A 115,343-nucleotide genomic window follows, 5' to 3' on the forward strand; every position below is an offset into this window, starting at 1 on the left:
GCTCGGCTGGGAAACCCCAGCCGAGCGCCTGCATAAACTGCTCACGGCTTGATCAACACAACCGTGTGTTGCAACGACCGCTAGAAACCGCCCACATCCGGCAGGCCCCTTCGCGTACGCGCTACGGCGTCAGGATCGGGTGACCTTCACCTCGTAGAGCGAGTAGCCCCACTGGGTCCCCCGCTTCACCCCGTGGATCCGCACGTAACGGGCCGACTGCGAGGGGAACTCCGCCGTGTCGTAGCCGCCGTCGCCGGCCTGGGTGGACCAGGCGGTCCGCCAGCCGGCGCCGTCGTCCGACAGCTCGATCCGGTACTCCCGCGCGTAGGCGGTCTCCCAGTCGAGCGTGACCTGGCCGACCCGGCGCGCCTCGCCCAGGTCCACCTGCACCCACTGGTCGTCGGACCACTCGCTGGCCCAGCGGGTGCCGGTGTCACCGTCGACGGTCAGACCGGAGGAGTAGTTCACGAAGGGGTTCCACCACTGGGTGGTGCTCGCCGAAGTCGGCCTTCCCGAGGCGAGGTTGACGCCCATCTCGTGCTTCTCGGTCGCCTTCCAGGTCGTCAGGTACGACTCCGCGCCGCCGGCCAGCTCGTCCACCACGCCCTGCCCGCCGGACAGCCGGATCTGCTCGATCCAGTCGGGCACGAGACCGTTGTGCGCGGCCCCGTCGGTGTTGAGGTCCCAGGTGCGCTGACCGGTCACCTGGCGGTCGAGGACCGCGCCGCCGTCGAAGCTGCGGAAGGGGTACTTCACCGCGTTCGGTGCGTTCACGCCGACCGGCCCCGGCCAGCCGCCGACCCCGTTCATGTCGGTGCCGTAACCGAGACCCACCCCGTACTTCTTGCGCAGCGCCGCCTTCTGCCCGGCCTCGCCGACGAAGCTCTCGGCGCCGTTCATGTACTGGGCGACGAAGCCGCCGAGGCGGTAGACCCGCTCGGTCCAGTCGCTGTCCATCCAGCTGTGGCTGGACAGCACGCCCGGGTACTCCTCGGCCTCCAGCATGTCCAGGGCGCGCCCGGCGGCCTTGACGCTCATGTGGTCGAGCTCCAGCATCATGCCGCGCTGCATCATGCCCTTCAGGGCGTACTCGCCCAGCCTGGTCAGCCCGCGGGTGTTGCAGCGGGCGTCGGAGGCGTACGAGGGGACGCTCACCCCGGCCGGGAGCTTGGCGGCCATGGCGGGCGGCGCGGCCAGGCCGATCGGGTTGTCGTGCTGCGGCCCCGTGCACTTCTCGGTGGCCCAGAAGGTGCCGGTGGACAGGAACTGGCCGATGTTGACGGCCACGCCGGTGGTCCCGGAGTCGAAACGGACGCCGCACAGCGCGTTGTCGAACTTGTGGCAGAGGAACATGCTGCGCACGCCCAGTGAGTACAGCTCGTCGAGGCCCTTGTCGATGTCCGCCTGGTTGCACTGGGCGAAGTCCAGGATCTGCTTGCAGCCGAAGGGCTCCGAGGTCTCGACGCCCAGGACGACGGCGAGCTTGCCCTGCTCGATGACGGAGCGGGCCTGCGCGGCGTCGGTGACGATGCGGAACCAGCCCTTGCCGGGGCCGCCGTACATCGTGTCGACGTAGTCCTGCATCTCGTACGTCTTGCGGGCCTCCAGGCGGATGGCGTCCATCTCGTCGCAGCCGCGGTCACGGGGCAGCAGCGAGCAGATGAGGCCGTTGGTCACCAGGTCGTTGACCAGCACGCGCTGTCCGCCGCGCCAGGCGCGCTCGACCCAGGCGTAGTAGTTCTGCTGGTGGCTCAGGGAGTTGTGGGCGGGCCAGTCCTTGAAGGTGGGCCAGCCGACCGGGTCGTGGTGGCCGTCGTCGCCACCGGTGAGGTGCTCGAAGAGGGCGCCGGAGCCGTCCGGGTAGTGCTCGGGACAGTCCTTCAGCGCGTCGGCGGCGCCGCCCTCCGAGAACGTCTTGCCGCAGATCATGCGGCCGCCGAAGCCCTCGTTCGACATGAGGTGGTTGTGCGCGTCGACGAAGCCGCGCACCTTGCCCTGGGCGTCCGTCCCCTTGAACGGCGCGCCGGTGACGTTGATCTGCGAGTCGGCGGCCGGCCGGGCGGTGGGCTCCCACCAGGAACCGCCGGCGTCGGCCGCGGGGACCGGCCCGGCACCGAAGACGACGGTGGCCAGGGCGATGAACAGGGCGACGAGGGCGAACCGGCCGCCCGGCTTGCGCGTTGTTGGTCGATTCATGGTCAGCGATGCCTTCGATCGTGGGGGATGCCGGGCTGTGGCCGTCGGTGTTTCTTGCGGTAACGGCGGCTCGGCCCCGAGGATCGCGAGGATCGCGCAGCGAGTCAAGGGTCCGGGTCAAATGACCTACTGACGAGTCATCAACCGTCCATCAGCCCCACGAGGTGATCGGCGGTCGCATCGAGGAGGGCCTCGGCGGCCCGTTCGTCACCGAGTACGAGGAACTGCAGCGTGAGCCCGTCGATCGTCGCCGCGAGCACCTGGGCGAGCAGCTCCAGCGGAACCTTCGGCGTGAGCCCGCGCAGCGCGCAGACCTGCCGGATCAGGGTGGCCGCCGAGGCGACGTACTGCTCGTACTGCGCACGCGCGAGATGCTCGAACCCCTCCTCGCGCAGTGCGTACTGGGTCAGCTCGTAGGTCAGCATGTGCTCGGCGGGGTGGGTGACGACGTGGTCCCAGTACGTCCCGAGAGCCCCCCGCACCGTCTCCCGCAGCGTCACCTTCGGCTCGACGGCGGACATGACGCGGGCCACGTAGCTCCCCGTGATCGACTCGATCGCAGCCTCCAGGAGCGCCTGCTTGGAGTCGAAGCAGTAGTGGAAGACGCTCAGCGACACCCCGGCCTCGGCACAGATCGCCCGCGTGGTGGCCCGCGCCACCCCGTCCCTGGCCATCACCCGGACCGCCGCCTCGACCAACTGCCGACGCCGCTCGCCCGACGGCATCCGCGCCATGGTTCCTCCTCGCATCCGCTCCACCAGGGGCGACAGGGTAACCGCCGGGACGGTGAGCGGGGCGCGAGGCCACCCCCAGTGCGTCGAAGAACGAACTGATGACTGCACAGGTCTTGTCAGTGCAATTTCACATTACTATGTTACAGCTCACGCGGCGGCGGACCTTTCTCCGTCAAGTCCCTTGTGAGCCCGGGACGTTGGCCGCATCCCCCACCCCCACTCCCCGACCAGGAGCCTTCAGGTGACCCAGCACAGAGCTGTGCGTTCCTCCCTCCTCGCCACCGCCGTCGCGGTGACCCTCGTCGCCTCCGCGGGCCAGTCCTTCGGCCAGGCGCCCGAGCGCCCGGCGCAGGCGCCCACCGCCTTCGCCCCGGCCGGCGCCAACCCGTTCGACGAGGTCGAGCACCTCGCCGACGCCCGGACCGTCACGCCCGCCCCGGCCCCCGCCCCGGGCGGTACGGGCGCCGGTCCCAAGGTCGCGGGCCCCGCGAAGAGCGCCGCCACGAAGGCCGCCAGGACCGCCGAGGCCCCTAGGCTCGCGGCCGGCGTCCCCTGCACGCTCGACGGCATCAAGGGCCTGTCGCCGGAGCAGTTCGCCGACTTCCTCGCGGACCCGAACGTCCTCGCCGACGGCTGCCTGCGCAACCTCATCTGGACCTGGGACGCCCGCCTCGCCCCGGTGATGTCCGACGCCCACGTGCAGGCCGTCTCCCGCCGGATCTCCTCCCTCGCCGCCGCCCACGACGGCCGCAACTCCTCCCACCTGGAGGAGATGTTCACGTACCTCCACGCGGTCGCCTACCACGACTACTCGCGCACCGAGATCGACGTCACCGACGCCCCGACCGTCGACGCCATGCGCCGCGCGATAGCCGACTTCGGCAACGCCGCCCGCACCTTCGACGCCACCGCCTCCAACGCCCGCACCCTGCGCGAGGCCCTCTACGCCGGCAGCGCCCCGGGCCTGCGCCAGCACCAGCTCGGCCTCATCGTCAAGGTGCTCGCCACGATGGACGGCGCGCACCCCGCCACCAACAAGGACGCCACCTGGGGCGGCGCGGCCCTCGCCGCCCTGTCCGTCAACTACCTGGGCGTCTACCCGGGCAACCAGGACGCCGCCTTCCACGCCGCCGCCAAGGCCGACCCGTCGTACCGGGCCGCGTTCAAGGCCTTCTCCGGCTACACCCACCTCAAGGGCACCGCCAACGCCTGGGTGGTGCGCGACGCGCTGGGCGAGTACGGCCGCTTCGGCCAGATCGACGGACTCAAGGACCGGATCGTCGCCGACCTCGGATCGCTCCTCGCCCCGGTCGAGTCCGGCTTCGGCAGCGAACCGTGGGCCAAGCTCGTCTCCTGGCTCAACTTCTACGAGGCCTGCGCCCCCTACAACGTCTGCAAGGCCGACATCGAGAAGCGCCTCTTCCCGTACACGTACACGTACGACAACGGCGGCATCAAGGTCCGCACGGCCCTCGACCGGGCCACCGTCGACCAGCTCTACTACGCCAGCAAGCAGGTCAAGTCGCACTACCACCGCGTGCTGGGCACCGACCAGCCGCTCGCCGGCGACCCCAACACCACCCTGAACATCGTCCTCTACGCCTCCCGCGCCGACTACGAGAACTACCACCCGATCCTCACCGGCTACAGCACCAACAACGGCGGCATCTACATCGAGAACGGCGCCACCTTCTACACCTACCAGCGCCGCGTCCCGCAGGACTCGTCCCTCACCCTCGAAGAGCTCTTCCGGCACGAGTACACCCACTACCTCAACGGCCGCTTCGCCGTCCCCGGCTTCTTCGGCGAGGGCCCCTGGTACCAGAACGACCGGACCACCGCCATGGACGAAGGCACCGCCGAGTTCTTCGACGGCGCCACCCGCGACAACGGCATCGCCGTCCGCAAGTCCCTGGTCCGCGGCATCATCAACGACACCGCCGGCGGCGGCCCGCGCATGAGCGTGGGCCGGCTCCTGCACGCCACCTACGACGGCGACGGCTTCCGCTTCTACAACTACGCGGGAACGTTCTTCGAGTTCCTGTGGACCGAGCGCCCCGGCCTGCTCCGCGAGATGTACACCCACCTCCGCGCGAACGACGTGGCCGGGTACGACGCCTGGCGCGACCGGCTGAGCGCCGACACCGGCCTCCAGGCAGCCTACGACCGCTTCCTGGACGCGCAGATAGCCCAGGTGGACCGCCTCTACGTGCCGAACACCACCTACACCCCGAACGACCGGCTGCGCGACGCGACGGCAGCAGCCGTCCGCACCTCGTTCTCCGCCGCGACCTACAGCAACCCGGACTGCGTGGAGAACGGCGACCCGGGCAAGAAGCGCTTCGTCTGCACCGGACGGATCACCGCGAACCTCACGGACGCCCGCAACGAGGACAAGGTCTTCAAGGACATGTCCGAGACGGTCGACTACTTCCTCCTCGACCGCGCGGCCCCGGCCTCGAACAACCTGGCCGACATGAACTGCTCCTTCGGCCCCGTCGAGATCTGGTCCAACAACGTCGCGGGCACCTCCACGTACCGCTGCGAGGGCCCGCTCCGCAGCTGACAGCCCATCAATCCGGTGCCCAGGCCCCCGAAGGCCTGGGCACCGCCTGAAGAATGTGACATATTACTGTCGTGCCCAAGAGACACTCCCTGGACGCCGTGATCATCGGTGCCGGCATCGTCGGAGCCGCCTGCGCCTACTACGCGGCCCGCTCCGGCCTCACCGTCGCCGTCGTCGACCGCGGTCCCGTCGCGGGCGGCACCACCGGCGCCGGGGAAGGAAACCTGCTCGTCTCCGACAAGGAGGCGGGCCCCGAGCTCGACCTGGCGCTGCTGTCCACGAGACTCTGGCGCGAACTGTCCGACGCACTCCCGCCGGACATCGAGTACGAGCCCAAGGGCGGTCTCGTCGTGGCGCCCGACGAGACCACCCTCAAGGCCCTCCGCACCTTCGCGGAGGGCCAACGGGCGGCCGGAGTGACACCCGAGGAGATCCCCGGCCACCGGCTCGCCGACCTCGAGCCCCACTTGGCCCCCGGCCAGGCAGGCGGCTTCCTCTACCCCCAGGACGCCCAGGTCCAGCCGGCCAAGGCCGCGGCCAGACTCCTGGCGGCCGCCCAAGCGCAGACCCACCTGGGGGAGGAGGTGACGCATGTCCTCCGCGACCCCACCACAGGCGCCGTCCGAGGCGTCCGCACCCCCCACCGCGACCTGCTCGCCCCCATCGTCGTGAACGCCGCCGGCACGTGGGGCGCCGAGATCGCCCACCGCGCAGGCGCCCACCTCCCCGTCCTGCCCCGCAGAGGCTTCGTCCTGGTCACCGAACCCCTCCCGCGGGTCGTCCGGCACAAGGTCTACGCCGCCGACTACATCGCGGACGTGGCGAGCGGCTCGGCATCCCTCCAGTCCTCGGCGGTCGTCGAGGGCACCCCTGCCGGCCCGGTCCTCATCGGCGCCACCCGCGAACGCGTGGGCTTCGACCGCGCCCTCTCCACGGAAGCCCTCCGCCGCCTGGCCACCCAGGCAGCAACGCTCTTCCCCTTCCTGGCGGACGTCGACATCGTCCGCGTCTACCACGGCTTCCGCCCCTACCTGCCTGACCACCTCCCGGCCATCGGCCCCGACCCGAGGGTTCCGGGCCTGTACCACGCCTGCGGCCACGAGGGCGCGGGCATCGGCCTGGCCCCGGCGACGGGCGCGTTGATCGCAGCCGCCCTCACGGGCACCCACCCTCCCCTGGACCCCACCCCGTTCAGCCCGGCCCGTGACTTCGATGACCACGCACCCGGCGGCGACCGATGACCGGCGTGCACCGACCTCCTCCGCGTCCGCCACGTACCCCGAAGGAGCCCCCGATGAGCACCCCGCGCGACCTGGTGGGCGGCGCCCCCCGGGCCACGTACAGCCTCACCTTCGACGGCACCGAACTCCCGGTCCAGGCAGGCCAGTCGGTAGCCGCCGCCCTGTGGTCCGCAGGCATCCTCGCCTGGCGCACCACCCGGGACGGCGACGCACCGAGAGGCGCGTTCTGCGGCATCGGCCAGTGCTACGACTGCCTGGTCACCGTCAACGGCCGCCCCAACCAGCGCGCCTGCCTGATCCCGGCCCGCCCGGGCGACACCGTCACCACCCAGGAGGGAACCGGCCGTGCCGAACTCGGCTGCTGATGTCGCGATCGTAGGCGCCGGCCCCGCCGGCCTGGCCGCCGCCGTCACCGCCGCGGACCTGGGCCTCGCCGTGGTCCTCCTGGACGCCGCGCAGCGCCCCGGCGGCCAGTACTACCGCCACCCCGCCCCCGAACTGGGCGCCGCCCGCCCCCAGGCGCTGCACCACGACTGGGCGGCCTTCGCGACCCGCGAGGCCCGCCTGCGCGCGCACGAAGGAACAGGCCGGATCACCTACCAGCCGGGCCACCACGTCTGGACGGTGGCGCCCGACGGCAAGGCATGGACCGTGCACGCCCGCAAGGACGATGGCAGCGCGAGCTCCCTCACCGCCCGGACCGTGATCCTCGCCACGGGAGCATACGAACGCCAACTGCCCTTCCCGGGATGGACCTTGCCGGGCGTCCTCGCCGCCGGCGGAGCGCAGGCCATGCTGAAGAGCGGCCTGGTACTCCCCGGCCGCCGGATCGTCGTGGCGGGCGGCGGCCCCCTGCTCCTGGCCGTGGCCGCCGGACTGGCAGCCGCGGGTGCCCGGGTACCCGCGGTGGTCGAGGCAAGCAGCTACACCGGATACGCCCGCCACGCGACCACCCTGCTCCGCAACCCGGCCAAGCTGGTGGAGGCAGCCCGATACGGCACCGAGCTGGCCCGCCACAACGTACGACTCCTCACCAGCCAGGCCGTGGTGGAGGCCCACGGCACCGACCGCGTCGAGGCGGTCACGGTCGCGAGGCTCGACGACGCGTGGCGCCCGATCGAGGGAACCGCCCGCCGGATCCCCTGCGACGCCCTGGCCGTGGGCCACGGTCTGGTCCCCGAACTCTCCCTGGCCACGTCCCTGGGCTGCGCGACCCGGACGGCCCGGGACGGCACGGTCGCCCTGGACCTGACCGCCGACCAGCGCACCTCGGTGCCCGGCATCTGGTCGGCCGGCGAGACGGGTGGCATCGGCGGCGCGCAACTGGCCTTGGTGGAGGGCGAACTGGCGGCACACTCCATCGCGGCGACGCTGGCTTCCACGCCACCCGCGCACGCCACCGACCGTCTCCGACGCCGCAAGACCCGCCTGCGAGCCTTCGCCGACACGATGGCCGCAGCACACCGCCCGGGCAAGGCCTGGACGACCTGGCTGACCGACGCGACCGACATCTGCCGCTGCGAGGAGGTGAAGGCGGACCGGATCCGCGAGGCGGTCGACGACCTGGGCGCGACGGACGCGCGCACCGTCAAACTCCTCACCAGGGCAGGCATGGGCTGGTGCCAGGGCCGTATGTGCGGCCCGGCCGTATCGGCCCTGTGCGGCTCGGCCCCGACCCCGGACCGCAGGCCACTGGCCTGCCCGGTCCCCCTCCGCCACCTGGCTGCTCTGCCCGCACCCGACCAGAACTGAGTTCGACCCGCACGCGGCCTTGTGGCCGTCGTCCACCTATCAATAAAATGTCACACACTACAAAGGAGTCATCGATGACCGTCACACCCTGGACCAGTTCCCGCCCCTGGCGCGGCATCATGGTCGCCACCGCTCTACCGATGCGAGAAGACCTCTCCGTCGACTACGACGCCTATGCCGAGCACGTGCGCTGGCTGATCGACAACGGCTGCGACGGCGTCGTGCCGAACGGTTCGCTGGGGGAGTACCAGACCCTCACGGACGAGGAGCGCGCCCGGGTCGTCCGCACCGCCGTGGAGGCCGCGGGCGACGGAGCCCGGGTGATGCCGGGAGTGGCGGCGTACGGCAGCGCGGAGTCCCGCCGCTGGGCCGAGCAGGCGGCCGAAGCGGGCGCGGGCTCGGTCCTGCTCCTGCCCCCCAACGCGTACCGGGCGGACGAGCACGCGGTCCTGGCCCACTACGCCGACGTGGCAGGGGTCGGCCTCCCGGTCGTCGCGTACAACAACCCCATCGACACGAAGGTCGACCTGACCCCCCGCCTCCTCGCCAGGCTCCACGCCGAGGGCCACATCGTCGCGGTCAAGGAGTTCAGCGGCGACGTCCGGCGCGCCTACGAGATCGCCGAACTTGCCCCGGAACTGGACCTGTTGATCGGCGCGGACGACGTCCTCCTCGAACTGGCCCTGGCCGGCGCCGTGGGCTGGATCGCGGGCTACCCCAACGCGCTGCCGGCCTCCTGCGCCGCCCTGTACCACGCGGCCGTCGCCGGCGATCTGGCCACCGCGCTTCCCCTCTACAAGTCCCTGCACTCGCTCCTGCGCTGGGACTCGAAGACCGAGTTCGTCCAGGCCATCAAGCTCTCCATGGACCTCGCGGGACGCCCCGGCGGCGCCACCCGCCCGCCTCGCCAGGCGCTCACCGGCGAGGTCGAGACCGCCGTACGCTCCGCTACCGAGAAGGCCCTGGCCGAAGGCCACCACTGACCGAGGGGGACGACCCATGCGCACCCGCAACATCTACCACGCGGTGGACTCGCACACCGAGGGCATGCCCACCCGCGTGATCACCGGCGGCGTCGGGGTGATCCCCGGCGCGACGATGGCCGAGAAGCGGCTCCACTTCATCGAGCACCTGGACCGGCTCCGCACCCTCCTCATGTACGAGCCGCGCGGCCACGCGGCCATGAGCGGCGCGATCCTGCAGCCGCCCACCCGCCCGGACGCCGACTACGGCGTGCTGTTCATCGAGGTGTCCGGCCTCCTGCCGATGTGCGGCCACGGCACGATCGGCGTGGCGACCGTCCTGGTGGAGACCGGCATGGTGCCGGTCTCCGAACCCGTCACGACGGTCCGCCTCGACACCCCGGCCGGCCTGGTCAGCGTGGACGTACGCGTCGAGGACGGCGCCGCCACGGCCGTCACCCTCACCAACGTCCCCGCGTTCTGCGTCGGCCTCGACCTCAAGGCCGAGGTCCCCGGCTTCGGCACCGTCACGTACGACCTGGCCTACGGCGGCAACTTCTACGCCTTCGTGGAACTGGACGCCCTGGGCCTGCCCTTCGACCGGGCCCGCAAGGAGGACCTGCTCGCCGCGGGCCTCGCCCTCATGGACGTCGTCAACTCCGGCCCGGACCGTCCGGTCCACCCGGAGGACCCCGCCGTGGCCGGCCTCAAGCACGTCTACCTGGCCGCCCCCGGGTCCGACGCCCGCCGCTCGCGGCACGCGATGGCCATCCACCCCGGCTGGTTCGACCGCTCCCCGTGCGGCACGGGCACGAGCGCGCGCATGGCCCAGCTGCACGCCCGAGGGGAGCTGCCGCTGGACACCGACTTCGTCAACGAGTCCTTCATCGGCACCGAGTTCACCGGCCGGCTGGTCTCGGAGACGACGGTCGGCGGCCGCCCGGCGGTCGTCCCCACCGTCACCGGCAGGGCCTGGATCACGGGCACCGCGCAGTACTTCCTCGATCCGACCGACCCCTTCCCCGGAGGGTTCCTTCTGTGAGCTCCACCCCGGCCTCGGCGGGACTTCCCGCCGAGGTCCGCACCACCGACTACCACACGGCGGGCGAGCCCTTCCGCATCGTCGACGTGGCCGCCGCCGGGCTCCCGGCGCTTCCCGGCGACACCGTCGCGGAGCGCCGGGCCACCCTCCTCGGCCCGGGAGGCGACGGCACCGCGCCGCGCCGCGGCCCCCTGGACGAGGTGCGGCGCCTGCTCGTCCAGGAGCCGCGCGGCCACGCGGGCATGTACGGCGGTTTCGTCGTGCCCCCGGACGACGACGGCGCACATCTGGGCGTGCTGTTCTGGCACAAGGACGGCTACTCGACGGCCTGCGGCCACGGCACCATGGCGCTGGGCGCCTGGGCGGTGGAAACAGGCCTGGTAGCGACCGCCCCACCCGCACCCGTCCCACCCGCACCCGCCCCACCCGTACCCGTCCCACCCGCACCCGCCCCGCCCACCCAGCCCACACCCGCCCCGCCCCCGGCCCCCGCCGACCGCGACGTGCAGGTCCGCATCGACGTCCCCTCCGGCCGGGTCACCGCGACCGTGCACCGCACCGCAGGCCGCACCACCGGCGTGACGTTCCGCAACGTCCCGGCCCGGGTCACCGCCCGCAAGGTGCCCGTCGCCACGAGCCTCGGCACGGTCCACGCCGACCTCGCGTACGCCGGCGCCTGCTACGCCTCGCTGCCCGCCGACGCCCTCGGCCTCTCCGTCGAACGGGCCGCCCTGCCCGAACTGGTCCGCGCGGGCCGGGAGATCCGGGCCGCGCTGGCCGGCCACCCCGCCACGCGGCACCCGGACAGCCGGCTGCTCTCCGGGGTGTACGGAGTGATCCTCTACGAGGAGCTGCCCGACACCCCGACCGGCCCGCACCAGCGCAACGTCACGGTCTTCGCCGACGGCCAGATCGACCGCTCGCCCTGCGGCTCGGGCACCTCGGCCCGGCTGGCCCTCCTGGCCGACGAGGGCGGCCTGTCGCAGGACGGGGAGCTGACCCACGAGTCCGTCACCGGCACGCTGTTCAGCGGTCGGATCGCCCGAGGCGCACCCACCACGGACGGTCTCGTGACCGACGTGACGGGAACGGCCCACCGCACGGGCGAGCACCGCTTCACGCTGGATCCGTACGACACCCTCGGCACAGGATTCCTCCTGTGACCGGCGACGCCACGGGCGGCCCCCTGCTCCGGATCGACGCCGCGGCCGTCGCCCGCCTGCTCTCCCCCGCGGCAGCGGTCGACGCGCTGGCCGCTGCCCTCCGCGAAGGCCTCGACCCGGAGGCCGGCCCCCAACGGACCGCGGTCCCCGTCCCCGGTGGCGAACTCCTCCTCATGCCCGCGGCGACCGCGTCCTGGGCCGGAGTGAAGATCGCCGGCGTGGCACCCGCCAATCCGGCCCGCGGCCTGCCCCGCATCACCGGCAGCTATCTGCTCCTGGACGGCGTGACCCTCCGCCCGGTCGCCGTCCTCGACGGTGCCGCGCTCACGGCGCTGCGCACCCCGGCGGTCTCCGCCCTGGCGGTCCGTCACCTCGCCCCGGCCGGAAGACCGTTGCGTCTGGTCCTGTTCGGCTCGGGGCCGCAGGCGTACGGACACCTCGAAGCGGTCCTCGCGGTACGGGAGTTGTCCGCGGCGGTGATCGTGGCGAGGAACCAGGAGGCCGGCCGGAAGCTGGCCGGGCACGCCGGGGCGCTCGGGGTGCCGGAGGCCCGTACCGGCACGGCCGACGACGTGGCGGCGGCGGACCTGGTGGTGTGCTGCACGACCGCCCGCACCCCGCTCTTCGACGGGCGCCAGGTGTCGCCCGGCGCGACGGTCGTCGCCGTCGGCTCGCACGAGCCGGACGCCCGGGAGACCGACACCGCGCTGGTGCGCGGCTCCCAGGTGTACGTCGAGTCGCGGGCGGCGGCGCTGCGCGAAGCAGGGGACCTGCTGATCCCCGAGGCCGAGGGCGCCGTCGGGCCGGGGCACATCGCGGGAACCCTGGCCGATCTGGTCGCAGGCCGCACGCCGGCCGAACGGGCGGCGCCGCGGCTCTTCAAGAGCGTCGGGATGGCCTGGGAGGATCTGGTCGTGGCGGTCGCCGTGTACGGCGCGGCGACAGGACACGACGCGGCGACGGGCGGGTCCGGCAGCGAAACGTGACATTGTACGCTGTCCCTCTGCCAGTTCTCGGAGGATCAGCGTGGGTGACCTGAAGCAGCACAGTCTCATCAAGGCCCAGGAGCGGCTCCGCGACCAGGTCGGTCACGCGCTCCGAGCCGCCCTGATAGCGGGTGAACTCCGGCCGGGCAGCGTCTACTCGGCGCCCGGCCTCGCCGCCGAGCTCGGCGTGTCCGCGACTCCGGTGCGCGAGGCCATGCTCGACCTCGCGCGCGAGGGCCTGGTCGAGCCGGTCCGCAACAAGGGCTTCCGGATCACCGAGGTCAGCGAGCGCGAGCTCGACCAGTGCACCGAGCTGCGCATGCTGATCGAGGTCCCGACGGTCGGCCGGGTCGCCGGCCTCGCCACCCGCGAGCAGCTGGAGGAGCTGCGACCGCTCGCCGAGGAGATCGTCACCAACGCCCGGGAGCACAACCTCATCGGCTATCTGGAGGCCGACCGCCGCTTCCATCTCAGCCTGCTCGGCCTGGCCGGGAACGAGCGTCTCGTGGAGACCGTCGGCGACCTGCGCAAGCGCTCGCGCCTCTACGGCCTGACCGGCCTCGACGAGGCGGGCAAGCTGGTCTCCTCGGCGGAGGAGCACCTGGAGCTGCTCGACCTGATGATCGCCGGGGACGTGAAGGCCGCGGAGCAGTGCATGCACCGCCACCTCGGCCATGTCCGCTCGCTGTGGGCAGAGGCCCGCGACGAACCGGTCGAGCGCCCGGCCGGCCGCCTCGGCTCGGTCCGCAAGGGCTGACCGGAAGGCGCGCCGGTACGGGCCTCAACCGATCCGCTGCCCGTACACGTGGTCCACGCTCATCCGCATGAGCACCCGGCGGTCGGCGACCATCACCGACCGGTACTCGTCCCAGTCGGGATGCTCTCCGGCGGCCAGCCGGTAGTACTCCACCAGGGCCTCGACCTCCGGACCGGCGGGGTCGGCGCCCGGCCCCGTCAGGGTCACCGTCCCCTCGGCGGTGGCCCAGGACCGGCCGTCCGCGCTGGTGACCTCGAGGGCCGCGCGGGGGTCGCGGCGCAGGTTCGCCGTCTTGGCGCGGCCCTCGGTCATCGACACGTAGAGGGTCTCGGTCGAGGAGTCGTAGAACGGCAGCACAGGGGAGAGCTGCGGGCGGCCGTCGGACTTGAGGGTGGCGAGCACGCCGAGCCGGCTCTTCGCCAGGAGCTCACGGGGGTCGAAGCGCGTGGTGGTCATGTACTGGTTCAACTCCCACGCGGGGACGGTTTGTTCCCGTAAGGCAGCCCCGCAGAACAGCCCGCCGTCAGGCCTTCTTGACCACGCTCGACTTCAGCTGCATCGGCCCGAATCCGTCGACCTTGCAGTCGATGTCATGCCCGTCGACCCCGTCCACGAGACGGATGTTGCGGACCTTGGTTCCGGCCTTGATGCCGGTCGGGCTGCCCTTGACCTTGAGCGTCCTGACCACGGTCACGGTGTCGCCGTCGGCGAGCACGTTGCCCACCGAGTCCTTCACGACCTTCCCGGTCGCCTGCTCGGTGTTCTCGCCCGAAGCACCGGCGCCGGAGGCCTCCCACTCGTGGCCGCACTCGGGGCAGACGAGGAGCGCGCCCATCTCGTAGGTGTAGACGCCGGCGCACTGGGGGCAAGGGGGAAGGGTCTCGTTCACCGGTCGATGGTAAGTCGTGGCTACGTCACCTGCGACAACGGGCCGTCCGGCGCTCCGGAGCGCAGGACCGGGCTCGCGACGGCGAGGGCCGTGGCGGCGCTCGCCAGGCCGAGGACGGCGCCGGCGGCCACGTCGCCGGGGTAGTGGACACCGGTGTGGACACGTGAGTAGCCGACGGCGCTCGCGAGCGCCCCGAGCGGGATCGCGGCCGCCGGGAGGACGACGCCCACCGCCGTGGCGAAGGCGACCGCGGAGGCGGTGTGCCCGGACGGGAAGGACGCCGAGGTGGGCATCCGCACATGGCGGTCGACGGAGACCCGCGCCGCCTCCCGGTCCGGGCGGCGGCGGCGTACGAGGCGCTTGCCGAGCAGGTTCGCGGAGGCCGATGCGAGCGCGATGGCCCCGACGCCCACGACCGCCGCGGTGCGGGCCCGGCCGCCGGCCAGGGCGAGGGCGGCGGCGACGGAGAGGGAGATCTTCGAGTGGTCGGCCGCATGGGAGAGCCGGCGCAGGCCCCGGTCCAGGGTCGGCGTGGGCGTGGCGGCCACCGCCGCGTACAGGGCCCCGTCCACCGCGCGCAGGTCGGAGAGCACGGCACGGACAGCGGAACGCCTCCGCCCGTCTGGGGGTACGGCGGCTTCGGTCGTCGGCTCGGTCATCGGGGCTCTCCTCGGGGGCCGAAGGCCAGGGCCACGATGCGGCCCCACTTCAGGTTCGGGGCGGGCGGCACCGTTCCGGGCCGCATGCGGGGGACGAGGACGCGCAGGGCGCGTGGCCGCAGGGTGCACACGACGGGAGTGGGCAGGGTCAGCGCCTCGCCGTCGACGGCGACCGGGAGGGTGCCGGTGTCGGCGGTGACCTCGACCCGGCGGGCCGCGAGCACGTTCAGGCCGGTGGACTGCGCGCCGCGGACCGCGAGCTCGGCCGCCTGCGCGGCCCCGTCCACCCGGATGGCGATGACGCCGAGGACCCCGCGGTCGAGGCGGGGCCTGCGGGTGGAACCGATCGGGTCGGCGGAGGCGTACGGGTTGTTGCTGACCAGCAGGGCCTGCTGACCGGGCAGCTCGGTGCCGTCGGCGGTGGCGTCGAGGCGGCGGCCCTCGCCGCCCGCCAGCAGGTCGGGCATGACGTTCAGGGCCGTCTCCGCCTTCGCGTCGCGGTACTCGGGCCGCTGCACGACGTCCGCGTACACCCCGAAGGAGACGGTGTTGACGAAGGCCCGCCCTGCCACGTCGCCCAGGTCGACCCGGAGCTCCTCGCCGTCGTTGAGGGCGTCGAGGCAGCGGGCCGGGTCCTCGCGGTCGAGCCCGAGGTCCAGGGCGAAGTGGTTGCGGGTGCCGGCACTGATGACGAGGAACGGCAGGTCGTGTTCGGCGGCGACCGCCGCCACGAGGGCCTGGGTCCCGTCGCCGCCCGCGACCCCCAGCAGGTCGGCGCCGTCCACGACGGCCTCGCGGGCGAGGGCGGCGACGTCGGTCTGCCCTCGGAGGAGCACCACCCGCGCCCCGAGCCGCTCGGCGCGCTCGACGAGGCCGAAGCGTTCGACCTTGCCGCCGCCCGACCTCGGGTTCATCAGGAGCACGGGCCGCCGGGGGCGCGCCGCGGGCGAGGCCCGCTGGGTACGGTGCGGGCGGCGCAGCGCCGTACGGGCGCAGAACAGGGCCACCAGCCACAGGCCGAGCGCGGTCAGGGCGGTCGGCCACAGGCCCTTCGCGATGTAGAGGAACAGCATGCCGGCCGGCGTACCGGCAGCGAGGAGCGCCCCGAGCAGCCGCACGGGCCCCCGGTGCGCCAGGAACCACCAGGTGCCCACGGCGCACAGGACGAGGCCGAGCAGTCCGCTGCCGATGATCAGCAGCCCGCCGCCTCCGAACGGCACGAACAGCGCGACGACGGCCGCCGTCGCCGCCAGCAGCGCGCACCGTGCCAACAGCCGGGCCCGCGCCCCGGCGCCACCACCATCGGTTCGCTTCACTCTCCGCCTCCCCACGTCTCCGTCCCAGCCTGGTACCCGCGCGGCTCCCGCACAGTCCCCACCGTCCTTTCGGGTGACGGCGTACCAGGACTGCTCCGCGTGTCCGGCCGGATACCGATTGTGGTGCGGCCGGAGAGGCGACAGGATCGCCTGGTGCGTGAAGATGCGAAGCTCTCCGACGGAGTCGTCACCCTGTCAGCGCTGGGCCCGGCCGACGACGGTCCCGAGGACCGCCTGGGCACCGGCCCGCTGCGGGCCTTCGGAATCCGGGCCGGCCGGCTCGTCGGCACCCTCGACCTGCGGTTCGCGGCGACCGGGCTTGCCCGCGGGGACGTCGACGTGACGTTCGCCCTGCGTCCCGAGGCCCGCGGCCGCGGCTTCGCCACCCGCGCCGTCCTCCTCGCCTGCGCTTACGCCCGTTGCGAGGGCGCCCGCCGCGCGGTGATCCAGGCCCGCGCGGACGACGTGCCGGCCGCGGCGGCGGTCGCCCGACGGGCCGGGTTCGCCCACCGCGGCCAGATCAGCCACGCGGACGGCGTGGTGCTCGACTGGTACCTCCGGGACCTGGACCGGCCCTGACCGATCTGACCGCCTCTGATCGATCGGACCGATCGGACCGATCGGACCGACCGAGCAGATCTGATCGGTCCGATCCGGTTCAGGCCAGGATCCCGCTGCCGTGCGGCGCGTACAGGTCGAGCAGCCGCACCCGCGTCACGTGCAGACGGTGGGCGAGGATCTGCCCGACCCAGAACATCACCGACGCGCCGAACTCGGGGTCCGTGCGGCACATGGACCGTACCGCCGTGGCGTCGAACTCGTACGCCCTGACCGGTGTCATCGCCTCCCCGCCCGACTGGCACAGATACGGCGGGAACAGCCACGACAGGCCGACCAGCTCGCCGTGCCGCAGCGTCTCGATCACCGGTGCGCCGCGGCCCGGGACCTTGGCGTCGAGGGTGACCGCTCCCGTCTTGACGATCCAGAACCGCTCGGCGCGGTCCTGCTCCTCGAAGAGCCGGTGACCCGACTCGAAGTACACGTCGTCGGCGAAGGCCATGAGCCGTTCCCGGTGCTCCGGCGGCAGGGTGCTGACCTTGGGTGCGGCGGTGGTCATGGCGGGCCTCCTCGGACCGGCGACAGCGATGCGTGCCTCCCCGCCTCCAGTGTCCGTCCACCACCCCGCGTACGCAGTCGGCGCACGCGTCCGGGTCACCCGGACGCCGTACGCACCAGTGTGATCAGTGCGATCAGTGGGATCGGATGACCGGTGGGACCCCGTGCGGGACCCACGGGAGACCCCGCCGGCCCCGTACCTACCCCTCCCGCACCAGCCGCCCGTACGCCTCCGCGAGTCGCCGGGTCGTCTTGCCGACCTCGTAGGCCCGGTCGTCGACCGCGCTGACCGGCTGCACCTCGTACGCCGTGCCCGTCAGGAACACCTCGTCGGCGAGGGCGAGTTCGGCGGGCTCGATCGGCCGGACCCGCACCGTGAGCCCCAGCTCCCCGGCGAGCGCGATGACCGTGCGCCGGGTGATGCCGTCGAGGAAGCCGTCCGGGACCGGGGTGTGCAGCTCGCCGTCGACGACCAGGAAGAGATTGGCCCCGGTCGCCTCTGCGAGCCGCCCGCGGTGGTCGAGGAGCAGCGCGTCGTCGTACCCGGCCGCCTCGGCCTCGTCCCTTGCCAGGGTGCCGATCGCGTAGAGCGAGGCCGCCTTCGCCCGTACCGGCGCGGTGTCGGGCGCGGGGCGGCGCCAGCGCGAGGTCTTCAGGCGGATGCCGTGCTCCTGCGCACCGTCGGCGAAGACGTGCGGCCACTCCCAGGCCGCCACGGCCACGTGGACGAAGGTGCCCGCGCCGGAGACGCCGAGCTGTTCGCTGCCGCGCCAGGCGACCGGCCGTACGTAACCGTCCTCGATGCCCTCCCTGCGCACGATCTCCCGTGTCACGGCGTCGAGTTCGGCCTCCGCGTACGGTAGCTCGTAGTTCATCTCGCGGGCCGAGTCGCGCAGCCGCTCCGCGTGCTCGACCGACTTGAACGGCCGCCCGCCGTAGACGCGGACGCCCTCGAACACCGCGCCGCCGTAGTGCAGTCCGTGCGACAGGACGTGCAGCCGGGCCTCGCGCCAGGGCACGAAGGAGCCGTCCAGCCAGATGGTGCCGTCCCGGTCGTCGAAGGGTACGGGGGTCACGAGGCGCCCTCCTCGAGGGTGTCGGCGTAGTCGATGCGGATGGCCCGCTCCAGATGCGCGTGGAACTCCTCGGCCTCCGCGGTGTCGGCGTGCCGGGAGATCACGAACGCCGGATAGCCGGTGAAGTCCGGGTACGGGCGTACCACGTCGCCCGGGAAGAGCATCTGCACCACGTGGTCGACGCGCGGGTCGGCGCGCACCTCGTCCAGGCCGTGCAGCGCGGTGATCCGGCCGTGGCCGCCGCACGGCACGATGTAGTTGGCGGCGGCCGCGACCGGCGCCGGCAGTCCGTCGACCGCGGTGAACGACGGGGCGCCGCCGACGGCGATCCGCAGCGCCTCGGCCGCCAGGTCGATCCCGGTGACGTGCGAGGCGACGTAGTGGGAGACGCCCGAGCCCCCGATCCTGGCCCCCATCTCCAGGAGGTACGGCTTCACGCCGCCGCGCAGCCGGAGTTCGGTGTGGGTCGGTCCGTGGGAGATGCCGAGCGCCGCGTGGGCCGCCGTGACCTCGCGGACCACGGCGTCGCGGACGGCGTCCGGGAGAGCGGCGGGGGCCCGGTAGACGCTCTCCTCGAAGTAGGGGCCCTCCGGCTCGCCCTTGTAGCCGATGGACAGGACCTGGACCCTCCCCCCGTACGCCAGGGACTCGACCGCGAACTCGGGGCCGTCCAGGTACTCCTCGACGACCAGCGCTGCCTCCGGGTCGGCCAGCTTGGCCGCGCACACCCGGCGTACCTCGGCGACGACCTCGCGCAGGGCGGCGGGGGTGTCGGCCCTGGTGACGCCGAGGCTGGAGTAGCCGTGGGCCGGCTTGACCACGACGGGGAAGTCGAGCTCCCCGGCCGCCGCGAGACCCGGCTCCGTGTCGGGGCCGTCGACGCGTACGAACCGGGGGACGTGCAGACCGGCCGAGGTCAGCCGCTCCCGCATCACCCGCTTGTCCTGGGCGCCGAGCGCGGTGTCGCGGCCGATGCCGGGCAGGCCGAGCAGCTCGGCGGCCTCGGCGACGAACGGCACCGCCGGGTCGTAGAGGGTGGCGATGCCCTGGAACGGCCGGGCCTCGTGCCGCTTGCGCAGCAGGTCGAGGGCCCCGCTCCGGTCACCCTCGGGGTCGAGCGGCAGCAGCTCGACGACGGCGGGCGGCAGCCGGTCGGCCGGGACGTCCTCGTCGGGGCGGGGGACCAGGACGAGGTCGATCCCGGCCCGCTCGGCCGCCTCGAAGACCCAGGGCAGGGTGGTCCGCTGGAAGACGAGGACGAGGGTGGGACGGGCGGCGTCGGTCATGAGGTGGTTCCTTGGCTGGGGGAGGAGGATTCCACGGCGTCGAGGGCGGGACCCGGCGCGCCGAGCGGGGTGGAGGCCGGGGCACCGGCCGGTGCGGAAGAGTGCGCAGGCCCGGACGCCTGCCCGGAGGCCTGCCCGGACGCCGTTCGGGCCGCCTGCTCTGACGCCGTCCGTGGCGCCTGCTCGGACGCCCCCTCCGGTGCCCGCCGGCCCCCGACCGTCAGCCACACCCCGGCCGCGCAGACCGCGATGAGCACGACGACCAGCGGCCCCGGCGCCTGCGCCGAGCCCAGCGCCCATTCGCCGAGCCGCACCAGGAACGGCACGGCCAGGGCCACCGCCGAGGTGAACAGCGGCCCCTTGCGCAGGATCAGCTCGTGCGAGATGACGAAGACCGGGGCCGTCAGCACCGCGCCCAGCACGGCGATCCCCGCCCAGTCGCCCGCGTCCATGCCGCCCAGCGGCACGAACAGGACGGTCGCGAGCCCCAGCATCACGGTGCCCGCGCCGGTGATCGCCGGCAGCGCGGCCAGCGGTGGCACGTCCGCCATCCGCCGGCGGTAGACGTAGCCGTACAGGGCGTACGTGACCGTGCCGCCGAGCGCCATCAGCCCCCCGGTCAGCAGCGCGCCCGTACCGACCTCGGCGCCACCGGCCCGGCCGTCGGCGACCGCGTAACCGCAGGCGGCCGCCACGGCGAGCAGGGTGCCGAGCAGCTTGCGACGGGTGGAGGGCTCGCGGAAGGCGACGATCCCGATGAGGAAGGTCAGACAGGGCAGCAGCGACACGATCAGACCGACCCGGGAGGCCCCGATCCGGCTCGTACCGAGCAGGGTGCCCGAGTAGTACGCGAAGAAGCCGAGGAACGCGAGGAGCGCGATGCCCCCGGGGCGGGCGGTCGCGGTGCGCACGCCCGCCCAGGTGCGGGGGAGCACCGCCGCCACGGCCGTGATGACCAGGAAGCTCGCGGCGGTGCGCCCGGCCGCGACGGCGAGCGCGGGCGCGCCGCTGACCAGGTGGCCCGAGAGCAGCCAGCCCGTGGCGAGCAGCACGACCATGAGCACCGCGAGGCCGGGGACGACCAGCCGCCCACCGCGCTCGCCGCCGTTCCCACGGTGCGCCCCGGCTTCCGCACCGCGCTCGCCGGCGTCCCCCGCCGTCACCACTCCGCCCGCGCGAACTCCAGCGGCGGCAGCCGGTCCAGGCCGTCCTTGGCGCGGCGCAGGACCAGCTGGTCATCCGTGAACGCGTACCGCTGCCGGCGTCCCCCGGTCTCGGGGGCCGGGAGGTGACGCCGGACCAGCTCCCTCGCGGCCGCGCGGTACTCGTCGTCGGTGGTGACCTCGGCCTCCAGCTTCTCTATGGTGGCGACGTACTCCCGCAGCGCTTCGAGCGCGCGCGCCCGGTCGAGCCGGAGCCGACCGCCGTCGGCGGGGGAGCCGGTCAGGGCGCCGTGCTCGCGGAACCAGGAGTAGAGGAAGACCCCGGTGCCGGAGTCGAAGTTGCCGGTGGCGTCGTCGGCCTGCGGATAGCGGAAGATCCGCTCGAGCAGGATCATGTCGATCTGCTCCTCGGCGTACGGGACGAGTCCGCTGTCGGCGCACGCGAGGACGGTCTTCGCGTCGACCTTGATCTCCTCCAGGAGGCCGACGAACCAGTTCGTCTTGAGGGAGATGTGCTCGTCGAACGGCCACAGGCCCTGGTAGTGCATCGAGTCGTGGAGGTAGCCCCAGACGGAGCGGGCCTCGAAGCACACGTCGGCGGCCAGTCCCGAGGAGGCCCGGGGGAGCGAGTCCTCGGTGAGGACGGCGGCCGCGGCCGGGACGGCGTACGTCTCGTGGATCTTCCGCATCTTGTTGAAGAAGAACATGGCGTACGGCTGTTCGGTGACCTTGTCGTGGGCGGCCACGTTCTCCGGGAAGAAGACCAGGCAGGCGCCGTGTGCGAAGCCCGCGCTGCCGGTGATGAGGACAAGCGCCTGGCAGTTGTTCTTGGGGTGCGGGAACGTCTCGGCGAGCCGGGGCAGGGCCCGCGGCTCCTTGCGCAGGGCGAAGAAGCAGTCGAGTCGCCTGCCCACGGGCGGGGCGCTGTTGGTGGTCTGCACGGGGGCGAGGAAGAAGACGGTCTCACCGTCGGCGGGCGCCGCGAGCGCGTCGCGGGAGCGGCCGAAGTGGGGGCGGGTGTCGAGCCCGGCGGCCAGCCAGCCGTCGACGTCGGCCTCCAGGGCCTCCGCCTGCCCGTCGAGCGCGTGGCGCCGGTACCAGGCGGCGCCCTCGTCCCGAATCCGCAGGAGCAGCGCGCGGTCGGCGTCGTCCGGCCCGGGCACCGTGCCGTCGTCGGCCTGCCGGGCACGGAAGCGGTTCACCAGCGGGATGAGCGAGTCCTCGAGCACCGCGGCCTCGGCGAGCAGGCAGTCCGGTACGGGCGCGGTCGCCGGGGCGCGGCGGGTCGCCGGCGCGGTCATCGGGCGGCCCCCGCGAGCGGCTGCCCCGCGAGGGCACCGGCCTCGACGGCCAGGACCTGGTGGACGGTGAACACCATGGGCACCGGGCCGAAGTCCCGCAGGACCCGCAGGCCGTGCCGCTCGGCGGCGACGATCGTGGTGATGCAGCCGTCGACCCGGCCCTCCGCGCAGTCGATGGCGGCCTGGGAGTTGCTGAGCACCTCGCGCACCTCGGCGCTGGCCGGGGCGAGCGCGGGCGTGACCAGGCCCATCGGGGCGGGGTGCGAGGCGACGGTGGCCGGGGTGTCCGTACCGCGGCTGGCGAGCACCATGTTGTGCGTCGGCATGACGAAGCTGTCGATCATGTGCAGCCGGTGCAGATTGGCGAAAACGAGGGTGTGCAGGGCGGGATAGACCGCACAGGCCGTCAGAGCGTGCCGTCCGTCGTCGGGTACGGCCTCGAGGGCCTCCTCTATGGAGGAGTGAAGGGTCACGGTGCCGCCCTCGACACCGCGCCTGCGCAGCCATTCATGCGAGGCGGCTTCCAGGTTGGTGCCGTTCGGGCCCAGGGTGTGCAGGTGGAGGACGTCGTCCGGTCTCGCGTGCATACGTGTGGGGAGCCTCTCTGTGGCTTGCGTGGACACCGGGCAGGTCGTGCGCTTTCCAAGAGCGCTCAAGATCCAAGCAACTCGGGGCGGGCCGGGGCAAGGCCTTTCCGTGCGCGTCCCGGATGGCGATATCCCGTCATCGGGCCCGCCTTCGGCCCGTCACCGGTCAGCGCGTCCCGGCGACCCTCCGTGCCCGGCGGGGGCCCCGCGCGCGGAGGCTCTCGTTCCGGCGTGCGTACGCAGGGCGGAGGGGCGAGCATGAACCTGAGGAGGAAGCGGCCAAGCGGGGGCGGTGACCCAGGAGGGTGCCATGCCCGTGTCGGACGGCGGTGACGCGCTTGTCGTGCTGAAAGACGTCGACAAGCATTTCGGCACGCTCCATGTGCTCCAGTCCATCGACCTCACCATCCACCGCGGCGAGGTCGTGGTCGTGATCGGGCCCTCCGGGTCCGGCAAGTCCACGCTGTGCCGCGCCATCAACCGCCTGGAGACCATCGACTCCGGCGAGATCGTCATCGACGGCAGGCCGCTGCCGGCCGAGGGGCGGGAGCTTGCCGCGCTGCGCGCCGACGTCGGCATGGTGTTCCAGTCCTTCAACCTCTTCGCGCACAAGACCGTGCTCGACAACGTGACCCTCGGCCAGATCAAGGTCCGCAAGCAGGACCGCAAGAAGGCCGAGAAGCGTGCCCGCACGCTGCTGGAGCGGGTCGGTGTCGCCTCCCAGGCGGACAAGTACCCGGCGCAGCTCTCCGGCGGCCAGCAACAGCGGGTCGCGATCGCCCGCGCGCTCGCGATGGAGCCGAAGGTGATGCTCTTCGACGAGCCGACGTCGGCCCTCGACCCGGAGATGATCAACGAGGTCCTGGAGGTCATGCAGCAGCTGGCCCGGGACGGCATGACCATGGTGGTGGTGACCCACGAGATGGGATTCGCCCGCTCCGCCGCCAACCGTGTGGTCTTCATGTCCGACGGGCGGATCGTGGAGGAGGCCACCCCGGACGAGTTCTTCAGTGCTCCGAGGAGCGAGCGCGCGAAGGACTTCCTGTCGAAGATCCTGCACCACTGACCCGTACCCCGTGGGGTGATGACCATGAACACGTTCAGGACCCGGAGGGTCGCCGTGGCGGCCGCCGCGACCGCGCTCGTCCTCTCCTTCACCGGCACCGCGTGCAGCGACAGCGGCGACGGCGGCAGTGGCGGTGCGGCGGCGGATCACAACGGCGAGAAGATCACCGTCGGCATCAAGTTCGACCAGCCGGGCATCGGGCTCAAGACGCCGGACGGCAAGTACACCGGCTTCGACGTCGACGTGGCGACGTACGTCGCGAAGGAGCTCGGCCACGATCCGTCCCAGATCGAGTGGAAGGAGGCCAAGAGCGCCGACCGCGAGACGCTGTTGCAGCGCGGTGACGTGGACTTCATCGCGGCCTCGTACTCGATCAACGACAAGCGCGCCGAGAAGGTCGACTTCGCCGGTCCCTACCTGCTCGCCCACCAGGACGTGCTGATCCGTGCGGACGACAACTCGATCACCAAGCCCTCCGACCTCAACAACAAGAAGCTCTGCTCGGTCACCGGCTCCACCTCCGCGCAGAACGTCAAGACGAAGCTCGCCCCGAACGCCCAGCTCCAGGAGTACGGCGGCTACTCCGAGTGCCTGACCGGCCTGGAGAACGGGGTCATCGACGCCCTGACCACCGACGACTCGATCCTTGCCGGCTATGCCTCGCAGCCCGAGTTCAAGGGCAAGTTCAAGCTCGGCGGCTTCAAGATGAGCAACGAGAACTACGGCATCGGTGTGCAGAAGGGCAGCGACCTCAAGGACAAGATCAACAAGGCCCTGGAGAAGATGGTCGCGGACGGATCCTGGGACGCGGCCGTGCAGAAGAACTTCGGCCCCGCGAACTACCAGAACGAGCCCGCCCCGAAGATCGGCGTAGTGGTCCAGTAGGCAGGCCGCCGTGTTCGACTTCCTCGAAGGTTACGACCTGCTGGGAGCCTTCTGGACGACGGTCCAACTGACCGTCTACTCCGCGATCGGCTCCCTGATCTGGGGGACGCTGCTGGCCGCCATGCGGGTCAGCCCCGTCCCCCTGATGCGGGGCTTCGGCACCGTCTACATCAACATCGTCCGCAACATCCCCCTCACCGTCATCATCGTCTTCACCTCGCTCGGCCTCTTCCAGACCCTCGGCGTCACCATGGGCGCCAAGGACTTCACCGACATCAACTTCCGGCTCGCCGTCCTCGGACTCACCGCCTACACCTCCGCGTTCGTCTGTGAGGCGCTGCGCTCGGGCATCAACACCGTCCCCCTCGGACAGGTCGAGGCCGCCCGAGCCATCGGCCTGAACTTCACCCAGACCCTGCGGCTGATCGTGCTGCCGCAGGCCTTCCGCTCGGTCGTCGGCCCCCTCGCCAACGTCCTGATCGCCCTCACCAAGAACACCACCGTCGCCGCGGCCATCGGCGTCGCCGAAGCCGCCCTGCTGATGCGGGAGATGATCGAGAACGAGGCACAGCTCATCCTCATCTCCGTGATCTTCGCCGTCGGCTTCCTCTGCCTCACCCTGCCCACCGGACTGTTCCTCGGCTGGGTCGCCAAGAAGGTGGCGGTGAAGCGATGAAGCGCGCGCAGAGCGTCCTCTACGACGTCCCCGGGCCGCGGGCCCGACGCCGCAACATCCTCTACTCCCTCGTGTTCGTCGTCGCCGTCGCCGCCCTCGTCTGGTGGGTGGTGGCCAGCCTCGCCGAGAAGAACCAGCTCGAAGGGGTCAAGTGGGAGCCGTTCTTCACCGACTCCCGGGTCTGGACGACGTACATCCTGCCGGGCCTGAAGAACACCGTGATCGCCGCGGCCCTGTCCATGCTCCTCGCTCTCCCGCTCGGCGCGCTGTTCGGCATCGCCCGGCTCTCCGACCACCGCTGGGTACGCATGGCGGCCGGCGCGGTCGTGGAGTTCTTCCGCGCCATCCCGGTGCTCATCCTGATGCTCTTCGCCAACGCCGCGTACTCCGAGTTCACCGACGTGAGCCCGGAGACCCGTCCGCTGTACGCGGTCGTCACCGGCCTCGTGCTCTACAACGGCTCCGTCCTCGCCGAGGTGGTCCGCGCGGGCATCCTCGCGCTGCCGGCCGGCCAGACCGACGCGGCCAAGGCGATCGGCATGCGCAAGGGCCAGACCATGCTGTACGTGCTGCTGCCGCAGTCGGTCACGGCCATGCTGCCGGCCCTGGTCAGCCAGCTCGTCGTCATCGTCAAGGACACGGCGCTCGGCGGAGCGATGCTGGGCTTCTCCGAACTGCTCGCCTCGGTCCGTCCGATGAGCGCCAACTACGGGGCGAACACCATCGCCTCCTTCACGATCGTGGCCGTCGTCTTCGTGATCCTCAACTTCCTCCTCACCACCTTCGCCTCCTGGCTGGAAGGCCGGCTGCGCCGCGGCAAGAAGTCCACCGGCGCGGTCGTCGGCGTCGACGCGGTCGAGGAGCTCGCGGCTCCGGGCGAGCACGGGGGGCCGGGCGCCGGGCCGAAGTAGAAGGACCCACAGGGGCTCAGCCGCCGCCACCGCCCTGCCGAATACTGAGGCATGGCCTCCTCCGCTCCCCCGCCTCGGCCCCGGCCCGAGCGCCCGCCCCAGCGCACGCCCCAGCCCGCTCGCGAGCTCACCCCGACCGACCGTCTGCTCGCCGCCCTCGGCGGGATCGTCGCCGGTTTCGGCGGGCTCGCGGTCGCCGCGCTCGTCGGAGTGCCGGTACGGCCCGAGGCGGGGCCCGTGCCCGCGGTCGGCGACGCGGTGGTCGACCAGACGCCGGCCGGAGTCAAGGAGTGGGCGATCAGGACCTTCGGGGAGAGCGACAAGGCGGTCCTCGAGTTCGGGATCCTGGTGCTCCTCGGGGCGCTCGCCGCCGCCCTCGGGGTGCTCGCGCTGCGCAGCCGGGCCGCCGCGCTCGCCGGGGTGATCGGGCTCGGAGCGGTCGGTGCGCTCGCCGCCGTGACGCGGCCCGACTCCGATTCGGCGGCCGACGTCCTGCCGTCCCTGCTGGGCGCGGCGGCCGCCGCGGCCCTGCTGTACGTCCTCACGGGGCGGCTGCTCGGCCCCAGCCCGAGCCTCGACGCGGGGGCGGCCCGGCGCGGCTTCCTGCTGACCGCCGCGGGCGTCGCCGCCGGGGCCGCCGGGGCGACGGTGCTGGCCCGCAGCGTCGGCTCCACCCGCTCCCAGCACGCCACGGCCTCCCGTAACGCGCTCCGGCTGCCCCGCCCCGCCTCGGCCGCGCCGGCCGTGCCGCCGGGGGCCCAGCTCCCGGTCGAGGGGATCAGCCCGTTCGTCACGCCCAACCGGGACTTCTACCGGGTCGACACGGCCCTCGTCGTGCCGCGCGTCGACGCCGACACCTGGCGGCTGCGGGTCCACGGCAGCGGAGTGACCGGCGAGTGGAGCTTCACCCTGGCCGACCTGCTGCGCCGCGAGGTGATCGAGCGTGACATCACCCTCGCCTGCGTCTCGAACGAGGTCGGCGGCTCCCTGGTCGGCAACGCCCGCTGGCTGGGCGTCCGGCTCGCCGACCTGCTGCGCGAGTGCGGCGTACGCCCGCCGTCCGCGGGCGGCCCCGCCGACCAGCTGGTGGCCCGCTCGGTGGACGGCATGACCATCGGCACCCCCGTCGAGACCGTCCTGGACGGCCGCGACGCGCTCCTCGCCTTCGGCATGAACGGCGAGCCGCTGCCCTTCGCCCACGGCTTCCCCGTCCGCATGGTCGTGCCCGGCCTGTACGGCTACGTCTCCGCCTGCAAGTGGATCTCCTCCATCGAGCTGACCACCTTCGCCGCGTACGACGCCTACTGGGTGCCCCGCGGCTGGGCCGCCCAGGCCCCCGTCAAGACCCAGTCACGGATCGACACCCCCCGCGCGTTCGGCCACGCGACCGCCGGGCAGGTCGCCGTCGCCGGAGTCGCCTGGGCCCAGCACCGGGGCATCTCCCGTGTCCAGGTACGGGTCGACGACGGCCCCTGGCAGGACGCCGAACTCGGGGCCGAGGACAGCACCGACACCTGGCGCCAGTGGCTGCTCCGCTGGCAGGCGACGCCCGGCCGGCACACCCTCACCGTCCGCGCCACCGACGGCACCGGAGCCGTCCAGACCGAGCAGCGCACCGGCACGATGCCCGACGGCGCGACCGGCCTGCACACCGTCACCGTCACCGTCGACGCCGCCAGCGGATGAGGCCGGCCGCCGCGCGGGGCACCATGAAGGCATGGACGCCACCCATCGGATCGGCGACATCAGCGCACCGGGCCGCGTGGCAGGACCGGACGAGGGGATCAGCGCGGCGGAGCTGGCCCTCGCGGCCCGCAACCACGGGCTGCCCCTCGAAGCGCTCCGCTACGACACCACGCCACCCGGCCTGCACTACGTCCTGGTCCACTACGACATCCCCGCCACCGACGCCGACACCTGGCGGCTCACCCTCGGCGGCCGGGTCCGCCGCCCGCTGTCCCTCGACCTGAAGGCCCTGCGCGAGCGCCCGGCCGTCACCCACCGGGTCACCATGGAGTGCGCGGGCAACGGCCGGGCCCGCCTCGCCCCCCGGCCGATCAGCCAGCCCTGGCTGGTCGAGGCCGTCGGCACCGCCGACTGGACCGGCGTCCCGCTGGCCACCCTGCTCGCTGAGGCGGGGATCGCCGACGACGCCGTCGAGGCGGTCTTCACCGGCGCCGACCACGGCGTCGAGCGCGGCACCGAGCAGGACTACCGGCGCAGCCTCCCGCTGGCCCTGGCCGCCGACCCGGCCCGCGGCGTGCTCGTGGCGTACGCGATGAACGGCGCCCCGCTGCCGCCCCAGCACGGCCATCCGCTGCGCCTGGTCGTGCCCGGCTGGTACGGCATGGCGCACGTGAAGTGGCTGCACGACATCACCGTCACCGACACCCCGTACACCGGCTTCCAGCAGGCCGTCGCCTACCGCTACCGGCAGGGCCCCGACGAGCCGGGGGACCCCGTGGACGTCATCGCGCCCCGCGCCCTGATGATCCCGCCCGGCTTCCCCGACTTCATGACCCGCACCCGCGTGGTCCGCCCCGGCCCCGTCCCGCTCGCCGGACGCGCCTGGTCAGGACACGCCCCGGTGGTCCGGGTGGAGCTCAGCAGCGACGACGAGCGGACCTGGACCGACGCCGAGGTCGCCGCAGACCCGGAGCGGCCGTGGGCCTGGGCAGCCTGGCGCGCGACCTGGACGGCGACCCCGGGCCCGTACCGGCTCACCGTCCGCGCCACCGACGCCGCCGGCCACACCCAGCCGCTCAGCGCCCCCTGGAACCGGGGCGGCTTCGGCAACAACCTGGTGCAGCGGGTCGAGGTCCTCTGCGTGGACTGAGGCATGCGAGGGGCGAGGACTGAGCCACCCGGGGCGAGGACCGGGGCACCGGGGGCGAGGACTGAACCACCCGGGGCAAGGACCGGGGCCGGGCGACAGACGACGCGCCCGCCGCATAGAGTCGACCCGGAGCCCACCGCCCACCACCGCATGAGCGCACGACCGAGGAGCATTCCGTGACCGACCCGGTGACCACCGACCGGCAGCAGCAGATCGCCCGGGAGCTCGAGGTCGCCGAGACCTTCGACCCGCGCGCGGAGATCGAGCGCCGGGTGGCCTTCCTCGCCGAGCGCCTCACCTCCACCGGCCTGCGCTGCCTCGTCCTCGGCATCAGCGGCGGCGTCGACTCCACCACCACGGGACGGCTCTGCCAGCTCGCCGTCGAGCGGGCCCGCGCCGCGGGCCACGAGGCCGTCTTCTACGCGATGCGCCTGCCGTACGGCGTCCAGGCCGACGAGCACGACGCCCAGCTCGCCCTCGACTTCATCAAGGCCGACGAGGTCCTCACCGTGGACATCCGGCCGGCGAGCGACGCCGCCCTGGACGCGACCCTGGCCGCCGGGACCGCCTTCCGCGACGCGCACCACCAGGACTTCGTCCACGGCAACATCAAGGCCCGGCAGCGGATGATCGCCCAGTACGCGGTCGCGGGCGCGCACAACGGCCTGGTCGTCGGCACCGACCACGCCGCCGAGGCCGTCTCCGGCTTCTTCACCAAGTACGGCGACGGCGCCGCCGACCTCGTCCCGCTCACCGGCCTCACCAAGCGCCGGGTGCGCGCCGTGGCGGCCGAGCTCGGCGCCCCCGCCGAGCTGGTCTGGAAGACCCCGACCGCCGACCTGGAGACCCTGGACCCGGGCAAGCCCGACGAGGACGCCCTCGGTGTGACGTACGACGAGATCGACGACTTCCTGGAGGGCAAGCCGGTCGGCGAGGCCGCCCTCGCCTCGATCGTGCGCCGCTACGAGCTGACCGAGCACAAGCGCCGGCTGCCGATCGCCCCCTGACGACCCGCCGCCCCGCCCCGCACCCGAGGGTGACAGGCGGGCGACCATCCGGCCGTTTCCGCGTGGCGGGGGCGGCAGGGTGCGCGGCGCGTGGTGTGCCCTGAGGGGACGTCAGCAGACGTTCCACCGAAGGGAGAAAGCCCGTGTTCGGCAGCACCACGGCGTACAGCAGTTTCTCGGTCGACGACCTCGACGCCGCCCGCCGGTTCTACGGCGAGACGCTGGGCCTCCAGGCCGAGGCGAGAGGTGAGGGGGACATGAGGATGCTCTTCCTCACCCTCTCCGGCGGCGCGCGGGTCTTCGTCTACCCGAAGGGCGACCAGCACTCCCCGGCGAGCTTCACGATCCTCAACTTCGAGGTCGAGGACATCGAGGCCGCGGTCGACGCGCTGAGCGCGAAGGGCGTGGAGTTCCAGCGCTATCCGGGCTTCGAGTTCGACGCGAAGGGGATCTGCCGGGACACCCGGGGCGGCCCGGCGATCGCCTGGCTGACCGACCCGGCGAAGAACGTGATCGCGGTCATGCAGACCTGACGACGGCCCCGGTCCGCCGGCCCCCGGGCGCGGCGGACCCTCTGTCCCCCGGCTCCCGATCCCTGGAGCGGTGTTCACCCCCGTCCTGTGATGCACTGTCCCGGCGGGGGTGCACATGAACAGGAGAACGCGACCTTGTCCACCTACCGCCAGCCCGGTCTCGTCCTCACCGACCGCCGCTACACCGTCCCCCTCGACCACGACGCCCCCGGCGGCGAGACCATCGAGCTCTACGCACGCGAGGCCGTCGCGAGCGACCAGGCCGACCGGACCGACCTGCCCTGGCTGGTCTACCTGGAGGGCGGACCCGGCTTCGGCGCCCGCCGCTTCATCGGCCGGCAGGCCTGGCTCGGCCGGGCCGTCAAGGAGTTCCGGGTCCTCCTGCTCGACCAGCGCGGCACCGGGAACTCCACCCCCGCCAACCGGCAGACCCTGCCGCTGCGCGGCACCCCGCGCGAACAGGCCGACTACCTCGCCCACTTCCGCGCCGACTCCATCGTCAAGGACTGCGAGCTCATCCGGCTCGAGCTGACCGGCGGCGCCCCCTGGACCGTACTCGGCCAGAGCTTCGGCGGCTTCTGCGCCACCCACTACCTCTCCACCGCCCCCGAGGGCCTGAAGACCGTCCTCATCACCGGCGGCCTGCCCTCCCTGCACGCAGGCGCCGACGAGGTCTACCGGGCCGCCTACCCCCGCATCCGGCGCAAGAACGAGGCCCACTACGCCCGCTACCCCGACGACGCCGCGCGCGTCCGCCGGATCGTCGCCCACCTGGACGAACGCGAGGTGACCCTGCCCGGCGGCGGACTCCTCACCCCCGAGGCCTTCCAGTCCCTCGGCATCCTCCTCGGCGGCGGAGAAGGCAGCCACCAGCTCCACCTCCTCCTGGAGGACGCCTTCGTCCCCACCCCGGCCGGCCCCGCCCTCTCCGACTCCTTCCTCGAAGGGGTCCGGGCCCAGCTCTCGTACGCGGGCCATCCGCTGTACGCCGTACTGCACGAGGCCATCTACGCCCAGGGCCGGGGCCCGACCGACTGGGCCGCCGAACGCGTACGGGCCGAGTTCCCCGAGTTCGACGCGGCGAAGGCGCTCGCCGGCGACGGGCCGGTCCTCTTCACCGGCGAGACCGTCCACCCCTGGCACTTCACCACCGACCCCGCCCTGCGCCCGCTGCGCGAGACCGCCGAGCACCTCGCCGCGCGCACCGACTGGGCACCGCTCTACGACCCCGCGCGGCTCGCCGCCAACGAGGTGCCCGTCGCCGCGGCCGTCTACCACGACGACATGTACGTGGACACCGCCCACTCGCTTCAGACCGCGCGGGCGATCCGGGGCCTGCGCACCTGGGTGACCGACGAGTTCGAGCACGACGGCGTGCGGGCCGGCGGGCCGCGCGTCCTCGACCGCCTCCTCGCGCTCGCCCGCGGCGAACTCTGACCGCCCTGACCCGGTCACGGCCCTGGCTTCCGAGAGCGGCGGCGGGGATAGGATTCGCCGCGCAATCGATCAGCAATCCGAGCAGCAGGGGGCCCGGTGGCACACGGCGAGATCCCGGCGTCCGGACGTGAGCTGAAGTTCCGGGCCCTCATGGCCCAGCTGCGCCGCGGCATGCTCGACGGCACCTGGCCGCCCGGCAGCAAGCTCCCCACCGAGCGCGCCCTGGCCGCCGAGACCGGGGTGTCGGTGACGACGGTCCGCCGGGCGTACGAGGACCTGGTCGGCCTCGGTCTCGTCGAACGCCGCCAGGGCGCCGGCACCTTCGCCGCCCAGCGGGTGGGGGAGGAGCGGCCCGACCGCAGGGTCGTCGGCGTGCTCGTCCCCGACACCGCCTTCTACTACCCCCGGGTGCTCCAGGGCATCGAGAAGGAACTCGCCGCCGCCGGCGCCCGGCTCGTCCTCGCCTGCTCCCACTACGACCCCGCCGAGGAGGACGCCGCCGTCGAACGGCTCCTGACCGCCGGCGTCCACGGGCTCCTGCTGGTCCCCACCCTGCACACCGCCACCGATCCGGGGCGGCGCGCCGAGGAGCTGCTCGCCCTGCCCGTGCCCGCCGTCCTCGTCGAGCGGCGGCTCGCCGCCCACGGCCCCGGCGACCCCACCGAGCACGTGTGCACCGACCACGAGGGCGGCGCCTACGACGCCGTACGCCATCTGCGCGCCCTCGGGCACCGGCGGTTCGGCCTGGTCGTCCGCTCCGACGCGCCCACCACCGCCCCCATCGAATCCGGCTTCGCCCGCGCGGTGGCCGACCTGGGCCTGCCCGAACCCTGCCTCCAGAGCGACGTGATGGAACGCTGGAAGGCCGAGCGCGCCGACCGGGCGGTCGCCGCCCTGCGCGCCGCGCGGGTCACCGCCGCGCTCTGCTTCGGCGACCGCGAGGCCGCGCTCGTGCTCGCCGCCGCCCGCCGCGCCGGGCTGCGGGTCCCCGACGACCTGGCCCTGGTCAGCTACGACAACGAGTTCGCGGACGTCGCCGAGACCCCGCTCACCGCGGTGTCCCCGCCCAAGTTCCAGGTCGGCCGGCTCGCCGCGCAGATACTGCTCCGCCGGCTCGCCGAGGGCGACGCCTCCCCGCTCCACCAGGTGCAGCTACGGCCCCGGCTCGTCGTCCGCGCCTCGTGCGGGGCGACCTGCTAGCCGTCGGACTTCATCCTCCACCGCCCTCACGGACACGTCGTACGGGGCCGGGCCGGCCCGCGAGGGGCCGATGCGCACGAAAGTCCAAGCCCTGCTCACCAATTGCTCATTGTTCGCTCCTGTCTCACGGGATAGAAATCCGTCCGAGCCCCGAGAGAGGACCGACATGACCACCCACGTCGACACCGAGATCGCCAGCCAGCCGGACTGCTGGCGGCGCGCCGCCGAGCTCGCCGCCGAGCGGGCCGAACTGCTGCCCCGTACCGGCGAGCGGATCGCCGTCGTCGGCTGCGGCACCTCGTACTTCATCGCCCGCGCCTACGCCGCCCTGCGCGAGTCGCTCGGCGCGGGCGAGACCGACGCCTTCCCCGCCTCCGACCCGACTCCGCTCGGGCGCGGCTACGACCGGATCGTCGCCCTCACCCGCTCCGGCACCACCACCGAGGTCGCCGACCTGCTCGCCCGGGCCGCCGGCCGCATCCCCACCCTGGTGCTCACCGGGGTGCCCGACAGCCCCGCCGGCCACCACGCCGACGCCGTCCTCGACCTCGGCTTCGCCGACGAACGCTCCGTGGTCCAGACCCGGTTCGCCACCACCGCCCTCCAGCTCCTGCGCGCCGGTCTGGGCGTCGACCTCGGCCCCTCGATCGTCGACGCCGAACTCGCCCTGTACGAGCCGCTGCCCGCCAGCTGGGAGAGGCAGGGCCAGTTCACCTTCCTCGGCACCGGCTGGACCGTCGGCCTCGCCGACGAGGCCGCGCTCAAGCTCCGCGAGGCCGCCCGAGCCTGGACCGAGTCGTACCCCGCGATGGAGTACCGGCACGGGCCGATCAGCATCAGCGACGCCGGCAGCCTCGTCTGGTGCCTCGGCCCGGTCCCGCCGGGCCTCGCCGACGAAGTCACCGTCACCGGCGCCCGGTTCGTCGCCGACGCCGTCGACCCGGTCGCCGCCCTCGTGCGCGCCCAGCGCCTCGCCGTCGCCCTCGCCGGCCGCCGTGGCCTGAACCCCGACCGCCCCCGCAACCTCACCCGTTCGGTCATCCTCGCCGGCGCACGCTGAGGCGCGGCCGCCGGACCCGGACCGTATCCTGCGATCATGGCCGACAGCACTGTGCAACTTCCGCCGCAACTCGAAGAGATGCCCTCCGACTGGCAGCGCGCCCTCGCGGTCGTCGCCCATCCCGACGACCTGGAGTACGGCTGTGCCGCTGCCGTCGCCGGCTGGACGGACGCCGGCAAGGAGGTCGTCTACGTCCTCGCCAGCCGCGGCGAGGCCGGCATCGACACCCTCGAACCGGCCCTGTGCGGCCCGCTGCGCGAACAGGAGCAGCGGGACAGCGCGGCGGTCGTGGGCGTCGAGACCGTGGAGTTCCTCGACCACCGGGACGGTGTGATCGAGTACGGGCTCGGGCTGCGCCGCGAGATCGCGGCCGCGATCCGCCGTCACCGCCCCGAACTCGTCCTCACCCTCAACCACCGCGACACCTGGGGCCCGGAGCCCGGCGGCTTCTGGAACACCCCCGACCACCGCGCCGTCGGCCGCGCCACCCTGGACGCGGCGGGCGACGCCGGCAACCGCTGGATCTTCCCCGAGCTCACCGAGCAGGGGCTCGACCCGTGGGACGGGGTCCGCTGGGTCGCGGTGGCCGGCTCGAACATCCCCACCCACGCCGTGGACGCCGCCCCGGGTCTGGAGCGTGCCACCCGCTCGCTCCGCGCCCACCGCACGTACATCGAGGCCCTGACGGACCAGGACGTGGACGAGTACTGCCGTGACTTCGTCGCCACGTCGACCGGCCGCGCCTCGGACCGCTTCGGCGGCCGTCCGGCGGTGACGTTCGAGGTGTTCCCCCGCTAGGGGCGGGGCGCTAGGCTCCTCTCGGCCATATCTGACGATACGTCAGAACGCGGGAGGGGGTGCCCGGTGATCGACACACTCGACCACTCGGTCCCGGAGGGCGAGGAGCGCCTCGTCCTGCGGGTCGAGGACGGCATCGGGGTGGTCACCCTGTGCCGTCCCGAGAAGCTCAACGGCTGGAGCTGGGAGGCGAGCCGGCAACTCGGCCTGATCGCGGACCGGATCCGCTTCGACGAGCGGATCAGGGTCGTGCTGCTGCGGGCCGAGGGACGGGCGTTCTGCGCGGGGATCGACGTCACCGCGCCCGGGGGCGCCATCACCGGCCGCTCGGCGGCCGAGCGCGCCGAGAACTACGCCGAGGGCATCCGGTGGGTCCACGGGCGCTTCGCCGCCTTCGCCCGGCTGCCACAGCCGGTCGTCGCCGCCGTGCAGGGATACTGCCTGGGCTTCGGCTTCGAGCTCGCCCTCATGGCCGACCTCCGCATCGCCGCCGACGACGCCCTCTTCGCCCTGCCCGAGACCGGCATCGGCGTCGCCGTGGACGCGGGCGGCGACCTGCGCATCGCGCGCGAGGCCGGCGCGGGCTGGGCCAAGTACCTGGCCCTCACCGGCCGGCGCATCGACGCCGCCACCGCCGAACGCCTGGGCCTCGTCCAGCTCGTCACCACCCCCGCGTACCTGACCGAGACGGCGTACGAGACGGCCGGCGCCATCGCCGCGGCCGCCCCGCTCGCCGTACGGGCCGTGAAGCGGAACATCGACGCCTTCGCCGACCAGGGTCTCGCGGCTGCCCTCGACCGCACCGCGCTCGCCGCCGCCCTCACCCTCACCTCCGAGGACGCCCGCGAGGGCTACGCGGCGAAGGCGGCCCGCAGACCGCCCCGCTTCGATGGCCGCTGAGTCACATGTGCTGCGGTGAGGGCTTGAGCACGGCGAAGGGTGCGCCGAAGGGGTCCGCGAACCAGGCGATCCGGCCCACGTCCGGGACGTCCGCGGGCGGCATGAGGACCGTGCCGCCGCTCTCCTGGACGGACGCGGCGACCACGTCCGGGTCCGTCACGGCGAAGTAGGGGATCCAGCGCGCCTTGTCCGCGCCCGGCTGCAGCGGGGCCGCCCCGCCGAAGGAGGCGGCCTGCTGGTCCCCCTCGGCCGTCGAGATCACCCGGTACGTCATGCCCGGCGCCTCCATCTCCTGCCAGCGCCAGCCGAACAGCTCGCGGTAGAAGCCGAGGACCGACTCCGGGTCGGCGACGTGCAGCTCCGCCCAGACCAGGGTGTTGTCCTGCGAGGTCTGCTCCAGGCCCTTCATGGTGTTCGGCTGCCAGACGGCGAACTCGGCGCCGCCCGGGTCGGTGAGGGCCGCCATCTTCCCGGCGTCCATCACCTCCATGGGAGCGAGGCGGACCTTGCCGCCGTGCTTCTCGACCGCCTGGGCGGTCGCCTCCGCGTCCGGCGTCTCGAAGTACACCGTCCAGGCGCTGCTCGCGCCCTCGTCGGTGAGCGGGCCGAGCGCCGCGACGATCTTGCCGTCCTGCCGGAAGAAGCCGTAGCCGCCCGCCTCGGCGCCCGCCGAGACGAAGTCCCAGCCGAGGACCCGCCCGTAGAACGCGGCCGCGGCGTCGGTGTCCGGGCTGCCGAGGTCGAGCCAGTCGGGTGAGCCCTTGGTGAAGTCCGTACCGAGCATGGGGTGGGTCCCTTCCGGGGTGGAGGCCGTGCCGAGACGTGGCGGTGGGCGGCGGGGTTCCGGCCACCATGGCCGATCCTCGCCTCCGCTGCCGGTCTGCGCAGCCCCGTCGGCCCGGTTTCATCCGCTCGGCCGAGCACGGCCGGGCCCGGTCAGCCTCCGGTCGCCCCGAACGGGCCCCGCCCCAGCTGCTCCCGCACGGGCACCACCGGCTCGTTGACCAGGGCGCGGCGTTGCCAGTTCGCGCCGTCCACCACCAGCGTGTGGCCGCTGACGAATCGGGCGTACGGGGAGGCCAGGAAGGTGGCCGCCCAGCCCAGCTCGCGCGGTCGGCCGACCCGGAGCGCGGGCTGCCGGCCGTCCGGGCGGCCCGCCCGGTCGAGGTTCGCCCGGACGGCGGGGACCATGTCCTCGTGCGGCATGAGGCCGGGCACCAGTCCGTTGACCTGGATCCCGTACGGCCCCCACTCCACCGCCAGCGTCTCGGTCAGGTTCTTCACCCCGGCCTTCGCCGCCGCCGAGTGGGCGTACCCCGGCCCGCCGGTCCAGGCGTACGAGGCCCCGACGTTGACGACCGACGCCGGCGTCCCCGCCGCCAGGTGCCGCCGGGCGAACTCCCGGGTCGCGAACCAGGTTCCGGTGAGCGTGATGTCCACCACCGCCCGCCAGCCGTTGGGGGACAGGTCCTCCGCCGGTACGGGGAAGTTGGCGGCCGCGCAGTTCACCAGGACGTCCGGCCGGGCGCCCAGGGCGGCCTCGCAGGCGTCGAGGGCCCCGGCGATCCGCTCCGGATCCCGGATGTCGCACACCCCCGTCACCACCCGCGCCCCCGCGACGGCGGCCAGCTCCTCGCCGGCCGCCGCGAGCCGCATGGCGGTCCGCCCCACGATCACCAGGTCGGCGCCGAGGCGCGCGAACTCGGCGGCGATCGCCTTGCCGAGCCCGGAGCCCCCGCCCGTGACCACGACCGCGCGGCCCGCGAAGGTGCCGGCCGGCAGCGCGGTCGCGCCCAGCGGGGGAGGGGCGGGCAGCCCCGGCAGGTCCGCGCTCGGCTCGTCCTTCGTGTCGGCCTTCACGTAGTCCGTCATGGCGCATCGATAGCGCGCGGCGCGCCAGAACTGAAGCCCCGTCCGACTGCTGAAGACCCGTCAGGCCCCGGAACCGGCCGCCTTCCGGTCCAGATCCGTCATCAGCAGCTCCCCGTTGATCACTGCCGCCGCCCGGTAGCCGCCGCTCGCCGCGTTGATCACCTGCTCCTGCGCGCCGATCACGTTCCCCGCCGCCCACACTCCGGGCACGCTCGTCCGACCCGTCTCGTCGACCGTGACGAACCTGCCGAACGGGGTCTCGTGCGTGGCCGCACCGAGCGCCGCGAGCAGCCCGTCGCGGGGTACGGTCCGGGTCCCCACGTACAGCACCTCGCGCGGTACGACCCGACCGTCCGCCATCCGTACGCCGGTGAACCGGTCCTCCTCGACCACGAGCCCCGCGACCTCGCCCTCGACCACCGTCACGCCGGCCGCCGCGAGCCGGCCGGCGTCCTCGGCCGAGGGCTCCGGGGCGGTGTGCAGGAAGAGCGTCACATCGGCGGACCACTGCGAGACCATCAGCGCCTGGTGCGCGGGCATGACCGGATGTGCGATCACGCCGAAGGCCTGGTCGCGCACCTCCCAGCCATGGCAGTACGGGCAGTGGATCACGTCCCGACCCCACCGCTCGGCGACCCCGTCGATGTCGGGCAGCTCGTCCACCAGGCCGGTCGTCACGATCAGCCGGCGTGCGCGGGTCGTCCGCCCGTCCGCCAGAGTGACGGTGAAGCCCTCGTCCGCCTCCGCAGCCGCGGCCGTGACCAGGCCGCGCGTCCACTCCACCCCGTACCCGGCGATCTCCCGCCGCGCGACGGCCAGGAACTCCGCCGGGCTCATCCCGTCCCGGGTGAGGAAGCCCTGCATATGGGCGGCGGGCGCGTTGCGCGGCCCGCCGGCGTCGACGACCAGGGCGCTGCGCCGGGCCCGGCCCAGGACCAGGCCCGCGCTGAGCCCCGCCGCGCCGCCGCCGATGACCACCACGTCGTACGTCTCGTTCAGGGTGTTGTCGTCCATGCTGCGAGCGTGCCCGCGAAGCTGCTCGCTTGACAATCGGACTTGCCGTTTCTGCAATAGCCGCATGACCGAAGACGAACGCATCGACGCCGTCCTGACCGAGGTCGGCCCCCGGCTCCGCCGGATCCGCCGCGAGCGCGGGGCCACGCTCGCCGAGCTCTCCGCCGCCACCGGCATCTCCGTGAGCACCCTGTCCCGCCTCGAGTCGGGGCAGCGCAGACCCAGCCTGGAGCTGCTGCTTCCGATCGCCCGCGCGCACCAGGTGCCGCTGGACGAACTGGTCGGCGCCCCGCCCGTCGGCGACCCGCGGGTGAAGGCGAAGCCGATCATCCGGCACGGTCGCACCCTGTACCCGCTCACCCGCCAGCCCGGCGGGCTCCAGGCGTACAAGGTGGTCCAGGAGCCCGGCGCGGAACCGGCCGAGCCGCGGGTCCACGAGGGGTACGAGTGGCTGTTCGTGCTCTCGGGGCGGCTGCGGCTCGTGCTCGGCGAGCACGACGTGGTGCTGACCTCGGGCGAGGCGGCCGAGTTCGACACCCGGGTCCCGCACTGGTTCGGGCCTGCGGGGGACCGGCCGGTGGAGTTCCTGAGCCTGTTCGGGCCGCAGGGGGAGCGGATGCACGTGAGGGCGCGCCCCAGGAAGTGACCGCGGAGGTGACCGGGGAAGTGGCGGCGCGCGGCAAGAAGTCCTGAGAGCCTGGTTCCCTCAGTCCAAGCGACCGCTTAGTATGCCGTCGACCGCGCAGGACGCACGTACGGCTGCTGGAGGCCCCGGATGCAGGCATGGCGAGTGCACGAGAACGGCGAACCGGGCGAGGTGATGCAGCGCGACGACGTCGACCGGCCCACCCCCGGCGAGGGACAGGTCCTGCTGAAGGTCCGCGCCACCGGCATCAACTTCCCCGACGCGCTGCTGTGCCGGGGCCAGTACCAGGTGCGGCCCCCGCTGCCCTTCACCCCCGGCGTCGAGATCTGCGCCGAGACCGAGGACGGCCGACGGGTCATCGCGACCCCGGCCCTCCCGCACGGCGGTCTCGCCGGGTACGCGGTCGCCGACGCGGCCGCCCTGCTCCCCGCCCCCGAGGCCCTGGACGACGCCGAGGCCGCCGCCCTGCACATCGGCTACCAGACCGGCTGGTTCGGCCTGCACCGCAGGGCCGCCCTGAAGGAGGGCGAGACCCTGCTCGTGCACGCCGCCGCCGGCGGGGTGGGCAGCGCCGCCGTGCAGCTCGGCAAGGCCGCGGGCGCCACCGTCATCGGCGTCGTCGGCGGCGCGGACAAGGCCGCCGTCGCCCGCGAACTCGGCTGCGACACCGTCGTCGACCGGCACGCCGAGGACGTCGTCGCCGCCGTCAAGGAGGCCACCGGCGGCCGCGGCGCCGACGTGATCTACGACCCCGTCGGCGGCGCCGCCTACCAGCAGTCCGCCAAGGTCGTCGCCTTCGAGGGCCGGATCGTGGTCGTCGGCTTCGCGAGCGGCACCGTCCCCGCGCCCACCCTCAACCACGCCCTGATCAAGAACTACTCGATCGTGGGCCTGCACTGGGGCCTGTACAACCTCAAGGACCCGGCCGCCGTCCTGCGCTGCCACGAGACCCTCACCGAACTCGCCGCCAAGGGCCTGATCAAGCCGTACGTCAGTGAGCGCGTCCCCTTCGACGCCGCCGCCGACGCCGTGCAGCGGGTCTCCGAGGGCGTCACCACCGGCCGTCTCGTCGTCCTCCCGGAAGGGGTCCGCGCATGACCGACCACCGCGTCGAGGCCGCCGGACTCGTGGAACGTACCCGGCGGTTGCTCGCCGCGCACCCGCCCGCCACCACCGGCCGCACCGAGTTCCTGCGCGCCCGGTTCGACGCCGGACTCGCCTGGGTGCACTACCCGGTGGGCCTCGGCGGGCTCGACGCCCCGCGCGCCCTGCAGGCCGTCGTCGATGCCGAACTCGCGGCCGCCGGCGCCCCCGACAACGACCCGCGCAGGATCGGCATCGGCCTCGGCATGGCGGCTCCCACCCTCCTCGCGTACGGCTCCGACGAGGTCAAGGAGCGCTTCCTGAAGCCGCTCTGGGTCGGCGACGAGGTCTGGTGCCAGCTCTTCAGCGAGCCCGGCGCCGGCTCCGACCTCGCCGCCCTCGGCACCCGTGCCGTGCGCGACGGCGACCAGTGGGTGGTCAACGGGCAGAAGGTGTGGACCTCCAGCGCCCATGTGGCGCGCTGGGCCATCCTCATCGCCCGCACCGACCCGGACCTGCCCAAGCACCGCGGCATCACCTACTTCGTCTGCGACATGACGGACCCCGGGGTCGAGGTCCGGCCACTGCGCCAGATCACCGGAGAGGCGGAGTTCAACGAGGTCTTCCTGACCGACGTCCGCATCCCCGACGCCCACCGCCTCGGCGAGGTCGGGGACGGCTGGCGGGTCGCCCAGACCACCCTGATGAACGAGCGGGTCTCCATCGGCGGCGCCCGCATCCCCCGCGAGGGCGGCATGATCGGCAAGCTCGCCGGGACCTGGCGGGCCCGCCCCGAACTGCGCACCCACGACCTGCACCGCCGGCTGCTCGACCTGTGGGTGGACGCCGAGGTGGCCCGGCTCACAGGTGAGCGCCTGCGCCAGCAGCTCGTGGCCGGCCAGCCGGGGCCCGAGGGCAGCGCCATGAAGCTGGGCTTCGCCCGGCTCAACCAGGCCATCAGCGGTCTGGAGGTGGAACTCCTCGGTGACGAGGGCCTGTTGTACGGGGACTGGGCGATGGTCCGGCCCGATCTCGTCGACTTCACCGGGCGCGACGCGGGTTACCGCTATCTGCGCTCCAAGGGCAACTCGATCGAGGGCGGCACGACCGAGGTGCTGCTCAACATCGTCGCCGAACGCGTCCTCGGCCTGCCCCCCGAGCCGCGCAACGACAAGGACGTCGCCTGGAAGGACCTGACCCGATGACGCATCAGCCCGATCTGCTGTACTCCGAGACCGAGGACGACCTGAGGGCGGCGGTGCGCGGCCTGATCGCCGACCGGGCGGGCGCGCAGGAGCTGCTCGGCCGGATCGAGGGCGAGAGCCCGTACCCGCCGGGCCTGTGGGACGCGCTCGCCGGCGGGATCGGTGCCGCCGGGCTGCTCGTCCCCGAGAAGCAGGGCGGCCAGGGCGCGAGCCACCGTGAGGCGGCCGTGGTCCTGGAGGAGCTGGGCCGGGCGGTGACCCCGGCGCCGTACCTCACCAGCGCGGTGGTGGCGACCGGGACCCTGCTCGCGCTCGGCGACGGACAGGGTCCGGCCGCCGAGCTGCTCGCCGCGCTCGCCTCCGGCGGCACCGTCGCCGTCCTCGCGGTCCCGTTCGCCACCGCGCCGGCCGCGGCGGGGCCCGTTCCGGCCGTGGCGGACGCCGCCGTCGCCGATGTGCTGCTCGTGCCGCGGGCCGACGGCCTGTACGCGGTCGCCGCCGCGGACGCGGTGATCAGCCCACAGTCCTCGCTCGACCTGACCAGGCCGCTGGCCCTCGTCGACGCGAGCGGCGCCGAGGGCACCCGGCTGGCCGACGCCGGGACGGCGCGCGCGGCGGTCCGGCGCGGGCTGCTCGAGGGGGCCGGACTGCTCGCCTCCGAGCAGCTCGGGATCGCCGAGTGGTGTCTTGAGGAGACCGTCCGGCACACCCGGGAGCGCCACCAGTTCAACCGGCCGGTCGGCTCCTTCCAGGCACTGAAGCACCGGATGGCCCAGCTGTGGCTCGAGCTCGTGGGAGCCAGGGCGGCGGCCCGCGCCGCCGCCGACGCGCTCGCCACCGGGGCCGCGGACGCCGAGCTGACCGTGGCCGTCGCCCAGGCCTACTGCTCCAAGGTCGCGGTGCACGCGGCGGAGGAGTGCGTGCAGCTGCACGGCGGCATCGGGATGACCTGGGAGCACCCGGCGCACCTGGCGCTCAAGCGGGCCAAGTCGGCCGCGATCGCGCTGGGTTCGGCGGGCCGGCACCAGGACGTGATCGCGGAGCTGGTGGGGCTCCCGGCGCCCGCGTAAGGGTCCCTTGTGTTCGCACCCCTTTACATACTGTTTAATTGCGAGGTCTTCGCAATAACAGTTGATCTTCAAGAGGGGTGTGGACACGATGGCCGCCCGATCCATCCGCAGCGGGACCGTCGCGCTGGTCACGGGGGCATTGGTCCTCACCGCGGCGGCCTGCTCGAACCCCGGCGGCGGCGCGGCGGGCGCCAGCGGACCCAGGGATTCCGCGGTCGTCGGCATCGCCTACGAGCCCGAGACCCTCAGCCCCCTCCTCGGCTACGGCAAGGACGGCAACTCCAAGATCTTCGACGGCCTCCTCGCCTTCGACGCCGACATGAGGCTGCGGCCCGCCCTCGCCGTGTCCCTGCCGCGGATCAGCGCCGACGGCCTGACCTACACGTACCGGCTCCGCAAGGGCGTCAAGTTCAGCGACGGGCAGCCCTTCTCGGCGAAGGACGTCGTCTTCACGTACAGGACCGTCCTCGACCCGAAGACCAACAACGCCTCCAGGACCGAGCTCGACGCCCTGAAGGACGTCAAGGCCGTAGGCGACGACACCGTCGTCTTCACCCTCGCCTACCCCTACGCGCCGTTCGCCGAGCGCACCGTCCTCGCCATCGCCCCCGAGCACGTCGCCGGGAAGCAGGACGTCAACACCGGCTCCTTCACCACCCGGCCGATCGGCACCGGCCCGTACCTCCTCACCGGCTGGTCCAAGGGCGAGAAGCTCACCTTCCGGGCCAACCCCGGCTACTGGGGCGGCGCCCCGGCCGTGAAGAAGTTCACCATGGCCGTCATCAAGGACGACGATGTCCGCGCCACCCGGCTGCGCGCCGGCGACCTCGACGGCGCCATCCTGCCGCCCAACCTCGCCGCCGGCTTCGCGCACGACAAGGGCAGGAAGACCTACGCGGCCAAGACCTACGACTACCGCACGGTCACCCTGCCCACCCACAACCCGGTCGCCGGCGACACCGCGATCCGCCGCGCCCTCGACATCGCCGTCGACCGGCGAGCCATGGTCGACAAGATCCTCGAAGGCGCCGGAAAGCCCGCCTACGGCCCCGTACCCACCGGCAGCGAATGGTTCGCCGAGGGCACCGAGCGCACCCACGACCTCGCCGGGGCGAAGCAGCTCCTCGACGCCGCCGGCTGGAAGCCGGGACCCGACGGCGTCCGCGTCAGGAACGGCGTACGCGCCGCCTTCCCGCTCTGGTACCTCTCCGGCGACAAGCTCCGCCAGGACCACGCCCTCGCCTACGCCTCCGACGCCAAGAAGGCCGGCATCGAGATCACGACCCAGGCCGGCACCTGGGAGGTCATCGAGCCCCGCATGAAGCAGGACGCGGTGCTCGCCGGCGGCGGCTCGCCCGGCGACCCCGACTTCGACCAGTACCTGCTCCTGAAGTCCTCGCTCGGCGGCGACGGCTTCAACAACATGGCCTGGTACGACGACAAGGCCGTCGACAAGGCGCTCGACGACGGCCGCAGGACGAACGACAAGGCCAAGCGGAAGGCCGCCTACGACACCGTCCAGCGCCGGCTGGTGCAGAACCCCGGCTACACCTTCCTCACCCACATCGACCACCTCTACGTCGTGAACGACCGCTGGGACACCACCCCCGGCGGCCTGACCACCCAGGTCGAACCGCACGACCACGGCCTCGCCGCCGGCCCCTGGTGGAACGTCGAGAGCTGGAGGCCCAAGCAGTGAGCCGCCGCCTCCCCTGGGGGGCCATGGCGCGGATGACGGGACGGCGCGCGCTGGCCGCCGTGCCCGTCCTGCTCGCCGTCACCTTCGCGGTCTTCGCCGTCGCCGCAGCCTCCCCCTTCGACCCCGTCAAGGCCTACGCCGGCACCGCCGGACTCACCGCCTCGCAGGAGAACCTCGACCAGCTCCGCGCCAACCTCGGCGTCGACCGGCCCCTGTTCACCCGCTGGTGGGACTGGATCGGCCACGCCGTCACCGGCGACCTCGGCGACTCCAGCGTCATGCGCCGGCCCGTCGCCGACGTCATCGCCGCACGCATCGGCTGGTCCGCCCTGCTAGCCGCCACCGCCTTCCTCGTCGCCGTCGCCCTCGGCACCGCGCTCGGCGTGCTCGCCGCACGCCGCCGCGGCGGCCTCCTCGACCGGGCCGTCAGCTCCGCCGCGTACACCCTGGAAGCCGCCCCCGCCTTCTGGCTCGGCCTGCTCGCCATCTGGTTCTTCGCACTGAGACTCGGCGCGCTGCCGGCCGGCGGACTCACCGACACCGCCAGCGACACCGTCACCGCCGGCCAGGTCGCCGCCCACCTCGTGCTGCCCGCGCTCGTGCTCGGCGTCTCCCAACTGCCCTGGTTCTTCCTGTACGTGAGACAGGGCGTCGGCGACGCACTGGAGGAGGACCCCGTACGCGGCGCCCGCGCCCGCGGCCTCGCCGAACGGACCGTCCTCACCGGCCACGCCCTGCGCTCCGGGATGCTGCCCATGCTCACCCTGATCGGCTCGCGCGTCCCCGAACTCATCACCGGCGCCCTCCTCGTGGAGACCGTCTTCAGCTGGCCCGGCATCGCCGCCGCCACCGTGCAGGCCGCCGTCTCCGCCGACTTCCCGCTGCTCGCCGCGCTCACCGTGCTGGCCACGGCCGCCGTCCTGCTCGGCAACCTGCTCTCCGACCTGCTGTACGGGCTCGCCGACCCCCGGGTGGGCTTCGATGGCTGACCCCCGTACCCGGCAGGCACGCCTCGACACCCGCACCCGGCGCGTACGCCTCTGGGCCTCCGCCCTCGTCACCGGCGCCGTCGTCCTCGCCGTCCTGCTCGTCCCGCCACTCGTCCGGCTCGACGAACAGGCCGTCGACCTGTCGGCCAAGCTCCTGCCGCCGTCCGCCGACCACCCCTTCGGCACCGACGACCTCGGCCGCGACCTGCTCCTGCGCTGCGTCTACGGGCTGCGGATCTCCTTTCTCGTAGGCCTGGTCGCCGCCCTGGTCGCCACCGTCATCGGCACCGCGGTCGGCGCCGCCGCCGGAGCGCTCGGCGGGCGCACCGACCGGTTCGTCATGCGGATCGTCGACGCGTTCTCCTCCGTGCCGCACCTGCTCCTCGGCATCTTCGTCGTCGCCATGTTCCGGCCCGGGGTCTGGCCCGTGATCGTCTCCGTGGCGCTCACCCACTGGCTGTCCACCGCCCGGATCGTCCGCTCCGAGGTCCTCTCGCTGCGCTCGAGGCCCTTCGTGGACGCCGCGATCTCCGGCGGCGCCTCCCGGTGGCGGATCGCCGTACGGCACCTGCTGCCCGCCGTCCTGCCGCAGGCCGGGCTCGCCGCCGTGCTCATGGTGCCGCACGCCATGTGGCACGAGTCGGCCCTGTCCTTCCTGGGCCTCGGCCTGCCCAGCCACCAGGCCAGTCTCGGCAACCTCGTGCAGACCGCCCGCTCCTCGCTGCTCGCCGGCGACTGGTGGCCGACCCTCTTCCCCGGCCTCCTGCTGATCGTGCCGACCCTCGCCATCGCCGGCCTCGCCGGGATCTGGCGGGACCGGCTCAATCCGCGCCGCCGATCGGAGCTGATGCTGTGAACGAGCATGTCCTGCGGGCCCTCGAAGCCGTCACCGCCGAGCGCGCCGGCGACGCCGTCCTCAGCGTCCGCGGCCTCACCGTCCGCTTCCGGCTGCGCGGTGGACGCGGCGTCGCCGCCGTCACCGACGCCTGCTTCGACCTGGCGGCGGGGGAGTGCCTCGCCCTCGTCGGCGAGAGCGGATGCGGCAAGTCCGTCCTCGCCTCCGCACTCCTCGGACTCCTGCCCGGCAACGCCGAGACCGCGGGCACCGCCCACCTCGACGGCACCGACCTGCTCGCCGCCGGTGAACGCACCCTCGCCCGCACCGTACGGGGACGGCGCATCGGCCTCGTCCCGCAGAGCCCCGCCGCCCACCTCACCCCGGTGCGCACCGTACGGGCCCACCTGGAGGAGACCGTACGGGCCCTCACCGACACCCCGCGACGCGAGCGGCGCGCGACCGCCGAAGCCGCCGCCGGGCGGGCCGCGTTCCCGGCCGGGCACCTGGACCGCTACCCGCACGAACTCTCCGGCGGCCTCGCCCAGCGCGCCGCCACCGCCCTCGCCCTCATCGGCGACGCACCGCTCCTCATCGCCGACGAGCCCACCACCGGACTCGACCGGGAACTCGTCGACCGCACCGCCGACGAGCTGCGCCGGCACACCGACGACGGCAAGGCACTGCTGCTCATCACCCACGACCTGGCGGCCGCCCGGCGGGTCGCCGACCGGGTGGCCGTCATGTACGCGGGCCGCATCGTCGAACTCACCACCGCCGCCCGCTTCTTCGGCACCCCCGGGCCCCGTCACCCCTACGCCCGCGGACTCCTGAACGCCCTGCCGGAACGGGAGTTCACCCCGATCCCCGGGCTGCCGCCGGAGCTGTCCGACCTTCCCGAGGGCTGCGCCTTCGCCCCGCGCTGCGCGCGGGCCACGGCGGCCTGCGCCGTCCGTCCCGCCTTCGAGGCGGGCATCGCCTGCCACCACCCCTTCGGAGCCGAGGATGCTTGAACTCCACTGCGTCAGCGCCGGATACGAGCGCCGCGCCCCCGTCTTCCGGGGCGCGACCCTCACCGTCGCCCCCGGCGAGGCGCTCGGCCTGCTCGGCCCCAGCGGCTGCGGCAAGTCCACCCTGGCCCGGGTCGCCGCCCTGCTGCACCGCCCCGACGCCGGCCGGGTCACCGTCGACGGCACCGAGATCCGGGCCTGGCGCCACCGCGCCCCGCGCGAGCTGCGCACCGCGATCGGGGTCGTCTTCCAGCAGCCCCGGCTCTCCGCCGACCCACGCCTCCGGCTCGCCGACCTGATCGCCGAGCCGCTGCGCGCCACCGGCCGACGCGCCGAGGCGCCCGCCCGCCTGGCGGCCCTCACCCCCGCGGTCGGCCTCACCGGAGACCTGCTGGGCCGCCGCCCCCACGAGGTCAGCGACGGGCAGCTGCAGCGCGCCTGCCTGGCTCGCGCCCTGGTGCTGCGCCCGCGCTGGCTGGTCTGCGACGAGATGACCGCCATGCTCGACGCCTCGACGACCGCGGCCCTGGTCGCCGCGGTGGAGGCCTACCGTGCGGAGACCGGCGCGGGCCTCCTCGCCGTCGGTCACGACCGGGTCCTCCTGCGGCGCTGGTGCGACCGCACGGTGGAGTGGGCGGACTGCCTGGACCGGGACGCCCGGCCGGGCAACGCGAAAGCCCTGGCCAGACCCTGAGGAACGGCCGAGTCCGGAAAGTCACCCGGATGGCCGCGCCGCCATACCGCCGTCCGGATCGTCCGTTCCGTCACACTGTCCGCCGAACGCCGCAATTCCGGTGCGGCGCAAGGAGGGTGAGGGCGATGGCCATTTCCGTGTCCGTGGTGCTGCTTCTGCTGATCCTGGCCGTGATCTTCGTACGCAACGGCGGCCTGAAACTCTCGCACGCGCTGGTCTGCGCGCTGCTCGGCTTCTTCCTCGCGAGCACCAGCATGGCGCCGACGATCCAGAACGGCGTGGCCGCCACCGCCAACGTGGTGTCGAGCCTCAGGCCCTGACCGGGACACCCCCGGTCGTTTCATGATCGTGAAGTGCCCGTGAAACCGAGGGCATTTCCATGTACATCTCACGCACTCGGGCCTAGCGTCGGCCGCCGGCGCGACCTTCGTACGGCTGGACCCGAGGAGCCGCATTGACCACCCCACCCCCCAGGCGGAGCACCCGCGCACTCGCGCTGGTCGCCGCACTGAGCGCGACCCTGCTCGCGCTCGCCACCCCCGTCGCCCTCGCCGACGCGATACCGCTGGCCCCCGGGCACCGGCTCGTCGACCACTACGACGGCGCGCCCGCCACCGCCCGGCCCGTCCCCGGCGAGCCGCCGCCCCAGCACCCGTACCTCGCCCCCAACGGCCGCAGCGGCATGCACGCCGACGCCGCGGGCAGCGGCACCCACCCCTTCCCCGGGCCGCTCGGCCGCGCCCCGCGGGTCGACAGCGAGCAGATCGCCGCCCTCGGCGGCGAGTGCGCCACCGTCACCTTCGACGCCGGCGGCCGGCTCGTCACCGTCTGCGGCACCTTCAAGGGCTTCCTGCTCAAGCTGCTCGACCCGGGCACCCTCGACACCCTCGCCGAATACCGGCTGCCGCAGCGCTCCTCCACCGTCGAGGCGATCACCCGACTCGACTTCGAGAAGATCTTCAAGGACACCTCCGGCGGCGCCTACTTCTACCTCGACGACCGCGACCGCGTCGTCCTCGCCGACTCGCGCCAGCACGTCCTGCGCGTCGCACACCGTCAGAAGCCGGACGGGGCATGGGAGTTCCTGGTCGAGGACGACTGGGACCTGACCTCCCTCGTCCCGCACGACTGCGTCAGCTGGACCAACCCTTTCCCCGGCGGCGTCTGCGACCCCGTCACCTCCGTGATGCCCGACTGGGACGGCCGCATCTGGTGGGTGACCCGCCTCGGCCGGGTCGGCACCGTCCACCCGGCCACCGGAGCCCTGCGCGCGGTCAGGCTCGACGGCGAGGAGATCCAGAACTCCTTCTCCGTCGCGGAGGACGGCGTCTCCATCGTCTCCGACCACGCCCTCTACAGCTTCCGCGCCGACCCCGACGGTACCCCGCGCGTCCAGTGGCGCCAGACCTACGACCGCGGCACCGGCACCAAACCCGGTTCCGTGAACCAGGGTTCGGGCACCACCCCCGACCTCTTCGGACAGCGCGGCGCGCGCTACGTCGCCATCACCGACAACGCCGACGACCGCATGAACGTCCTCGTCTACCGCCGCGGTACGGACGTCCCCGAGGCCGACCGCCTGGTCTGCAAGGTCCCCGTCTTCGGATCCGGAGCCTCCACCACCGACAACTCACTGATCAGCTGGGGCGACAGCCTCGTCGTCGAGAACAACCACGGCTACGAGAACCCCACCACCCTCACCTTCGGTCGCAGCGTCGTGGGCGGCGCCACCCGGATCGACGTCCGAGCCGACGGCAGCGGCTGCGACACCGTGTGGGAGAGCGACGTCCGCTCGCCCTCCACCGTGCCCAAGCTCTCCACCGCCAACGGCCTGCTCTACTTCTACGAGAAGCAGCCGAACACCCTCGGCATCGACGCCTGGTACCTGACCGCCGTCGACTTCCGCACCGGCCGGCGGGCCTGGCGGCAACTCACCGGCACCGGACCCGCCTACGACAACAACTGGGCCCCGATCACCATCGGCCCGGACGGAACCGCGTACGCAGGCGTCTTCAACGGCATCGTCTCCGTCCGCGACGGCGCCTGACCTCCGGACGCACGCGTGCCCGGGACCCTCGGGGATCCCGGGCACCTGCGCCCCGCGAGGACGGCTCAGACCATCTCGGGCATCTCGCCGACGGTCGTCTTCACGTCGATCACCGCGAACGCCGCGCCCTGCGGGTCCAGGATCGCCGCGAACCGGCCGAACGGGCTGTCCATCGGACCGAACACCTTCCGCCCGCCGGCCGCCTCGGCCCGCTCCACGGCCTTGTCGCAGTTGTCGACGGCGAAGTAGATCTGGATGTACGAGGGGATCTCCGCGGGGAAGTCGTCCGGCGTCATCACCATCCGGCCCAGCACGGGAGCGTCACCACCGAGGTCGAAGACCCGGTAGTCCATGTGCTCGTCCTTGATCTTCTTCGAGTTGTAGCCGAAGACCTGGGTGAAGAACGCGTCGGCCTTCTTCGGCTCGCGGGTGAACACCTCTGCCCATACGTAGCTGCCCGTCTCGCCCTCGCGCTCGAAGCCCTCGTGGGTGCCCGCCTGCCAGACGCCGAACACGACGCCCGTCGGGTCCTGCGCGATGCACATGGAGCCGAACTCTCCCACCTGCATGGGCTCCATCAGCAGCGTGCCGCCCGCGCTCTTGATCTTCTCGGCCGTGGCGGCGACGTCGGGGGAGGCGAAGTACAGACACCAGGCCGACTGCGGCTCGCCGTCCTGCCCGGGCATCGGGGGAACGACGGCCGCGACGGCCTTGCCGTCGCGATAGGCCTGGGTGTAGTTCCCGAACTCCGAGGAGGCCTCGCCGAAGGTCCAGCCGAGCACGTCGCCGTAGAACGACTTCGCGCCCTCGACATCGGTGAACATGGCGTCGGTCCAGGCCGGGGTGCCTTCAGGTCGTGAGGTCATGACGATGACTCTCTCTTCCGATCGTGGACGTCCTTGTCTCTACGGCCACGCTAGCCACGTCGGGCCCGCTTTGCTCGGTGACACCCCCGCCGGGACGGTCGAGGTCTCGCCCGGCAGAAAAGTGAAATCCGACAACTCATGTGATCGCGCGACTAAGCTCTGTGATGCATAAAGCTACGAATGCCGCCCTCGGCTAGGAGCGCGCCATGACCGAGCCCCCGACCGGCCGCCGCGAACGCAAGAAGGCGGCCACCCGGCAGGCGATCGCCGACGCCGCACTCCGCCTCTTCCTGGAGCGCGGCTATGACCACGTGAGCATCCGGGACATCGCCGAAGCCGCCGACGTGTCGACCACCACGGTGTTCAAGCACTTCACCGGCAAGGAGGCCCTGGTCTTCGACCGGGAAGAGAGCACGGACGCCGGCCTGGCCGCCGCGGTACGCGGGCGTGAGACCGGCCAGAGCGTCATCGACGCCCTGCGGACGCATGTCCTGGACACGTGGCTGCCGATCGCGGCGCATCCGCAGCGGGAGGCGTTCAACCACCTGGTGGCTTCCACTCCGGCGCTGCGCGCGTACGCCGAGCGCAGGTGGACCCGCCACGCCGACACCCTCGGCGCGGCCATCGCCGACGCGTTCGGTGTGGAGCACGGCAACCTCGCCTGCGCCGCGCTCGCTCGATTCGCCCTGGAGGTCCCGGTCCTCGCGCAGGGGCGGAAGGATCGCCGGGCGGCGGTGGAGGAGGTCTTCGGCATCCTCGCCGACGGCTGGCAGCCCCCCGGCACGCCGAGCGGCTAGCCGACCGTCCGGCTCGCGGAGCGAGAGCGAGCCCTCCGGTCAGCGGCGGGACTCGCGGGCGTGCGGGAAGAGCTCCTTGACCAGCGCCCAGAAGACGGGGAAGTCCGGTATTTCCTTCGACTCCCGCGCCCACCGCCCGACCCCGGCCGTGCGCACCACGAAGAGCCCGTCCCCGCGCAGCTCGCAGTGCTTCACCCGCTCCCAGGGGGCCGTCCCCGAGGGCAGTCTGATCCCCTCGCCGTCGAGGGCCACGTCGCCGAACGCGACCGGCTGCCCCGCCTCCAGGGCCGTGACCGCCGGGGGCATGGCGCGGCGCACGGTCTCGTCCAGGACGATCTGGGCCAGTTCGCGGATCTGTGAGTCGGAGGGCTTCGGCACGGTCTCCTCGTTGAGGAACCCGCCGACGGTCACCTCACAGCGGCCGCCGGTGAGGAGGCGGTAGTAGTAGCGCGTGCCCGTGTAACCGCCGTGCACGTAGGTACGGGTGACGTCCTGGTGCATCGCCGTGACGGACCGCCACGGCACCGCCCGCGCGTGGCCGTCCTCACCGGGGACGACCAGACCCCGCTCGTACAGGTACAGGTACTCGCACGGCCGCAGCGCCGCCGCGGGGGCGCGACAGGACTGCCACAGCACCAGGCCGAGGACGCCGAACGGCAGGACGAGGAGCGAGACCCCCAGCCCCACGCCCACCTCGCTGGTGGCGAGCACCGGCACCGCCAGCGCCGCCACCCCGAGCAGCAGGACCACCGGCGGCGGTAACAAGGACCGCCGCCGGCTCCGCAGCTCGCCCTCGGAGTGCTGCGCGCGGAACCCCCTCAAGTACACCCCGAGTCCTGCCTCGCGTGCCGCCAGCGTCGCCACGTCGCCCGGCGGTGGAACCGTCACCCGGTCTCCCGTACCCACAGTGCATCCCCCTCCCCTTCGGCATGATGTCAGGGGCGTCCTGGCGGTGAAAGGCCCTATCGGGGCACCACTACGTAGCGGTGGAACGGGCCGTCCTCGATGGGCAGTTCGGGGCGCCACAGCTTCAGCGCCTGGGCCGAGGGCAGGAACAGGCCGGCGGGCAGGCGGTCGAGCGGGATCCACTCCCAGCGCTCGATGTTGTCGGGCTCGGTGACCGCCGGGGCGCCGGTGTGGGCGCGGACGACCGTCGCCGCGGTCATCCTGGTCAGCTCCGCCGAGGTCTCGGTGTCGAGGATCAGACCGACGACCGCGACGTCGGCCGGGTCCGCCACGAGCGAGGTCTCCTCGGCGAGTTCGCGGACCGCCGCCTGCTCGATCGACTCGCCCGGCTCCACCTTGCCACCGGGCAGTTCCCACACGCCCGAGCGGTGCAGGCCGAGCAGCACCCGGCCCGCGTCGTCGGTCACCACCACCCCCGCGCCGAGCGAGGCCTGCGCGGCGGGCGGCTGGACGTTGCGGTGGGCGGCGGCGGTCATGGCGACTCCTCGTAACGGATGCTGTGCGACTCCCAGCCAACACCACACCACTGACAGTGCCCGGGGGTGTCTCGCCGGTCGGGCCGCTCCCGGGCCGACCGGATCATCCGATCGGCTGACCCTCGCCGGTGACCTCGGTAGAACAACCTCGGCCGACCGACCTCGGCCGACCGACTTCGGCCGACCGTCCGATGGCCTCAGACGACCACCACGTCGACCGCGGCGACGGTGTTGCAGCCGTAGCCGTGGGCGTTCCAGGGGGCCTGGTCCGGCTGGGTGGCGCCGTGCGCGTCGGTGGCCCGGGCGAGCACCCGGTAGCGACCGGGGGAGCGCGGGGTCCACCGGTACGACCAGCCCGTCCAGGCGTACGGCCCCGAGGGCGCCTCCAGGTCCGCGTCCTGCCAGCCGGCCGACTCCGCCTCCGGCTCGTCCTCGGGCACGGCCCGCACCTCGACCCGCCGCACCGGGACCCCCTCGCCCGACCAGGCACGGCCCCGCACCACCGTCGCGCGGCCGCGCCGCAGGTCCTCGTCCGGCTCGGGCGCGGTGATCAGGGACTTGACCCGCAGTGCGGTCACCGGCCCCTCGGGGGTGCCGCGCGCGTCGACGTACACGTACTCCTCCGTCTGGAAGACGCCCGCGAAGGGCACGGTCACCGCCCGCACCCCGACCAGCCACTTCACGTCCGCCACGGCGTACCGCCCGGGGACCACGAGCCGCACGGGCGCGCCGTGCTCGGGGGTGAGGGGCGCGCCGCCCAGGTGGGTGGCGAGGAGGGTGTCCGGGTGGAGGGCGACGGGCAGCGGGAGGCTGCGCTCGAAGGCGGCCGGCCGGCCGTGCACGCTCCCGGAGTCGGCACCCGTGAAGACGAACTCGACGGCCGCCGGGTCCACCCCGGCCCGCTCGGCCACCGACCCGAACGGCACCCCGGCGAACCGCGCGCAGCCGACCGCCCGCTGGCCCCAGGGCAGTCCGGGCGGCCGCGGCGTCATCGTGCCGCGCCCGTTGCCCGCGCACTCCAGGACCACCTCGAGCTCCCTGTGCGGGAGCGCCGCCAACTCGTCGTAGCCGAGGGTGTACGGGGTGCGCACCGCCCCCTCGATCCGCAGCCGCCACGCGTCGGGCGCGGTGCGGGGGACGCCGAAGTGGTCGCGCACGAAAAGGGCGCCCGCGGGGGTGACCGGCTCGGTCAGGGCGGCCGACGGGGTCTCGGCGTTGTACGGGTCGGTGGTCACCGTCTCGGGCGACCAGGCGGTGGCGCCCGGCCCGCGGGGGATCACGGAAGGGCACATGGTCCTTCCAGGCTACGCGGGGAATCCGAACCAATCCTGAGGAAGGTATTGACTTGGGGCAAATAGGGAGGAAACTCGTCAATACACCGGAAAACCGGAGAGAGCCGCACCCGCCGACGGAGACGTCCGAAGGCCCGCGTGACCCTGATCTCGGCTCTGGCCAGGCCCCCGGCAGATCCTGTCGGTGACGGAGGAATCGGCGACGACCGACGACCCCGGGCACCGAAGAGGATTGCCGGGGACTGTCGTGTCCGGACCGTGTCCGGACCCACCTCCTCCGGGCAGCGGTCTCTGCGGCATACTGACCCCTCCTTAGATCAACAGATTGTTTAAGGAGGAGTCTTGGCCGCAAGCTTCAAGACGGTCATCGAGGTCGGCCCCGCCCACCTCGCCCAGGCGCAGGCCCTCGGCAGCGCCTTCCAGGAGGCCATCGCCCCCGCCACCGTCAACTACGACTTCGACCACATCCGCGAGGCCGCCGCCGCGATCCCCGACAGCAGCATCGTGAAGATGGTGTGCGGTTGGGGGCTCCAGGAGCACGCCCCCGTGCTCGTGATGGTGCTCTCCCTCAAGGAGGCCGTACGCCAGGCCCTGCCGCCCGAGTCGGCGGAGGCCTCGTTCTGGGACACCATCGAACGCGAACTCGTGGACGCGTTCACCGGACTCGCCGCCCAGGAGGGCGAGTCGGGGCTCTCGTACTACGAGGAGGGCGCGGAGCGCACCCGCTACTACCGCGACCTGTTCTTCGCCCTCCAGGACGAGGAGACCGGCGCGTACATGTACGCCATAGCCTTCTGCATCGACGTCAGCATCGGCCTCGACAAGGCCGGCGTGGGCGCGCTGGAGATGACCGACGCCGTACCGTTCGCGATCCGGCTCAACGCCATCGTCGTCCGCCAGGACCTCTCGCTCGCCGCCTGATTCCCGTCACGGCCCGCCGTCCCGGGCCATGGCCTTGCGCGGGTACCGGGCGGTAGCGTCCCTGCCCAGCGCAGACCGGCGGAAGGGCGAAGGGTGAGCGACGCGATGAACCAGCGGTTCGGCGACTACCAGAACGAGATCTATCTGAACGGCCTCTTCGGGACCGTGCCGACCCTGCCGATGACCTTCGCCGAACTGGAGAAGCGTGCCGAGGCCGCGCTCCCGCCGTCCGTCTGGTCGTACGTCGCCGGCGGCGCGGGCGACGAACACACCCAGCGCGCCAACGCCGAGGCCTTCCACCACTGGGGTCTGGTGCCCCGGATGATGGTCGGCGCGGCCTCACGCGACCTGACCGTCGACCTGTTCGGACTCCGGCTGCCCACCCCCCTCCTCATGGCGCCCGTCGGCGTCATCGGCCTGTGCGCCCAGGACGGACACGGCGACCTCGCCACCGCCCGCGCCGCGGCCCGTACCGGCGTCCCGATGATCGCCTCCACCCTGAGCGTCGACCCCCTGGAGCAGGTCGCCGCCGAGTCCGGCGACACCCCCGGCTTCTTCCAGCTCTACACGCCGACCGACCGCGCCCTCGCCGAGAGCCTGGTGCGACGCGCCGAGGCGGCCGGCTTCCGCGGCATCGTCGTCACCCTCGACACCTGGGTCACCGGCTGGCGCCCGCGCGACCTCGCCACCGGCAACTTCCCCCAGCTGCGCGGACACGCGCTCGCCAACTACACTTCCGACCCGGTCTTCCGGGCCCGCCTCGCCAAGACGCCGGAGGAGGACCCGCAGGCCGCCGTCCTGGAATGGACCGGCATCTTCGGTAATCCGCTGACCTGGGACGACCTGCCCTGGCTGCGGTCCCTCACCGGTCTTCCGCTCATCCTCAAGGGCATCTGCCACCCCGAGGACGTCCGCCGGGCCAGGGACGGCGGAGTGGACGGCGTCTACTGCTCCAACCACGGTGGCCGCCAGGCCAACGGCGGACTGCCCGCCCTCGACGCCCTGCCGGACGTGGTCGCGGCCGCCGACGGACTGCCCGTGCTCTTCGACTCGGGCGTCCGCACCGGCGCCGACGTCGTCAAGGCCCTCGCCCTCGGCGCCACGGCGGTCGCCGTCGGCCGCCCGTACGCCTACGGCCTCGCCCTGGAAGGCACCGACGGCATCGTCCACGTCCTGCGCTCGCTGCTCGCCGAGGCGGACCTGGTCATGGCCGTCGACGGCTACCCGACCCTCGCCGACCTGCGGGCGGAGGGCGCGCTGCGCAGGCTGTGACGGGCTGCCGCGCGCAGACGCCGACGTCACGGACCGGCGGCGCCCGAACGGACTAGCGGCGTCCGAGGACCTCCGCGAGCCGGGAGAACCCGTCCGCGCCGTGGCCGAGCCCCACGGTGCGGCGGGCCAGGCCCTCGGCGGCGCGCATCACGCCCGCGTCGATGCCGTGGGCCTCGGAGGCGTGGACGATGTGCGCCATCGACGACACCGCGGACGTCAGCGGATTGCCCTCGCCCGAATAGCCGCCGCTCTCCACGTCCTCGGCCCACTCCTGGAACAGCGGCGGCAGGATCGCGCCGATCCCCTGTGCGAACGGGGCCAGTGCGCGCGGCGAGACGCCCTCCGCGCCCGCGAGGGCCAGCGCGTGCACATATCCGGCCATCGACGTCCAGAAGATGTCGAGCAGCGCGAGGTCGTACGCCGCCGCGCGGCCGATGTCCTCGCCCAGGTGGGTGTGGGTGCCGCCCAGGACGTCGAGCACCGGCCGGTGTTCGCGGTAGAGCTCCTCCGGGCCACTGTGCAGGAACACCGCCGCGGGCGTGCCGATGCTCGGGGTCGGCGTCATGATGGCGCCGTCGAGATAGCCGATGCCGTGCTCGGCGGCCCACCGCCCGGTGTCCCGGGCCCGGTCCGGGGTGTCGGCGGTCAGGTTCACCAGAGCGCGCCCCTTGAGCGCGGCCGTGACGGCCTCCTGCCGCAGGACGGCGTCGGTGGCGTCGTAGTTGACCAGGCAGGCGACGGTCAGCGGGCTCGCCGCGACCGCTTCGGCGGCGCTCGCGGCACCGACGGCGCCCCGCTCGACCAGCTCGCGGTCCCGGCCCGGGGTGCGGTTCCACACGGTGGTGCGCACACCGGCGGCAACGAACGCGCCGGCGAGCGCCCGGCCCATGGGGCCGAGCCCGATCACGGTGACGGCGGACTGCTCGGGCGAGGACTCGGGGGAAGAAGACATGACGGAACTCCCTTGTCAGTGAGGCAGGAAAAATGAAGGAATGACGGAACAGACCAAGAGACGGGGAAGAGATCGATGACGCGCAGCCGGGCCAGGGACACCGATGTGTGCGGCGTGACCGCCGCGGTCGCCGTGATCGACGGCAAGTGGAAGACCCTGCTGCTGTGGCTGCTCGAATCCGGCCCGCACCGGCCCGGCGAACTGCGCCGGAAGATCCCCGCGATCAGCGAGAAGGTGCTGACACAGGCCCTGCGGGAGATGGAGACGGACGGGCTCGTCCACCGCGAGGTGCACGACGTGGTGCCGCCGAAGACCGTCTACTCGCTCACCGATGCCGGCCGCGAGCTCGCACAGGCGCTGGCTCCCCTCTCCGACTGGGGCCACCGCCGCCTGGACCGGCTCGCCGAGGAGCGCGCCGCGTCCTGATCCCTCGTCAATCTCCTTTCCCGTGAAGCTCCCTTGGCCACCACCAGACTCTCCCGGCCCGGGGGCGACGACAAGTACGCACAAAAAAGTGGGTATGGCGACGCCGTCGGACAGGGTCCCGGGACTGTGGACGGGGGCCTTCCGGCCCGCCGTCCACCGCACCTTCCCACTGGAGGAGATCGCCGAGGAGCGCCGCTACCTGGAGGCCGGCGCCCGGGTGGACAAGATCGTCGTCACCGTCGCCCACGGCCCGGACACCGCCTAAGGCGCGTCCGCAGTGGTACGGCGGCCCCGGCGCAGCCATCGGCGGCGGCGGGGCCGGTCGGGCAGCCAGCCGAAGGCGAGCGAGCTGCCGATGACGCCGAGCAGCATGCCGATGAAGAAGCCGCCCAGGTTGGACGTCACCCAGCTCGCCAGCGAGGCGAGGACGCCGATCACCGAATAGAAGAGCCGCTGGCGGGGGTTGACCACGATGAGCAGGCCGCAGACCACCATGATGATCGGCAGGACGTAGCCCACCAGGCTGTCCGCCCCGGCCGTCAGGACCACCGACATGCTCGCCCGCTGGGTCACCAGGATCTCGGCGCCGCCCAGCGCCACGGCGACACCCGCGCCGAACGGGCGGCGGTGCCGCCAGCGCCGGAACGCCCGCCAGGGGTGCCGGCGGCGGGCCGCCGGCGGAGTCTCCGTGGCCGACGCCATGCTCAGCAGCCCTTCGAGCTGAAGCCCATGCGCAGATCGGGCAGCGTGAACCGTACGGCGGTCGTCGCGTAGTTGGTCTGCCGCAGGTCCTTGATGGTGACCGTGTCCGCCTGCTGGCCGAAGGAGCCGAGCGGGCCCTTGACCGGGGGCTTGTCGAAGGTGCTGGCGTCCCCGCCGATCTCGATGTTGTCGAAGTCCGCCAGCTTGCCGGAGATCTCGGTCGAGTCGGTGGTCAGCCCGGAGGCCTTGACCGCGGTGCCCTTGTTGCCGGCGGTGATGTGCAGATAGGTGCCGCCGATCTCCACGCTCTGGCACAGGTTGGTGAGCTTCGCCTCGCGGATCGCGGTCACGATGACCAGCACCTGCCCGCCGGTGTCGCCTTCGTTGGGGCTGCCCTCGGGCATGCTGTCGAGCCCTCCGAACTGGCCGAAGCCCGTGCCCTCCATGGAGTCGGCGGTCACGGTGAACGGCATGCCGGAGATGGCGAACTGGGCGGCGAGCGCGCCCGTGGCGGTGAGCATCACCAGGGTGCCGGCGGCGAGGAAGGCCGGGATGCCCATCAGGGCGGCCCGGCGGTAGCGGACCCCGCCGCGTCTGGCCGAGTCGCTGCTCGCGGTGGGAGGGGAGTCGGGGGTGGGGGTGTCTTCGGACAGGGCCATGCGGTGCTCCTGACATGCGTGAGGAAACAGAGCGCGGCGACGTCCTGGCGCGGACGGTTCCCCAACCCGCCTGGGTCTTCCCGGACTCGTGCGGAGGCAGCCGTGCCGCAGGGAACCGATCGGAACGTACGCCCGGTGGATGGCCTAGTCAACTACCCAGTAACAAAAGGCTGTTGGGGATCAAGGGGAGGGCGTCGGGTGTGCCGCCCGGGTCTCCTGCGCCACGTGTGCGAAGGGCGCCACGACCACGTGCACCAGGACGTCCAGGAGGTCCGGCAGATCGGCGAGCCGGCCCTCGTCCACCGCCCGGTGGACGGACGCGTGGACCGCGCCCACGACGGCGTCCACCAGCTCGGCCCGCGCAACCCCGGGCGGCCCCGGTGGAGCGTCGGTGAAGAACCGGCGAAAACTGGCCAGAAGTTCGGCCCGTGCCCGGCGTCCGGCGGGCCCCACGGACTCGATCTCGACCACCATCGTGGCGAAGGCCGGGGTCTGCGCGAGCAGCGTGAGGAGCACCTGGAGACCGGCCCGCACGGCGGCCGGCCAGGACGCCGCGCCGCCCGCCTCCTCGTACGCCCGCTGCATGGCCCGTACCACCGTCTGCGTACCGCCCCGGTAGGCGGCGACCATCGCGTCCTCCTTGCCGGAGAACAGCTCGTAGAAGACCGGTCGGGTCACCCCTGCGGCCCGGCAGATGTCGCTGATCCGCGCACCCGTGTAGCCGTTCGCCGCGACCGTGCGGGCCATGCCGTCCAGGAGGCGCTCCCGCTGGCGCGAGGCCACCTGTTCGGGGCTGAGTCGGCGCGGGCCCGGGCGCAGCGAGCGCTCCGGTTCGCGGCCCGTGCGGGCCCCGGGCAGGACGAGTTCCTCCTCGGCACCGCGAGCGCTCGTCATCGGCCACATCCTCCGGCGGTTGTTGACGTCACATACTCGGCAGGATTACAACCCTCGTGGGTTTTCCTTTCGGTGTTCCGGGCGAACCGGTGAGGCCGCACCCGTCCGTGTGGCACGGGACGCGCCGCCGCCGGGCACCGCAACACCGAGTATTACGCTCCACCCCGTATCGCGACACCGCTGTCGGAGATCCGTGGCGCCGGATCGTTCCGGCGGTGGCCGTCGCCGTCATGCAGCCGCCGCGTCACCACGTACCCGTCACCGTGCACCCGAGTACCCCCCCGCACGTCCCCCCCCCCGCGGGCAGGGCTCCGCTGTACGGGTTCGGCGCGTGATCCCCCGCGCGGCGCGCCCCTCGTACGTCCCCACGTGCGCATGTGCCCACGCCGACCGCCGAGTTCTCCCACCCCTCCGCCACCGTGCGAAAGGAACCCCCATGGACAAGCGTGCTCTCTCCGCGGCGTTAGGAGCCGCCGTCGCCGCCGTGCTCGCGGTGACCGCCTCCGCCTCCGCGACCGGCCTCGCGGCCGCGGCCGCCGGCAACGTGCTGACCACCGGAAGCGCGGGCGGCACCGCCGTCGCGACCGGCGACGTCCTCTCCGCCTCCCTGGCCTCCGGGACCAAGGCGAGGATCGCGACCACGCAGGGCGGCAGCTCCGGCATCACCTGCAACACCTCCGCCTTCACCGCCACGGCGACCGCCAACCCCGCCGCCCCCGGCACCGCCACCGAGACCGTCACTGCCCACACGCTCAGCAGCTGCACCACCAACATCGTGGGAGCGACGGGCGTCCAGAGCATCACCGTCAACAACCTGCCGTTCTCGGCCGCCGTCAGTTCCGGCGGGTCGCTCACCGTGTCCGCGGGCGCGGCGGGCCCGATCCAGACGACCCTGAAGATCAACACGATCCTGGGCGTGACGACCTGTGTCTACCGGGCGGGCAGCCTGACGGCGACGCCCTCCAACACGGACAACTCGCTCAGCTTCACCGACCAGTTGTTCACCAAGTTCAGCGGTCCGGGCACCTGCCCGGCCAACGGCTACTTCACCGCCAAGTACGGCCCGGTGCTCGACACCACCCAGGCCGGGAGCCCCGTGGTGTTCGTGAACTGACCGGGAAGGGACCGGGCCCTCGCCGGCGCGTGAGACGCCCGGCGAGGGCCCGGTGGTCCGGCGAGGGGAGGTCAGCCGAGCTGGGCCAGGGCCGCCTCGGCGAAGCCGTGGTCCTGCTCGGGGGCGCCGCCGCCCACGCCGATCGCACCGATCAGCCGGCCTTCGCGGTGGACGGGGAGCCCGCCGGCGATGAACAGCAGCGGCCGGTCGAGGGCGGTCGGCAGCGAGTGGAACGGGCCGTCGGGCTTGACCAGGTCGACCAGGTCGGCGGTCGGGGCGTTCAGCTGGAGCGCGGTGTAGGCCTTGCGGGTGCTGGTCTCGCCGGAGATGAGGACGGCGCGGTCGTCGCGGCGGAAGGCGAGCAGGTGACCGCCGGCGTCGAGGACGGTGACGCTGACCGTGACCCCGGCGGTTTCAGCGGCGCTGCGGGCGGCGGTGACCAGGATCTCGGCGTCGTGGGTGGTGAGGCTCATGGTGCTTGCCTTCTTTCCTTGCGTGTACGTGAGGGGGGAAGCGGATCAGAGGTGGCCGGCCGGGACCCGGGCCTCGGCCGGAGCCGGGGTGTCCGGGGTGTCCGGCGTGTCCGTCGTGGTTCCGTCCGCCGCGGCGAGGGCCTTCGCGGCCCGGGTGCGCCGGTCGAGGCCGGCGGCCAGGAACGCCAGCAGCAGGGCCGTGCCGGACAGCAGCGCGCCGACCCAGTTGGGGGAGGTGTAACCGAGGCCCGCGGAGATCACGGTGCCGCCGAGCCACGCGGCGAGCGCGTTGCCGAGGTTGAAGGCGCCGATGTTGGCGGCCGAGGCGAGGGTGGGGGCGGAGGACGCCTGGTCGAGCACCCACTTCTGGAGCGGCGGTACGGTCGCGAAGCCGAGGGCGCCGATCAGCGTGAGGGTGATCGCGGCGAGCAGCTTGTCGTGCGCGGTGGCGGTGAAGACGAGCAGCACCACCGCGAGCGCCCCGAGCGAGACGAAGAGCATGGGCATCAGAGCCCGGTCGGCGAACCGGCCGCCCAGCAGGTTGCCCAGGAACATGCCGATGCCGAACAGGACCAGCAGCCAGGTGACCGCGCCCTCGGTGTAGCCGGCGACCTCGGTCATCATGGGCGTGATGTACGTGATGGCCGCGAAGACACCCCCGTAACCGAGCACGGTCATCGCCATGGCGAGCCAGACCTGCACGTTCCTGAAGGCGGCGAACTCGCGACGGACGTCGTGCGACTCCGGCCGGCCCTGCTCGGGCACGAGCTTGGCGACACCGAGGAACCCGACCACGCCGAGCGAGGCGACGATGGCGAAGGTGACCCGCCAGCCTGCGGCCTGACCGATGTACGTGCCCAGGGGGACGCCGACGATGTTGGCGACGGTCAGCCCCATGAACATCAGCGAGATGGCCGATGCCTTCTTCTGCGGTGCGACGAGGTCGGCCGCGACGACCGAGCCGATGCCGAAGAACGCGCCGTGGGCGAGGGAGGCGACCACACGGCCGACCAGCATGAGCCCGAAGGTCGGGGCGAGGGCGGAGAGCAGGTTCCCGAGGACGAAGAGCCCCATGAGGAACATGAGCATCTTCTTGCGGGAGACCTTGGTGCCGAGCACCGTGAGCAGCGGCGCCCCGAAGACGACGCCGAGGGCGTATCCGGTCACCAGCCATCCGGCGGTGGGGATGGAGACACCGAAGTCACCGGCGACCTGGGGCAGCACGCCCATGATCACGAACTCGGTGGTGCCGATCCCGAAGGCCCCGATGGCCAGGGCCAGGAGCGCGAGAGGCATGACGAACCTTCCAGAAAGATTGCACGGGGGGCTTACGGGCTACGACAATACTTGCAGGCGCGGGATAATTGCAAGCGATGTCTATTGTGTACGTGGTGTATCGGCGTGTGCATCTATGAGGGGTGGCCGGTCCGGCCTGGCCGGTGTCCGCCTGGTCGCTTCACTGCGCGTGTCGGTAGCATCCGCTGGGTGACGACGCCGTTACCCAGGCCCGGTACGGTCCGGACCGCCGCCGAGTTCGTTGCCGCGCTGCGCACCGTCAAGGCCTGGGCGGGACTCTCGTACCGGGCACTGGAGCGCGAGGCGCGAAGAGCCGGTGACCATCTCCCGGTGAGCACGGCGGCGAGCGCGCTCGGCCGGTCCTCACTGCCCAGTGAGGACCTGGTCGTGGGACTGGTGCGGGCGTGCGGCGGTGACCACGCGGCGGTGGCGGAGTGGGTCGATGCGCGGCGGGCGCTGGCGCTGAGCGAGGACGCCCCGCTTCCGGCCGGCGGCGAAGGCGACGGCGAGAGCCCGGGTGGGGACCAGGACGGTACGGGCGGACGCCAGCTCGTGCCGCACCTCCTGCCGGCGGACCTGGCCCTTTTCGTGGGACGCGAGGACGAGGTGGCCGAGGCCTGCCGGCAGCTCGGCGAGGAGGGGGGACCGGGGCCGGCGACCCTGCTGGTCACCGGCCCCGCCGGCGTCGGCAAGACGGCGCTCGCCGTACGCGCCGGACATCTGCTCGCCGCCCGCTTCCCCGACGGCCAGCTCTACGTGGACCTGCTGGGCTTCGGCGACGAACCGGCCGAACCGTTCACCGTCCTCGGCGCCTTCCTGCGCGCGCTCGGCGTACGCGGCGGCGCCGTGCCCCCGGACCTGACCAGCCGGATCCACCTCTACCGCACCCTGCTCGCGCAGCGGCAGACCCTGGTCGTCCTGGACAACGCCGCCGACGCGCGCCAGGTCAACGACCTCCTGCCCACCGGGGCCCGCTGCGCCGCCGTCGTCACGAGCCGGACGACGCTGGCGGAGCTGAGCGGGCGGCGCCTTCCGCTGGGCGTCCTGGACTCCGCGACCGGGCTCGCGCTGCTGCGCGAGATGCTCGGCCCCGCCCGTACCGCCGCCGAGGCCGGCTCGGCCCAGTCCATCGTGGAGACCTGCGAGGGGCTGCCGCTCGCGGTGTGGGTCGCCGGGGCGCGACTGGCCGCACGGCCGCACTGGCCCCTCGCCAAGGTCGCCCGCGCGCTCGCCGACGAGCAGCGCAAACTCGACGAGCTGGCCGTCGGCAACATCGCCGTGCGGGCCAGCCTCGAACTGACGTACCAGGCGATGGCCCCCACCACACGGCACGCCCTGCGACTGCTCGCCCTGCTTCCCGGCCCCGACTTCGCCGCCTGGGCCCTGGCCGCCCTCCTGGACGTGAACCTGTCCCGGGCGGAGGCCGTACTCGACGACCTCGTCGAGGTGCACCTCGTGGAGATCGGGCCGGTCGGCGCGGGCGGATTCCGCTACCGGCTGCACGATCTCGTACGACTCCTCGGCCGCGAACGCGCCAACCGGGAGGTCCCGCCGCCCGCCCGCGCCGACGCGCTCGCCCGGCTGCTCAGCGCCGGCCTGCACCTCGCCGACGTCGCCGCGGACACCCTCAGCGTCGACTTCCAGGGCCTCTCGCAGACCGAACTCGCGGCCTGGAAACCCTCCCCGGCGGACACGAGCCAGCTCCTCGCCGACCCACTGGCCTGGTTCCACGAAGAGCGCCGCTTCCTGATCGACGTGGCCGACCAGGCGCTCGACCGGTCGGAGGTGGCGCAGGCCGCCGGACTGGCCACCGCGCTCACCACCCTGTTCCAGGTCGGCGGTCACTTCGACGACTGGGAACGGCTCCAGGACCGGGCGCTCAAGGCGGCCCTGCACACCGGCGACCAGCGCAGCGCCGCCAAGGTCCACCGCTGCCTGGGCGAACTCACCACCATCCTGGACCGGTACCCGGAGGCACTGGACCACTTCGAGCAGGCCCTGAAGCTGGCCCAGGGGCACGGCCCCGCGTACCGGGCCAGCGCCACGGCCGGCCTCGCCTACGTGCACCGGCTGCTCGGCCAGTACTCCTCGGCCGTACGGCACTTCGCGCTGGCCATCGAACTGGCCCGGTCGGCCGGCAACGTCAACTGCCTCGTCTACGCTGCCAACGGCATCGGCGTCATCGACCTCGAACAGGGCCGGGTCGAAGCGGCCATGGACCGCTTCACACAGTGCCTGCGCGAGAGCCGCGCCGAGGGCTACCGGCCCGGCGAGGCCCAGGCCCTGCGCTGCCTGGGACAGAGCCACCGGGCCCTCGGTGACCACGCCCTCGCCGCCGACTGCTTCCGTGCGGCCGCCGCGATCAGCGAGGCCCTCGGCGACCGGCTCGGTGCCACGCACGCGGTCTGCTGGCTCGGCGACGTCCTGGTCCGCCAGGGCGCCCACCGGGAGGGCCGCCGCCTCCTCGCCCGAAGCCTGTGGACGTACCGGGAGTTCGGCAACCTCTGGGGCGAGGCGGCGACCCTGTACGCCCTCGCGGAGGCCCAACTCGCCGCCGGTCGCCCCGCGCAGGCCCGCCGCCGGGCGGAGGCCGCCGTCGGACTGTGGCGCCAGATCGGCTCGCTCACCTGGCTGGCGGTCGGCCTCGACACGCTGGCCAGGGCACACGCCCTCGGCGGCGATCCCGCGGCGGCGACCCGGGCCGGAGACGAGGCGACGGCGGCGCGGCGGGCGGTGGCGGAGGCTGATCGCTAGGCAGTGTCCTTCGGATCAGCCAGCAGCCAGCCTCCCCAGCACCCTGCGCGCGGCGCGGTCCACCGCGTCCCGGGTCTCCTCCGTGTGGTCGATCGTCTCGAAGCCGTGGCGGGCGTGCGGCACGTCGACGAGGTCGACCTCCGCGCCCGCCTTGCCGGCCGCGGTCAGGAACTCCTCGACCGTCCCCGCGAACACCCGGTGTTCCAGGCCCGCCCGGGTCAGCACGATCGGGGGGCTCGACGCCGCGGCGACCGCCTCGGCGGGATGGAAGCGGGGGTGCACGCCCCGCCAGTCCAGCGGGGGAGCGAGCACGGGGTAGGTCAGTGCCACGCACCGCAGCCACGCGGGCGGGGTGGCGAGCCAGGGGGCCGACAGCAGCCCCCCGCCCGAGAAGAACCACAGCGCGATCCGGTCCTCGTCGACACGGGGGTCGGCGCGGAGCAGGTCGACGGCCTCCGCCACGTCCCCGGCGGCCCGGGGGTAGTCCGCCAGGCCGTACAGGCGATGGTCCACCGTCGCGCCGACCGCGCCCAGGCCCGCCACGTGACGGGCGTAGCCGAGGAAGGTCGACGAGTCGCGCGGGGTGGGCCGCTGGTCGGGGGAGACGGGCCCGCCGTGCACGAACAGCACGGCGGGCCGCGGCCCTTCGGCGTCCGGGAGGTGGAGGTCGAGGCGGCCCTTGCGCTCGCGGGGCCGCTCCGGGACGTCCAGGAGGAAGGTCCCGGGGTGCGCCGGCGCGGTCAGCCGGTGTCCCTCGTCCGCGGCCGCCAGCAGCAGGACGTCGGCGAGCGCGGCCGGGGCGGACAGCATCGGCCAGTGCCCGGTGTCGAGTTCGAAGAAGCCGATCCGGGGGTCGGCCAGGACCCGGAACTGCGGCGGTCCCGAAGCCACCAGCATCTCCACCATCCCGATCCCCGACCCGTTCGCCGTGCACAGCACCCCGGTCGTCGGACGGTCGAAGGGGCTGCCGGTGAGCCGCAGCGGCTGGGTCAGGGTCCCCGACGGCTGGGGCACGGCGAGCCGGTCGAGCCGTTCCAGGGCCGCCGCCGTGAGGCCGGCGGTGCTGCCCCAGCGCCCCCACTCCGCGCCCGTCGGCGGCGGCACGAGCCCGTCGTCCCCGGCCCGATCGGTCACCGTGGGATCCGGTACGAGCGCGAGCGCCGCGTCACCGTCCTGCGGCATGCCCGCGTCCAGATACACCACCCGCACGACCCGCTCCGGCCGCCGGTCGGCGGCGCCGAGCACCGGGTGGATGCCGTAGTCGTGCCCGACCAGCACCACATCGGGCGCGGCGACCCCGTCGATCAGCCGCGCCACGTCCGCGATGTGCGTCTCCAGGTCCGTCCCCGGTTCCGCGGAGAGCGTCGCCGCACACACCTCGGCCCCCGACTCCCGCAGCCGCTCCGCCACCTCCTGCCACACCCAGCCCCCGGTGAAGGGCCCCGACACCAGCACGAAAGCGGTCATCGTCTCGTCTCCTCGTGGTGATCGCACACGCCACGCTCCTCGTGGCCGCCGGTACCGTAGGAACTCCCCCTGAGGGAGGTTCAAGGCGTGTCCCCTGACGACATGTGGAGCATCGGAGAGCTCGCCGAGCGCGCGGGCGTCACCGTCAAGACCGTCCGCTTCTACTCCGACCGCGGGCTGCTGCCCGCGGCCGGACGCAGCGGCGGGGGCCACCGGCGGTACGGGCCCGAGGCGTTGGAGCGGTTGCGGCTGATCCGCTCGCTGCGCACGCTCGACCTGCCGGTCTCCGCGGTCGGACGGGTCCTCGACCGGGACGACGCTCTGGAGGACGTCATCGCCGGGCAGTTGAAGGACGTCGGCTCCCGACTCACCGCACTGCGCTGGCAGGAGGCGTCGCTCCGGCTGCTCCAGGACTCCACGCCCGGGGAGCGCGCGGAGCGGCTGCGGCTGCTGGGGGCCTTATCCGTGCCGCCCGACACGGCGGTCCTCGCGCGCTTCTGGCGCCGGACGCTGCCCGTACGCCTTCCCGCGCGGCTGGCCTCGGCCGTCGTCGACGCCGCCGTGCCGCAGCCGCCCGCGGATCCGGCCCCGGCGCAGGTGCTGGCCTTCGCCCGCCTGCACGCCCTGGTCTCCGAGTCGCCCGCCCCGATCGTGCACCTGGCGGACCTGGAGCACCGGCCGACCGTGCTCTACGAGGGCCTCGGCGAGGCCTACGCGCTGGCCGCCGCCGACGTGCGGGCCGAGCGCGCGCCGCGCGGGGGCGAGGCGCTCGACTGCTTCGTCGCCGCCTACGCGGCAGCCCTCGGCGTACGGGACACCCGCGCCTTCCGCCGCCGGCTGGCCGGTCTCATGATCCGCAGCGCCGACCCGCTCATCGGCCGCTACTGGCAACTCGCCGCCGAGGCGACCGCCCCCGCCACCGGCCCCGCCGAACCGACCGCGGGCGCGGCCCACCACTGGCTCTGCGTCGCCCTGAAGACCGGGCCGGAGAACGTGCCGGCGCTGCCGCGCGGCCAGGGCCTGGCCGGCGGATCAGGGCCGGACAGGCGCTAACGCTCCGACGTCGTCGCCGCACCCTCGTGGATCCGGCGCAGCTGTACGTCCGCCCGCTGCACGCTCTCCAGGTAGCCGTGCGCGAGCCCCATCTCCCGCGCCCGTACGAGCGTGGGCTCGGCCTGCTCCGGGCGGCCCAGGTCGACCAGGGCCGCGCCCACCGTCGCCGTCAGCATGCTGTGCCGGATGCCGAAGAGGCCGTTGACCGGGTCGCCGTCCAGGGCGAGACCCCGACGGGCCCAGGCGAGCGCGCCTTCGGGGTCGCCGACGGCCAGCAGTTGCCGGGAGTGCTGCTCCAGGGCGAGGAGTTCGGTGATCACGTCCCCGGTTCCGCGTACCAGGGCGGCAGCCCGCGCGGTGTGGGCGAGGGACTCGTCGCTCACACCGAACCGGTCGAGCGCGACCGCGAGGTTGACCAGGGCGGTCGCCTCGCTGGACACCTCGCCGGCCCGGGCCGCGAGGGTGGGGGCGAGCCGCAGGTGCACCAGGGCCTCGGGGAGGCGGTTCTCCTGGGTGAGGATCCAGCCGAGGAGCGCGCGGACCCGGGACTCGGCATCGGCGTCGTCCTCCCGCGCGGCCGAGTCGACGGCGTCCTGCAGGAGCGGCACCCAGCCGTCGTAGCTGTTCCACAGGATGTACGGCCACTGTAGGACGGCCAGCCGCCAGGCACGGTCGTGGTGCCCGGCCGCGCGGGCGGCGGCGACGGCCGCGGTGAGGTTGTCGCGCTCGGCCGCGTACCAGAGCAGGGCCGCGTCCCGGCCCGCGAAGTGCGCCGCCGTGCGGGGCGGCCGGACGTTCGGCGGCGGCGTGCAGCAGGGCTTGTCGTCGGGTTCGGCGGCGTGGCTCGCGGCGAGCGCCGTGAGCGTGTAGTGGTCGAGCAGACGCAGCAGCGCGTCGTCGTCGGCGTCGAGGCTGCGCGCGTAGAGCCGTACGAGATCGTGCAGGGTGTGGCGTCCGGGCGCGTACTCGGTGAGCAGATGGGCGTCGCAGAGCCGGTCGAGGGCCTCGGCGGCCACCGCGGGCGTACGGTCGAGCAGCGCGGCCGCCGCATGCCGGTCGAGATCGGGCCCCGGCACCACCCCCACCTGCCGGAACAGCCGCGCGGCCGCCTCCGGCAGTCCCTGCACCGTGTGGCGCAGCGCGGCGGGCACGCCCTGCCCGTCGGCGGCCCCGGAGTCGTCCACCGAGAGCAGGGCGAGCCGGCGCTGCTCGTCGGCGAGTTCGGCGGCCAGGTCGGCGAGGCGCCAGGCCGGCCGGGCGGCGAGCTGCGCGGCGGTGACCCGCAGCGCGAGCGGCAGCCCGTCGCACAGCTCGGCGAGCCGGCGCGCGGCGGCCGGTTCGGCGTCGATCCGCTCCCCGCCGACCGCCGCGGCGAGCAGGGCGGCGGACTCGTCCAGACCGAGGACGCCGAGCGGTACCGGGCGGGCGAGCTCGCTGACCACCAGGCCGCCGAGCCGCAGCCGCGAGGTGACGACGCTCGCGCTCCGCGCGCCGGCGGGCAGCAGCGGCCTGGCCCGGTCCGCGCTGCGTACGTTGTCGAGGACGACGAGCAGCGCCCGGTCCTGCGTGAGCGAGCGGTACAGCGCGGCGGCGGCCGTGGGCGACTCCGGCACCTGGCGCAGCGGCACGCCGAGGGCGGGCAGGAACTCCCGCAGCACTTCGGCGGTCTCGACGCCGTCGCCGTGGCCGAAGCCCCGCAGATCGGCGTAGAGCACCCCGTCCGGGTAGTGCCCGGCCCGCAGGTGCGCCCAGTGCAGCGCGAGCGCGGTCTTCCCGACCCCGGCGGCGCCGGTGACCAGCGCGACCCGGGCGTGGTCGACGGCCTCGTCGAGCGCCGTCAACTCCCGGTCGCGGCCGAGGAACCCGCGGGGGGTACGGGGGAGGAGGTCGGGCGGGGGAAGGACGGGGGGCCGGCTGCCGGCGGCCGCATCCGCGGCAGGGGTCGTCCCACCCGGCTCCCGTATCTCTCCCGGACCCCTCGTCTCTCCGGTCGCTCTCGTCTCGCCCAGCGCGTCGGGGAGCCGGTCCGCCGGGGCCGCCGGCTCGGTCGGGCCGGGCACGTGCGGCGGGGTCGGCGACAGGCCGCGCAGCACCGCCTCGTAGGCCGCCCGCAGCGCCGGCCCCGGGTCGACGCCGAGTTCCTCGGCGAGCTGTGTCCGCATCCGGTGGTAGCAGTCGAGAGCGTCCGACTGGTGCCCCGCCCGGTAGAGCGCCAGCATCAGCGCCGCCGCGAGCGACTCGCGCAGCGGATGCGCCGCGGCCTCCGCGCGCAGCAGGGCCGCCGCCTTCACGTGCTCGCCGAGCCGCCCGTACGCGGCCGCCAGCTGCTCGACCGTGACGAGCCGGGTCTCCTCGAGGGCCCGGGCCGCCACCATCAGCTGCTCGCTGCACACGGTCCCGGTGAGCGCGGGCCCCCGCCACAGCGCCAGCGCCTCACGCAGCATCAGGACCGCGTCCGCCGGCTGCTTCTGGTGCCCGGCGAGCTGGACCAGCTCCTCGAACCGGTGGGCGTCGAGGAGCTGGTCGGGCATCCGCAGCTCGTACGCCTGGCCGTGCGTGGCCAGCTCGACCCCGTACTCGCTCGCCCCGCCCTGCTCGAACAGCGCCCGCAGCCGCGACACATGCCCCTGCACCACGGTCCGGGCCTTGGCCGGCGGGTGCTCGTCCCAGACCGCGTCGATCAGCCGGTCCACCGGAACGACCGCGTTCGCGCGCAGCAGCAACGCCGCGAGCACGCTGCGCCGCTTGGCGGGCCCGAGCGGCAGCTCGCCTTCCTCGGCCGCGATGGACACCGTCCCGAGCAGGCGGAACTCCACCCGACCCTCCCTCACGCTCAGCTCTCACGAGCCTCCCAGTATCCCCACCGACCGCTCCCGGGGCTTTGCCGGAACCCTCCAGGTGTCCGGAAAGGCGCCGGGCGCGTGGATGTCGGCTGGATCGCGTGAGACGTGGCGTCGGACGCCGGGTGTCAGGCGTTCGGGTCGAACGGGATGCCCGCGGGCTTGGAGCGGCTCAGGTGGTAGGCGAAGTCGGAGTCCCTGAGCTTGAGGGTGGCCGAGCCGAAGTCCGCGCCCGTGAGCTTGTCGCGCAGGCCGGCCGGGTAGCCGTTCCAGCCCACCAGGCGGGGGTAGAACCAGCCGCCGGTGGCGTTCTCGATCTGGTCGTCGGCCGCGCTCGCGAAGCGGAAGCAGTGGGTGGAGGCCCCGTCCTTGTGGTAGACGACCTTGGGGTGGGTGCCGTCGAAGCGCACCGCCGAGCGGGCCGCGACCTGGTAGCCGCTGTGCTGGGAGACCGACACGTACTGGACCTGGTCGGCGTTGATCCACACCACCACGTGCTCCCAGTCGTGGGTGTGGCCGATGGCCAGCGGACCCCAGGTCGCCTGGTCCTTCTCGAAGTAGCTGCCGTACATCACGGCGCACCAGCCGTTGTTGCACTTGCTGCGCGAGTAGCTGTTGGCGGCGGCCAGCTGGGCGTAGTCGTGGCACTTGCCGTTGACGGTGCCGCCGAGCTTCAGGCCGGGGTTGATCGTGCCGTCGAGCCCGATGGCGGCGGTGGCGTAGCAGCCGTCGGTGTCGTAGTCGTAGGCGGGGGCGAAGGTCTGGTCCAGACCGTCGGCGTTCTGCGGGAGTTGCGGCAGGACGGCGGCCGTGGCGGGGGACGGGAATCCGAGGACCAGGAACAGGGCGCACAGGATGGCGGCGAGGGCCGAGCGCCTGCCCTTGCCCGCTCGGCGAGGTCTCGTTATCAGGGACACGACAAGACTCCTTGGGTGTGGGGGCGGGCCAGACCATCGCAGTTCGGCGCCTGAGGCGTCAACCACCCTGTGGCGAAAGGTGGGTTACGGGAGTCCGGAGTGGAGTCGCCGTCGCGCGAACTCCCCGGGTGAGGCGGCGCGCGGGGGGCGCGTCGGGCGTCAAGGTGGCGTGCGGTGTTCGCCGGATCGTGTGGGACGCGCCGGATGATCGCGGAACGAGGGGCGGGACAAGGCAGGATCGGGGGGCCGGGGTCGTCCTGAACGAGAGCCGTGGGGGCTCTCGGACCCCGCGCACCAGATGAGCGTCGTGCGCCGACATCGCCGCTCTCCGCCGCCCCCGGAACTCGGCTCCGCTCCGGGGGCGGTGCTCGTACGAAACCCGCTCGGGCGTCAGCCTGCCTCGGCGTACAGCTTCTCGATCAGCCGGGCGCAGTTCTCCGGCTCCCGCAGCGTCGGGTAGTGGTCCGAGGCGGCGAGGCGGACCAGCCGGCAGCGGGGGATCCGCTCGGCCATCTCCTCGTTGCAGCGCACCACCTCCGGCCGGTCCAGTTCGCCGAGCGCGAGCACCGTGGGCGCGGCGATCTCGCCGAGCCGGTCGAAGGCCGGGGGATCGGTCCGCTGGTGGCCGATGTTGGCGAACCAGGCGGGGAGTACGGCCCTGAAGTGGGCGGCGGCGAGCGGGTCGGTCTCGGGGCTGCCGCCGGCGGCCCGGCCCCACAGGCCGAGGCCGAGCCGGACGATGCCCTCCGTGTCGCCGGCCTTCGCGAGCTTCTCGATCTGCTGGTAGAGCTCCATGTCGGCGTCGGCGAGGCCGTCGTAGCCGGTGACGCCGGGGACGAGGAGCGCGAGGCCCGCCACCCGCTCGGGGTCGTTCAGGGTCAGCGCGAGGGAGGCGGCCCCGCCCATGCTGGAGGCCACGAGGGCCGCCCGCGCGAGCCCGAAGTGGTCGAGCACCGCCCCGAGGTCCGCGGCCGGTGAATACGCCACGCCCGGCGCCGGCGAACGCCCGTAGCCGCGGGCGTCGTAGCGGATGACCCGGCGTCGCGCGGCGAGCGCGGGCAGGACCGGATCCCAGATCGTCGAGTCGCCGACGCCCGGGTGGACCAGGACCATCGGCAGTCCGTCCCCTCCCGTGTCGTCCGCCCAGAGTTCGCCGCCGTCGACCGGCACCAAGGTTTCCATGGGGTCAGTCTGGGCGGGCGGGCGGCGCCCGCGCCAGCCTGGACCTGGCCAGGTCGGCGTCAAGTACCGAGTCGGGCCAATTCTGCTGACGACTCATCAGGAGTGGCGCAATCTCTGCTTGGACACCCCTACCGACCGGTTCTACTCTCAAGTCACTTTGCGCGTCCCCCCACTGGCGCCCACCCCCACGGGCGTCCCCCCACCCCAACGCGTACCCCCGCGCATCCGCACCTCCTCGCACCCCACCGTCGAACAACGAGGAGATCCCCCATGTCCAAGCTGTTCATGTCCGTGACCGGACTCGCCGCCGCCGGCGCGCTCGCCTTCGGTGCCACCGGCACCCAGGCCGCCTCGACCACGCTCCTGCCGGCCGGCCACTCCTTCGCCGCCAAGCTCACCGGCAAGGCCACCTTCGTCGCCGGGTCGACCATGATGACCTGCACCGTCTCCGCCTCCGTGCCGACGAGCGGAGCCAACAACACGGTCCCCGCCGCCCCGGGCAACCACAACGCGGCCGGACCCGTGTCCGCCCCCATCAACCCGCCCACCTTCAGCGGCTGCTCGACGAGCATCGCCGGCGTCAGCGTGACCGTCACGAGCAACGCCACCAACGGCGCCTGGTCGCTGTCCACCCAGAACGGCGCTCCCGTCGCCGCCGGCTTCACCATCCCCAAGGGCGGTGTGGTCCTCAAGACCAGCGGCTTCGCCAACTGCACCATCACCGCCTCGCCGAGCGGGCCGACCGCGGTCAACGGCACCTGGACCAATGGCGCCCCGTCCAGCCTGGCCATCTCGGGCGCGCCCGTACCGGCGACCGTCACCGGCGGCTTCCTCTGCCCGACGGGCAACCAGTCCGCGACGTTCAGCGCCACCTACCAGATCACCGACACGACCGACCCGGCCCAGCAGATCACCGTGACCGGCTGAGCGACCCCGCCGCGGACCGGCCCGCCGCCCCCCACCGGCGGACCGGCCCGCCCCCCCACCGGCGGCCCGGCCGTCGGTGGCGGGCGGCGCGCGACCCGGACCTCACCCCAGCACCGAGGCGACGAACAGCGAACAACGTGGTGCGGCACGCCCGTCCCTCCCGCGCGGAGGCCGGGTGCGCGTCGACGGCGAGTCGCTCACCCTCACCGTGGAGGACGACGGCATGGGCTTCGGCCGCGGCGCCGTCCGCCGGGGCGCGGGCCTGCGCTCCATGGCCGATCGGGCCGCGGAGATCGGCGGCCGCTGCACCGTCGAGACCCCGGTACGCGGCGGTCGGGGCGGCCGGGTCCGTGCCGTCCTGCCCCGGTCGACGGCGCCGGCGGAGCCGGCGTCCCCGGCCTCGTCCCTGGAGACCCTCTAGCCAGGGGGTGCCCCCGGGGGCGTCCGGCGGGTCCGACGATTCGGCCCGCCCGTCCCGGCCGTGCTTTCCTTGATGGTCACCCCATCGAAGAAGGCGCATCCATGAACCGCTCGGCCCGCACGGGAGAACCCACCGGCCTCGCCGACATCACCGGCCGGCCCGGCACCCCGCCGCTCCCGGCCGCGGAGGGCTTCGAGGACATGGAGCTGCCCGGGGCGGTCCTCGCGGCGCTGGCCGGCCAGGGCGTCACCGCGCCCTTCCCGATCCAGTCCGCCACCCTGCCGAGCGCACTCGCGGGCCGCGACGTCCTCGGCCGCGCGCGCACCGGGTCGGGCAAGACGCTCGCCTTCGGCCTCGCGCTCCTCGCACGCACGGCGGGCCGGCGCGCCGACGCCAAGAAGCCGCTCGCCCTGGTCCTCGTCCCGACCCGCGAGCTGGCCCAGCAGGTGACCGAGGCGCTCACGCCGTACGCCCAGGCCCTCAAGCTGCGCCTCGCCACCGTCGTCGGCGGCCTGCAGTCGGGCCGGCAGGCGGGGACGTTGCGCGCCGGGGCCGAGGTCCTCGTCGCCACCCCCGGCCGCCTGAGGGACCTCGTCGAGCGCAGGGACTGCCGCCTCGACCAGGTGGAGATCACGGTTCTCGACGAGGCCGACCGGATGGCCGACATGGGATTCCTGCCGCAGGTGACCGAGCTGCTCGATCAGGTGCGGCCCGGCGGACAGCGGATGCTGTTCTCGGCCACGCTGGACCAGGACGTCGAGACCCTGGTCCACCGGTACCTGCGGGACCCGGTGGTCCACGCGGCCGACCCCGCCGAGGACACCGTCGCCACCCTCGAGCACCACCTGCTGCACGTCCAGGGTGCCGACAAGTTCGCCGTCGCCACCGAGATCGCCGCCCGTGACCGACGCGTGATCATGTTCCTGGACACCAAGCACGCCGTCGACCGCTTCACCCGGCACCTCGTCGGGAGCGGGGTGCGGGCCGCCGCGCTGCACGGTGGCAAGTCCCAGCCGCAGCGCACGGACACCCTGGAGCGGTTCAGGACCGGGGCCGTCACCGCCCTGGTGGCGACGAACGTCGCGGCACGGGGCATCCACGTCGACGACCTCGACCTCGTCGTCAACGTCGACCCGCCCGCCGACGCCAAGGACTACCTCCACCGCGGCGGCCGTACGGCACGGGCCGGAGCCTCCGGGAGGGTCGTCACCCTGCTCCTGCCGGACCAGCGCCGCGACATGTCCCGGATCCTCGCGGACGCCGGCATCCGGCCCCGGATCACGAAGGTCCGCCCCGGAGAGCCGGAGCTGCACCGGATCACCGGCGCCAAGGCCCCGTCGGTCACCCCCGACGGCGGCACGTCCGCCCCCGCGGACCGCGACCGGCGCGGCGGCGCGCCCTTCCGCGGCATCGGCACCGTCCCCGGCCGGCCCGGCCGCGCCAGGAACGAGTCCCGCAAGACCGCTGACGCCCGGCGCGCGGCCGAGGCCCGCAAGGCCGCCCGGGTGCGGCGCGGCGGTGCCTAGGGGGACGACCGCCCGATCACGCCGGCACCGGGGTCCGGCGTTCGCGCACATACGAGGTGCGCGGTGTCGGTTCCGAACTGGCCGAGGAACCGCGACATGGTGATCACGACATTTCCGTAGGGGTCTGACGACACCCCTACGCTCGGCCGCCCGCCGTCCCGGCCACACGGGCCCCGGGTCCGGTTCCGCTCCCATCCGGTTCCCGGGACGGGCTGTGCGGCCCGCCGATCTTCGGCATCCTGGTGGCTTGAAGTGTGCGCCGACCGGGGAGAGTCGGGGGCATTCCAGCGGAGGGGGAGCCGTACCGGATGAGCGGGCAAGCAGAGGCCGAGGGCGGCAGGACCGAGGGCGGCAGGACCGAGGACGGCAGGACCGCGGGCAGAGCGGGCGAGGAGGTCGGCGGGACCGAGGTCGGCGCGGCCGAGGTCGGCGCGGCCGAGGGCGGCGCGGCCGAGGGCGGCGCGGCCGAGGGCGGGGCCGAGGACAGTGCGGCCGACGGCGCGATACGCAGACGGCGCGGGCCCCGGCCGCGGACGGTCCTCCTGACCGCCCTCTCCCTGCTCGTCGCCGCGGTGCTGATCACCGCCGGCACCGGGTACTGGGCCTATCAGCACTACACGGGCCGGGTGCAGCGCATCCCGCAGACCTTCCCGACGAACGCGCCGGTGCCCGCCGCCTCCAAGGGCGGGCAGAACTTCCTGCTCATGGGTCTCGACTCGCGCTCGGACGTCCCCACGACCGGCAGCGACGCCAAGGGCAGGCTCTGGAAGTACGGCGACCAGCGCAGCGACGCCATGATGCTGGTGCACCTTCCGGCCGACCACTCCGCCGCCTACGTGGTCTCGCTGCCGCGCGACTCGTGGGTCGACGTCCCCGGCCGGGGAAAGGCGAAGCTCAACGCGGCCTTCTCCTGGGGCGGCCCGCCGCTGCTCATCGACACCGTCCAGCGCCTCACCGACGTACGCGTGGACCACGTCGCCGTCATCGACTGGAACGGCTTCCGCAAGCTCACCGACGCCGTCGGCGGCGTCGACATCCTCATGGCCGACGGTGAGCGCGTGCACATGAACGGCGAGCAGGCCCTGGCCTACGTCGGCGAGCGCAAGAACCTCCCGAACGGCGACTTCGACCGCACCCACCGGCAGCAGAACTATCTGCGCACGGTCCTGGAGAAGGTGATGACCTCGGCGTCGCTGACGGACCCGCTGCGACTGAAGAAGACCCTGGACATCTTCACCGAGACCGTCAGCGTCGACGAACGCTTCGGCGACGACGAGATGCGCGAGCTGGTCTGGAACATGCGCGAGGTCCGGTCCGGCGACATGACCTTCATGAACGCCCCCGTGAAGGGCACGGGAACGGTGAGGGGCCAGTCGGTCGTCCACCTGGACCCGGCGCGGTGCGCCGCGCTGTGGCAGGCGTACCGGGACGACAGCGTCGGAACGTACGTGGACACCCACCCCGTCGACCGGCTGAGGCCGGCCACGAACTGACCCCGTCCCACCAGGGCGGAGAGCGTGGGGACTTGACGCGGAGATTGGTCCAGTCCAATCTGTGACCGCTTCCCCTCCTCCTCAACTCCCCCTGGAGGCACGGTGCTCATCCGCAACCGCCTGGTGGCGTCGCTCGGCGCGGCGCTGCTCGGCGCGGCTGCCCTGGTCGCCCTTCCCACTCCGGCACAGGCCGCCAATCTGCTGACCGACCCGGGCTTCGAGTCCGGAACCCTGTCCGGCTGGAGCTGCTCCGGCGGACTCGGCTCGGTCGTCTCCAGCCCCGTGCACGGCGGTGCCAAGGCACTCGCAGGGGCCGCGAGCGCGTCCGACAACGCCAAGTGCGCCCAGACCGTCGCCGTCCGGCCCGGCACCACGTACACCCTGTCGGCCTGGGTCCGCGGCGCCTACGTCTACCTGGGCGTGGACGGCGGCACCTCGACCTGGACCCCGTCCGCTCCCTCGTACACGCAGCTCTCGCTCAGCTTCACCACCGGCGCCGCGCAGACCAGCGCGACCGTCTACACGCACGGCTGGTACGGCCAGGGCACCTACCACGCCGACGACATCAGCCTCGACGGCCCAGGCGGCGGGGGCGGCGGCGACACCCAGGCGCCGACCGCGCCGTCGAACCTGCGTTCCACCGCCACGTCCTCCTCCAGCGTCTCGCTGGCCTGGAACGCCGCCACCGACAACGTCGGCGTCAGCGGCTACGACGTCTACCAGGGCGCGACCCGGGTCGCGGCGGTCACCGGCACCACCGCCACCGTCGGCGGGCTCTCCGCGAGCACCGCCTACACCTTCACCGTCAAAGCCCGCGACGCCGCCGGCAACGTCTCCCCGGCCTCGGGCCCCGTCTCGGTCACCACCGACACGGGCGGAGGCGGCGGCACCGGCTTCAAGCAGGCCGCGCCCTACCTCTACCTCGGCTGGGGCGACCCGCCGTCCGCGACCTCGGTGATGAGCGCCACCGGCATCAAGACCTTCACCATGGCGTTCATCCTCTCCTCCGGCGGCTGCAACCCCGCCTGGGACGGCCAGCGCCCGCTCGCCGGCGGCGTCGACCAGAGCACCGTCAACGCGATCCGGGCGGCGGGCGGCGACATCGTCCCGTCCATCGGCGGCTGGCAGGGCAACAAGCTCGGCCCCAACTGCTCGACCCCGGAGGCCCTCGCCGGCGCGTACCAGAAGGTCATCGACGCTTACGGGCTCAAGTCGATCGACGTCGACATCGAGAACACCGACGAGTTCGAGAACGCCGTCGTCCAGGACCGGATCCTGACCGCCCTGAAGATCGTCAAGGCGAACAACCCCGGCCTGAAGACCATCCTCACCTTCGGAACCTCGACCGCCGGCCCCACCTCCTGGGGCAACCGCCTCATCGAGCAGTCCAGGGCGCTGAACGCGGACATCGACGTCTTCACGATCATGCCCTTCGACTTCGGCGGCGGCGCCGACATGTACGGCAACACGGTCAACGCCGCCAACGGCCTGAAGAACAAGCTGAAGTCGACCTTCGGCTGGGACGACGCCACCGCGTACGCCCACGTCGGCATCAGCGGCATGAACGGCCTCTCCGACCAGCAGGAGACGACCACCCCGGCGACCTGGACCCAGATCCGCGACTGGGCGAACGGCAACCACATCGCCCGGCTCGCCTTCTGGTCCGTCAACCGCGACCGCGGCTGCCCGGGCGGCGGGGTGGTCGAGAACTGCTCCGGCGTCAGCCAGACGGACTGGCAGTTCACGAAGATCACCGCCGGCTTCACCGGATGACCCGTCACACCCGCTGATCAGGAGCGACCCCGCCGCCCTCCTCAGCCCACCTCAGGGAAGTGGCAGGCCACCTCCCTCGCCTCCCCTGCCGCGGCGATCCGCAGCAGGGGAGGCTCCGTCCGGCAGATCTCCCGCGCCTTCGGGCAGCGCGGATGGAAGGTGCAGCCCGGCGGCGGCGCGGCCGGGCTCGGAGGATCCCCGAGCAGGGTGATCCGCTCCCGCGTCCGCTCGGCCGCCGGGTCCGGCAGCGGTACGGCCGAAAGCAGCGCCCGCGTGTAGGGGTGCGCAGGGGCCCCGTACACGCGGTCCTTCGAGCCGATCTCCACGATCCGGCCCAGATACATCACGGCGACCCGGTCGCAGACCCGCCGGACCACCGACAGGTCGTGCGCCACGAAGAGATAGGCGAGACCGAGCTCGGCCTGCAGCCGCTCCATCAGGTTGACGATCTGCGCCTGCACCGAGACGTCGAGCGCCGACACCGGCTCGTCGGCGACGACGAGCCGCGGCCCCGTCGCCAGGGCGCGGGCGATGCCGATCCGCTGGGCCTGGCCTCCGGAGAACTCGTGCGGATAGCGGTCCAGATGCTCCGGGATGAGACCCACGAGCTCCATCAACTCGGCGGCACGCCTGCGGGCGTCGGCGGCCGAACTCCCCTGCACGAGCAGCGGGTCGGAGATGATCCGCGACACCGTCTGGCGCGGGTTGAGCGAGGAGTGCGGGTCCTGGAAGACCATCTGGAGCTCGCGCCGCAGCGGCTTGAGGGCGCGCTGCGGCAGCCGGCTGATGTCGCGCCCGTCGTACGTGACGGAGCCGGCGGTCGGTTCGAGGAGCCGGACGATCAGCCGCCCGGTGGTGGACTTGCCGCAGCCCGACTCGCCGACGAGGCCGAGCGTCTCGCCCGCGGCGATGTCGAAGCTCACGCCGTCGACGGCCCGGATCCGGGCGGCACGCGACCTGCGCCCGGGGAAGGTCATCGTCAGGTCCCGTACCGACAGCAGGGGTGGAGTGCTCATGAGGCGACGCCTTCGTACGCGGGGAAATGGCAGGCCACCGGGCGGCCCGACGGGCCGGCGAGCAGCGGGCGCTCGCTCGCGCACCGCTCCCGCTCCCCGCCCGTGCCGGCGGCGAGCCGCGGGCACCGGGGCGCGAACGCGCAGCCCGGCGCGGGTTCCAGGAGCGAGGGCGGGGAGCCCGGGATGGCCCGCAGCGGGAGGTCGTCCCGGTCGTCGAGCCGGGGGAGCGAGTCGAGCAGCGCCCGGGTGTAGGGGTGTGCGGGCGCGGCGAACAGGTCGTCCACCGGGGCCCGTTCGGCCGCGCGCCCGCCGTACATGACCAGGACCTCGTGGGCCACCCGCGCCACCACGCCCAGATCGTGCGTGATCATGACGACGGCGAGACCCCGGTCCTGCTGGACCCGGGCGATCAGCTCCAGGATCTGGGCCTGCACGGTGACGTCGAGGGCCGTGGTGGGCTCGTCGGCGATGAGCAGGTCGGGTTCGCAGACCAGCGCCATCGCGATCATCACGCGCTGCCGCATGCCGCCGGAGAACTGGTGCGGGTACTCGCCGGCCCGCCGCCTCGGCTCGGGGATGCCGACCTCGGCGAGCGCGTCCACGGCCCGCCGCCGGGCGACCGCGCGGCGGGAGCCGAAGTGGACCCGGTGGTGCTCGGCGATCTGCTCGCCGACGGTGTAGTACGGGTGCAGGCTGGACAGCGGGTCCTGGAAGATCATCGCCATCCGCCGGCCGCGCAGCCGGTTCAGCTCGCGCTCCGGCAGACCGACCAGCTCGCGCCCGTCCAGGTTCACCGAGCCGGACACCTCGGCGGCGGTGTGCAGCCCCATCACCGCCATCGAGGTCACGGACTTGCCGGAGCCGGACTCGCCGACGATGCCGAGCGTGCGGCCGCGCGGCACGTCGAAGGAGAGGCCGTCCACGGCCCGCACAGGTCCGTGCCGGGTCGGGAAGACGACCGACAGGTCGCGCACGCGGAGCAGGGGGCCGGGGGAGGGGGAGGGTGGGGTGGAGGTGGAGGTGGAGGTGGAGGTCATCAGTACCTCACTCGCGGGTCGACGACGGCGTAGAGCAGGTCGACGCACAGGTTGGCGACGACGATGAAGGCGGCGGCGAGCAGCGTCACCCCGAGGATCACCGGCTGGTCGCCGGTGGCGATGGCCCCGTAGAAGAGCCGGCCCACGCCGGGCAGACCGAAGATGGACTCGGTGATGACGGCGCCCGCGAGCAGCCCGCCGAGGTCCATGCCGAAGATGGTGAGGATCGGCGTCATCCCGGCCCGCAGTCCGTGCTTGACGACCACGGTGCGCCGCGGCAGCCCCTTGGCCCGCGCGGTGCGGATGTACGGCTCCGCCATCGACTCGATCATCGAACCGCGGCTCTGGCGCGCGTACATGGCCGCGTACAGGATGGCGAGCGCCAGCCACGGCAACAGCAGGTTTGACGCCCAGGAGGCCGGGTCGGTGCCGAAGGGCACGTAACTCGGATAGGGCAGCAGCCCGCCCACCCGGATCAGGCCGTAGATCAGCACCACCGAGGTGAAGTAGACGGGCAGCGAGGCCGCGGCGACCGCGCCGACCATCAGCAGCTTGTCGGTGAGGGTGTCCTTGCGCAGCGCCGCGGTGACGCCCGCGCCCAGGCCGAGCAGCAGCCAGAGCACGGCCGCGCCGAGGGCGAGCGAGGCGGAGACCGGCAGCCGGTCGACGAGCAGGTCCCAGACGGGCTGGCTGTTCTCGTACGAGTAGCCCAGGCACGGGAAGTCGCAGGCCAGCGCGTACGGGCCGCTGCCCACCGTGCGCCCGGTGAAGATGCCGGTGACGAAGTCGGCGAACTGCCGCCACAGCGGCTGGTCCAGGCCCATGTGGGCGCGGATCGCGGCGAGCCGTTCGGTGCTGCACGACTTGCCGCAGGCCGCGGCGGCCGGGTCGGAGGGAAGCACGTAGAAGATGACGAAGGTGATGGCGGCGACGGCGACGAGCACACCGAGCACGCCGAGCAGCCGGCGGCCGAGGTAGAGGATCACGCCCGGCCTCCCCGCGGATCGAACACGTCCCGCAGCGCGTCCCCGAGCAGGGTGAACGCGAGGACGGTGAGGAAGAGGCAGACGCTGGGCACGGCGAAGTACATCGGGTCGGTGTCGTAGAAGGCGACGCTCTCGGCGATCATCTGGCCCCAGGAGGGGGTCGGCGGACGCACGCCGACACCGAGGTAGCTGAGCGCGGCCTCGGTCGCGATCATTCCCGGGATGATCAGGGTGGTGTACGCGATGACCGGTCCGGCCACGCCCGGCAGGATGTCCCGGGTGAGGATGCGCCAGTTCCCCGAGCCGCTCACCCGCGCCGCGTCCACGTACTCGCGGTGCTTGAGGGAGAGGGTCTGCCCGCGCACGATCCGGGCGATCCCGGGCCAGCCGAACAGGCCGATGACCAGGATCATCAGCAGGATCCGGTTGACGTCCCTGGCCACCGACATCATGGCGATCATGAAGATGAGGGAGGGGAAGGACATGGTGAGGTCCATCAGCCGGGACAGCACGGTGTCGGTGCGGCCGCCGAAGTAGCCGGCGGCGACGCCCGCCGCGACCCCGGCGACGACCACGATGGCGGTCGCGGCGAAGGCGATGAGCAGGGAGACCTGGGCGCCGTGCACGACCCGGGCGAACAGGTCGCGTCCGGTGACGGGTTCGACCCCGAGCCAGTGCTCGGCGGAGACCCCGCCGAGCGGCCCGATCGGCAGGCCGCCGAGGTACGGGTCGACGGCCGACTTGTCGAACTCGTCGGGGCGCCATCCGCCGAGCGCGGCGAGCAGCGGGGCGGCGACGGCCATGACGGCGAACAGGGCGACCACGACGAGGGAAACCAGGGCGGAGGTCCTGCGGCGCAGTTCGGCGCGGGCGAGCCGCCAGGGGCTGCCGCCGCCGGGGGGCCGGGGCTTCGCCGCGGCCGGTGCGGAGAGGGTGGAGGTCATGGGCGCGGTCAGCTTCCGCTCTTCGCGGGGTCCTTGAGGCCGATCGTCGCGTAGTCGATCTGCCCGCCGAAGGAGGTGTGCCCGAAGGCGCCCGCGATGTTGGGCCCGACCAGGATCGGCTTGCGCTCGACGACGGCGGGCGCGGTCGGGGCCTTGGCGAGGATCTGCCCGTCGAGCTCCTGCCACGCCTTGTTGGCCTGGGCGGCGTCGGTCAGTGCGGCGATCTCGTCCATCCGCGCCATCGTGGGCCGGTCGCGGAAGAGGGAGTGGTTGCCCGAGTTGCCCTTCTCCTTGATGTAGCGGCCGTCGAAGACGAAGGGCAGGAAGGTGGAGCCGGAGGGGTAGTCGGGACACCAGCCGGTGTAGACGAGGTCGGTGCGGTTCCTGGTGTCGCCGATGGTGTCGTAGAAGGCGGAGGGATCGACGGTCTCGATGGTCACCTTGATGCCGGCCCGGCCGAGGGACTGCTGGACGGCCTCACCGATCGCCTTGTCCCCGTTGGAGACGGTGATGCTGGTGGCGAGGCCCTCGGGCCTGCCGGCCTCCTTCAGGAGCTGCTTCGCCTTCTCGGGGTCGCCGGTCAGGGGGATCTTCAGGGTGTCGGGCTGCCTGCCGCCGGTGAACAGGGAGCCCGGCATGAGAGCGGTGGCCGGGTCGTTGAGCGCCGGTCCGCCGGAGGCGGTGACGAGGGCCTCGCGGTCGAGGGCGTACTGCACGGCCTGCCGCACCCGCACGTCGTCGAAGGGAGCGCGGCCGGTGTGCATCTGCACCATCTCGGTGCAGTTGGTGGACTCGGCGAGCAGGCGCGCCTTGATGTCGGGCTTGGTGAGCACCTTCGGGGCGCTCTCGGGACGGAGCTTGTCCCAGGGGATGGCGGAGGCGTCCGGGCCGGTGCCCGCGACGAGCCGGTCGTCGATCTGGTTGGCCTTGAGGCCCATCGTCACGACGACCCGGTCGGGGTACGCCTTGCGCACGGTGTCGGTCGCGGGGTCCCAGTGCGGGTTGCGCACCAGGACGAGCTGCTTGTCCCGGGCGTACGACTCGATCTTGTACGGGCCCGAGGAGAACGGGCGGTTGTCGTACTGGGGGCCCTTGTCCTGGGACCTGGGCACCGGGGCGAAGGTGGGCAGGGCGGTCGCGTAGGGGAACTCGGCGAAGGGCTTGCGGAGTTCGAAGACGATCGTGCGGTCGTCGGGCGTCCTGACCGAGTCGAGGTGTCTGCCGGTCGCGGGGCCCTGGTAGCCGTCGGCGCCGGCCAGGTAGCGGGCCGCGTAGTCGGGGCCGCCGGGCAGGTCGGGGGAGAAGGAGCGCTCGACGTTGTACTTGACGTCCGCGGCGGTGACGGGCGAGCCGTCCTCGTACTTCAGGCCCTTCTTCAGGCGGAAGGTCCAGGTCTTGGCACCGTTGGACGGCGTGCCCAGGTCCTCGGCGAGGTCGGGGGCCAACTCGCCGCCCTTGGCGCCGGGTTCGGCCTTGTACGTGACCAGCGTGCGGTAGAGCAGCCGGGTGCCGAAGTCCATGTCGCCCATCACCCAGTTGCGGGCGGGGTCGAGGTGGGTGAAGTCCTGGTTGGACAGGACGGTGAGGGTGCCGCCCTTGGCCGGTGTGCCGCCCACGACCTTTCCGTTGTTGCCGGTCGCCGGGTTGCCGCCGGGGTGGCCGCCCCCCGCTGCGGCGCCGCCGGAGCAGCCGGCCGCGCCGAGGCTGAGGGCCGCCAACAGCGTGGCGGCGAGGGCGTTTCGGGTGTGCTTGTCCATCAGAGGTCACTCCGGGAGCAGCGATCGGACAGCCGAGGGGCTGGAATGTGACCCGTAACATAGTAATGTGAAATTGTACTGCGCAAGCCCTTGAAACGCAGAAGGAGTTCGCCCGCATGACCGCCCCTTCCCGGAGGCTCCTCCCGTGACCACCTCCCTCGCGTCCGTCACCTCCCGCAATCCGGCCGACCCGGACGACGTCGTCGTACGGATCCCCTCGCCCGGCGCCTTCGCGGCCGCCGACGCCGTCGAACGGGCCCGCACCGCCCAGCCCGAGTGGGCGCACGGGGGAGCGGCCGCCCGCTCCGCCGCCCTGGGCGCGGTCGCCGACGCCGTCGACGCCGCCGGGGCCGAACTCACCGCCCTCGCCGTGCGCGAGGTGGGCAAGCCGCTGGCCGAGGCCCGCGCCGAGGTCGCCCGCACCGCCGCGATCTGGCGCTACTACGCCCAGGCCCCCTACGAGGCCACCGGTGCCGTCCACGAGCCGGCCGCCGGCTCCGGCCTGCTCCTGACCAGGCGCCGCCCGCACGGTGTCGCGGGACTGATCACCCCCTGGAACTTCCCCTTCGCCATCCCCAGCTGGAAGGCCGCCCCGGCCCTCGCGGCCGGCAACTCCGTCGTCCTCAAGCCCGCCCCCGAGGCGACCGCCTGCGCCCGGCGCCTCGCCGAGCTCGTCCAGCAGGCCTTGCCCTCAGGGGTGTTCACGGTCGTGCCGGGCGGCGCGACCGAAGGCGGGGCGCTGGTCTCCGCCGCCGACGTGGTCTCGTTCACCGGCTCCTCCCAGGTCGGCCGGTCCGTCGTCCGCACCGCGACCGCCCGCGGCATCCCCGTACAGGCCGAGATGGGCGGCCTGAACGCCGCGATCGTGCTCCCGGACGCCGACATCGAGCAGGCCGCCGCGCACATCGCCGCCTCGATCGCCGGATACGCGGGCCAGAAGTGCACCGCCACCAGCCGGGTGATCGCGGTCGGCGCGGCCCTCGGCCCGCTGCGCGAGGCGCTCGCCGAGGCGCTGCGCGCCGTGCCCGTGGGCGATCCGGCCGAGGCCGCCACCGTGTGCGGCCCGCTGATCAGCGAGAGCGCCCGTGCCGACGTGGGCGCGGCCTGGCGCGGGCTGCCCACCCTGGCCGGCGGCGGCGTGCCGGAAGGCCCCGGCTGGTACGCGGCCCCGACCCTCGTCGAGAAGGTCGCCCCCGGTCACCGCCTGCTGCGCGAGGAGGTCTTCGGGCCCGTCGCCGCGCTGCTCACGGCCGGCGACCTCGACCATGCCGTACGGATCACCAACGCGGCGCGCTACGGCCTCGTCACCTCCGTCCACACCGCCGACCTGGCCACCGCACTGCACGGACTCGACCGGCTCGACACGGGGATGGTCCGCGTCAACGCGCCCTCCACCGGCGTCGACTTCCACCTTCCGTTCGGCGGCGCCAAGGCCTCCAGCTTCGGCGCCCGCGAACAGGGCCGGGCCGCCCTGGACTTCTACACCTCGTCCCGGACGTACACGCTCGCGCCCGGCACGGGGCGGTGAACGGCACGGCCCCCGGCCGCGCGTAAGGCGTGCGCCGGCCGCGGCGGCGTTGTCGAATGGGGGAGCAGCGGCGGACACGGCGGAAGGCAGGACATGAGCGAGCTCATCGCGGTCACCGGGGCGACCGGCCGGATCGGCAGGCGCGTGACGGACCACCTCGTCAAGGCGGGCGCGCGGGTGCGGGCGCTCGGGCGGGACCGGGCGAAACTCGACCGGCTGCCCACCGACGACATCCGGACGGCGTCCTACGACGACACCGGCGCGATGCGCTCCGCGCTCGAAGGGGCCGCCACCCTCTTCCTGGTCTCCGCCCACGAGGGTCCGGGCCGGGTCCGGACCCACGCCGGCGCAGTGGACGCCGCCGTCGCCGCGGGCGTACGGCGGATCGTCTACCTCTCGTACCTCAACGCCGCACCCCACGCCACCTTCACCTACGCCCGCGACCATTGGCACACCGAGCAGCACATCCGCTCCACCGGCGTGGCCTTCACCTTCCTGCGCGACAGCAGCTACCAGGCCGATCTGGTCGCGATGACCGGCGCCGACGGCGTCCTGCGCGGCCCCGCGGGCGACGGCCGCGTCGGCGCCGTCACCCACGACGACATCGCCGACGCGGCCGGCACGGTCCTCCTCGGCGAGGGCCACGACGCCGCCACCTACGACATGACCGGCCCCGAGGCGCTGAGCTTCGCCGAGATCGCCGCCGCGCTGACCCGCGCGAGCGGGCGCACCGTCACCTACCACCCCGAGACGCGCGACGAGGCCTACGCCTCCCGTTCCGTCTACGACGCCCCCGACTGGGAGGTCGAGGGCTGGGTCACCTCGTACGAGGCGGTCGCCGCCGGCGAGATGGACGACGTGTCCGACGACGTCCGCACCCTGACCGGGCACCCGCCGCAGTCCTTCGCCGACTTCCTCGCCACCCACCCGCACAGCTACCGGCACCTGCTCCGCTGATTCGTTCACGTGTTCGGTTACGGGGTTACTCTTGACCCATGACCGCAGCACGACCCGACCTCCCCGGCCTCCAGGGCTCCCTGTTCGACCAGGGCGACGACATCCGCCTCGGCCCCCTGGACGGCCTGAGGCGGACGGAGCTGGCCGGCGGCGCCTGGATCGACCACCTCCCCGGCTGGCTGCACGGCGCCGACGCGCTGTTCGAGGAGCTGGTCGAGCGCGTGCCCTGGCAGGCCGAGGAGCGGGCGATGTACGACAACGTGGTCGCCGTCCCCCGCCTCCTCGCCTACTACCGCGAGGGCGCCCCCCTCCCGCACCCCGCCCTCACGGAGGCCCGCGAGGCCCTCGGTACCCACTACGCCCCCGAGCTCGGCGAACCCTTCGTCAGCGCCGGCCTCTGCCTCTACCGCGACGGCCGAGACAGCGTCGCCTGGCACGGCGACCGCACCGGCCGCTCCGCCACCCAGGACACGATGGTCGCCATCCTCTCCCTGGGCGACCCCCGCGACCTCGCCCTGCGCCCCCGCTCCGGCGGCCCGACGGCGCTCCGCCTCCCGCTCGGCCACGGCGACCTGGTGGTCATGGGCGGCTCCTGCCAGCGCACCTGGGAACACGCCGTACCCAAGACGAGCCGCGCCGTAGGGCCGCGCATCAGCGTCCAGTTCCGCCCGCGCGGCGTGGGCTGAGACCCGGCGCGCGAGTGGCGGGATTCGCGCGTACGGTGAAGAAGGGGCACCAGGAAGACACCGCCGCTGACGGCCGACTTCCCCGCACCGATTCCTCTCCGCGGACCGACCTCTGCGGCCATCAGCCTTCGTACGCCCAGGCCTTGGCAACGAGGAGAGAACGATGGAATCGGGCAGAATTCAACGGAACCCCGACGCGCCGGAGACACCACAACAGCCGCGGTCGGGCCGTGATCTGGAGCGTGAGGCGGCCGAGCGACTCGACGAGATCCGCCAGTACTTCAAGGACCAGTACGCGGAACGCAAGGTCCTCGCCCGCACGACGACGCCCACCGGCGACGAGCTCGACTGGGTGCCCGCCGAAAGCGAGGACCGGCCGCCCTACGTCGACGCGGTGGAGCCGCCCCAGGACGCCGACCGCCCCTCGTCCCCCCAGGCCTTCGAATCGCCCGAATACCGCGGCGAATCGGGCCCGCCCGGCACCGTCCCGCTGCTGCGCAAGCCGCTGGACCGGATCACTCCGACCGGCACCCTGCAGGACTACCTGTCGAAGGGCGGCCGGCTGAGGCGCTCCACACCGCCCGACGACCCCGGCTTCGCCTCACCGCGCGCCGTCGCAGCCGTGCACAAGTACGCCCACGCCGCACAGACGGTGACCAACTACGGCACCGAAGGGTTCATCAACACCTGGCGGCCCTACGTGCAGTGGTCGAACGAGTTCTCCCTGGGCCAGCTCTGGGTGGTGCGGGGCTCCGGATACGGGACCGACATGCAGACCGTCGAGGTGGGCGTGCAGACCTACTACGACCTCTACGGCGACTGGCACCCGCACCTGTTCGTCTTCTACACCACCAACAACTACAAGTCGATGGGCAACTTCATCGGCGGCTACAACAGGGACGTGAAGGGCTGGGAGCAGCTGTCGAGCACCGTCTACCCCGGCATCCGCGTCTCGGAGAGCGTCTACCAGGGGGCCCAGTACGACCTCGGCATCAAGGTCATGCTGTACTCGAACAAGTGGTGGGTGCGGATCGGCGACGAATGGATGGGCGGCTACCCGACCAGCCTGTTCAACGCGGCGGGGCTGCGCGACAGTGCGCAGTCCGTGGACTGGGGCGGCGAGATCGTCGACGACGTCGCCAACCACCCCGAACCGACCAACACCTGGATGGGCAGCGGCCACTTCCCGTACGAGGGCTGGTCCCGCGCGGCCTACATGCGCAACCTGACCTACCAGGCCGACCCGGCCGGCACGATGAAACCCGTCGCGGGCTATGCGTACCAGACGAACCCGAACGCCTACCAGATCGCCACCGACTTCAGCGGAACGACGACGTGGGGATCGAACTTCTACTGGGGAGGCCCGGGTGGAGTCGAGTGACGCCCCGGCCGAGGACGACCGCCCGGAGGTGATCCCCTCCGAGGTCGATCCGGACGTCGAATGCGTCCGGATCGACCTGGCGGACGACCAAGGCGACCAAGGCGAACACGGTGGACCGCCACCGTCCCCCGGCCCCGTGGAAGACGTCCCGGGACCCCCGTCGGCTCCGGCGGTGCACGGCAAGCGGCTCTGCCCGGAGGGCTATCTGCCCAGGCGGCGGCACCGCGACTACACCCTGGACGGCAAACGGATCGTCAGTGACTCCCCGCCGATCCCCAACCCCGAGGACCCGCCCGCGCATTAGGGGCTGTCCTTGGGATCAGCCCGAGACCGCCGGCGCCCCTCCCTCGTCGCGCAGCGGCAGTGCCGCCGTGCACGGGCTGTGGGCGTCGTCCCCCTCGTAGGCGACGACGACCTCCTGACCGCCCGCCGGCGGCTTCTCGGTGCGCAGGGTCGCCAGGCCCACCGCGTCCAGGAGGACCGTGCCGAGGGGCCGCCCGTCCGCCGTGAAGGTCACGCGGCCGCGGGGCGGCGGCCCGCCGGGGACGGCGGGGGCGACGCGGACCGTGAAGGTCGTGAGACCGCCGGCCTCGGCCGCCGGGGCGCCCTTCGGAGCGCCGGCGTAGGGGCGGGTGCCCCCAGGGGCGATGGTCAGCGCCCCGTCGCGGGCGACGCCGAAGCCGCTGCACACGCCGTGCGCGGTCCGCGGCTGATAGCGGACCGCGGGGGCGAGGACGGCGGTCAGCCGGCGGGGCGCGCGGGGCGTGCCGTCGAGGGCCGCGAGGCCGACGAGGTCGCTGTCCGCACCGGCCGCGGACAGCGCCACGGGGAACCCGCCCACGACGAGCGTGCCCGTGCCGCGCCCCGTCAGGAACCGGTCGCAGGACGCGTCGTAGTCGACGGTCCCGTCGGCACGGACCGTGTACGAGAAGTCGGCGGCCACGCCGGGGGCCGCGTGGAACACGTACCCGGCGGCCGGCAGCAGTGTGAGCCGGTGCACGGTGCTCGGGGACAGGAACGAGCCCCCGTCGGCGTCCGGCACCCCGACCGGCAGCAGGCCGTGCGAGAGGGCGCGGCCGTCGACGGTGACGGTCCGCCCCTGGACCGTCAGCGTGCTCCCGACGGCCTCGGCGACACCCGCCGCCTCCGCGTCCGCGGCGAGCCGGACCCGCCCGTCGGGCGTGACGGAGAAGCCGATGCCGCCGTCGGCGGTGCCCGGCTCGACCCGCAGCCGGTACGTCGCCGCGGGCAGCAACCGCACCTCGTGGACCCGGTCCTGCGCCAGCGGCGCGGCGCCCGGCAGGTCCGGGGTGAGCGGGTGGTCCAGGGCCCGGGCGTCGACCGTGACCGGCACACCGCGCACGGTCAGCCGCCGCCCGCCGCGGCCGTCGAGGAAGGCGTCGTGCTCGGGCGCGAAGTCGAGGGTGCCGTCCTCGCGTACGTCGAAGGCGACGGCTGCCGTGGTCCCGTCGCCCAGACGCAGCCGGTAGCCCGTGCCGGCGGGGAGCGTCACCTCGGGCGGAGGTACGGCCGCCCCGTCGACGACGCCGTCCCCCGCCGGGTTTCCGGTCCCGCTCCTGGTCCCGTCCCCGTCCCGGAAGACCGCGACGAAGGGGTACGTCAGCTGTGAGGTGTCGAGGGTGAGGGACGGCATCGGCTCTCCCGGAGAGGGGTGGACGGGGGCATCGGAAGGGGCTCAGAACGGTGTGGTGCCATGGATCTCCAGGCGCGGCACGAGCTCGATCCTGGTCCGCGTCCGGACCGGCCGCAGCGGCACCCCGGTGACCCGCTCCCATCGGGCCAGCCGCGCGTCCCAGCCGGCCGACAGGAGCTCGGACTCGTCCCTCGTCGCCGTCATGGCCCAGACGGCGGTCGTGTGGGCGGCCAGGACCGCGCCGATGCGCTGCCCCGCCCGGTCCCAGCGGTGCAGGGTGCCGTTCGAGCAGGCCGCCGTGACCTCGCCGTCCGCGGTGAGCAGCACGCACCGCACCGGCGCCCCCGCCACGAGCGGCGCACCGGCGGGACGACCCGAACCGCGGTCCCACCGGCGCACCGTGCCGTCCAGGCCGCCGGACGCCAGATCCCGCCCGGCGGGGCCGACGGCCAGCGCCTGCACCGGTCCGTCGTGCCCGCGCGACGGCTCGCCGAGCGGGGTGCCGGCCGTGCGGGTCCAGCGCCGTACGGTGCCGTCCTGCCCGGCCGTGACGATCACCTCCTCGTCGGGGGTGAGGGCCACCGCCCGCACCGCACCGGCGTGTCCGCGCAGCGGCTCGCCGAGCGGGCTCGCGGTCGTCCGCTGCCAGCGGCGGACCGTGCCGTCCCGCCCCGCGGTGACCAGCTCGTGGGCGTCTCGGGTGCGGGCCAGGCCGAGGACCGGACCCGCATGGGCGGTGAAGCGTTCGGCGAAGGCTTCGCCCGTCTGCCGGTTCCACCGCCCCACCGTGCCGTCGGCGCCCGCCGTGACGACCTCGCGGTCGTCGGGCGTCAGCACCATTCCCCAGACGGTCCGGTCGTGCAGTGTGACCGGGCCGACCAGGCGCCGCCCCGTCAGCCGCTCCCAGCGGTACAGCTGTCCGTACACGTCCGTCCCGACGATCTCCGTCTCGTCCGTGGTCAGGACGATCCCCGAAAGGGCCGCCCCGATGTCGAACCCGGCACCCTCGACCCTGGCCCGCCCGTCCCCGGCCGGCCCGGTCCCGAGCTCCACGGACCCGATCCCGTCGGTACCACCGTGTCCCTGCGGGCGCCGGCGGCCCCGCGCCGCGTTCACTGATCCCCCCTCGGCGGTACGGCCCCGTCGAACGCGAGGGCGCTGGAGGCCTCGCCCCGGCCCGCCCGTACCCGCCGGCCCACCCACGGGAAGACCCGGCCGTCCTCGCCGCGGGCCACCACCGGCACCCGGCTGACGGTCACTCCCGACCGCGGGATCTCCTCGTCGCGGAAGAACACCCGTTTCACCTCCGGCTCCAGGATCCGGCCGGCCGCCTTGACCTGTGGCAGCCGGGTGCCGTCGGCCTGGAAGCGGGGGATCTGCCCGCGCCGCAGGCAGACGGCGGCCGAATCCGCCGCGAGCGGCACCGGCACCAGCGGGATCCAGTGCGCCGGCACCGGGGTGAGCAGCCGGTAGGCGAGCCAGGACGGGTCGGTCGGGGGCACCTGCGGATCCGCGTCGGGCGGTTCGTCGGCGCGCACCCGTGGTCGGCCGGTGGCGCTCTGCACGGTCCGTTCGATCGCGAAGCCCAGGTTCGCCATCTCGTCGCGGGCGAACAGCACCTCCTCGACGGCCGTGCCCTCGAGGCGCGCCGAAGCGGTCGGCAGCAGCGGCAGCAACGGCGGGCCCGGCTTGCCGTCCCGGGCGTTCGTGAGCCGGAACACCGACCAGGGGCCGTCCTCGGCCGGCTGCAGCGCCGTCGTCTCCTCGAAGGTGTCGACGACCGAGAGCGTGCTGATCCGGTGCAGCGCACTCGTGGCGAGCTCCAGCGGGATCATCCAGTGGTCGTTGCCGTAGATGTTCGCGAACTCGACGACGAGCAGCCGGGCCAGGTCCCTCGTCCCCGCGCCGACGGCGGGCAGATTGACCCGCGCGTCCTCGAACTCCCACCAGCGCTCCGCCGGCATGCCCGGATACGTGACCCGGGTGGGCAGCACACCCCTGGCCGTGCCGCCGCTCGGCGCGGGCAGCGGGGTCGTACCGGCGTCGAGGTCGAAGTGGTACGCGTCGGCGGCGCCCCCGGCGTACTCGGGCGCCGTCAGCGTCACCGGCCGGCCGGCCAGTGTGGCCGTGACGGCGAACCGGTGCTCCAGCCGCTCGCGCGCCCAACTCGACGGCACCGGCGGCCGGTGCCGCTCCGCGAACCACGTCAGCCACAGTTCGGCCGCCTCGTCGAACGCGGCCTGCTGCGCCCCGGAGAGCCCCGACGGCCGCCAGCCACCCTCCAGGTGCCCGGCGAGCGCGGCACCGTCGGGCGCACGGTCCGCGAGCACCTCGCGCAGCGCCCGCCCGCCCGGGTCGCGCCGGAGCGGGTCGTCCTCCGGGTTCGCCGGCGGCCGGGGCAGCGGCGCCTTGGCCAGCACCGCGGCGTCGATCCGCTCCAGGGCTGCCTCCGACAGGCCCTGGGTACGAAGGGTGTCGAGGAAGCGACGACCGGCCCGGGCGGAGGCGCGCAGCGGCAGCGCCCTCTCGGCCTCGCCCGGCGTGCCCCCGGCCTCCGCGAGGAACTCCAGCGGCACCCCCTTCGGCAGCGGTACGTCCGCTCCGTCGCCCGACGGCCGGAACGCGCCGAGCGGGGTGCTCTCGGTGGCGATCTCGCACCACACCGGCGAACCGCCGTCCTCACCCGCGAACTCCGCCAGCTGCCACTGCCGGGCGAGCAGGAACAGCGGGTCGGCCACCCGGGCGGCCAGCGCCTCGTCGAGCTGCCCGCCGGTGCCGCTCGGCCGTACCACCGGCTCCAGACGGTGGTACTGATTGAAGGCCATGACGTCGAACATCGTCAGGACTCCTTCTTGATCAGCTGCGCCACGATGGCGGCCAGTTCCGGCCGTTTCATCAGGTCCTTGATGTGCACGCTGGGCGCCGTCTTCATCGCGCTCTCGGGCAGATAGGCGGCGGGGAGGTAGCGCCCCAGCCAGCCCAGCGCGTCCAGGTCCACGAGCCGCAGCTTCGCCAGGTCGAACGCCTCGTGGACGGTGGCGGCCAGCACGTCGGGAGTCCACGGCGCGCCGACCACGGGCGGCACCGCGAGCAGCACGGCCTGCGGGGCCCGAGCCCCGGGCGCGTCGTAGTGGAACGTGGCGCCCGCCGTGTGCCGCTGAGCGGGGATCAGCTCCGACCACGCGTCGACCACGAGCACCGCGACCTTTCCCGTCGCGAGCGCCTGGGCCGGGCCGTGCACCACCAGACCGGTCGCCGGATCGTCCTCGTCCTCGGGCGTGCGCAGCGCGCCCACCCACCGGTCGCCCGCCGCGAAGGGCACCTGCCCGATCCGCAGGGCGTAGCCGCCGCCCGTCGCCGCGGCACCGGTGTGCAGCAGCAGGTCCGCCAGGGCCCCGGTCCCCGGCCGTACCGTCCCCATCAGGTCCACCCAGTCGCCCGGCACCAGCCGGGCATCGCCCCCGCGGTCGAGCCCGGAGCCGAACGAGGCGTCGAGGGCAGGGTCGTCGGGCGGGGCGGACAGGCCCACGGCCCGGAACCCTGGGCCGAACACCGCCTCCAGGACCGCGGCGGCGGCTCCTGGTCCGCCCACCGTCGTCGCCTGCCCGGCGAGCGTCAGGCGCTCGTTCGCCTCGCGCAGCGCCGCGGCCAGCTGGTCGGCCTGCTCCCCGGCCGGTCCGGCCGGCGGCCCCGTCACCCCGTACGCGGCGAGCCCCTCCAGGTCCTTCGCGTCCACGGCCGCCTGGAGCCCGGTGCGCGCGGCCTTCGCGCGGGCCGGGAACGCCGGGTCCGCGACCGGCTGGGGCGCGTTGTCCGCGGCCGCCAGATCGGCCGAGGTGCCGGGCCGGGCGGCCGCGAGCACGGCGGCGACCGCCGCGCCGAGCGCCTCCACCTGGGCGATGTCCAGGGCGGTACGGGACCAGCCCGAGGCCCGGCCGGGGCGCAGGACGGGCAGGGCGTCGGCGGGCACGTTCGCCGGCCGCTGCGGCAGGAGTTCGTGTTCCAGTACGGCCCGCAGCCGGCCCGCCGCGGCGAGCGCCACCACGTCCAGGGCGCAGTGCCGGGTGAGCGGCCACGCGTGCTCGGTGACCGTGGCCGGGCCCGCCCCGGGCTCCTGGCCCGGCCGCAGCCAGGCGGCCCGCAGCCTGATCCGGCCGGTGGCCCCCAGCTGGTGCCCCGCCCAGGTGTCGAGCCGGGGCTCGGCCTCGGCCCGTGGCCGTGCGGTCTGCTGCGCGCCGTCCCAGCCCGCGGCCCGGGGCGCGCCCTCCGGAACGACGACCAGGACCCGGTGGCCCGCCGGGATGCCGCGCCGTGGCGTGTCGAGGACCTGGGGCCGCGGCGGCGGCTTGCCGCCCGCCGCGAGGGATTCCAGCGTGGCACCCGCCCGGTCCGGATTGCCCTGGGTCAGCTGGTGGACGCTCTCGGCGAGCAGCAGGTCGCCGACCGCGTCGAGGTCCTCGCGGAGCGCGGCCAGGTGGCGCCGTACGGCCGCCGCCTCGGCGCCGGTCGCGTGCAGATACGAGACGACGTCGTTCTCCGGCACCTCGGCGAGCCGCGCTCCGTCCGTGACGTCGTGGGCCCCGATGAACTCCTGCGCTCCCGTGCCCGGGTGCTGGACGGTCTGCACCGACCACTTGGCCCGCAGCGGCGCGATGAAACGGTCCAACTCCAGTCCTTCGGCGCCCTGTTCGCGTTCGTCGTGCAGCCGTCGTTCGAGCCGGTAGCCGAGCAGTGCGCCGAGCGGCTGGCCCTGGGCGACCCCGTCGAGGACGGTCATGGCCACCCGCATCCGCCGCGAGGACAGGTCGACCGCGAAGGCACCGGGGTCCGTCGGGTGCGACAGGGCGCCGCTGTGCAGGACCGCGGCGGTGGCGGCCTGCGGCAGCGAGGGGGCCAGGACCCAGCCCCGGCTGCGCGGGACGCTGCGCGGCGTCAGGTTCTCCACCCATCCGTACGCGCCCAGCTGCACCCCGGTCGGACGGCGCCCGCGCAGGGCGTGCAGCCGGGCGGTGGCGAGGGAGCCGATCCAGGCGTCGAGCCGGTGGGAGACGAGATCGAGGCATTCGCCGAGCAGCCGCTCCATCGCGGCGAACGGGTCCTCCTTGCGGTCCCGCCAGGTCCTCACCCGGCCGGCCAGGTACTGCAGGGCCGCGTCGATCTCCGCGAGGCGCACGCTCCAGGGCCGCTCCGTGCCGAGCAGCCCGAGGACGCCGTTGCGCCGGGTCGCCGCCTCGACGACCTGCCCGGCCATGGACGCACGGGCGGTGAGGATGCTCTGGAACACCGTCGTGCCCCGGTCGGTCGCGCCCCGGCCGGATCCGCCGTCCGCGACCGTCCCCGGCGCGGGCAGCGCCATGATCTTTCCCAGCGTGAAGGGACGGGCGAGCAGTCCCGCGCCGGTGAGGGTGCTCACCTCGTGCTGCGGGTTGAGCAGGACGTCGGCGAACCGCAGCAGCGGCCACGGCGCGTCCGGGTCGCGGACACCCGAGGCGGCACGCCCGTACTCCAGGTTCGCGGTGTGCCGCAGCAGCGCCTCCAGGAGGGTGCGCGCCTCCTCCTTGCGGACCGTGAGCCTGAGCAGCTCGAAGCGCTCGACCACGGCGTTGAGGAATCCGCTCAGGTCGTCCGCCGGGTCGGTGCCGTCCGGCAGTCCGGCCGGACGGACGTACGGCAGCCACAGGCGGCTCGCCGCGCCGTTGATCTGGTGGCTGATCTTCGGCCGGTAGGTGATGCCGAGCGCCGCGTTGAGCGCCTGGGAGTGCCGGTCCTCAGGGGTGTCGCCCACGCAGTACCCGGTGCTGCTGAAGCTGAGGCCGCCGAGGCTGAGCGAGACGTCCTTGAAGCAGGCCAGGAGCCCGCCCTGGACGGAGCGCACCGACACCGTCCGCGAGACCGGTGTCATGCCCAGGGCGCGCAGCACGTCACGCTCCGGCTTGGGCAGCGCGAGGGTCTCCCCGGGCTGGTCGGGGCCGCCGACCCGGGGCAGGCCGCCGACGCCGACCTCCCAGAAGGGACGCAGCACGCCGAGCACGCGGTGCAGCCCCTTCAGGCCCGGCGGCTCGTGCGCATCGGGCCGCCAGCGCGCGGTGGCGGTGACCGGGAGCACCCCGTACGGCTGTCGGCCGACCCGCAGCACCGGCAGCGGGCCCCGGGCCCGTACGTTCTCGAAGTAGTGGCGGCGCAGCCAGGAACGGTCGACGGTGAGCTCGGCGCCTCCCTCGGCCTTCTCCAGGAGTTCGTCCAGGTAGAAGTCCCCGGTGGCGCTCCACAGCGCCATCTGCAGGGCGCGGGCATCCGCCTGCTCCGGCTCGTCGGCCCCGGGCAGGGGCGTGAGCGCGGACACCGGAACGCCGAACGCGGTCGCGGCACGGGCGCAGTTCGCCCACGGGTCGGGCGGTGCGGCGGGGGAGGAGGCGTCGAGCAGCCGGTCCACATCCGGGGGCGGTGGCAGGGAACCGGCGCCGTCCTGCGTGTTGTTGGTCGCCGTGCCCTGCGGTACGAACGCGGCCTCACCGTCGCCGTCCCGCCCGGACAGCAGCCGGGCGAGCCGTCCCGCCGAGGCCTCGGGGTCGAGCGAGCCGGACACGCCGAACGCGACCACCCGGGTCAGCAACGGCTCGCGGGCCGGGTCGTAACCAGGCCCGCGCAGTGACACGGTGACGGCGAGACCCTTCTTCTCCGCCTCGGAGAACTCCTTCAGCCAGAGCAGCGCCGGGTCGAGCTGTGGCCCGCCCGGTGCGGGCCCGGCATCCGGGTCGGGCCCGAGCTGCACCACGTCCGGGACCGGCTTGCCCTCCTGCTCGCCGACCAGCACATCGCCCTGATACGCCCGGACGACGAACAGGTCCGGCAGCGTCGAGGCGGTCGCCGCCCGGTTCCAGCCCCGCCCGCGGACCGGCACCTCGGGCCAGGGCGGTTCCGGATCCGGAGCGGAGTCGGGCAGCGGCGCCGGCGGGCGGGTGTCCGTCACGGGCTTGAGCACCCGTACCAGCCAGCGCGCCCGCTGTGCGCCGAGCGCCCCCGACAGTTGTCCCCAGGCGGCCAGGAGGAGCCGGGCCCGGTCCCCGTCCGCGTTGTCGCTGCGGCCGGCCCGCCACACCGTCCGCCAGTAGCGGCGGCCCTGCTGCACCTCGCCCTCGGTGGGGTGCGGCTCGTGCGACTCGACGTGGATGTCGTCGGGGAAGATCCGTACGAGCAGCCGGTCCTCGCCGCCTTCCCTGCGCACCCGGGTCTCCAGGCGTACGGGCAGGAGCAGCAGCGGCACTTCGGGATCGAGGCCGGCGAGCAGCGGGGCGAACCCCTCGTCGGCGAAGGCGCGCACGCCCTCGTCCAGAGCGCGCCGGGCGGCGCCGAGGCGGGCGAAGGCGGTCTGCCGTTCGGTGGCGGTGGCCCGGGCGTCGAGCAGCGCACGGTGCTCCTCGGCCTCGGTCACGGTCCGGCGCAGCGCGCCGAGATCGGTCATCTGTCGTTCTCCTCAGGGGGACACGAGTCGCTCGGCCGGCAGGACGACCCTGACGGGCTGCTGGAAGCACTGGCGGGCGGTCCCGGCGGCGCTCGCGCCCCACACGACACCGGCGTGGGCGACGTTGGGCCGCACGTTCCCCGGGGCGTGGGTCGCGGCCAGATACGCCTCCCTGGAGTCGAAGAGATGACTCCAGTCGAGGTTGTTCCAGTCGTCCGCCTCGCTGGAGGTGCCGGGCGGCGGGGCGTAGTTGCGGCCCCACATGCCGGGATCCGGAGGGTCGGTGAGCGCGTTCGCGGGCGGGTCGTCGAGCCCGAAGCGGGGCTCGGTCGGCTGCTCGGCGATGACGAAGCACCAAGGCGACGCGTCGAGTTCGGTCTTGGTGAGATTGAAGCCCACCATCGCGGTGTCGGGGTCCAGGCCGCCGCGGAAGATCGGATGACGGGCTTCGGCTTCCTTGGGTTCGGTGCCGACCAGCGGAGCCGCGTAGATGATCGCACCGGGATAGCGGCGCAGCAGGGCGCTGCGCAGCAGCAGGACGACCCGGTCGGGCGGGGCGGTCAGATGCGTCCCGAGCGCCAGGTCGCGCTGCCACTGGTGCAGCGGCGGCAGGTCCGTCCCGGCGCCCCAGAACGAGGCGAAGTACGTGCCGCGCTGGTCGGTCGGGTATTCGCGCCAGCGCAGCTCGCGCGCGAACTCGTGGTTGGCGCCGACCATGTACGCGGCGACGAAGGAGGCGTTGGTGAGGGCGAGCACCGCCGTGTCCGCCGGGATGTGCTGGAGACCGCCGAACATCCACTCGTTGGACTGCGCGGACAGCGGGGGCCACATGGCGTCGCCGAAGACCGGTGCCCACTGCACCGGAACGTCCGGGTCGGTGCCCGCGGGCCGCTCGACCAGCGCGTCGACCACGGCGGGCACGGTGACCGCGGGGTCCGTCAGCTCCACGATCTTCTGCTGGGTCTGCTGGGCGGGGAAGGTGTCCCGGGGCGGGATCGACGGCGCGTCCGAGGGGGCGAGCACCCGGTCGTGCGCCTGGACCACCATGTCCTTGACGTCCTCGGGGCGGGTGGCGAGCACGGCCGGGGCGGGCAGCAGGTCGCTCTGCTTCGCCAGCGTGCCCGGGTGGGTGAAGGCGCCGAGGCCGAGCCCGCCGGTCTCGTGCCACTTGTCGACCAGGGCCTTCAGGCCGGAGGGCTCCCAGGGGTCCTGCTCGGGCCCGGGGCCCTCGCCGGTGATCCGGAGCTCGCCGCGGCAGTCCGCCCACCAGGTCTCGGTGGTCGGCTTCAGGTCGTCCCAGTCCCAGCTGCCCGGGCAGGAGCCCCGGAACGTGCCGTGGTGGGCGTCGGACCGCCAGGTGCCGGTGAACACGCCGTCGGAGCTGATGTTCTCCGGGTGCCAGGTGCCGGTGCACACCCCGCGCCAGGTGCCCTGCTCCGCACCGGACTCCCAGGTTCCCGTGTACAGGGCCATCCAGGTGGGCTCGCCGCCGTCCTCGCCGGGGTGGTTGCTCCAGGTGCCCTCGAAGCTGCCCTTCCAGCGGCCCGACCGCCCGGCGCCCATGTCCCAGGTGCCGGCGCAGACGCCCTTCCAGTCGCCCGCGGGCTCGCCCTTGGACTCCCCGGTCCAGGGCCCGTCGAACGCGCCCGTGAACCCTCCCGTCACCGTGCCGGCACCCGCCGTGTCGCTGAACAGGCCGAGTCCGGCCGGACCGCTCCGGCCGCTCGGGAAGACCAGGTCGCCGTGCGGGGTGACCTTCGTCCGCGCCAGGAAGTCGTCGGGGACCGCGGCCTCGGGCAGCGCCCAGAGCCGGAAGGCCCGGTTGAGCGCGACGCCGGGGAGCGGGCGCGTGGCGGCGAGCTGCTCCGTGGTGACCGTGCGCTGCACGCAGCGTCGTGCCGCGTCGGCCGCCACCTGCCGCCAGGCGTCCGGCTCCCCGTCGTCGGGCGCGAACACCTTTCGTACGGCTGCGAGCCGCTCCGGGTCGACCACCCGCTCCGGTGCGACGGCGAAGGCCACCGCGCCGTCCGGATCGCGCCGGGGCACGGCGAGGCCGGTGGGGGAGCCGGCGACGGAGGCGAGCACCGTCGCGAACGGCGGCTCCGGCGCGTCCGCCGCCCGCGCGGCGATGAGCCCCACGCGCCGGCTGAGGACGCCCATCGGGCGGACCGCGCGGTGGAACTCGAGGGTGGCCATGGCGTTCGGCAGCAGACTCGTCCGGATCGACGACCACAGCGTCGCGTCCGCGGTCAGCGCGAGCCGGCTCTGCAGGGGTGTGGCCAGGCGCAGGACCTCGTCGGCGGAGAGCGGCCGCACGTGCCGCAGATGCAGCCGGACGCCGACGAGGCGGGCGAACCGGGCCAGGTCGAGCAGCCGGTTGGCGTCCCGTACGTCGGCGAGCTGCCGCCAGGCCGAGGCCATGAGCGCCTCCTGGTCGGCCTGTACGGCCCGGGCGCCGAGCCCGGCCGCGACCCGCCACCGAGGGTCCAGGTTCAGGGTGTCGAGCCAGCCCGACGACGCCGGGACGGCCTCCTTGCGCAGGGCGTGGAAGCCGCCGTACAGCGGGGGCAGGACGTCGGGGTCCTCGTCGCCCGTGCCGTCGGCGACCGGTACCAGCGCCTTCGCGAGGCGCTTCTGCCACGCGGTGCTCTGCGGGCCCACGGGCCACGGGTCGCGCGCCGGGGCGTTCGGGTCGCGCAGGGCGCTCTCCACCTCCTGGACGGTGGGTCCGGGGCCGGTCGCGAAGAGCCCGGGGTGGCTCACGTCGAGCGGCCTGCGGCCGGCCCGCGGGGGCAGCGGGCGGGCCCGCAGCCGGTCGGCCAGGGTCTCGAAGTCGCCGCCCTCGCCGGTGGAGAAGGTCCACGAGAAGTAGACCGGCAGGTCGCAGCGGGCGCCCGGGTTCCAGGCGCGGGCGAGCTTTCCGGGGCGGGTGTCCTGGCCGAGCCCGGCCAGCCGGCCCGCCTCGAACGTGGGGACCAGACAGGCCGTGTAGCCGGTGTGCGGAAGGAGCCGGCGAGGAGCGAGCAGCCGGGAGACCGACCGGCGGGGGTCGGTCTCGTGACCCGGCAGGGTCTGCGCGTGGACCCACAGGTGCAGCGTGGCCGGGTCGGGCAGTTGGGCGCCGTCGACCTGTTCGAGCACGGGCAGGGGGAACCCCGGCTTGCGCTGTGGCCGCCCGGCCGTGAACGGAAGGCACACCAGGGCGAGCCAGGGCCGCAGCTCGCCCCCGGGCGCCGGGGCCAGCGGGGTGAAGAGCCAGGGCAGTTCGCTCCGCTCGAACTCCACCATCGGGAACCTGGTGGTCTCCGCGTCCGGGGTGCCGGGCAGCGGGAAGAGCCGCACGATCTCCTTGGGGTCGATCGCCCGCACGTCGCCCGGCCCGTACAGCTGCATCGACGGCACCGGAACCGGCCGCGCGGGACGGTCGTTCACCGACGCGTCGGCCTTGAGCACGCCTCGTACGGGCTCGGTGCGGACCAGGTCGTCGACGTCGGCGAGCGAGGCGGCGGCGCCGGCCCGGGCCCAGGACGCGAACGTGTACGTGGTCATGGCCTCACCTCGTATGCGGGCACGATCTGGTGCAGCGCGGACCGGCCCGACACGGTCTTCAGCTGGGCGGTGGCCTCGGTGAAGGTGGCCGACCGGAGGAACCCGGCCGCCTCCTTGAGCGTGCCGGTCTCCACGACCGCGTACGTACGCTCCTTCAGGACCGGCTTGATCGACGGGTTCACGTACCGGTTGGCCAGTGCGTGCACGAGGCTGCGGCCCACGGCCCCGAAGGGCAGCGCGGCGGTCAGGGCGGCGTCGGAGATCACCCAGGAGGCGGCCGGGGTGCTGACGGGGCCGCCGAGCCACTTGGTCTCGTACTCCACCGCCACGGAGTGGCTGCGGGCGGTCGTCGCGCTCGCGGGCGGCGTCAGCTCGCTGCCCGAGCGCAGCCGCTCGAAGGCCGGCTGGGTGAGCTTCTCGTCGTCCGTGAGGTCGAAGAAGTCGGCCCGGGCGAAGTCCTCCTGGACCGGCTGCGCCGAGCCCGCCCCGGCGGCGAACGTCACCTTCACGCTGAACTTCGGCGGCGGTGCCGGGAGCCTGCCCGGCCCGAACCGGACCACCGGTACGTCGAGCGGCACCGTGCGCTGACTGAACCGCAGCCGGCCGAGCGGGTGCAGCAGACGCCCGCCCGCGGCGGCGTCGTCGGCACGCAGCGACACCATCGTGCGCGCCCCATCCGGCAGGACCGGCTCCCAGCTGTGGGGGTCGTCGAGCGCCTGCTCCAGGAGCCGGCAGACGTCCGGGGGTGGTGGTGCCTTGGCCTCGCCGGTGCAGTTCCAGTGTTCGTCGAAGGGGAAGCTGACGTCGAAGAAGAGGATGGACACGCTGGCCCGGCCGGCGACGTGCCAGCAGGGCGTCGGCCCGTCCACGTGGACCCGCAGCCCGACCGAGCACAGGGTCGCGCCGCTGACCCGCAGGGCGAAGGAGCCGGCGAGGTCGAGCATGACGCCGAAGCTGGGCTCCCAGCGCACCAGCGCGTCGAAGGAGAGCCGCCCGGACACACCGGTACTGCGGGAGCCGATGACGGCGGAGAGCTCGGCGCCCGCCTGGACGGTGCCGGGGGTGAGCGCGAAGTAGCCGGAGAAGACGATCCGCAGCAGCGGACTGTCCGCGATCGGGATGGTCAGCCGCTTCGGTGTGGGGAAGCCCGCGGGCGGGGTGAAGCGGGGGTGGAAGCCGCCGGCGCTGAGGATGAAGGTCGCGTCCTGGCCGCTCTTGATCCGCAGGGCGAGACCGCCCTCGATCGAGGCGGTCAGCAGCCGGGAACCGGCCAGGTTGGCGTTGATCTCGACCAGGCCGTTCGCGGCGTCGACGACGCCCGCGACCGAGGCCCGCAGATCGAGGATCGGCGCCTGCGGGGCGGGCAGCGCGACCCTCAGCCGGCCGAGGATCCCCACCACACCGCTGGGCAGTTCGAGCACCACCCCGACGTCCGCGGTCAGGAAGGAGACCGGACGGCCCCAGCCGACCCGGAACATCGGCCCCACGACGGTGCTTCCCGAGCGGGCCGGGAACACCGCGCCCAGCGAGGCGAGGATCCGCGGGGCCGCCGCGGCGGCGTCCGCGGGGAAGAGCAGGTCGTCGAGGTGACCGGACTGGACGACCTGCGCGAGGCCCGCACGGTCGAGCGCGCGGCCGATGCCGAGCAGACCGCCGACGGCGTTCAGGGTGAAGGCGAGGCCCAGTTCGATCGCCGGGGTGAACTCGGCGCTCATCGAGACGAGGACCGACACCGGGCGGGTGTCCAGGATCCCGAAGGCCCGCACCTCGACGACGCCCAGGCTGAGCGAGAGCGCACCGCGGTACTGGCCGTCCTGCTCGGACAGGAACCCGCCGCCCTTCGCCGGGCCGAGGGAGAGGGCGAGCCCGACGCCGTTCGGCGGGACCGGGGTGACCGTGTAACCCCCGCCCGCCGGGCGCACTTCGAGGCCGACGCCGTCGACCGTCGCGTCCGCGAGGCCGAGCAGGGAGGCGCCGAAGGACGCGTCGAGCCGGAGCCCGCCGTCGCGGGCGGACACGTACAGCGAGGGTGCGCGCAGGCCGGACGGCGTGCCTTTGAGGGGGACCGCGATCCCCTTTCCCTTGCCGCCGCCCTCGAGCCGCCACCCCGTCTTGTCGAGGGTGACGCCCAGGCGGCCCTTGAGGACGAGGCCGCCGGGGACGAGGAGTTTCAGCAGCTCGCTGTCGCTGAGCCCGACGTCGACGCCGTCGGCGCGGAAGGCGAGCGTGGCGGCGTCGGGCGCGTCGGAGGGCAGCGAGAGCACGAGGCTGACGCCGTCGCGGACGGTCACACCGGTGACGAGGGTGAGCGCTCCGGTCAGGGCGAAGGAGAGGGCGATCCTCGGGGGCAGCACCGTGGTCTGCGGGTTGCCCACCGCGGCATGGCTCGCGTCCAGGACGCCGTCGATCGACAGCGTCCACGGCGGCGCGGTCTGCTGGACGGCGGTGCGCAACAGGTCGACGAGGACCGGCCACACGTCCCCGTGGGGGGCGGTGTCCGGCAGGGCGAACCGTACGAGCAGCGCGTGCGCCGTCAGCGACCCACCGGGTGGCAGGCCGAGGGCCTGCGCCAGGCGCGTGCGTCGTTCGTCCTGGGGGAGACCGCCCAGCAAGGGGAGGACCGGGGCGAGCCCCGCGCGGAGCTCGGCGGACAACTGCGGCAGTGGGCTTGCCATCAGCGGGCCGTGGAGAGGAGGGGGACGTTCATTGATCGGCGCCGTTCTCCGCCCGTGGGGCGGCACGCGGCCGCTGCCACCAGGGCGGATGGGGATCGGGAACGCACCGACGCTAGCGCCGTGCGAGGGGTGGTGCGCCCTCGCGAACCGCGGGACGGAGCCGGTCAGGTACGGATTTCACCCGGCCGGCCGGGGCGCGTACGCCGGCGGACGCGGCGGCGCCCTAGACGGGGTCGCGATGCTCATCGCTGGCAAGGAACCGCAATTCCCTTGCGGTATTTGCGCTAGCCTTGCGTTCATGACGCGACGACTTGCTCAGGTTGCCAAGAAGGTGGGAGTCAGCGAGGCCACGGTGAGCCGGGTGCTCAACGGCAAGCCCGGGGTCTCCGAGGCGACCCGGCAGTCGGTCCTGACCGCCCTGGACGTCCTCGGTTACGAGCGTCCCACCCAGCTCCGCGGCGAACGGGCGCGTCTCGTGGGCCTGGTGCTGCCGGAGCTGCAGAACCCGATCTTCCCCGCGTTCGCCGAGGTCATCGGCGGCGCGCTCGCCCAGCAGGGGCTCACCCCGGTCCTGTGCACGCAGACCAAGGGCGGTGTCTCCGAGGCCGACTACGTGGACCTGCTGCTCCAGCAGCAGGTCTCCGGGGTGGTCTTCGCCGGCGGCCTGTTCGCCCAGGCCGACGCCCCGCACGACCACTACCGGCGGCTCGCCGAGCGCAACATCCCGGTCGTCCTCGTCAACGCCCCCATCGAGGGCCTCGACTTCCCCTGCGTCTCCTGCGACGACGCCGTCGCCGTCGAGCAGGCCTGGCGCCACCTCGCCTCGCTCGGACACGAGCGGATCGGTCTCGTGCTCGGCCCCGCCGACCACGTGCCCTCCCGCCGCAAGCTGGCCGCGGCCCGCGGCGCCTCGGAGGCGGCGGGCCGGGAACTCGCGGAGGAGTTCGTCGAGCGCTCGATGTTCTCCCTCGAAGGCGGGCAGGCCGCCGCGGCCCGGCTCCTGGAGCGCGGGGTGACCGGGATCGTGTGCGCGAGCGACCCGCTGGCCCTCGGCGCCATCCGGGCCGCACGCCGGCGGGGGCTCACCGTCCCGGCCGACGTCTCGGTCGTCGGCTTCGACGACTCGGCCTTCATGAACTGCACCGAGCCGCCGCTGTCGACCGTACGCCAGCCCATCGAGGCGATGGGACGGGCCGCCGTCGAGCTGCTGTGCGCCCAGATCCAGGGCAGCCAGACCCATTCCGGTGAGCTCCTCTTCGAGCCCGAGCTCGTCGTCCGCGGCTCGACCGCCCCGCCGCGGCAGAGCTGACCGGGGCCGCTGCTCCCAGGGTCCCCACGCGCCCCGCTCCTTGTAGGAATGTTTCGCTAGTTGTCACAGAACTTGCGGACATTCCCGGAGCGGGGCGCTTCTTCTTTGCCCGTACCTGCTCATCCGTGCCTGGTCGCGCCTGATCAGTGGCGGAGAGCAGCGCCCGTACGCCCCCGGCCCGGTCAACTCATTCGTCCCGGGCTGTAGACGACTTGACAGTCCTCTGGAACTCTCTGAGCGTTCAACGCAAGGAATGAACAGCAGCATGTTTCCTTCGAGTTGAGATCGAGGACTGATGAGAATCCGCAACCGATGGTCAAGGAGCCTGGGCGCGGTGGTCGTGTCCAGCCTCCTGATGCTCGGCGGTCCCCTCGCGACCGCGCGGGCCGCGGGAGGACCGAACATCGCACTCGGCGACACCGCCTCGGCGAGCAGCTCCCACAGCCCGTACGCCGCCCCGAGCATCACCGACGGCGACCAGGGCACCTACTGGGAGAGCTCCGGATCGGCCTTTCCCCAGTGGGTGCAGGCCGACCTGGGCACCACCGAGCGGGTGGACGAGGTCGTCCTGAAGCTGCCGGCCGGCTGGGAGAGCCGCAGCCAGACCCTGTCCGTGCAGGGCAGCGCCGACGGGACGAGCTTCGCCACCCTGAAGAGCTCCGCCTCGTACACCTTCAGCCCGGGCGCCGGGAACACCGTCACGGTCGGCTTCCCCGCCACCCGCACCCGGTTCGTCCGGATCGCCGTCACGGCCAACACCGGCTGGCAGGCCGCCCAGCTCTCCGAGCTCGAGGTGCACGCGGCCGACGCCTCCTCGGTCAACCTGGCCGCCGGGCGCACCCTCACCGCCGGCAGCTTCACCGACGTGTACACGGCCGCCAACGCCAACGACGGCAACCGGTCGAGCTACTGGGAGAGCGCGAACAACGCCTTCCCGCAATGGCTCCAGGCCGACCTCGGCTCCGCCGTCCGCGTCGACCGGGTCGTACTGCGCCTGCCGGACGGCTGGGGTGCCCGCAGCCAGACCCTGAAGATCCAGGGCAGCACCGACGGCACCTCCTTCACCGATCTGACGGCCTCCCAGGCGTACGCCTTCGACGCCGCGAGCGGCCACTCGGCCACGATCGCCTTCGACGCCACCACCACCCGCCACATACGCGTCCTCGTCACCGCGAACACCGGCCGGCCCGCCGCCCAGATATCCGAGCTGGAGATCTACGGGCCGGCCACCGGTGACACCCAGGCGCCGACCGCCCCGGCGAACCTCGCCTTCACCGAGCCGGCCTCCGGCCAGATCAGGCTCACCTGGAACGCCTCCTCGGACAACGCCGGCGTCACCGGCTACGACGTCTACGCCAACGGGGCCCTTCTCACCAGCGTGGCCGGCAACGTCACCACGTACACCGACAACCGTCCCGCCGGCCAGACCGTCTCCTACGCGGTGCGGGCCAAGGACGCGGCCGGCAACCAGTCCGGCGACAGCAACACCGTCACCCGCATCGGCGACGCGGGCGACACCCAGGCACCGACCGCCCCGGCGAACCTCGCCTTCACCGAGCCGGCCTCCGGCCAGATCAGGCTCACCTGGAACGCCTCCTCGGACAACGTCGGCGTCACCGGCTACGACGTCTACGCCGGCAACACCCTGCGGGCAAGCGTCGCCGGCAACGTCACCACCTACACCGACACCCAGCCGGCCACCAGCACCGTCACCTACCTCGTACGGGCCAAGGACGCGGCCGGCAACCAGTCCACGGCGAGCAACGCCGTGACCCGCAACGGCACCGGCGGCACCGGCTCCGACCTCGCCGTCGGCAAGCCGATCAGCGCCTCCTCCACGGTCCACACCTACGCCGCGGAGAACGCGAACGACAACGACCCCGCCACCTACTGGGAGGGCGCCGGCGGCAGCTACCCGCAGACCCTCACCGTGAAGCTCGGCGCCAACGCCGACCTCGACCGGCTCGTCCTGAAGCTGAACCCGGACGCGGTCTGGTCGGCCCGCACCCAGACCGTCGAGGTCCTCGGCCGGGAGCAGAACGCCACCGGCTTCACCGGACTCGTCGCCGCCAAGAGCTACGCCTTCGACCCGGCGAACGGCAACAGCGTCACCGTCCCGCTCTCCGCGCGCGTGGCCGACGTCCAGCTGAGGTTCACCGCCAACTCCGGCGCCCCGGCCGGCCAGCTCGCCGAGCTCCAGGCGATCGGCGTCCCCGCCCCCAACCCGGACCTGACGGTCACCGCGCTCACCGTCGCGCCCGCCGCGCCGGTCGAGTCGGACCCGATCACCGTCACGGCCACCGTCCGCAACAGCGGCACGCTCGCCGCCCCCGCGAGTGCCGTGGCGCTGCGGCTCGGCGGCACCAAGGTCGCCACGGCGCAGGCCGGCCCCCTCGCGGCCGGCGCCCAGACCACCGTCAGCGCCTCCATCGGGGCCCGCGACGCCGGCTCCTACCAGCTCAGCGCCGTCGCCGACGAGGCGAACGCCGTCATCGAGCAGAACGAGTCGAACAACACCTACACCAGCCCCACCGCCCTCGTCGTCAAGCCCGTCTCCAGCTCCGACCTGGTCGCCGCCTCGGTGACGACCACCCCGTCCAGCCCGGCCGCCGGCGACGCCGTCTCCTTCAGGGTGGCGGTGAGGAACCAGGGCACCGTGGCGAGCGCCGCGGGCGGCCACGGCGTCACCCTCACCCTGACCGACGCGCAGGGCGCCGTGGTCAAGACCCTTACCGGCTCCCACACCGGCACTTTCGCCCCCGGCGCCACCGCCGACGTGACCCTCGGCAGCTGGACCGCGGCCAACGGCTCGTACACCCTGAAGGTCGTCCTCGCCGACGACGCCGAGGAGCTGCCGGTCAAGCGCGCCAACAACACCTCCACCCAGGCCCTCTTCGTCGGACGCGGCGCGAACATGCCGTACGACATGTACGAGGCGGAGGACGGCACGGCAGGCGGCGGGGCCACCGTGGCGGGACCCAACCGCACGATCGGCGACATCGCAGGCGAGGCCTCCGGACGCAGGGCCGTCAGCCTGGACGCGACCGGCGAGTACGTCGAGTTCACCACCCGCGCCGACACCAACACCCTGGTCGCCCGCGTCTCGCTGCCCGACGCCCCGGGCGGCGGCGGCATCGACTCCACGATCGACGTGTACGTCGACGGCGTCCTGAAGAAGGCGCTCCCCGTCACCTCCAGGTACGCCTGGCTGTACGGCGCGGAGACCGCACCCGGCAACTCCCCGGGCTCGGGCGCCCCGCGCCACATCTACGACGAGGCGCACCTGATGCTCGGCGAGACCGTGCCCGCGGGCAGCAGGATCAGGCTGCAGAAGGACGCCGCCAACCCGCACCCGTACGCGATCGACTTCGTCAGCCTGGAGAAGGTCGCGCCGGTCGCGAACCCCGACCCGGCGACGTACACCGTGCCCGCCGGATTCAGCCACCAGGACGTGCAGAACGCGCTGGACAAGGTGCGCATGGACAGCACGGGCAAGCTCGTCGGCGTCTACCTGCCGCCCGGCGACTACCAGACGTCGAGCAAGTTCCAGGTGTACGGCAAGGCGGTCCGGGTCGCCGGCGCAGGTCCCTGGTACACCGTCTTCCACGCGCCGTCGGCCCAGGAGAACACCGACGTCGGATTCCGGGCCGAGGGGACGGCGAAGGGCTCGCTCTTCAAGGGCTTCGCCTACTTCGGCAACTACACCTCGCGCATCGACGGCCCGGGCAAGGTCTTCGACTTCTCCAACGTGACGGACATCGTCATCGACGACGTCTGGAACGAGCACATGGTCTGCCTCTACTGGGGCGCCAACACCGACCGGGTCACCATCAAGAACTCCCGGATCCGCGACATGTTCGCCGACGGCATCAACATGACCAACGGTTCCACGGACAACCTGGTGACCAACAACGACGCCCGGGCCACCGGCGACGACAGCTTCGCGCTGTTCTCGGCGATCGACGCGGGCGGCGCGGACATGAAGAACAACGTCTACGAGAACCTGACCACGACCCTCACCTGGCGGGCCGCGGGCGTCGCCGTCTACGGCGGCTACCACAACACCTTCCGCAACCTCCACATCGCGGACACGCTCGTCTACTCCGGGATCACCATCTCCTCGCTGGACTTCGGCTACCCCATGAACGGCTTCGGGACCGACCCGACGACCTTCGAGAACGTCTCGATCGTGCGGGCCGGCGGCCACTTCTGGAACGGCCAGACCTTCCCCGGCATCTGGGTGTTCTCCGCCTCGAAGATCTTCCAGGGGATCAGGGTCGACCACGTCGACATCGTCGATCCCACCTACAGCGGGGTGATGTTCCAGACGAACTACGTCGGCGGACAACCGCAGTTCCCCATCAAGGACACCGTCTTCACGGACATCTCCGTCACCGGCGCCCGCAGGAGCGGTGACGCCTACGACGCGAAGTCCGGCTTCGGCCTGTGGGCCAACGAGATGCCGGAGTCGGGCCAGGGCCCCGCGGTCGGCGAGGTCACCTTCAACGGGCTCGAACTGAGCGGCAACGCCGTCGACATCCGCAACACCACGTCCACCTTCAGGATCAACGTCAATCCGTGAACGGAGACTCCACGATGAGAGGCACACGCGTGGGCCCACGCTTGCTGGTGGGCCTGGTGACAGCGGCCTTGCTGGCCGCCGGGCTGATGTCCGCCCCCGCGAACGCGGCGACGGACAGGGCGGCGGACGCCGCGGCGGAGGCCAACCTCGCCCTCGGCCGCACCGCCACCGCCGGCGGCGCCCACGGCGGCTACCCGGCGGCCAACGTCACCGACGGCAGCCAGCAGTCGTACTGGGAGGGGCCGGCCGGCTCCTTCCCCCAGTGGGTGCAGGTCGACCTCGGCGCGAGCACCCGCGTCGACCGGGTCGTGCTGAAGCTGCCCACGGGCTGGGAGCCGAGGACGCAGACCCTCGGCGTCCTCGGCAGCGCCGACGGCGCGTCCTTCACGACCCTCGACGCGGCGCAGCCGCGCGGCTTCGACCCCTCGGCGGCCAACGCCGTGAGCATCGCCCTGAGCTCGGCGAACGCCCGCTTCGTCCGCGTTCAGGTGTCCGCCAACACGGGCTGGAACGCGGCCCAGTTGTCGGAACTGGAGATCTACGGGGAGGGCGGGGACGGCGGGGGACCGGTGGACCCGCCCGCCGAGGGCACGAACCTGGCCCGCGGCAAGCCGATCGAGGCGACGTCCAGCACCCAGAACTACCTGGCGACCAACGCCAACGACGACCGCCTCGCCACCTACTGGGAGTCGGCGGGCTTCCCCGCCTCCCTCATGGTGAAGCTGGGCGCCGCCGCCGACGTACAGGCCGTCGTCGTCAAGCTCGACCCGGACCCGGTCTGGGGACCGAGGACGCAGTCGCTGCAGGTCGAGGGGCGGGCCGAGTCGGCCACCGGCTTCACCACCCTGAAGGCACGCACCGACTACGCCTTCAGCCCCTCCTCGGGGCAGAACTCCGTCGTCATCCCGGTGACGGGCCGGGTCGCCGACGTCCGGCTGACCTTCTCCTCCAATACCGGGGCGCCCGGCGCCCAGGTCGCCGAGCTCCAGGTGCTCGGTACCCCGACGCCCCAACCCGACCTGGTGGTCACCGACCTGACCTGGTCGCCCGCCTCGCCCTCCGAGACGGACCCGGTCACCGTCCGGGCCACCGTCCGTAACGCCGGCACCGCGCCCGCGCCCGCCACCACCGTGAACGTCAGCGTGGAGGGCACCGTCGCCGGGTCCGCCCCGGTCGCCGCGCTCGCGGCGGGGGCGTCCACGACGGTGGACGCCGCCGTCGGACGCCGGCCCATGGGCGCCTACTCCGTCTCCGCCGTCGTCGACCCGACGGACACCGTCGCCGAGCTGGACGACACCAACAACAGCAGGACCGCCTCGGAGAAGCTGACCGTCGGCCAGGCGCCGGGCCCTGACCTGCGGGTCACCGCCATCACCACCAACCCCGCCGCACCGCCCGTCGGCGCGTCGGTCTCCTTCACCGTCGCGGTCCACAACCGCGGCACCAGCGCCGTCCCGGCCGGCACCGTCACCCGCCTGACGGTCGGCACCACCACCCTGCAGGGCACGACGGGCACCGTCGCCGCCGGCCAGACCGTCAGCGTGGCCGTCGGCGGCACCTGGACGGCCACCAGCGGCGGGGCCACGCTGACGGCCACCGCCGACGCCACCGGCACCGTCGCCGAGACCGACGAGGGCAACAACGTCTTCGCCCGCTCGATCGTCGTCGGACGCGGGGCGGCCGTACCGTACACGGAGTACGAGGCGGAGGACGCCCGCTACCAGGGCACCCTGCTCACCGCCGACCGCAAGCGGACCTTCGGCCACACCAATTTCGCCACGGAGTCGTCCGGCCGCCGCTCGGTGCGCCTGGACACGACGGGGCAGTACGTGGAGTTCACGTCCACCGACCCGGCCAACTCGATCGTCGTGCGCAACGCGATACCGGACGCGGCGGCCGGCGGCGGCACGGAGGCCACGATCAGCCTCTACGCCGACGACGTCTTCGTCCGCAAGCTGACCCTGTCCTCGAAGCACAGCTGGCTGTACGGCACGACGGATGACCCGGAGGGGCTCACCAACCGCCCCGGCGGCGACGCCCGGCGCCTGTTCGACGAGTCCCACGCGCTGCTGTCCCGGTCGTATCCGGTGGGCACCAGGTTCCGGCTGCAGCGCGACGGCGACGACCGGGCCGCGTACTACGTCCTCGACCTGGTCGACCTGGAGCAGGTGGCGCCGCCCGCGGCCAAGCCGGCCGAGTGCGCCTCGATCACCCAGTACGGGGCCGTGCCCAACGACGGGATCGACGACACCGACGCCCTCCAGCGTGCCGTGACCGCCGACCAGAAGGGGGAGATCGCCTGCGTCTGGATCCCGGCCGGACAGTGGCGCCAGGAGCAGAAGATCCTCACCGACGACCCGCTGGACCGGGGGCAGTTCAACCAGGTCGGCATCCGTGACGTGACGATCCGGGGGGCCGGCATGTGGCACTCCCAGCTCTACACGCTCACCCCGCCACACCAGGCGGGCGGCATCAACCACCCGCACGAGGGCAACTTCGGCTTCGACATCGACGACAACACCAGGATCTCGGACATCGCCATCTTCGGTTCCGGCACCATCCGGGGCGGCGACGGCAACGCCGAGGGCGGCGTCGGCCTCAACGGGCGCTTCGGCAGGAACACCCGGATCAGCAACGTGTGGATCGAGCACGCCAACGTCGGCGTCTGGGTGGGGCGCGACTACTCCAACATCCCCGAGCTCTGGGGCCCCGGCGACGGCCTGGAGTTCACCGGGATGCGCGTCCGCGACACGTACGCCGACGGAATCAACTTCGCCAACGGCACGCGCAACTCGACGGTCTCCGACTCGTCCTTCCGCAACACCGGGGACGACGCCCTGGCCGTCTGGGCGAGCAAGTACGTGAAGGACACGTCGGTGGACGTCGGCCACGACAACCACTTCCGCAACAACACCGTCCAGCTGCCCTGGAGGGCCAACGGCATCGCCGTCTACGGCGGTTACGGCAACACCATCGAGAGCAACATCGTCTCCGACACCATGAACTACCCGGGGATCATGCTGGCGACCGACCACGATCCGCTGCCCTTCTCGGGGCAGACCCTCATCTCCGACAACGCCCTGCACCGCACGGGCGGCGCGTTCTGGAACGAGGACCAGGAGTTCGGCGCCATCACGCTGTTCGCGCAGGGCCAGGACATCCCCGGCGTCACCATCAGGGACTCCGAGATCCTCGACTCGACGTACGACGGCATCCAGTTCAAGACGGGCGGCGGAGCCATGCCCGGCGTGCGGGTCACCAACGTCCGTATCGACGGCTCGGTCAACGGCTCCGGCGTGCTCGCCATGAGCGGCGCCCGGGGCAGCGCGACGCTGTCGGGCGTGACCATCACGAACTCGGCCGAGGGCGACGTCGTCGTCGAGCCGGGGTCGCAGTTCGTCGTGAGCAGGAGCTGAGGGGCACCCCGGCAGGACCCACGGGGCAAGGCCGGTGCAGCCGTTCCCACGGCTTGCACCGGCCTTGCGCGCGTTGAGGATTGCGTTGCACTGTCGAGCATTTACGAAATCAGCGCGATATCTTGCGCCCCCTTGTCGAGGGTGGTTGAGTGTGGCGCACCCCACCCCACGCCACTTTCAGCCCGAAGGGGACGACCACCCATGAGAGTTGACCGGATCCGCCGTACCCGCCGCGCCAGCGCGGTCGCGCTCGTCTCCGCCCTCACCCTGACCGCCCTCGCCGCCTGCGGCACGAGCAGCAGCGGCAACGGCGGCGGCGGTTCCGAAGGCAGCGCGTCCATCGACCCGTCCGCCCCGCTGGACCCGAAGACCAAGGTGACGATCACCATCGACTGCATGCCCCCGGTGGCCAAGGCGGCCGAGCTCAAGGAGTGGAAGGAGGACGTCGCCGAGTTCAACAGGACCTACCCGAACGTCACCGTCGAGGGCCGCTCCACCCCCGGCCAGTGCCTCGAGCCGCCGCGCTTCACGGCCATGCTCAAGGCCAAGTCCCAGCCGGACGTGTTCTACACGTACTTCACCGACCTGCCGCAGGTCCTGGACAACGACGGTGCCGCCGACATCAGCGCGTACGTCAACGACAAGACCGTGCCGCTCCTGAAGGACATCGACCCGAACGT

General features: G+C 73.3%; 96 protein-coding genes (1 of these 96 running past the window's edge). 56 read left to right on the plus strand and 40 right to left on the minus strand.

The window, feature by feature from the left end:
* Positions 1–129: 129 nt before the first annotated feature.
* Together ACIGEZ_RS28500 and ACIGEZ_RS28505 are read right to left on the minus strand one after the other, a co-directional pair.
* The gene (locus tag ACIGEZ_RS28500) at positions 130–2,196 is read right to left on the minus strand and encodes a discoidin domain-containing protein (protein ID WP_399836410.1); all 2,067 of its coding nucleotides are present in this window, start codon (positions 2,194–2,196) and stop codon (positions 130–132) included.
* 140 nt (positions 2,197–2,336) lie between these two features.
* Entirely contained in the window at positions 2,337–2,930 is a 594-nt protein-coding gene (locus ACIGEZ_RS28505) for a TetR/AcrR family transcriptional regulator (RefSeq protein ID WP_399836413.1), read from the minus strand.
* 241 nt (positions 2,931–3,171) lie between these two features.
* On the opposite strand from ACIGEZ_RS28505, the gene ACIGEZ_RS28510 reads away from it, so the two are divergent.
* The 9 genes from ACIGEZ_RS28510 (at position 3,172) to ACIGEZ_RS28550 (ending at position 13,399) form a co-directional block, all read left to right on the plus strand.
* A complete protein-coding gene (locus ACIGEZ_RS28510) occupies positions 3,172–5,496 on the plus strand; it encodes a collagenase (RefSeq protein ID WP_399836416.1) in 2,325 nt (774 codons plus the stop codon).
* A 71-nt stretch (positions 5,497–5,567) separates the two neighbouring features.
* The gene (locus ACIGEZ_RS28515; protein ID WP_399836418.1) at positions 5,568–6,737 is read left to right on the plus strand and encodes an NAD(P)/FAD-dependent oxidoreductase; all 1,170 of its coding nucleotides are present in this window, start codon (positions 5,568–5,570) and stop codon (positions 6,735–6,737) included.
* Between the two features lie 53 nt (positions 6,738–6,790).
* A complete protein-coding gene (locus ACIGEZ_RS28520) occupies positions 6,791–7,102 on the plus strand; it encodes a (2Fe-2S)-binding protein (protein WP_399836421.1) in 312 nt (103 codons plus the stop codon).
* On the plus strand, positions 7,083–8,489 hold the full coding sequence (locus ACIGEZ_RS28525; protein WP_399836424.1) for an FAD-dependent oxidoreductase: 1,407 nt from the start codon (positions 7,083–7,085) through the stop codon (positions 8,487–8,489). Before ACIGEZ_RS28520 ends, ACIGEZ_RS28525 begins: the two co-directional genes overlap by 20 nt.
* Before the next feature lie 74 nt (positions 8,490–8,563).
* Positions 8,564–9,472, plus strand: a complete 909-nt coding sequence (locus ACIGEZ_RS28530) for a dihydrodipicolinate synthase family protein (protein WP_399836427.1) — start codon at positions 8,564–8,566, stop codon at positions 9,470–9,472.
* Between the two features lie 16 nt (positions 9,473–9,488).
* On the plus strand, positions 9,489–10,493 hold the full coding sequence (locus ACIGEZ_RS28535; protein ID WP_399836429.1) for a proline racemase family protein: 1,005 nt from the start codon (positions 9,489–9,491) through the stop codon (positions 10,491–10,493).
* A complete protein-coding gene (locus ACIGEZ_RS28540) occupies positions 10,490–11,656 on the plus strand; it encodes a proline racemase family protein (protein ID WP_399836431.1) in 1,167 nt (388 codons plus the stop codon). The genes ACIGEZ_RS28535 and ACIGEZ_RS28540 overlap by 4 nt, the downstream gene beginning before the upstream one ends.
* Positions 11,653–12,642: an ornithine cyclodeaminase family protein gene (locus tag ACIGEZ_RS28545; protein WP_399836434.1), complete on the plus strand. Its 990-nt coding sequence runs from the start codon at positions 11,653–11,655 to the stop codon at positions 12,640–12,642. The genes ACIGEZ_RS28540 and ACIGEZ_RS28545 overlap by 4 nt, the downstream gene beginning before the upstream one ends.
* A 40-nt stretch (positions 12,643–12,682) precedes the next feature.
* A complete protein-coding gene (locus ACIGEZ_RS28550) occupies positions 12,683–13,399 on the plus strand; it encodes a GntR family transcriptional regulator (protein WP_399836437.1) in 717 nt (238 codons plus the stop codon).
* A gap of 24 nt (positions 13,400–13,423) precedes the next feature.
* On the opposite strand, the gene ACIGEZ_RS28555 is transcribed toward ACIGEZ_RS28550, so the two are convergent.
* The 4 genes from ACIGEZ_RS28555 to ACIGEZ_RS28570 all read right to left on the minus strand — a co-directional run bounded on the left by ACIGEZ_RS28555 (position 13,424) and on the right by ACIGEZ_RS28570 (position 16,263).
* A complete protein-coding gene (locus tag ACIGEZ_RS28555; protein WP_399836440.1) occupies positions 13,424–13,855 on the minus strand; it encodes a PPOX class F420-dependent oxidoreductase in 432 nt (143 codons plus the stop codon).
* A 67-nt stretch (positions 13,856–13,922) separates the two neighbouring features.
* Positions 13,923–14,288: a zinc ribbon domain-containing protein YjdM gene (locus ACIGEZ_RS28560; protein ID WP_399836443.1), complete on the minus strand. Its 366-nt coding sequence runs from the start codon at positions 14,286–14,288 to the stop codon at positions 13,923–13,925.
* Positions 14,289–14,308: 20 nt separating this feature from the next.
* Positions 14,309–14,947 (minus strand): phosphatase PAP2 family protein, encoded by a 639-nt coding sequence (locus ACIGEZ_RS28565; RefSeq protein ID WP_399836446.1) that lies wholly within the window; start codon positions 14,945–14,947, stop codon positions 14,309–14,311.
* Complete coding sequence (locus tag ACIGEZ_RS28570; RefSeq protein ID WP_399836448.1) at positions 14,944–16,263, minus strand: diacylglycerol kinase family protein; 1,320 nt, start codon at positions 16,261–16,263, stop codon at positions 14,944–14,946. The genes ACIGEZ_RS28565 and ACIGEZ_RS28570 overlap by 4 nt, the downstream gene beginning before the upstream one ends.
* A gap of 153 nt (positions 16,264–16,416) precedes the next feature.
* On the opposite strand from ACIGEZ_RS28570, the gene ACIGEZ_RS28575 reads away from it, so the two are divergent.
* Positions 16,417–16,842 carry a GNAT family N-acetyltransferase gene (locus ACIGEZ_RS28575; RefSeq protein ID WP_399836450.1) on the plus strand — a complete coding sequence of 142 codons (426 nt, stop codon included), beginning with the start codon at positions 16,417–16,419 and terminating at the stop codon, positions 16,840–16,842.
* A gap of 79 nt (positions 16,843–16,921) precedes the next feature.
* On the opposite strand, the gene ACIGEZ_RS28580 is transcribed toward ACIGEZ_RS28575, so the two are convergent.
* The 6 genes from ACIGEZ_RS28580 to ACIGEZ_RS28605 all read right to left on the minus strand — a co-directional run bounded on the left by ACIGEZ_RS28580 (position 16,922) and on the right by ACIGEZ_RS28605 (position 22,792).
* The gene (locus tag ACIGEZ_RS28580) at positions 16,922–17,380 is read right to left on the minus strand and encodes a Crp/Fnr family transcriptional regulator (RefSeq protein ID WP_399836452.1); all 459 of its coding nucleotides are present in this window, start codon (positions 17,378–17,380) and stop codon (positions 16,922–16,924) included.
* Positions 17,381–17,579: 199 nt separating this feature from the next.
* Positions 17,580–18,455 carry a branched-chain amino acid aminotransferase gene (locus ACIGEZ_RS28585; RefSeq protein ID WP_399836454.1) on the minus strand — a complete coding sequence of 292 codons (876 nt, stop codon included), beginning with the start codon at positions 18,453–18,455 and terminating at the stop codon, positions 17,580–17,582.
* Positions 18,452–19,741, minus strand: coding sequence for an ATP-grasp domain-containing protein (locus tag ACIGEZ_RS28590; protein ID WP_399836457.1), 1,290 nt, complete (start codon positions 19,739–19,741; stop codon positions 18,452–18,454). Before ACIGEZ_RS28590 ends, ACIGEZ_RS28585 begins: the two co-directional genes overlap by 4 nt.
* Positions 19,738–20,904, minus strand: a complete 1,167-nt coding sequence (locus ACIGEZ_RS28595; RefSeq protein WP_399836459.1) for a DMT family transporter — start codon at positions 20,902–20,904, stop codon at positions 19,738–19,740. Before ACIGEZ_RS28595 ends, ACIGEZ_RS28590 begins: the two co-directional genes overlap by 4 nt.
* Positions 20,901–22,205: a DUF6421 family protein gene (locus ACIGEZ_RS28600; protein ID WP_399836461.1), complete on the minus strand. Its 1,305-nt coding sequence runs from the start codon at positions 22,203–22,205 to the stop codon at positions 20,901–20,903. The genes ACIGEZ_RS28595 and ACIGEZ_RS28600 overlap by 4 nt, the downstream gene beginning before the upstream one ends.
* Positions 22,202–22,792 (minus strand): prephenate dehydratase domain-containing protein, encoded by a 591-nt coding sequence (locus ACIGEZ_RS28605; RefSeq protein ID WP_399836463.1) that lies wholly within the window; start codon positions 22,790–22,792, stop codon positions 22,202–22,204. The genes ACIGEZ_RS28600 and ACIGEZ_RS28605 overlap by 4 nt, the downstream gene beginning before the upstream one ends.
* 310 nt (positions 22,793–23,102) lie before the next feature.
* Between ACIGEZ_RS28605 and ACIGEZ_RS28610 the strand changes: the two genes are divergently transcribed.
* The 13 genes from ACIGEZ_RS28610 to ACIGEZ_RS28670 all read left to right on the plus strand — a co-directional run bounded on the left by ACIGEZ_RS28610 (position 23,103) and on the right by ACIGEZ_RS28670 (position 36,101).
* Positions 23,103–23,858, plus strand: a complete 756-nt coding sequence (locus ACIGEZ_RS28610; protein WP_399836466.1) for an amino acid ABC transporter ATP-binding protein — start codon at positions 23,103–23,105, stop codon at positions 23,856–23,858.
* A 24-nt stretch (positions 23,859–23,882) separates the two neighbouring features.
* Entirely contained in the window at positions 23,883–24,743 is an 861-nt protein-coding gene (locus tag ACIGEZ_RS28615; RefSeq protein ID WP_399836469.1) for a glutamate ABC transporter substrate-binding protein, read from the plus strand.
* Between the two features lie 10 nt (positions 24,744–24,753).
* Entirely contained in the window at positions 24,754–25,419 is a 666-nt protein-coding gene (locus ACIGEZ_RS28620; RefSeq protein WP_399836472.1) for an amino acid ABC transporter permease, read from the plus strand.
* Positions 25,416–26,330: an amino acid ABC transporter permease gene (locus ACIGEZ_RS28625; RefSeq protein WP_399836476.1), complete on the plus strand. Its 915-nt coding sequence runs from the start codon at positions 25,416–25,418 to the stop codon at positions 26,328–26,330. The genes ACIGEZ_RS28620 and ACIGEZ_RS28625 overlap by 4 nt, the downstream gene beginning before the upstream one ends.
* Before the next feature lie 51 nt (positions 26,331–26,381).
* Entirely contained in the window at positions 26,382–28,016 is a 1,635-nt protein-coding gene (locus ACIGEZ_RS28630) for a molybdopterin-dependent oxidoreductase (protein WP_399836479.1), read from the plus strand.
* Positions 28,017–28,047: 31 nt separating this feature from the next.
* Positions 28,048–29,166, plus strand: a complete 1,119-nt coding sequence (locus ACIGEZ_RS28635) for a sulfite oxidase (protein WP_399836482.1) — start codon at positions 28,048–28,050, stop codon at positions 29,164–29,166.
* A gap of 176 nt (positions 29,167–29,342) precedes the next feature.
* Entirely contained in the window at positions 29,343–30,173 is an 831-nt protein-coding gene (gene nadE, locus ACIGEZ_RS28640) for an ammonia-dependent NAD(+) synthetase (RefSeq protein ID WP_399836484.1), read from the plus strand.
* A gap of 143 nt (positions 30,174–30,316) precedes the next feature.
* Positions 30,317–30,706: a VOC family protein gene (locus ACIGEZ_RS28645; protein WP_399836487.1), complete on the plus strand. Its 390-nt coding sequence runs from the start codon at positions 30,317–30,319 to the stop codon at positions 30,704–30,706.
* Between the two features lie 90 nt (positions 30,707–30,796).
* Positions 30,797–32,143: an alpha/beta fold hydrolase gene (locus ACIGEZ_RS28650; RefSeq protein WP_399836899.1), complete on the plus strand. Its 1,347-nt coding sequence runs from the start codon at positions 30,797–30,799 to the stop codon at positions 32,141–32,143.
* 96 nt (positions 32,144–32,239) lie between these two features.
* Positions 32,240–33,343: a LacI family DNA-binding transcriptional regulator gene (locus ACIGEZ_RS28655; protein ID WP_399836490.1), complete on the plus strand. Its 1,104-nt coding sequence runs from the start codon at positions 32,240–32,242 to the stop codon at positions 33,341–33,343.
* A 166-nt stretch (positions 33,344–33,509) separates the two neighbouring features.
* Positions 33,510–34,403, plus strand: coding sequence for an SIS domain-containing protein (locus tag ACIGEZ_RS28660; protein WP_399836493.1), 894 nt, complete (start codon positions 33,510–33,512; stop codon positions 34,401–34,403).
* A 36-nt stretch (positions 34,404–34,439) separates the two neighbouring features.
* Entirely contained in the window at positions 34,440–35,201 is a 762-nt protein-coding gene (locus tag ACIGEZ_RS28665; RefSeq protein ID WP_399836495.1) for a PIG-L deacetylase family protein, read from the plus strand.
* A gap of 66 nt (positions 35,202–35,267) precedes the next feature.
* Positions 35,268–36,101 carry an enoyl-CoA hydratase/isomerase family protein gene (locus tag ACIGEZ_RS28670; RefSeq protein ID WP_399836498.1) on the plus strand — a complete coding sequence of 278 codons (834 nt, stop codon included), beginning with the start codon at positions 35,268–35,270 and terminating at the stop codon, positions 36,099–36,101.
* Position 36,102: 1 nt separating this feature from the next.
* Here the strand turns inward: ACIGEZ_RS28670 and ACIGEZ_RS28675 are convergent, their stop codons facing one another.
* The 3 genes from ACIGEZ_RS28675 to ACIGEZ_RS28685 form a co-directional block, all read right to left on the minus strand.
* The gene (locus ACIGEZ_RS28675) at positions 36,103–36,885 is read right to left on the minus strand and encodes a VOC family protein (protein ID WP_399836501.1); all 783 of its coding nucleotides are present in this window, start codon (positions 36,883–36,885) and stop codon (positions 36,103–36,105) included.
* 152 nt (positions 36,886–37,037) lie between these two features.
* Positions 37,038–37,973, minus strand: coding sequence for an SDR family oxidoreductase (locus ACIGEZ_RS28680; RefSeq protein ID WP_399836503.1), 936 nt, complete (start codon positions 37,971–37,973; stop codon positions 37,038–37,040).
* A gap of 60 nt (positions 37,974–38,033) precedes the next feature.
* Positions 38,034–38,987, minus strand: a complete 954-nt coding sequence (locus ACIGEZ_RS28685; protein WP_399836506.1) for an NAD(P)/FAD-dependent oxidoreductase — start codon at positions 38,985–38,987, stop codon at positions 38,034–38,036.
* Positions 38,988–39,051: 64 nt separating this feature from the next.
* Here ACIGEZ_RS28685 and ACIGEZ_RS28690 point away from each other — a divergent pair, with 64 nt between their 5' ends.
* The 11 genes from ACIGEZ_RS28690 (at position 39,052) to ACIGEZ_RS28740 (ending at position 50,265) form a co-directional block, all read left to right on the plus strand.
* On the plus strand, positions 39,052–39,633 hold the full coding sequence (locus ACIGEZ_RS28690) for a helix-turn-helix domain-containing protein (protein ID WP_399836509.1): 582 nt from the start codon (positions 39,052–39,054) through the stop codon (positions 39,631–39,633).
* A 129-nt stretch (positions 39,634–39,762) separates the two neighbouring features.
* Positions 39,763–40,731: an NADPH:quinone oxidoreductase family protein gene (locus ACIGEZ_RS28695; protein ID WP_399836511.1), complete on the plus strand. Its 969-nt coding sequence runs from the start codon at positions 39,763–39,765 to the stop codon at positions 40,729–40,731.
* Positions 40,728–41,921 (plus strand): acyl-CoA dehydrogenase family protein, encoded by a 1,194-nt coding sequence (locus ACIGEZ_RS28700; RefSeq protein WP_399836515.1) that lies wholly within the window; start codon positions 40,728–40,730, stop codon positions 41,919–41,921. Before ACIGEZ_RS28695 ends, ACIGEZ_RS28700 begins: the two co-directional genes overlap by 4 nt.
* Positions 41,918–42,991 (plus strand): acyl-CoA dehydrogenase family protein, encoded by a 1,074-nt coding sequence (locus ACIGEZ_RS28705; RefSeq protein WP_399836519.1) that lies wholly within the window; start codon positions 41,918–41,920, stop codon positions 42,989–42,991. Before ACIGEZ_RS28700 ends, ACIGEZ_RS28705 begins: the two co-directional genes overlap by 4 nt.
* Positions 42,992–43,079: 88 nt before the next feature.
* Complete coding sequence (locus ACIGEZ_RS28710; protein ID WP_399836521.1) at positions 43,080–44,690, plus strand: ABC transporter substrate-binding protein; 1,611 nt, start codon at positions 43,080–43,082, stop codon at positions 44,688–44,690.
* Positions 44,687–45,679, plus strand: coding sequence for an ABC transporter permease (locus ACIGEZ_RS28715; RefSeq protein ID WP_399836523.1), 993 nt, complete (start codon positions 44,687–44,689; stop codon positions 45,677–45,679). Before ACIGEZ_RS28710 ends, ACIGEZ_RS28715 begins: the two co-directional genes overlap by 4 nt.
* Complete coding sequence (locus tag ACIGEZ_RS28720) at positions 45,672–46,535, plus strand: ABC transporter permease (protein WP_399836526.1); 864 nt, start codon at positions 45,672–45,674, stop codon at positions 46,533–46,535. Before ACIGEZ_RS28715 ends, ACIGEZ_RS28720 begins: the two co-directional genes overlap by 8 nt.
* Positions 46,532–47,527, plus strand: a complete 996-nt coding sequence (locus ACIGEZ_RS28725; protein WP_399836529.1) for an ABC transporter ATP-binding protein — start codon at positions 46,532–46,534, stop codon at positions 47,525–47,527. The genes ACIGEZ_RS28720 and ACIGEZ_RS28725 overlap by 4 nt, the downstream gene beginning before the upstream one ends.
* Complete coding sequence (locus tag ACIGEZ_RS28730) at positions 47,520–48,218, plus strand: ABC transporter ATP-binding protein (RefSeq protein ID WP_399836532.1); 699 nt, start codon at positions 47,520–47,522, stop codon at positions 48,216–48,218. The genes ACIGEZ_RS28725 and ACIGEZ_RS28730 overlap by 8 nt, the downstream gene beginning before the upstream one ends.
* A gap of 125 nt (positions 48,219–48,343) precedes the next feature.
* Positions 48,344–48,538 (plus strand): hypothetical protein, encoded by a 195-nt coding sequence (locus ACIGEZ_RS28735; protein WP_399836535.1) that lies wholly within the window; start codon positions 48,344–48,346, stop codon positions 48,536–48,538.
* Between the two features lie 134 nt (positions 48,539–48,672).
* On the plus strand, positions 48,673–50,265 hold the full coding sequence (locus ACIGEZ_RS28740) for a hypothetical protein (RefSeq protein WP_399836538.1): 1,593 nt from the start codon (positions 48,673–48,675) through the stop codon (positions 50,263–50,265).
* 65 nt (positions 50,266–50,330) lie between these two features.
* Here the strand turns inward: ACIGEZ_RS28740 and ACIGEZ_RS28745 are convergent, their stop codons facing one another.
* Positions 50,331–51,131: a VOC family protein gene (locus ACIGEZ_RS28745; RefSeq protein WP_399836541.1), complete on the minus strand. Its 801-nt coding sequence runs from the start codon at positions 51,129–51,131 to the stop codon at positions 50,331–50,333.
* Between the two features lie 206 nt (positions 51,132–51,337).
* On the opposite strand from ACIGEZ_RS28745, the gene ACIGEZ_RS28750 reads away from it, so the two are divergent.
* Positions 51,338–51,928, plus strand: a complete 591-nt coding sequence (locus ACIGEZ_RS28750) for a TetR/AcrR family transcriptional regulator (RefSeq protein WP_399836543.1) — start codon at positions 51,338–51,340, stop codon at positions 51,926–51,928.
* A gap of 39 nt (positions 51,929–51,967) precedes the next feature.
* Here the strand turns inward: ACIGEZ_RS28750 and ACIGEZ_RS28755 are convergent, their stop codons facing one another.
* The 3 genes from ACIGEZ_RS28755 to ACIGEZ_RS28765 form a co-directional block, all read right to left on the minus strand.
* Positions 51,968–52,816, minus strand: a complete 849-nt coding sequence (locus ACIGEZ_RS28755) for a DUF6585 family protein (RefSeq protein ID WP_399836546.1) — start codon at positions 52,814–52,816, stop codon at positions 51,968–51,970.
* A gap of 74 nt (positions 52,817–52,890) precedes the next feature.
* Positions 52,891–53,370 carry an NUDIX hydrolase gene (locus ACIGEZ_RS28760; protein ID WP_399836548.1) on the minus strand — a complete coding sequence of 160 codons (480 nt, stop codon included), beginning with the start codon at positions 53,368–53,370 and terminating at the stop codon, positions 52,891–52,893.
* 197 nt (positions 53,371–53,567) lie between these two features.
* Positions 53,568–54,662: a sulfite oxidase gene (locus ACIGEZ_RS28765; protein ID WP_399836551.1), complete on the minus strand. Its 1,095-nt coding sequence runs from the start codon at positions 54,660–54,662 to the stop codon at positions 53,568–53,570.
* Positions 54,663–55,004: 342 nt separating this feature from the next.
* Here ACIGEZ_RS28765 and ACIGEZ_RS28770 point away from each other — a divergent pair, with 342 nt between their 5' ends.
* The gene (locus ACIGEZ_RS28770; protein ID WP_399836554.1) at positions 55,005–55,583 is read left to right on the plus strand and encodes a Type-2Aa cytolytic delta-endotoxin; all 579 of its coding nucleotides are present in this window, start codon (positions 55,005–55,007) and stop codon (positions 55,581–55,583) included.
* Between the two features lie 105 nt (positions 55,584–55,688).
* Positions 55,689–56,855 (plus strand): alpha-hydroxy-acid oxidizing protein, encoded by a 1,167-nt coding sequence (locus ACIGEZ_RS28775; RefSeq protein ID WP_399836902.1) that lies wholly within the window; start codon positions 55,689–55,691, stop codon positions 56,853–56,855.
* Positions 56,856–56,907: 52 nt separating this feature from the next.
* On the opposite strand, the gene ACIGEZ_RS28780 is transcribed toward ACIGEZ_RS28775, so the two are convergent.
* On the minus strand, positions 56,908–57,807 hold the full coding sequence (locus ACIGEZ_RS28780) for an NAD(P)-dependent oxidoreductase (protein ID WP_399836557.1): 900 nt from the start codon (positions 57,805–57,807) through the stop codon (positions 56,908–56,910).
* 75 nt (positions 57,808–57,882) lie between these two features.
* On the opposite strand from ACIGEZ_RS28780, the gene ACIGEZ_RS28785 reads away from it, so the two are divergent.
* Positions 57,883–58,233, plus strand: a complete 351-nt coding sequence (locus tag ACIGEZ_RS28785; RefSeq protein WP_399836560.1) for a winged helix-turn-helix transcriptional regulator — start codon at positions 57,883–57,885, stop codon at positions 58,231–58,233.
* Between the two features lie 94 nt (positions 58,234–58,327).
* On the plus strand, positions 58,328–58,498 hold the full coding sequence (locus tag ACIGEZ_RS28790; protein ID WP_399836563.1) for a hypothetical protein: 171 nt from the start codon (positions 58,328–58,330) through the stop codon (positions 58,496–58,498).
* Here ACIGEZ_RS28790 and ACIGEZ_RS28795 read toward each other — a convergent pair.
* The 3 genes from ACIGEZ_RS28795 to ACIGEZ_RS28805 all read right to left on the minus strand — a co-directional run bounded on the left by ACIGEZ_RS28795 (position 58,495) and on the right by ACIGEZ_RS28805 (position 60,488).
* Entirely contained in the window at positions 58,495–58,935 is a 441-nt protein-coding gene (locus ACIGEZ_RS28795; protein ID WP_399836565.1) for a DUF6114 domain-containing protein, read from the minus strand. The two genes, ACIGEZ_RS28790 and ACIGEZ_RS28795, sit on opposite strands and share 4 nt — an antisense overlap.
* A gap of 2 nt (positions 58,936–58,937) precedes the next feature.
* Positions 58,938–59,594, minus strand: coding sequence for a DUF6230 family protein (locus ACIGEZ_RS28800; RefSeq protein ID WP_399836568.1), 657 nt, complete (start codon positions 59,592–59,594; stop codon positions 58,938–58,940).
* Between the two features lie 180 nt (positions 59,595–59,774).
* Positions 59,775–60,488 carry a TetR/AcrR family transcriptional regulator gene (locus ACIGEZ_RS28805; RefSeq protein WP_399836571.1) on the minus strand — a complete coding sequence of 238 codons (714 nt, stop codon included), beginning with the start codon at positions 60,486–60,488 and terminating at the stop codon, positions 59,775–59,777.
* A 436-nt stretch (positions 60,489–60,924) separates the two neighbouring features.
* Between ACIGEZ_RS28805 and ACIGEZ_RS28810 the strand changes: the two genes are divergently transcribed.
* Positions 60,925–61,602, plus strand: coding sequence for a Tat pathway signal sequence domain protein (locus ACIGEZ_RS28810; RefSeq protein WP_399836574.1), 678 nt, complete (start codon positions 60,925–60,927; stop codon positions 61,600–61,602).
* Between the two features lie 71 nt (positions 61,603–61,673).
* On the opposite strand, the gene ACIGEZ_RS28815 is transcribed toward ACIGEZ_RS28810, so the two are convergent.
* Positions 61,674–62,075, minus strand: coding sequence for a heme-binding protein (locus ACIGEZ_RS28815; RefSeq protein ID WP_399836576.1), 402 nt, complete (start codon positions 62,073–62,075; stop codon positions 61,674–61,676).
* A 45-nt stretch (positions 62,076–62,120) separates the two neighbouring features.
* A complete protein-coding gene (locus tag ACIGEZ_RS28820; protein WP_399836579.1) occupies positions 62,121–63,371 on the minus strand; it encodes an MFS transporter in 1,251 nt (416 codons plus the stop codon).
* Between the two features lie 189 nt (positions 63,372–63,560).
* Here ACIGEZ_RS28820 and ACIGEZ_RS28825 point away from each other — a divergent pair, with 189 nt between their 5' ends.
* Entirely contained in the window at positions 63,561–66,125 is a 2,565-nt protein-coding gene (locus tag ACIGEZ_RS28825; protein WP_399836581.1) for an ATP-binding protein, read from the plus strand.
* Between the two features lie 15 nt (positions 66,126–66,140).
* Here the strand turns inward: ACIGEZ_RS28825 and ACIGEZ_RS28830 are convergent, their stop codons facing one another.
* Positions 66,141–67,592, minus strand: a complete 1,452-nt coding sequence (locus ACIGEZ_RS28830; RefSeq protein WP_399836584.1) for an alpha/beta hydrolase — start codon at positions 67,590–67,592, stop codon at positions 66,141–66,143.
* A gap of 87 nt (positions 67,593–67,679) precedes the next feature.
* On the opposite strand from ACIGEZ_RS28830, the gene ACIGEZ_RS28835 reads away from it, so the two are divergent.
* Entirely contained in the window at positions 67,680–68,645 is a 966-nt protein-coding gene (locus ACIGEZ_RS28835) for a MerR family transcriptional regulator (RefSeq protein ID WP_399836586.1), read from the plus strand.
* Here ACIGEZ_RS28835 and ACIGEZ_RS28840 read toward each other — a convergent pair.
* From ACIGEZ_RS28840 to ACIGEZ_RS28850, 3 genes are all read right to left on the minus strand, one after another.
* Positions 68,642–71,461, minus strand: coding sequence for an AfsR/SARP family transcriptional regulator (locus ACIGEZ_RS28840; RefSeq protein ID WP_399836589.1), 2,820 nt, complete (start codon positions 71,459–71,461; stop codon positions 68,642–68,644). The genes ACIGEZ_RS28835 and ACIGEZ_RS28840 overlap by 4 nt on opposite strands.
* 152 nt (positions 71,462–71,613) lie before the next feature.
* Positions 71,614–72,396: an NPP1 family protein gene (locus ACIGEZ_RS28845; RefSeq protein WP_399836904.1), complete on the minus strand. Its 783-nt coding sequence runs from the start codon at positions 72,394–72,396 to the stop codon at positions 71,614–71,616.
* 396 nt (positions 72,397–72,792) lie between these two features.
* Complete coding sequence (locus ACIGEZ_RS28850) at positions 72,793–73,584, minus strand: alpha/beta fold hydrolase (RefSeq protein WP_399836591.1); 792 nt, start codon at positions 73,582–73,584, stop codon at positions 72,793–72,795.
* A 270-nt stretch (positions 73,585–73,854) separates the two neighbouring features.
* Between ACIGEZ_RS28850 and ACIGEZ_RS28855 the strand changes: the two genes are divergently transcribed.
* From ACIGEZ_RS28855 to ACIGEZ_RS28875, 5 genes are all read left to right on the plus strand, one after another.
* Positions 73,855–74,511 carry a hypothetical protein gene (locus ACIGEZ_RS28855; protein ID WP_399836593.1) on the plus strand — a complete coding sequence of 219 codons (657 nt, stop codon included), beginning with the start codon at positions 73,855–73,857 and terminating at the stop codon, positions 74,509–74,511.
* A gap of 175 nt (positions 74,512–74,686) precedes the next feature.
* Positions 74,687–74,932, plus strand: a complete 246-nt coding sequence (locus ACIGEZ_RS28860; RefSeq protein ID WP_399836595.1) for a hypothetical protein — start codon at positions 74,687–74,689, stop codon at positions 74,930–74,932.
* A gap of 101 nt (positions 74,933–75,033) precedes the next feature.
* On the plus strand, positions 75,034–76,458 hold the full coding sequence (locus ACIGEZ_RS28865) for a DEAD/DEAH box helicase (RefSeq protein ID WP_399836598.1): 1,425 nt from the start codon (positions 75,034–75,036) through the stop codon (positions 76,456–76,458).
* Positions 76,459–76,766: 308 nt separating this feature from the next.
* Positions 76,767–77,951: an LCP family protein gene (locus tag ACIGEZ_RS28870; protein ID WP_399836600.1), complete on the plus strand. Its 1,185-nt coding sequence runs from the start codon at positions 76,767–76,769 to the stop codon at positions 77,949–77,951.
* A gap of 102 nt (positions 77,952–78,053) precedes the next feature.
* The gene (locus tag ACIGEZ_RS28875; protein ID WP_399836602.1) at positions 78,054–79,724 is read left to right on the plus strand and encodes a carbohydrate binding domain-containing protein; all 1,671 of its coding nucleotides are present in this window, start codon (positions 78,054–78,056) and stop codon (positions 79,722–79,724) included.
* Positions 79,725–79,765: 41 nt separating this feature from the next.
* On the opposite strand, the gene ACIGEZ_RS28880 is transcribed toward ACIGEZ_RS28875, so the two are convergent.
* From ACIGEZ_RS28880 to ACIGEZ_RS28900, 5 genes are read right to left on the minus strand one after another with little or no spacing between them, the layout of a single operon-like run.
* The gene (locus ACIGEZ_RS28880; protein WP_399836606.1) at positions 79,766–80,740 is read right to left on the minus strand and encodes an ABC transporter ATP-binding protein; all 975 of its coding nucleotides are present in this window, start codon (positions 80,738–80,740) and stop codon (positions 79,766–79,768) included.
* Positions 80,737–81,777: an ABC transporter ATP-binding protein gene (locus ACIGEZ_RS28885; RefSeq protein ID WP_399836609.1), complete on the minus strand. Its 1,041-nt coding sequence runs from the start codon at positions 81,775–81,777 to the stop codon at positions 80,737–80,739. Before ACIGEZ_RS28885 ends, ACIGEZ_RS28880 begins: the two co-directional genes overlap by 4 nt.
* Positions 81,777–82,763, minus strand: a complete 987-nt coding sequence (locus ACIGEZ_RS28890) for an ABC transporter permease (protein WP_399836611.1) — start codon at positions 82,761–82,763, stop codon at positions 81,777–81,779. The genes ACIGEZ_RS28885 and ACIGEZ_RS28890 overlap by 1 nt, the downstream gene beginning before the upstream one ends.
* A complete protein-coding gene (locus tag ACIGEZ_RS28895) occupies positions 82,760–83,707 on the minus strand; it encodes an ABC transporter permease (protein WP_399836613.1) in 948 nt (315 codons plus the stop codon). Before ACIGEZ_RS28895 ends, ACIGEZ_RS28890 begins: the two co-directional genes overlap by 4 nt.
* 8 nt (positions 83,708–83,715) lie before the next feature.
* On the minus strand, positions 83,716–85,464 hold the full coding sequence (locus ACIGEZ_RS28900; RefSeq protein WP_399836616.1) for an ABC transporter substrate-binding protein: 1,749 nt from the start codon (positions 85,462–85,464) through the stop codon (positions 83,716–83,718).
* Between the two features lie 145 nt (positions 85,465–85,609).
* On the opposite strand from ACIGEZ_RS28900, the gene ACIGEZ_RS28905 reads away from it, so the two are divergent.
* The 5 genes from ACIGEZ_RS28905 to ACIGEZ_RS28925 all read left to right on the plus strand — a co-directional run bounded on the left by ACIGEZ_RS28905 (position 85,610) and on the right by ACIGEZ_RS28925 (position 90,320).
* A complete protein-coding gene (locus tag ACIGEZ_RS28905; protein ID WP_399836618.1) occupies positions 85,610–86,992 on the plus strand; it encodes an aldehyde dehydrogenase family protein in 1,383 nt (460 codons plus the stop codon).
* A 93-nt stretch (positions 86,993–87,085) separates the two neighbouring features.
* Positions 87,086–87,949, plus strand: a complete 864-nt coding sequence (locus tag ACIGEZ_RS28910) for an SDR family oxidoreductase (RefSeq protein WP_399836620.1) — start codon at positions 87,086–87,088, stop codon at positions 87,947–87,949.
* A 38-nt stretch (positions 87,950–87,987) separates the two neighbouring features.
* On the plus strand, positions 87,988–88,635 hold the full coding sequence (locus ACIGEZ_RS28915) for an alpha-ketoglutarate-dependent dioxygenase AlkB (RefSeq protein WP_399836622.1): 648 nt from the start codon (positions 87,988–87,990) through the stop codon (positions 88,633–88,635).
* A gap of 163 nt (positions 88,636–88,798) precedes the next feature.
* Positions 88,799–90,016, plus strand: a complete 1,218-nt coding sequence (locus tag ACIGEZ_RS28920) for a neprosin family prolyl endopeptidase (protein WP_399836626.1) — start codon at positions 88,799–88,801, stop codon at positions 90,014–90,016.
* Positions 90,003–90,320 (plus strand): hypothetical protein, encoded by a 318-nt coding sequence (locus ACIGEZ_RS28925; protein WP_399836629.1) that lies wholly within the window; start codon positions 90,003–90,005, stop codon positions 90,318–90,320. The genes ACIGEZ_RS28920 and ACIGEZ_RS28925 overlap by 14 nt, the downstream gene beginning before the upstream one ends.
* 15 nt (positions 90,321–90,335) lie before the next feature.
* On the opposite strand, the gene ACIGEZ_RS28930 is transcribed toward ACIGEZ_RS28925, so the two are convergent.
* From ACIGEZ_RS28930 to ACIGEZ_RS28955, 6 genes are read right to left on the minus strand one after another with little or no spacing between them, the layout of a single operon-like run.
* Complete coding sequence (locus ACIGEZ_RS28930) at positions 90,336–91,670, minus strand: Ig-like domain repeat protein (protein WP_399836632.1); 1,335 nt, start codon at positions 91,668–91,670, stop codon at positions 90,336–90,338.
* A gap of 42 nt (positions 91,671–91,712) precedes the next feature.
* A complete protein-coding gene (locus ACIGEZ_RS28935) occupies positions 91,713–92,723 on the minus strand; it encodes a WD40 repeat domain-containing protein (RefSeq protein ID WP_399836635.1) in 1,011 nt (336 codons plus the stop codon).
* A 59-nt stretch (positions 92,724–92,782) separates the two neighbouring features.
* Entirely contained in the window at positions 92,783–94,507 is a 1,725-nt protein-coding gene (locus ACIGEZ_RS28940; RefSeq protein ID WP_399836638.1) for a hypothetical protein, read from the minus strand.
* A 2-nt stretch (positions 94,508–94,509) separates the two neighbouring features.
* Entirely contained in the window at positions 94,510–99,132 is a 4,623-nt protein-coding gene (locus ACIGEZ_RS28945; protein WP_399836640.1) for a hypothetical protein, read from the minus strand.
* A 12-nt stretch (positions 99,133–99,144) separates the two neighbouring features.
* The gene (locus ACIGEZ_RS28950) at positions 99,145–102,681 is read right to left on the minus strand and encodes a hypothetical protein (RefSeq protein WP_399836643.1); all 3,537 of its coding nucleotides are present in this window, start codon (positions 102,679–102,681) and stop codon (positions 99,145–99,147) included.
* On the minus strand, positions 102,678–105,356 hold the full coding sequence (locus tag ACIGEZ_RS28955; protein ID WP_399836645.1) for a DUF6603 domain-containing protein: 2,679 nt from the start codon (positions 105,354–105,356) through the stop codon (positions 102,678–102,680). The genes ACIGEZ_RS28950 and ACIGEZ_RS28955 overlap by 4 nt, the downstream gene beginning before the upstream one ends.
* A gap of 298 nt (positions 105,357–105,654) precedes the next feature.
* Between ACIGEZ_RS28955 and ACIGEZ_RS28960 the strand changes: the two genes are divergently transcribed.
* From ACIGEZ_RS28960 to ACIGEZ_RS28975, 4 genes are all read left to right on the plus strand, one after another.
* The gene (locus tag ACIGEZ_RS28960) at positions 105,655–106,665 is read left to right on the plus strand and encodes a LacI family DNA-binding transcriptional regulator (protein ID WP_399836647.1); all 1,011 of its coding nucleotides are present in this window, start codon (positions 105,655–105,657) and stop codon (positions 106,663–106,665) included.
* Between the two features lie 295 nt (positions 106,666–106,960).
* The gene (locus ACIGEZ_RS28965; protein ID WP_399836650.1) at positions 106,961–111,247 is read left to right on the plus strand and encodes a discoidin domain-containing protein; all 4,287 of its coding nucleotides are present in this window, start codon (positions 106,961–106,963) and stop codon (positions 111,245–111,247) included.
* 14 nt (positions 111,248–111,261) lie between these two features.
* Positions 111,262–114,663: a CARDB domain-containing protein gene (locus ACIGEZ_RS28970; RefSeq protein WP_399836653.1), complete on the plus strand. Its 3,402-nt coding sequence runs from the start codon at positions 111,262–111,264 to the stop codon at positions 114,661–114,663.
* Between the two features lie 201 nt (positions 114,664–114,864).
* Positions 114,865–115,343: the beginning of an extracellular solute-binding protein gene (locus ACIGEZ_RS28975; RefSeq protein WP_399836656.1), read on the plus strand. Its footprint extends 937 nt past the window's final position; only the first 479 of its 1,416 coding nucleotides appear in the window; it begins with the start codon at positions 114,865–114,867; its stop codon lies off the right edge, out of view.

Origin of the sequence: Streptomyces sp. NPDC085481, assembly GCF_044541845.1 — a bacterium.
GTDB lineage: Bacteria > Actinomycetota > Actinomycetes > Streptomycetales > Streptomycetaceae > Streptomyces.

Excerpts from the sequence above, each read along its gene's own strand:
- ACIGEZ_RS28730 (WP_399836532.1), top strand. The coding sequence starts at position 47,520 with ATGCTTGAACTCCACTGCGTCAGCGCCGGATACGAGCGCCGCGCCCCC.
- ACIGEZ_RS28630 (WP_399836479.1), top strand. The coding sequence starts at position 26,382 with ATGGCCTCCTCCGCTCCCCCGCCTCGGCCCCGGCCCGAGCGCCCGCCC.
- ACIGEZ_RS28580 (WP_399836452.1), bottom strand. The coding sequence starts at position 17,380 with ATGACCACCGCCGCACCCAAGGTCAGCACCCTGCCGCCGGAGCACCGG.
- ACIGEZ_RS28795 (WP_399836565.1), bottom strand. The coding sequence starts at position 58,935 with ATGGCGTCGGCCACGGAGACTCCGCCGGCGGCCCGCCGCCGGCACCCC.
- ACIGEZ_RS28500 (WP_399836410.1), bottom strand. The coding sequence starts at position 2,196 with ATGAATCGACCAACAACGCGCAAGCCGGGCGGCCGGTTCGCCCTCGTC.
- ACIGEZ_RS28790 (WP_399836563.1), top strand. The coding sequence starts at position 58,328 with ATGGCGACGCCGTCGGACAGGGTCCCGGGACTGTGGACGGGGGCCTTC.
- ACIGEZ_RS28785 (WP_399836560.1), top strand. The coding sequence starts at position 57,883 with ATGACGCGCAGCCGGGCCAGGGACACCGATGTGTGCGGCGTGACCGCC.
- ACIGEZ_RS28960 (WP_399836647.1), top strand. The coding sequence starts at position 105,655 with ATGACGCGACGACTTGCTCAGGTTGCCAAGAAGGTGGGAGTCAGCGAG.
- ACIGEZ_RS28665 (WP_399836495.1), top strand. The coding sequence starts at position 34,440 with ATGGCCGACAGCACTGTGCAACTTCCGCCGCAACTCGAAGAGATGCCC.
- ACIGEZ_RS28775 (WP_399836902.1), top strand. The coding sequence starts at position 55,689 with ATGAACCAGCGGTTCGGCGACTACCAGAACGAGATCTATCTGAACGGC.
- ACIGEZ_RS28590 (WP_399836457.1), bottom strand. The coding sequence starts at position 19,741 with ATGACCGACGCCGCCCGTCCCACCCTCGTCCTCGTCTTCCAGCGGACC.
- ACIGEZ_RS28865 (WP_399836598.1), top strand. The coding sequence starts at position 75,034 with ATGAACCGCTCGGCCCGCACGGGAGAACCCACCGGCCTCGCCGACATC.
- ACIGEZ_RS28695 (WP_399836511.1), top strand. The coding sequence starts at position 39,763 with ATGCAGGCATGGCGAGTGCACGAGAACGGCGAACCGGGCGAGGTGATG.
- ACIGEZ_RS28945 (WP_399836640.1), bottom strand. The coding sequence starts at position 99,132 with ATGACCGATCTCGGCGCGCTGCGCCGGACCGTGACCGAGGCCGAGGAG.
- ACIGEZ_RS28850 (WP_399836591.1), bottom strand. The coding sequence starts at position 73,584 with ATGGAAACCTTGGTGCCGGTCGACGGCGGCGAACTCTGGGCGGACGAC.
- ACIGEZ_RS28625 (WP_399836476.1), top strand. The coding sequence starts at position 25,416 with ATGAAGCGCGCGCAGAGCGTCCTCTACGACGTCCCCGGGCCGCGGGCC.
- ACIGEZ_RS28530 (WP_399836427.1), top strand. The coding sequence starts at position 8,564 with ATGACCGTCACACCCTGGACCAGTTCCCGCCCCTGGCGCGGCATCATG.
- ACIGEZ_RS28750 (WP_399836543.1), top strand. The coding sequence starts at position 51,338 with ATGACCGAGCCCCCGACCGGCCGCCGCGAACGCAAGAAGGCGGCCACC.
- ACIGEZ_RS28675 (WP_399836501.1), bottom strand. The coding sequence starts at position 36,885 with ATGCTCGGTACGGACTTCACCAAGGGCTCACCCGACTGGCTCGACCTC.
- ACIGEZ_RS28765 (WP_399836551.1), bottom strand. The coding sequence starts at position 54,662 with ATGTGCCCTTCCGTGATCCCCCGCGGGCCGGGCGCCACCGCCTGGTCG.
- ACIGEZ_RS28690 (WP_399836509.1), top strand. The coding sequence starts at position 39,052 with ATGACCGAAGACGAACGCATCGACGCCGTCCTGACCGAGGTCGGCCCC.
- ACIGEZ_RS28800 (WP_399836568.1), bottom strand. The coding sequence starts at position 59,594 with ATGGCCCTGTCCGAAGACACCCCCACCCCCGACTCCCCTCCCACCGCG.
- ACIGEZ_RS28615 (WP_399836469.1), top strand. The coding sequence starts at position 23,883 with ATGAACACGTTCAGGACCCGGAGGGTCGCCGTGGCGGCCGCCGCGACC.
- ACIGEZ_RS28855 (WP_399836593.1), top strand. The coding sequence starts at position 73,855 with ATGTCCAAGCTGTTCATGTCCGTGACCGGACTCGCCGCCGCCGGCGCG.
- ACIGEZ_RS28650 (WP_399836899.1), top strand. The coding sequence starts at position 30,797 with ATGCACTGTCCCGGCGGGGGTGCACATGAACAGGAGAACGCGACCTTG.
- ACIGEZ_RS28520 (WP_399836421.1), top strand. The coding sequence starts at position 6,791 with ATGAGCACCCCGCGCGACCTGGTGGGCGGCGCCCCCCGGGCCACGTAC.
- ACIGEZ_RS28555 (WP_399836440.1), bottom strand. The coding sequence starts at position 13,855 with ATGACCACCACGCGCTTCGACCCCCGTGAGCTCCTGGCGAAGAGCCGG.
- ACIGEZ_RS28970 (WP_399836653.1), top strand. The coding sequence starts at position 111,262 with ATGAGAGGCACACGCGTGGGCCCACGCTTGCTGGTGGGCCTGGTGACA.
- ACIGEZ_RS28940 (WP_399836638.1), bottom strand. The coding sequence starts at position 94,507 with ATGTTCGACGTCATGGCCTTCAATCAGTACCACCGTCTGGAGCCGGTG.
- ACIGEZ_RS28720 (WP_399836526.1), top strand. The coding sequence starts at position 45,672 with ATGGCTGACCCCCGTACCCGGCAGGCACGCCTCGACACCCGCACCCGG.
- ACIGEZ_RS28930 (WP_399836632.1), bottom strand. The coding sequence starts at position 91,670 with ATGCCGTCCCTCACCCTCGACACCTCACAGCTGACGTACCCCTTCGTC.
- ACIGEZ_RS28535 (WP_399836429.1), top strand. The coding sequence starts at position 9,489 with ATGCGCACCCGCAACATCTACCACGCGGTGGACTCGCACACCGAGGGC.
- ACIGEZ_RS28760 (WP_399836548.1), bottom strand. The coding sequence starts at position 53,370 with ATGACCGCCGCCGCCCACCGCAACGTCCAGCCGCCCGCCGCGCAGGCC.
- ACIGEZ_RS28950 (WP_399836643.1), bottom strand. The coding sequence starts at position 102,681 with ATGACCACGTACACGTTCGCGTCCTGGGCCCGGGCCGGCGCCGCCGCC.
- ACIGEZ_RS28965 (WP_399836650.1), top strand. The coding sequence starts at position 106,961 with ATGAGAATCCGCAACCGATGGTCAAGGAGCCTGGGCGCGGTGGTCGTG.
- ACIGEZ_RS28565 (WP_399836446.1), bottom strand. The coding sequence starts at position 14,947 with ATGACCGAGCCGACGACCGAAGCCGCCGTACCCCCAGACGGGCGGAGG.
- ACIGEZ_RS28705 (WP_399836519.1), top strand. The coding sequence starts at position 41,918 with ATGACGCATCAGCCCGATCTGCTGTACTCCGAGACCGAGGACGACCTG.
- ACIGEZ_RS28600 (WP_399836461.1), bottom strand. The coding sequence starts at position 22,205 with ATGACCGCGCCGGCGACCCGCCGCGCCCCGGCGACCGCGCCCGTACCG.
- ACIGEZ_RS28885 (WP_399836609.1), bottom strand. The coding sequence starts at position 81,777 with ATGACCTCCACCTCCACCTCCACCTCCACCCCACCCTCCCCCTCCCCC.
- ACIGEZ_RS28635 (WP_399836482.1), top strand. The coding sequence starts at position 28,048 with ATGGACGCCACCCATCGGATCGGCGACATCAGCGCACCGGGCCGCGTG.
- ACIGEZ_RS28605 (WP_399836463.1), bottom strand. The coding sequence starts at position 22,792 with ATGCACGCGAGACCGGACGACGTCCTCCACCTGCACACCCTGGGCCCG.
- ACIGEZ_RS28700 (WP_399836515.1), top strand. The coding sequence starts at position 40,728 with ATGACCGACCACCGCGTCGAGGCCGCCGGACTCGTGGAACGTACCCGG.
- ACIGEZ_RS28710 (WP_399836521.1), top strand. The coding sequence starts at position 43,080 with ATGGCCGCCCGATCCATCCGCAGCGGGACCGTCGCGCTGGTCACGGGG.
- ACIGEZ_RS28895 (WP_399836613.1), bottom strand. The coding sequence starts at position 83,707 with ATGACCTCCACCCTCTCCGCACCGGCCGCGGCGAAGCCCCGGCCCCCC.
- ACIGEZ_RS28870 (WP_399836600.1), top strand. The coding sequence starts at position 76,767 with ATGAGCGGGCAAGCAGAGGCCGAGGGCGGCAGGACCGAGGGCGGCAGG.
- ACIGEZ_RS28685 (WP_399836506.1), bottom strand. The coding sequence starts at position 38,987 with ATGGACGACAACACCCTGAACGAGACGTACGACGTGGTGGTCATCGGC.
- ACIGEZ_RS28915 (WP_399836622.1), top strand. The coding sequence starts at position 87,988 with ATGACCGCAGCACGACCCGACCTCCCCGGCCTCCAGGGCTCCCTGTTC.
- ACIGEZ_RS28820 (WP_399836579.1), bottom strand. The coding sequence starts at position 63,371 with ATGCCTCTCGCGCTCCTGGCCCTGGCCATCGGGGCCTTCGGGATCGGC.
- ACIGEZ_RS28815 (WP_399836576.1), bottom strand. The coding sequence starts at position 62,075 with ATGAGCCTCACCACCCACGACGCCGAGATCCTGGTCACCGCCGCCCGC.
- ACIGEZ_RS28910 (WP_399836620.1), top strand. The coding sequence starts at position 87,086 with ATGAGCGAGCTCATCGCGGTCACCGGGGCGACCGGCCGGATCGGCAGG.
- ACIGEZ_RS28900 (WP_399836616.1), bottom strand. The coding sequence starts at position 85,464 with ATGGACAAGCACACCCGAAACGCCCTCGCCGCCACGCTGTTGGCGGCC.
- ACIGEZ_RS28610 (WP_399836466.1), top strand. The coding sequence starts at position 23,103 with ATGCCCGTGTCGGACGGCGGTGACGCGCTTGTCGTGCTGAAAGACGTC.
- ACIGEZ_RS28745 (WP_399836541.1), bottom strand. The coding sequence starts at position 51,131 with ATGACCTCACGACCTGAAGGCACCCCGGCCTGGACCGACGCCATGTTC.
- ACIGEZ_RS28805 (WP_399836571.1), bottom strand. The coding sequence starts at position 60,488 with ATGACGAGCGCTCGCGGTGCCGAGGAGGAACTCGTCCTGCCCGGGGCC.
- ACIGEZ_RS28810 (WP_399836574.1), top strand. The coding sequence starts at position 60,925 with ATGGACAAGCGTGCTCTCTCCGCGGCGTTAGGAGCCGCCGTCGCCGCC.
- ACIGEZ_RS28505 (WP_399836413.1), bottom strand. The coding sequence starts at position 2,930 with ATGGCGCGGATGCCGTCGGGCGAGCGGCGTCGGCAGTTGGTCGAGGCG.
- ACIGEZ_RS28955 (WP_399836645.1), bottom strand. The coding sequence starts at position 105,356 with ATGGCAAGCCCACTGCCGCAGTTGTCCGCCGAGCTCCGCGCGGGGCTC.
- ACIGEZ_RS28660 (WP_399836493.1), top strand. The coding sequence starts at position 33,510 with ATGACCACCCACGTCGACACCGAGATCGCCAGCCAGCCGGACTGCTGG.
- ACIGEZ_RS28780 (WP_399836557.1), bottom strand. The coding sequence starts at position 57,807 with ATGTCTTCTTCCCCCGAGTCCTCGCCCGAGCAGTCCGCCGTCACCGTG.
- ACIGEZ_RS28680 (WP_399836503.1), bottom strand. The coding sequence starts at position 37,973 with ATGACGGACTACGTGAAGGCCGACACGAAGGACGAGCCGAGCGCGGAC.
- ACIGEZ_RS28880 (WP_399836606.1), bottom strand. The coding sequence starts at position 80,740 with ATGAGCACTCCACCCCTGCTGTCGGTACGGGACCTGACGATGACCTTC.
- ACIGEZ_RS28735 (WP_399836535.1), top strand. The coding sequence starts at position 48,344 with ATGGCCATTTCCGTGTCCGTGGTGCTGCTTCTGCTGATCCTGGCCGTG.
- ACIGEZ_RS28830 (WP_399836584.1), bottom strand. The coding sequence starts at position 67,592 with ATGACCGCTTTCGTGCTGGTGTCGGGGCCCTTCACCGGGGGCTGGGTG.
- ACIGEZ_RS28920 (WP_399836626.1), top strand. The coding sequence starts at position 88,799 with ATGGAATCGGGCAGAATTCAACGGAACCCCGACGCGCCGGAGACACCA.